This is a genomic window from Dyadobacter sp. CY326, from assembly GCF_021390515.1.
Classification (GTDB): Bacteria; Bacteroidota; Bacteroidia; order Cytophagales; family Spirosomataceae; genus Dyadobacter.
In genome coordinates, this window is the sequence record NZ_JAJUXI010000008.1 from 230,687 (window position 1) to 346,029 (window position 115,343).

The 115,343-nt window shown below is 45.7% G+C and carries 90 protein-coding genes (2 of these 90 running past the window's edge); 47 read left to right on the forward strand and 43 right to left on the reverse strand.

Annotated features, from left to right (window positions below):
- Positions 1 to 952: the 3' portion of a GntR family transcriptional regulator gene (locus LZG73_RS17435; protein WP_233852906.1), read on the forward strand. It extends 26 nt beyond the left edge of the window; the window shows 952 of its 978 coding nt (coding positions 27–978); its start codon lies off the left edge, out of view; its stop codon occupies positions 950 to 952.
- Between the two features lie 49 nt (positions 953 to 1,001).
- On the opposite strand, the gene LZG73_RS17440 is transcribed toward LZG73_RS17435, so the two are convergent.
- Entirely contained in the window at positions 1,002 to 1,676 is a 675-nt protein-coding gene (locus LZG73_RS17440) for a response regulator transcription factor (RefSeq protein ID WP_233852908.1), read from the reverse strand.
- A gap of 3 nt (positions 1,677 to 1,679) precedes the next feature.
- Positions 1,680 to 3,065, reverse strand: coding sequence for a cell wall metabolism sensor histidine kinase WalK (locus tag LZG73_RS17445; protein ID WP_233852909.1), 1,386 nt, complete (start codon positions 3,063 to 3,065; stop codon positions 1,680 to 1,682).
- Between the two features lie 159 nt (positions 3,066 to 3,224).
- Between LZG73_RS17445 and LZG73_RS17450 the strand changes: the two genes are divergently transcribed.
- Both LZG73_RS17450 and LZG73_RS17455 read left to right on the forward strand, forming a co-directional pair.
- Positions 3,225 to 3,998 carry a GLPGLI family protein gene (locus LZG73_RS17450; protein ID WP_233852910.1) on the forward strand — a complete coding sequence of 258 codons (774 nt, stop codon included), beginning with the start codon at positions 3,225 to 3,227 and terminating at the stop codon, positions 3,996 to 3,998.
- Positions 3,999 to 4,014: 16 nt separating this feature from the next.
- Positions 4,015 to 6,792: a TonB-dependent receptor gene (locus tag LZG73_RS17455; protein WP_233852911.1), complete on the forward strand. Its 2,778-nt coding sequence runs from the start codon at positions 4,015 to 4,017 to the stop codon at positions 6,790 to 6,792.
- A gap of 40 nt (positions 6,793 to 6,832) precedes the next feature.
- Here LZG73_RS17455 and LZG73_RS17460 read toward each other — a convergent pair whose 3' ends face one another.
- Positions 6,833 to 7,282, reverse strand: coding sequence for an Hsp20/alpha crystallin family protein (locus LZG73_RS17460; RefSeq protein ID WP_233852913.1), 450 nt, complete (start codon positions 7,280 to 7,282; stop codon positions 6,833 to 6,835).
- A 372-nt stretch (positions 7,283 to 7,654) separates the two neighbouring features.
- Here LZG73_RS17460 and LZG73_RS17465 point away from each other — a divergent pair, with 372 nt between their 5' ends.
- The 5 genes from LZG73_RS17465 (at position 7,655) to LZG73_RS17485 (ending at position 11,329) form a co-directional block, all read left to right on the forward strand.
- Positions 7,655 to 8,464: an SDR family oxidoreductase gene (locus LZG73_RS17465; RefSeq protein WP_233852915.1), complete on the forward strand. Its 810-nt coding sequence runs from the start codon at positions 7,655 to 7,657 to the stop codon at positions 8,462 to 8,464.
- Positions 8,465 to 8,473: 9 nt separating this feature from the next.
- Positions 8,474 to 9,385 (forward strand): AraC family transcriptional regulator, encoded by a 912-nt coding sequence (locus tag LZG73_RS17470; RefSeq protein WP_233852917.1) that lies wholly within the window; start codon positions 8,474 to 8,476, stop codon positions 9,383 to 9,385.
- A 263-nt stretch (positions 9,386 to 9,648) separates the two neighbouring features.
- A complete protein-coding gene (locus tag LZG73_RS17475) occupies positions 9,649 to 10,218 on the forward strand; it encodes a DJ-1/PfpI family protein (protein WP_233852919.1) in 570 nt (189 codons plus the stop codon).
- A 76-nt stretch (positions 10,219 to 10,294) separates the two neighbouring features.
- A complete protein-coding gene (locus LZG73_RS17480) occupies positions 10,295 to 10,888 on the forward strand; it encodes a hypothetical protein (RefSeq protein WP_233852921.1) in 594 nt (197 codons plus the stop codon).
- Between the two features lie 57 nt (positions 10,889 to 10,945).
- Positions 10,946 to 11,329: a hypothetical protein gene (locus LZG73_RS17485; protein ID WP_233852923.1), complete on the forward strand. Its 384-nt coding sequence runs from the start codon at positions 10,946 to 10,948 to the stop codon at positions 11,327 to 11,329.
- Positions 11,330 to 11,352: 23 nt separating this feature from the next.
- Here the strand turns inward: LZG73_RS17485 and LZG73_RS17490 are convergent, their stop codons facing one another.
- The 11 genes from LZG73_RS17490 to LZG73_RS17540 all read right to left on the reverse strand — a co-directional run bounded on the left by LZG73_RS17490 (position 11,353) and on the right by LZG73_RS17540 (position 34,018).
- Positions 11,353 to 12,654, reverse strand: a complete 1,302-nt coding sequence (locus tag LZG73_RS17490; protein ID WP_233852925.1) for an MFS transporter — start codon at positions 12,652 to 12,654, stop codon at positions 11,353 to 11,355.
- 38 nt (positions 12,655 to 12,692) lie between these two features.
- Entirely contained in the window at positions 12,693 to 14,840 is a 2,148-nt protein-coding gene (locus tag LZG73_RS17495) for a PQQ-binding-like beta-propeller repeat protein (protein ID WP_233853230.1), read from the reverse strand.
- Between the two features lie 94 nt (positions 14,841 to 14,934).
- On the reverse strand, positions 14,935 to 16,413 hold the full coding sequence (locus tag LZG73_RS17500; RefSeq protein WP_233852927.1) for a RagB/SusD family nutrient uptake outer membrane protein: 1,479 nt from the start codon (positions 16,411 to 16,413) through the stop codon (positions 14,935 to 14,937).
- A 13-nt stretch (positions 16,414 to 16,426) separates the two neighbouring features.
- The gene (locus LZG73_RS17505) at positions 16,427 to 19,417 is read right to left on the reverse strand and encodes a TonB-dependent receptor (RefSeq protein ID WP_233852929.1); all 2,991 of its coding nucleotides are present in this window, start codon (positions 19,415 to 19,417) and stop codon (positions 16,427 to 16,429) included.
- Positions 19,418 to 19,577: 160 nt separating this feature from the next.
- Entirely contained in the window at positions 19,578 to 20,819 is a 1,242-nt protein-coding gene (locus tag LZG73_RS17510; protein ID WP_233852931.1) for a mandelate racemase/muconate lactonizing enzyme family protein, read from the reverse strand.
- Between the two features lie 89 nt (positions 20,820 to 20,908).
- Entirely contained in the window at positions 20,909 to 21,946 is a 1,038-nt protein-coding gene (locus LZG73_RS17515; protein ID WP_233852933.1) for a LacI family DNA-binding transcriptional regulator, read from the reverse strand.
- Positions 21,947 to 22,157: 211 nt separating this feature from the next.
- Complete coding sequence (locus LZG73_RS17520; RefSeq protein WP_233852942.1) at positions 22,158 to 23,513, reverse strand: enolase C-terminal domain-like protein; 1,356 nt, start codon at positions 23,511 to 23,513, stop codon at positions 22,158 to 22,160.
- A 399-nt stretch (positions 23,514 to 23,912) separates the two neighbouring features.
- Positions 23,913 to 26,045: an alpha-glucuronidase family glycosyl hydrolase gene (locus tag LZG73_RS17525; RefSeq protein ID WP_233852944.1), complete on the reverse strand. Its 2,133-nt coding sequence runs from the start codon at positions 26,043 to 26,045 to the stop codon at positions 23,913 to 23,915.
- A gap of 16 nt (positions 26,046 to 26,061) precedes the next feature.
- A complete protein-coding gene (locus LZG73_RS17530) occupies positions 26,062 to 28,728 on the reverse strand; it encodes a sialate O-acetylesterase (RefSeq protein WP_233852957.1) in 2,667 nt (888 codons plus the stop codon).
- A 228-nt stretch (positions 28,729 to 28,956) separates the two neighbouring features.
- Positions 28,957 to 30,771, reverse strand: a complete 1,815-nt coding sequence (locus tag LZG73_RS17535) for a RagB/SusD family nutrient uptake outer membrane protein (protein ID WP_233852959.1) — start codon at positions 30,769 to 30,771, stop codon at positions 28,957 to 28,959.
- Positions 30,772 to 30,778: 7 nt separating this feature from the next.
- On the reverse strand, positions 30,779 to 34,018 hold the full coding sequence (locus tag LZG73_RS17540) for a TonB-dependent receptor (RefSeq protein ID WP_233852961.1): 3,240 nt from the start codon (positions 34,016 to 34,018) through the stop codon (positions 30,779 to 30,781).
- 389 nt (positions 34,019 to 34,407) lie between these two features.
- On the opposite strand from LZG73_RS17540, the gene LZG73_RS17545 reads away from it, so the two are divergent.
- From LZG73_RS17545 to LZG73_RS17555, 3 genes are all read left to right on the forward strand, one after another.
- Complete coding sequence (locus tag LZG73_RS17545; RefSeq protein WP_233852970.1) at positions 34,408 to 38,481, forward strand: hybrid sensor histidine kinase/response regulator transcription factor; 4,074 nt, start codon at positions 34,408 to 34,410, stop codon at positions 38,479 to 38,481.
- A gap of 286 nt (positions 38,482 to 38,767) precedes the next feature.
- Positions 38,768 to 39,799: a YhcG family protein gene (locus LZG73_RS17550; protein ID WP_233852977.1), complete on the forward strand. Its 1,032-nt coding sequence runs from the start codon at positions 38,768 to 38,770 to the stop codon at positions 39,797 to 39,799.
- Positions 39,800 to 40,055: 256 nt separating this feature from the next.
- Positions 40,056 to 42,179, forward strand: a complete 2,124-nt coding sequence (locus LZG73_RS17555; protein WP_409014343.1) for an alpha-L-fucosidase — start codon at positions 40,056 to 40,058, stop codon at positions 42,177 to 42,179.
- Positions 42,180 to 42,253: 74 nt separating this feature from the next.
- Here LZG73_RS17555 and LZG73_RS17560 read toward each other — a convergent pair whose 3' ends face one another.
- Positions 42,254 to 43,006, reverse strand: coding sequence for a TerC family protein (locus LZG73_RS17560; RefSeq protein ID WP_233852979.1), 753 nt, complete (start codon positions 43,004 to 43,006; stop codon positions 42,254 to 42,256).
- A gap of 161 nt (positions 43,007 to 43,167) precedes the next feature.
- Between LZG73_RS17560 and LZG73_RS17565 the strand changes: the two genes are divergently transcribed.
- From LZG73_RS17565 to LZG73_RS17575, 3 genes are all read left to right on the forward strand, one after another.
- Positions 43,168 to 44,127 (forward strand): hypothetical protein, encoded by a 960-nt coding sequence (locus tag LZG73_RS17565; RefSeq protein ID WP_233852981.1) that lies wholly within the window; start codon positions 43,168 to 43,170, stop codon positions 44,125 to 44,127.
- A gap of 98 nt (positions 44,128 to 44,225) precedes the next feature.
- Entirely contained in the window at positions 44,226 to 44,612 is a 387-nt protein-coding gene (locus LZG73_RS17570; protein ID WP_233852990.1) for a GreA/GreB family elongation factor, read from the forward strand.
- A 184-nt stretch (positions 44,613 to 44,796) separates the two neighbouring features.
- Positions 44,797 to 45,456 (forward strand): VTT domain-containing protein, encoded by a 660-nt coding sequence (locus LZG73_RS17575; protein WP_233852992.1) that lies wholly within the window; start codon positions 44,797 to 44,799, stop codon positions 45,454 to 45,456.
- Here the strand turns inward: LZG73_RS17575 and LZG73_RS17580 are convergent.
- The 3 genes from LZG73_RS17580 to LZG73_RS17590 are packed head-to-tail and all read right to left on the reverse strand — an operon-like array spanning position 45,446 to position 51,180.
- Positions 45,446 to 46,843, reverse strand: a complete 1,398-nt coding sequence (locus LZG73_RS17580) for an efflux transporter outer membrane subunit (RefSeq protein WP_233852994.1) — start codon at positions 46,841 to 46,843, stop codon at positions 45,446 to 45,448. The genes LZG73_RS17575 and LZG73_RS17580 overlap by 11 nt on opposite strands.
- 20 nt (positions 46,844 to 46,863) lie before the next feature.
- The gene (locus LZG73_RS17585; RefSeq protein WP_233852996.1) at positions 46,864 to 50,013 is read right to left on the reverse strand and encodes an efflux RND transporter permease subunit; all 3,150 of its coding nucleotides are present in this window, start codon (positions 50,011 to 50,013) and stop codon (positions 46,864 to 46,866) included.
- Positions 50,014 to 50,016: 3 nt separating this feature from the next.
- Positions 50,017 to 51,180: an efflux RND transporter periplasmic adaptor subunit gene (locus LZG73_RS17590; protein ID WP_233852998.1), complete on the reverse strand. Its 1,164-nt coding sequence runs from the start codon at positions 51,178 to 51,180 to the stop codon at positions 50,017 to 50,019.
- A 111-nt stretch (positions 51,181 to 51,291) separates the two neighbouring features.
- On the opposite strand from LZG73_RS17590, the gene LZG73_RS17595 reads away from it, so the two are divergent.
- The 3 genes from LZG73_RS17595 (at position 51,292) to LZG73_RS17605 (ending at position 53,431) form a co-directional block, all read left to right on the forward strand.
- Positions 51,292 to 51,435, forward strand: coding sequence for a hypothetical protein (locus LZG73_RS17595; protein ID WP_233853000.1), 144 nt, complete (start codon positions 51,292 to 51,294; stop codon positions 51,433 to 51,435).
- 166 nt (positions 51,436 to 51,601) lie between these two features.
- A complete protein-coding gene (locus LZG73_RS17600) occupies positions 51,602 to 52,597 on the forward strand; it encodes an SDR family NAD(P)-dependent oxidoreductase (protein ID WP_233853008.1) in 996 nt (331 codons plus the stop codon).
- A 27-nt stretch (positions 52,598 to 52,624) separates the two neighbouring features.
- Positions 52,625 to 53,431 (forward strand): AraC family transcriptional regulator, encoded by an 807-nt coding sequence (locus LZG73_RS17605; RefSeq protein WP_233853010.1) that lies wholly within the window; start codon positions 52,625 to 52,627, stop codon positions 53,429 to 53,431.
- 180 nt (positions 53,432 to 53,611) lie between these two features.
- Here the strand turns inward: LZG73_RS17605 and LZG73_RS17610 are convergent, their stop codons facing one another.
- Positions 53,612 to 54,469 (reverse strand): metallophosphoesterase, encoded by an 858-nt coding sequence (locus LZG73_RS17610; protein WP_233853012.1) that lies wholly within the window; start codon positions 54,467 to 54,469, stop codon positions 53,612 to 53,614.
- 299 nt (positions 54,470 to 54,768) lie between these two features.
- Between LZG73_RS17610 and LZG73_RS17615 the strand changes: the two genes are divergently transcribed.
- Entirely contained in the window at positions 54,769 to 57,144 is a 2,376-nt protein-coding gene (locus tag LZG73_RS17615; protein WP_233853020.1) for an ABC transporter permease, read from the forward strand.
- An 87-nt stretch (positions 57,145 to 57,231) separates the two neighbouring features.
- Here the strand turns inward: LZG73_RS17615 and LZG73_RS17620 are convergent, their stop codons facing one another.
- Positions 57,232 to 58,212 (reverse strand): GlxA family transcriptional regulator, encoded by a 981-nt coding sequence (locus LZG73_RS17620; RefSeq protein WP_233853022.1) that lies wholly within the window; start codon positions 58,210 to 58,212, stop codon positions 57,232 to 57,234.
- A 152-nt stretch (positions 58,213 to 58,364) separates the two neighbouring features.
- Between LZG73_RS17620 and LZG73_RS17625 the strand changes: the two genes are divergently transcribed.
- Together LZG73_RS17625 and LZG73_RS17630 are read left to right on the forward strand one after the other, a co-directional pair.
- Complete coding sequence (locus LZG73_RS17625) at positions 58,365 to 58,811, forward strand: SRPBCC domain-containing protein (RefSeq protein WP_233853024.1); 447 nt, start codon at positions 58,365 to 58,367, stop codon at positions 58,809 to 58,811.
- 248 nt (positions 58,812 to 59,059) lie between these two features.
- Positions 59,060 to 64,420, forward strand: coding sequence for a S8/S53 family peptidase (locus LZG73_RS17630; RefSeq protein ID WP_233853026.1), 5,361 nt, complete (start codon positions 59,060 to 59,062; stop codon positions 64,418 to 64,420).
- On the opposite strand, the gene LZG73_RS17635 is transcribed toward LZG73_RS17630, so the two are convergent.
- Both LZG73_RS17635 and LZG73_RS17640 read right to left on the reverse strand, forming a co-directional pair.
- Positions 64,407 to 64,886 carry a DUF2214 family protein gene (locus LZG73_RS17635; protein ID WP_233853028.1) on the reverse strand — a complete coding sequence of 160 codons (480 nt, stop codon included), beginning with the start codon at positions 64,884 to 64,886 and terminating at the stop codon, positions 64,407 to 64,409. The genes LZG73_RS17630 and LZG73_RS17635 overlap by 14 nt on opposite strands.
- Positions 64,887 to 65,102: 216 nt before the next feature.
- Positions 65,103 to 65,678, reverse strand: a complete 576-nt coding sequence (locus LZG73_RS17640) for a Crp/Fnr family transcriptional regulator (RefSeq protein ID WP_233853030.1) — start codon at positions 65,676 to 65,678, stop codon at positions 65,103 to 65,105.
- A 233-nt stretch (positions 65,679 to 65,911) separates the two neighbouring features.
- Between LZG73_RS17640 and LZG73_RS17645 the strand changes: the two genes are divergently transcribed.
- The 4 genes from LZG73_RS17645 (at position 65,912) to LZG73_RS17660 (ending at position 69,816) form a co-directional block, all read left to right on the forward strand.
- Positions 65,912 to 68,317, forward strand: coding sequence for an ABC transporter permease (locus tag LZG73_RS17645; protein WP_233853032.1), 2,406 nt, complete (start codon positions 65,912 to 65,914; stop codon positions 68,315 to 68,317).
- A gap of 166 nt (positions 68,318 to 68,483) precedes the next feature.
- Positions 68,484 to 68,786 (forward strand): phage tail protein, encoded by a 303-nt coding sequence (locus LZG73_RS17650; protein WP_233853041.1) that lies wholly within the window; start codon positions 68,484 to 68,486, stop codon positions 68,784 to 68,786.
- A gap of 39 nt (positions 68,787 to 68,825) precedes the next feature.
- The gene (locus tag LZG73_RS17655) at positions 68,826 to 69,212 is read left to right on the forward strand and encodes a phage tail protein (RefSeq protein ID WP_233853049.1); all 387 of its coding nucleotides are present in this window, start codon (positions 68,826 to 68,828) and stop codon (positions 69,210 to 69,212) included.
- Between the two features lie 22 nt (positions 69,213 to 69,234).
- Positions 69,235 to 69,816, forward strand: a complete 582-nt coding sequence (locus LZG73_RS17660; RefSeq protein WP_233853059.1) for a YdeI family protein — start codon at positions 69,235 to 69,237, stop codon at positions 69,814 to 69,816.
- A 42-nt stretch (positions 69,817 to 69,858) separates the two neighbouring features.
- Here LZG73_RS17660 and LZG73_RS17665 read toward each other — a convergent pair whose 3' ends face one another.
- From LZG73_RS17665 to LZG73_RS17695, 7 genes are all read right to left on the reverse strand, one after another.
- Entirely contained in the window at positions 69,859 to 70,383 is a 525-nt protein-coding gene (locus tag LZG73_RS17665; protein ID WP_233853061.1) for a cupin domain-containing protein, read from the reverse strand.
- A 538-nt stretch (positions 70,384 to 70,921) separates the two neighbouring features.
- Positions 70,922 to 72,208, reverse strand: a complete 1,287-nt coding sequence (locus LZG73_RS17670) for an NAD(P)/FAD-dependent oxidoreductase (protein WP_233853062.1) — start codon at positions 72,206 to 72,208, stop codon at positions 70,922 to 70,924.
- A 24-nt stretch (positions 72,209 to 72,232) separates the two neighbouring features.
- The gene (locus tag LZG73_RS17675) at positions 72,233 to 72,868 is read right to left on the reverse strand and encodes an NAD(P)-dependent oxidoreductase (protein ID WP_233853064.1); all 636 of its coding nucleotides are present in this window, start codon (positions 72,866 to 72,868) and stop codon (positions 72,233 to 72,235) included.
- Between the two features lie 44 nt (positions 72,869 to 72,912).
- Positions 72,913 to 73,848 (reverse strand): RNA polymerase sigma factor, encoded by a 936-nt coding sequence (locus tag LZG73_RS17680; protein WP_233853066.1) that lies wholly within the window; start codon positions 73,846 to 73,848, stop codon positions 72,913 to 72,915.
- 393 nt (positions 73,849 to 74,241) lie between these two features.
- Positions 74,242 to 74,631: a hypothetical protein gene (locus LZG73_RS17685; RefSeq protein ID WP_233853068.1), complete on the reverse strand. Its 390-nt coding sequence runs from the start codon at positions 74,629 to 74,631 to the stop codon at positions 74,242 to 74,244.
- Between the two features lie 101 nt (positions 74,632 to 74,732).
- Positions 74,733 to 75,230, reverse strand: a complete 498-nt coding sequence (locus LZG73_RS17690; RefSeq protein ID WP_255697210.1) for a GyrI-like domain-containing protein — start codon at positions 75,228 to 75,230, stop codon at positions 74,733 to 74,735.
- A gap of 159 nt (positions 75,231 to 75,389) precedes the next feature.
- Positions 75,390 to 76,706, reverse strand: coding sequence for an OmpA family protein (locus tag LZG73_RS17695; protein ID WP_233853071.1), 1,317 nt, complete (start codon positions 76,704 to 76,706; stop codon positions 75,390 to 75,392).
- A 432-nt stretch (positions 76,707 to 77,138) separates the two neighbouring features.
- On the opposite strand from LZG73_RS17695, the gene LZG73_RS17700 reads away from it, so the two are divergent.
- Positions 77,139 to 77,777, forward strand: coding sequence for a PorT family protein (locus LZG73_RS17700; protein WP_233853073.1), 639 nt, complete (start codon positions 77,139 to 77,141; stop codon positions 77,775 to 77,777).
- Between the two features lie 65 nt (positions 77,778 to 77,842).
- On the opposite strand, the gene LZG73_RS17705 is transcribed toward LZG73_RS17700, so the two are convergent.
- The gene (locus tag LZG73_RS17705) at positions 77,843 to 78,196 is read right to left on the reverse strand and encodes a VOC family protein (RefSeq protein ID WP_233853074.1); all 354 of its coding nucleotides are present in this window, start codon (positions 78,194 to 78,196) and stop codon (positions 77,843 to 77,845) included.
- A gap of 292 nt (positions 78,197 to 78,488) precedes the next feature.
- Here LZG73_RS17705 and LZG73_RS17710 point away from each other — a divergent pair, with 292 nt between their 5' ends.
- Complete coding sequence (locus tag LZG73_RS17710; protein ID WP_233853083.1) at positions 78,489 to 80,666, forward strand: T9SS type A sorting domain-containing protein; 2,178 nt, start codon at positions 78,489 to 78,491, stop codon at positions 80,664 to 80,666.
- Between the two features lie 31 nt (positions 80,667 to 80,697).
- Here the strand turns inward: LZG73_RS17710 and LZG73_RS17715 are convergent, their stop codons facing one another.
- Together LZG73_RS17715 and LZG73_RS17720 are read right to left on the reverse strand one after the other, a co-directional pair.
- Complete coding sequence (locus LZG73_RS17715; RefSeq protein ID WP_233853085.1) at positions 80,698 to 81,558, reverse strand: hypothetical protein; 861 nt, start codon at positions 81,556 to 81,558, stop codon at positions 80,698 to 80,700.
- Positions 81,559 to 81,562: 4 nt separating this feature from the next.
- Positions 81,563 to 82,597 (reverse strand): hypothetical protein, encoded by a 1,035-nt coding sequence (locus LZG73_RS17720; protein WP_233853087.1) that lies wholly within the window; start codon positions 82,595 to 82,597, stop codon positions 81,563 to 81,565.
- A 279-nt stretch (positions 82,598 to 82,876) separates the two neighbouring features.
- On the opposite strand from LZG73_RS17720, the gene LZG73_RS17725 reads away from it, so the two are divergent.
- From LZG73_RS17725 to LZG73_RS17770, 10 genes are all read left to right on the forward strand, one after another.
- Positions 82,877 to 83,647, forward strand: coding sequence for an NIPSNAP family protein (locus tag LZG73_RS17725; RefSeq protein WP_233853088.1), 771 nt, complete (start codon positions 82,877 to 82,879; stop codon positions 83,645 to 83,647).
- 104 nt (positions 83,648 to 83,751) lie between these two features.
- Positions 83,752 to 84,117, forward strand: coding sequence for a DUF2200 domain-containing protein (locus LZG73_RS17730; RefSeq protein WP_233853090.1), 366 nt, complete (start codon positions 83,752 to 83,754; stop codon positions 84,115 to 84,117).
- Between the two features lie 133 nt (positions 84,118 to 84,250).
- The gene (locus LZG73_RS17735; protein WP_233853092.1) at positions 84,251 to 84,838 is read left to right on the forward strand and encodes an RNA polymerase sigma factor; all 588 of its coding nucleotides are present in this window, start codon (positions 84,251 to 84,253) and stop codon (positions 84,836 to 84,838) included.
- Positions 84,839 to 85,011: 173 nt separating this feature from the next.
- Positions 85,012 to 86,139: a FecR family protein gene (locus tag LZG73_RS17740; RefSeq protein WP_233853094.1), complete on the forward strand. Its 1,128-nt coding sequence runs from the start codon at positions 85,012 to 85,014 to the stop codon at positions 86,137 to 86,139.
- Positions 86,140 to 86,410: 271 nt separating this feature from the next.
- Complete coding sequence (locus LZG73_RS17745; RefSeq protein ID WP_233853096.1) at positions 86,411 to 89,764, forward strand: TonB-dependent receptor; 3,354 nt, start codon at positions 86,411 to 86,413, stop codon at positions 89,762 to 89,764.
- A gap of 27 nt (positions 89,765 to 89,791) precedes the next feature.
- The gene (locus LZG73_RS17750; protein WP_233853098.1) at positions 89,792 to 91,273 is read left to right on the forward strand and encodes a RagB/SusD family nutrient uptake outer membrane protein; all 1,482 of its coding nucleotides are present in this window, start codon (positions 89,792 to 89,794) and stop codon (positions 91,271 to 91,273) included.
- A 222-nt stretch (positions 91,274 to 91,495) separates the two neighbouring features.
- Positions 91,496 to 92,485, forward strand: coding sequence for a hypothetical protein (locus LZG73_RS17755; protein ID WP_233853100.1), 990 nt, complete (start codon positions 91,496 to 91,498; stop codon positions 92,483 to 92,485).
- A gap of 99 nt (positions 92,486 to 92,584) precedes the next feature.
- Positions 92,585 to 92,821, forward strand: a complete 237-nt coding sequence (locus LZG73_RS17760; protein WP_233853102.1) for a hypothetical protein — start codon at positions 92,585 to 92,587, stop codon at positions 92,819 to 92,821.
- Positions 92,822 to 93,061: 240 nt separating this feature from the next.
- Positions 93,062 to 93,397 carry a PadR family transcriptional regulator gene (locus LZG73_RS17765; protein ID WP_233853104.1) on the forward strand — a complete coding sequence of 112 codons (336 nt, stop codon included), beginning with the start codon at positions 93,062 to 93,064 and terminating at the stop codon, positions 93,395 to 93,397.
- Positions 93,394 to 96,012 (forward strand): ABC transporter permease, encoded by a 2,619-nt coding sequence (locus tag LZG73_RS17770; RefSeq protein ID WP_233853106.1) that lies wholly within the window; start codon positions 93,394 to 93,396, stop codon positions 96,010 to 96,012. The genes LZG73_RS17765 and LZG73_RS17770 overlap by 4 nt, the downstream gene beginning before the upstream one ends.
- A gap of 13 nt (positions 96,013 to 96,025) precedes the next feature.
- Here the strand turns inward: LZG73_RS17770 and LZG73_RS17775 are convergent, their stop codons facing one another.
- The 7 genes from LZG73_RS17775 to LZG73_RS25525 all read right to left on the reverse strand — a co-directional run bounded on the left by LZG73_RS17775 (position 96,026) and on the right by LZG73_RS25525 (position 101,198).
- Positions 96,026 to 96,838: a thioredoxin family protein gene (locus LZG73_RS17775; RefSeq protein WP_233853108.1), complete on the reverse strand. Its 813-nt coding sequence runs from the start codon at positions 96,836 to 96,838 to the stop codon at positions 96,026 to 96,028.
- A 123-nt stretch (positions 96,839 to 96,961) separates the two neighbouring features.
- A complete protein-coding gene (locus LZG73_RS17780) occupies positions 96,962 to 97,723 on the reverse strand; it encodes a LytTR family DNA-binding domain-containing protein (RefSeq protein WP_233853110.1) in 762 nt (253 codons plus the stop codon).
- Entirely contained in the window at positions 97,704 to 98,726 is a 1,023-nt protein-coding gene (locus LZG73_RS17785) for a sensor histidine kinase (RefSeq protein WP_233853111.1), read from the reverse strand. The genes LZG73_RS17780 and LZG73_RS17785 overlap by 20 nt, the downstream gene beginning before the upstream one ends.
- Positions 98,727 to 98,763: 37 nt before the next feature.
- Entirely contained in the window at positions 98,764 to 99,225 is a 462-nt protein-coding gene (locus tag LZG73_RS17790; protein ID WP_233853113.1) for a hypothetical protein, read from the reverse strand.
- Between the two features lie 11 nt (positions 99,226 to 99,236).
- Positions 99,237 to 100,169: a heme-binding domain-containing protein gene (locus tag LZG73_RS17795; RefSeq protein WP_233853115.1), complete on the reverse strand. Its 933-nt coding sequence runs from the start codon at positions 100,167 to 100,169 to the stop codon at positions 99,237 to 99,239.
- A 411-nt stretch (positions 100,170 to 100,580) separates the two neighbouring features.
- The gene (locus tag LZG73_RS17800) at positions 100,581 to 101,033 is read right to left on the reverse strand and encodes an organic hydroperoxide resistance protein (protein WP_233853117.1); all 453 of its coding nucleotides are present in this window, start codon (positions 101,031 to 101,033) and stop codon (positions 100,581 to 100,583) included.
- Positions 101,034 to 101,063: 30 nt separating this feature from the next.
- A complete protein-coding gene (locus LZG73_RS25525; RefSeq protein WP_255697211.1) occupies positions 101,064 to 101,198 on the reverse strand; it encodes a hypothetical protein in 135 nt (44 codons plus the stop codon).
- A 277-nt stretch (positions 101,199 to 101,475) separates the two neighbouring features.
- On the opposite strand from LZG73_RS25525, the gene abc-f reads away from it, so the two are divergent.
- The 7 genes from abc-f to LZG73_RS17835 all read left to right on the forward strand — a co-directional run bounded on the left by abc-f (position 101,476) and on the right by LZG73_RS17835 (position 107,085).
- Positions 101,476 to 103,080, forward strand: a complete 1,605-nt coding sequence (gene abc-f / locus LZG73_RS17805; RefSeq protein WP_233853118.1) for a ribosomal protection-like ABC-F family protein — start codon at positions 101,476 to 101,478, stop codon at positions 103,078 to 103,080.
- Between the two features lie 221 nt (positions 103,081 to 103,301).
- On the forward strand, positions 103,302 to 103,658 hold the full coding sequence (locus LZG73_RS17810) for a hypothetical protein (RefSeq protein ID WP_233853119.1): 357 nt from the start codon (positions 103,302 to 103,304) through the stop codon (positions 103,656 to 103,658).
- Positions 103,659 to 103,725: 67 nt separating this feature from the next.
- A complete protein-coding gene (locus tag LZG73_RS17815; RefSeq protein ID WP_233853120.1) occupies positions 103,726 to 104,598 on the forward strand; it encodes an AraC family transcriptional regulator in 873 nt (290 codons plus the stop codon).
- Between the two features lie 70 nt (positions 104,599 to 104,668).
- Positions 104,669 to 105,085, forward strand: a complete 417-nt coding sequence (locus tag LZG73_RS17820) for an ester cyclase (protein WP_233853121.1) — start codon at positions 104,669 to 104,671, stop codon at positions 105,083 to 105,085.
- A 207-nt stretch (positions 105,086 to 105,292) separates the two neighbouring features.
- Positions 105,293 to 105,583: a hypothetical protein gene (locus LZG73_RS17825; protein WP_233853125.1), complete on the forward strand. Its 291-nt coding sequence runs from the start codon at positions 105,293 to 105,295 to the stop codon at positions 105,581 to 105,583.
- Positions 105,584 to 105,788: 205 nt separating this feature from the next.
- A complete protein-coding gene (locus tag LZG73_RS17830) occupies positions 105,789 to 106,334 on the forward strand; it encodes a hypothetical protein (protein WP_233853126.1) in 546 nt (181 codons plus the stop codon).
- A gap of 127 nt (positions 106,335 to 106,461) precedes the next feature.
- Complete coding sequence (locus LZG73_RS17835; RefSeq protein WP_233853128.1) at positions 106,462 to 107,085, forward strand: lipase/acyltransferase domain-containing protein; 624 nt, start codon at positions 106,462 to 106,464, stop codon at positions 107,083 to 107,085.
- Between the two features lie 606 nt (positions 107,086 to 107,691).
- Here LZG73_RS17835 and LZG73_RS17840 read toward each other — a convergent pair.
- Positions 107,692 to 107,919 (reverse strand): hypothetical protein, encoded by a 228-nt coding sequence (locus LZG73_RS17840; protein ID WP_233853130.1) that lies wholly within the window; start codon positions 107,917 to 107,919, stop codon positions 107,692 to 107,694.
- 362 nt (positions 107,920 to 108,281) lie between these two features.
- Between LZG73_RS17840 and LZG73_RS17845 the strand changes: the two genes are divergently transcribed.
- Positions 108,282 to 108,725, forward strand: a complete 444-nt coding sequence (locus LZG73_RS17845) for a hypothetical protein (protein WP_233853132.1) — start codon at positions 108,282 to 108,284, stop codon at positions 108,723 to 108,725.
- Between the two features lie 969 nt (positions 108,726 to 109,694).
- Here LZG73_RS17845 and LZG73_RS17850 read toward each other — a convergent pair.
- Together LZG73_RS17850 and LZG73_RS17855 are read right to left on the reverse strand one after the other, a co-directional pair.
- Complete coding sequence (locus LZG73_RS17850) at positions 109,695 to 110,630, reverse strand: TlpA disulfide reductase family protein (RefSeq protein WP_233853134.1); 936 nt, start codon at positions 110,628 to 110,630, stop codon at positions 109,695 to 109,697.
- 568 nt (positions 110,631 to 111,198) lie between these two features.
- A complete protein-coding gene (locus LZG73_RS17855) occupies positions 111,199 to 112,203 on the reverse strand; it encodes a sialidase family protein (protein WP_233853135.1) in 1,005 nt (334 codons plus the stop codon).
- A gap of 131 nt (positions 112,204 to 112,334) precedes the next feature.
- On the opposite strand from LZG73_RS17855, the gene LZG73_RS17860 reads away from it, so the two are divergent.
- The gene (locus tag LZG73_RS17860) at positions 112,335 to 113,477 is read left to right on the forward strand and encodes a winged helix-turn-helix domain-containing protein (RefSeq protein ID WP_233853137.1); all 1,143 of its coding nucleotides are present in this window, start codon (positions 112,335 to 112,337) and stop codon (positions 113,475 to 113,477) included.
- Positions 113,478 to 113,515: 38 nt separating this feature from the next.
- Here the strand turns inward: LZG73_RS17860 and LZG73_RS17865 are convergent, their stop codons facing one another.
- Complete coding sequence (locus LZG73_RS17865) at positions 113,516 to 113,980, reverse strand: hypothetical protein (RefSeq protein ID WP_233853139.1); 465 nt, start codon at positions 113,978 to 113,980, stop codon at positions 113,516 to 113,518.
- A gap of 483 nt (positions 113,981 to 114,463) precedes the next feature.
- On the opposite strand from LZG73_RS17865, the gene LZG73_RS17870 reads away from it, so the two are divergent.
- Together LZG73_RS17870 and LZG73_RS17875 are read left to right on the forward strand one after the other, a co-directional pair.
- A complete protein-coding gene (locus LZG73_RS17870) occupies positions 114,464 to 114,826 on the forward strand; it encodes a YtxH domain-containing protein (RefSeq protein ID WP_233853141.1) in 363 nt (120 codons plus the stop codon).
- Between the two features lie 305 nt (positions 114,827 to 115,131).
- Positions 115,132 to 115,343: the 5' portion of a nuclear transport factor 2 family protein gene (locus tag LZG73_RS17875; RefSeq protein ID WP_233853142.1), read on the forward strand. 184 nt of this gene lie beyond the right edge of the window; the window shows 212 of its 396 coding nt (coding positions 1–212); it begins with the start codon at positions 115,132 to 115,134; its stop codon lies beyond the right edge, outside the window.

Below are 115,343 nucleotides of genomic sequence, written 5' to 3' on the forward strand. Positions count from 1 at the left end.
GCTGATTGTCAGCCATGTTACCGACCGGATCCAATCGGAAGAATACCGCACCGGCGACAGAATTCCCTCCATCAATGCGTTTCGAAGCACTTATAATCTTTCGCGGGACACAGTTTTTGCAGGATTGCGCGAGCTGGTTTCAAAAGGGATCATTGCCTCCAATCATGGTGTGGGATATTTTGTAAAGAGCACCAAAATCCAGACCGGACATCACATTTTCCTGCTATTCAATGAGCTGAATGGATTTAAGGAAGTGCTTTTTAAATCATTTATGGAAGCTGTGGGAAATACGGCAACGGTGGACCTGTATTTTCATAATTACAATAGAAAAGTTTTCGAAACCCTGGTGCGCGACGCCAACAACAGGTACACTGACTATATTATTATGTCGGGGAAATTTCAGGGGATCGGCGATTTGCTGGAATCACTTTCGGGCCGGGTGCTGCTGCTGGATCATTTTCACCCCGAGCTCAAAGGGAGATATTCAGCTGTTTATCAGGATTTTGAGAAAAATACGTACGAAGCACTCGAATCTGGATTGGAGCTGATCCGGAAATACAAGCGCATTTTGATGGTCCAGAAAGAAGAAAAAGAACCCGAAGAAAGGTATGAAGGACTGAAAGCCTTTTGTGAAAACTACGGCTTTGCGCACGACTACATTTCGGAAACTGCTGGCCGCGAAATTCAAGCTGGTGATTTATTTATCGTCGTAAAAGATGAAGATCTGGCTGATCTGATCAAGCAAACCGGAGTTCAGCATTTAAAACCCGGCGAAGATTTTGGCATCATTTCCTACAATGACACACCCCTCAAAGAAGTCCTCGCCGGCGGGATCACCACACTTTCCACCGATTTCAGATTAATGGGAAAAACAATGGCCAGGCTCCTCGACACCAAAGCGATCCTGACCATTGAAAACCCCTGGCAGCTCAACATCCGCGGTTCACTTTGAACTGGTGCACTGTGCATTGGAATTTTGGTTTATATTCCCAATCCACAATTTAAATAATCAACTTATACCCTATCCCGCGAATGTTGACGATCTGAATTTGCGGGTCTTCGCGAAGATGGCGGCGGAGGCGCGTGATGAAAACGTCCAGACTGCGGCCATTGAAGAATGTATCGTCGCCCCAAAGTTCTAAAAGCACAGAATTTTTTTCCAAAACCTGGTTGCGAAGCTGATAAAGGCGGCGCAACAGTTCAGCTTCCCGGTGCGACAAAGAAGCTTCCTGTCCGTTGAAAGACAACTTTTGTTTGGCAGGATCAAATGTATATTTGCCAATCTCAAACAAGGTCGAAGGAACATTAACCACATTTTTGGGCCGAAGCAGCGCTTCAATGCGGACAACCAGTTCGTCGAGACTGAATGGCTTTTTGAGATAATCATTTCCGCCCAGCTCAAAACCTCTGACAACGTCGGCGGTCTGCGACCGTGCGGTTAAAAACATGATAGGCACATTCGGGTCTTGCTTTCGAATGTGCTCGGCCATTGTAAATCCATCCATATCCGGCATCATTACATCAGCCACGACAATGTCGGGGCGATGCGCTTCAAACTCAGCGAGACCGGCAATTCCGTTTGCGGCATAGCAAACCGTAAAACCGCGATAGGTCAGACTATCTTTCACGATCATACCCAGAGCAGGCTCGTCTTCAATGAGTAAAACTTTTGGCATAAATCAGAATTTCAAAATAAACTCGCTTCCCTTGCCCGGCTCGCTGACCACGTAAACGCTGCCACCATGCCGCTCCACAACTTGCCGGACATACGCAAGTCCCAGCCCGAAGCCTTTCACAGCATGCAAATTACCCGTAGGAACCCGGAAGAAACGCTCAAAAACCGCCTGCTGATGATTTTTTGCGATGCCGATCCCGTTATCCGCAACCGCCAGCTGCCAGCTGTTGCCATCATTTTTGTATTTAAAAATCACCGTCACTGCTTCGTTCGAATATTTAACCGCGTTATCAACCAAGTTGCTCAGCACATTGGCAAAATGTATCGGATCGACTGAAACAACTTCGTTATCAGCAATTTGATGCTCAAAGTGGACTTGTTTCGTCGCTTTGAGCTTGTAACCTTCTGTAATCTCGCCAATCAGCTGGCGGAGGTTTACCGGCTCCCGATGCAATGTCATTTCCTGCTTGTCCTCCACCGCCAGATTAAGCACTTTTTCGACGAGTTCAGAGAGGCGTCCGAGATTATTTTGAGAAATGGACAGGTAACTTTTTGCTTTTTCCGGATGGTCAAGCACGCCGTAGTTCATCATTGCTTCCACAGCCGCGGTTACTGTTGCAATGGGCGTTTTGAGCTCGTGGGTCATGTTATTAATGAAATCATTCTTTATTTCCGAAAGCCTTTTTTGCCTCAAAATCGTGTGCAGCATGTAAACGAAACAGCCGGTCGTCAGGGTTAGCAATAAAAAACTCGCCACCAGCAAGCCGCCCATTTTTTTGAACAAAAAGGAAAACGGCATGTCAAAAGTGGCTTGTACAAAAAGATTTTTCACCGGATTAATCGGCACCGGAAATGTCCGGAACTGGTTTGATACATTAAACCCACTATCTCTTTTATCAACGAAGTAAGTTTTATCACCATTGGACTCAGGGATAATGCGCAATGTATCAATGAGAAACGCAGCCTGGACACCGCGTTTTTGAAGTTCGAGCCGGTAAGCACTGAACAATTTTCTTTTGTCAATTTGTCCGCCTTCTGCCCAGCCCATTACCAGCATTCTCGAAATCCGGTTTGCCAATGTGTCTCCCGGCGCCACTTTTACGGTTTTATCTTCAATATCGGAGCGAACATAGAGGCGCGTCTCCGCATTTGGACCCGATTTGAATTTCCTGACAATCATCCGCGACTGTGACAAAGGTGGAGCGCCCGGAGCGCCAAGCTTCCTGCCATTAAGACCAAAAAGCGCATCCGCCCTCGCAATTTGCTCCCCCTCGACCACCTGAAAAAGCGCTTCCTGAACCGTCTGCCTGAACTGCGAGCGATTTAGCCGATAAGTCGTCAAAAGCCAATAGCCCTGAAACGCATTGATTGCAACAATGCAAATAATCATCAACGAGAAAATGAACCTGATACGGGCGCTGCTCATAGTACAAATCTACATTGCGCCGCACACGTTTGATACGGCTGTAACACTATTTAACACTAAATACCAGTGCTTAACACAGCTTCCGCGCAACTTTGGAGCATCAAACTTAAACAGGTTAATGCTATGAAAATCAAGATTTTGCTGGCCGCTTTATGGCTGGCCGCCGGGCAGGCTTATGCGCAGTTTTCAGGTCAGATCAACTATGAGGTGGTCCGTAAAATCGATCCTTCGCAATTGCGGATGGTGATCAATGGTGAGCCGGTGAAGCCAGGCGACCCGAATTTCCCTACGGACATTCCCGATTCACGAACCGTGGGTCAGAAAGTTCTTTTTGCAAGAAATTACATCAGGGAAATTATGGATGATCAGAACATGATTGTTCAACGGATGACAGCCGATGGCAGCCCGCCAAAAACCACCAATCTCGGCCGGCCGTTTGATGAATACAGATGTGTGGATCTGGCTGGCCAGAAGGTGATTTCTGTTTTGACGCTGAAAGGACCGGAGCCTAAAACCTACAAAAGTGAAACTCCGATACAACGCATTTCCGGCTGGCAGCTTTCAGGTCAGACCAAGAAAATCGCGGGTTATTCATGCAAAAAGGCGACTGTAATGTTCAAAAATGAGCCTTATGCAGTCTGGTTTACGGAAGAGCTGCCCGCAACTTACTCGCCTGTGCACGAGCTTACGCCCGAAAAGGGCGTGGTGCTGCTGATCGAAGGAAGCCGTGAGCAATTTAAAGCCAGCAAAGTGCAGTCCAGGGAGGTGAATGCCAAAGATGTGGAGCCGCAAACAGGCGCGCAGCAAATTTCCAAAGAAGAACTGAATGACCTTCGCGAGAAGGAAATGGCCGATTTTCGCCAGCGCAAAATGATGCCGGGAGACGGCGGAAGATAATCTTATGAGAATCGCAATGCTATTAGCCATCATCCTGACACATTTCACAGCCGCCGGACAGAAGCTCTCTGTCCGCGCGGAAGTGTCGGGCATCGTCCTCGATTCAATCAGCAAAAAACCTTTGCGCACGGCTTCCGTGTCACTCCTCACACAACGCGACTCCGCCTATGTCACGGCCAGCGTGACAGACGGAGACGGGAAGTTTCGACTTAAAAACGTTTCAACCGGCAGTTATCGTTTGCTAGTTACATATGTCGGTTACCGAAACAAATCCGCTCACTTTGAAATAGTTACCAACGATCCGGTTAGCCTGGATACATTGTGGATGAGCGAGCAGGGGACGGAATTACAGGAAGTGGTGATCAAACAGGAAGCGCCGCCCGTAAGCATTAAAGGAGACACCGTGCAGTTCAATGCAGGCGCATTCAAAACCGAGCCAAATGCGCAGCTTGAAGCATTGCTCAAAAAGTTGCCGGGCGTGGAAGTTTCGCGTGACGGGGAAATTAAGAGCAATGGACAAGCCGTCCGCAAGGTGCTGGTGGACGGAAAACCATTTTTTGGGGACGATCCCAAGATGGCCACCCGCAATCTGCCCGCCGACATTGTGGATAAGGTGCAGGTTTACGATCAATCTTCGGATCAGTCGCAGTTCTCTGGCATTGACGATGGTAACCGCGAGCGGACGATCAACATTACGATCAAGAAAGATAAAGGGAAGGGTTATTTTGGTCAAAATGCAATTGGCGCTGGCAGAAATACGGAGACCAGTGCAATGCGTTACGAGGGAAAACTGAGCCTCAACCGCTTCAACAACCGAAATGGAGGGCCTGGCAGGCAAATATCGCTTATCGGAGAAGCGAACAACCTGAACCGTCAGAATTTTTCATTGGGCGACGGCAGCCTGCCCGGCGGCGGAATGGGCGGACCTACGTTCGTTGGCCAGTACGGGTCTTTTGGAAGTGAAAATGGGCAAACGCCCACGAGCATCACCGAAGTGCGGGCAGGCGGGTTCAACTATCGTGCAGAAGGCGAGCAAGTGCGTTACGGAAAACGGGCGGAAGTTTCCGCGAGCTATTTTGCCAATCAGGCGATCACCACAACCAGTCAGGAAAGTCGGCGTGAATATGTTCTCCCTGGTCAATCTTTTTGGTCAGATCAATCCAATAATAACCGGAATAATGCATTCAATCAGCGCTTCAACGGACGGTTTGAGTTTCAGCTGGATTCCCTGACGAGCCTTCGTGTCACGCCCAACATTTCATGGCAAAATGTTCGCTTTAATAGCAATTTGAATAATTTTTCTTACTCTAAAAGCGGCGATTCACTGAATACGGGGCAGACGCATTATCGCTCAGCAGGCAACGGGATCAATGGTTATAACAACCTCATCTTAATGCGAAAGTTCAGAAAACTGGGCCGAACATTGTCTGCTAATCTGAACACGATTTTGTCAAACGGACAGAACACGGGCTATAATCAGTCGCGAAATGTATTTTACGATTCACTTGGCTTAGCAAATGTCATCGATGATATTGACCAGCAAAACCGGCAGAACAGTTTTTCGGCTCAGAACAACCTGAACTTCTCTTTTACAGAGCTACTTTCATTTCGTCAAAAGCTTGAAGTCAGATATGCCTTGTTAAATTATCAGAACCGTCAGTCCCGTTTTGTTTTTGATAAAAATGAGGAGACAAATAACTACGCTATTCCGGATTCAATGCTGACCAACCGCTTTGCCGGCACGTTTGATGCGCATAAAATGGGTGCAACCTTGCAGACGCAACGGCTCAGATTTAATTATACGCTCGGTTTGGATGTGCAAAGTTCCAGGCAAGTTTCGGATAATTTATCGCAGGATTCGCGCATTAAAAAGCAGTATTTGCATTGGCTGCCCAATGCATTATTCAGTTACACTTTCCCTGGCAACAGGCGTGCGCGGCTGCAATATCGCACCCGCATTGCCCCGCCAAGTGTAACCCAGTTGCAACCCGTGATCGACAATACAAATCCACTCGACATTAAAAGTGGCAATCCGACACTTCGCCCGGAATATTACAACACCCTGACACTGACATATAACAGCTCGGAAAGCAATGGAGACCGCAGCCTTTTTGTTTTCGCAAACCTGAACCAGAGCAACAGCCGGATCAACAATGCGGCGACGATCGGTGACAATGGTGCGCGCTTTTCCAAGCCAATCAATACACGCGGTTATTGGGCATTGAATAGTTTTTTGTCATGGAGCAAGCAAATCAATGCAATGAAACTAGATTTGACGTTCAATACGCAGGCCAATATTTCCGCTGGCCAGAGCCTGATCAATAACCTCAAAAACGAGGCGAAAACGACTTTGCTTGGTCAGGGCATTCGCATTCAATCAGCCTGGGAAGGTCAGATTGATTATGGGCTCGGGGCGCGGGTCAGTTATCAGCAGGCCAAATATTCGCTGTTGCCTCAGCAAAACACCCAGTATTGGTCGCAATATCTCACTGCGGATTTGTATTGGCAGCTTCCATTGCATTTGGTGTTCACCTCAGACCTCACCTACACCGGCACCAGTGGCCGCACGGCAGGCTTCAACCAGAAGTTCACCCGCTGGAACGCCGCATTATCGCGCAGTTTTTTGAAGGGAAAACAAGGAGAGATCCGGCTGCAAGTTTTTGATATACTCAATCAAAACCGCAGCCTGACCCGGATCGTAACAGAGACTTACATTGAAGATATTCAGAGTGTTGTATTAAGGAGATATTTCCTTGTGAGCCTGGTTTACAACCTGCGCAAGTTTGGCATTTGAAAAAGAATAAGGGCTTACTTTGCAGCAAGCCCTTATTTATTTATCTGATTTCAATCAATCTGGGTGCTTTTTGTTTTACTTCTTCCTTTTTCGGGATTATTAAATGAAGCACCCCATTTTCGTATCTGGCGGCGATGCCTTCATCATTGACAACATCGCGCGGCAAAATGAAGGTTCTATGGAAAGACTGATAACTAAACTCCCGGCGCGTGTAGTTGCCCTGTTCTGTTTGCTCGTTTTGCTGCTTTTGAGATGAGATGGTGAGCGTGTTATTTTCCAGCTCAATCTTGAAATCTTGTTTTTCCATTCCAGGAGCCGCGACTTCAACCGTAAAGTTGTCAGCAGATTCCAGAATGTTTACAGCGGGAACGGTTGTCTGAGTGCTTGAAAAATGACTGTTGTCCCAGTTGAAAAGTTCGCGGCCAAGAAAATCGTCGACCAGCGCAGGGATCGCAGAAAATGAATTGCGTCTGTTTTTGATCAGTGACATGACTTTAATCTTTTAAGGTTTAACAATGATTTTCACAATGCTATCCGCATTTGAAACCCGTTAAAACAAACCTCGTTCCAGAAAACTTTTTGTCATAAAAAATCAGCGATATTTTCAGCAATAAGCTGCTGCTGTGACACTTAGGCAGAAAAATTCTGACATTTTGTAAGGAACTAGCGGGGTTTTCAGCTGACAAATTTTCATATTGGTTTTGCTTGGACTGGGTTAATACAACGACCAGTGTGGGGTTGAATAAGCTTGGACATTGCTTCATCCATCACCAGCATAATGAATACAACAAACCGACTTTTGAATACAAGTTCTTTGCGATAGCTAGTGTCCTTTGCATTATCAATCAAATGCAGAGAAAAAATGAAATACACATTAGTAACCGGGGCATCCGGCGGAATTGGCGAAGCCCTTGTGAAAAAGCTCGCAGCGAGACAGCATAACCTCGTTTTAGTAGCCCGCAATGCGGAAAAACTTGCAAAAATCACAAAAGAATTACAGGAGCAGCATGGAGTTCAGGCAGCATATATCGCGGCTGATTTGGCAAAGCCGGATGCCGCTTTTCAAATCTTTGCCGAAACACAAAAGCACGGTTGGGAGATTGATATATTGGTAAACAATGCAGGAATCGGCTCAGGTGGCGAATTTGCAACGCTCTCTTTGCAATCGGAGCTTGATTTATTGCAACTGAATAACGCCTCCTTGCTGGCAGTGACCCATCTTTTCCTGCAACCCATGCGTGAACGAAAAAGAGGCACCATAATCAATATCGCCTCAATGGCCGCATTTATGCCGGTTCCATACATGGCAACCTATGCCGCCAGCAAGGCATTTGTGCGCTCATTCACTCAGGCATTGACGCAGGAATGCATTCCTTGCAATATCCATGTTATGTTATTTGCGCCGGGACTGACCAAAACAAATTTCAATGAATCGGCTGGGATCAATAATGAAAAAGGCGTGGGATTGAGTTCAGACTATCAAACGGCTGCCACGCAAACACCAGAAGATGTTGCTGATGAATTGTTGCAAGCTTTGGACGCAAACAAACAGTTCAAAATATCCGGAAGCAGGAACCGCTTAGGGGCGCGTTTGGCAACATTGCTGCCCAATGCGATGATAACCCGCGTTATGGCGAATTCTTACAGGAAAAAGTTAGGGCAAAGTAATTAACTTGGTCGAATGGAAACAACGACAACAGTTCACATTCAGTCGATCACGCAGTTGCATCACCTTTTGCAGTTTCCAAAACCGAAGCACCCGCTCGTCAGCTTGATAAAGTTTGAAGATTTTCCCGAAATTAAAATCGAACAGCGGACGAGGCTGGTCAATGATTTTTACCAGATAGTTTTGAAAACAGATTGCCCATGCAAAATTCAATATGGCCAAAGTGTATTTGATTTTGACGAAGGAGTGATGTCGTGTTTTGCACCCAGGCAGGTGAGTTTTATTGAAAAGGACTTCGTTTTTGCAAAAGCCGGCTGGCAGCTCTCCATTCATCCTGATTTTTTCAGAGGTTTTCCAATAGGCAGCAGGATCAAAACGTATGGCTATTTTGATTATGCAGTCAACGAAGCCCTTATTCTTTCGGAAGATGAGCAGGAGACTATGAATAATATTTTTGTCCAATTACAAAAAGAATCATTACTGCCCATCGACAACTTCAGCCAGGAAGTAATGATTGCCAACATTGAACTTCTGCTAACTTATTGCGATCGCTATTATAACAGGCAGTTTATCACGCGCAAGGCCGTGGGTAACGAGTTGTTAAATAAAGTAGAGAATGTTCTGAATACTTATTTCAAATCTGACCAACTTGATAAGGGTCTGCCCACTGCCCAACACATCGCCGAAGCATTGCATTTATCATCCAAATATTTGAGCGATTGCTTGAAGCAGCTCACAGGAAGCACGACCCAACAGTTGATCCACGAAAAGCTGATTGAGCGCGCGAAGGAAAGATTGTCGACCACGCAGCTTTCAGTGAGTGAAATTGCCTATGAACTAGGTTTTGAATATCCGCAATCATTCAGTAAGCTTTTCAAAAGCAAAACGCAGCAGACGCCGTTGCAGTTTAGGGGGAGTTTTAATTGAAAAAAGACATTCATTGAGAAAGTCCTTTCACATCTAAATAAATCCGGCGGCAAGGCTCTTGCAACATGCTTCGGGGACAACTTTTCTCTGTGTTTACTTGTCCCATTTGATTTTTGAATATGCTCAGCGTCGCTTTCGAAGGATGCTGCAAGGTAACAGCACGAAGTTTTGCAGGTAAAATACAACCGGTTTTTACTTTTGATCTCATTATCCAGGCAAAACCAACACCACGAACACTTTATATTCCAAAAAACACTTACAACATGAATCGCAAAATATTGATTGTCACCGGGGATGGTGGCGAAAGTTATGAGACACTTTATGCCGTTCACCGCTTTCAGGAAGAAGGCGACATTGCCGTGATTGCTGCGCCTAGCAAGCGACGGCTTAATCTGGTGATGCACGATTTCGAACTCGGTTGGGACACATATGTGGAACGGCCTGGCTATTGTCTGGCTTCGGACCTGACGATTGAAGACGTGAAAGTAAACGACTATGATGCCATTCTGCTGCTGGGAGGCCGCGCACCTGAATATTTGCGCAACCACGCTGCGCTCCTGGAAGTAGTTCGTGAGTTTGATCGGCAGGGCAAATGGGTTTTTGCGATTTGCCACGGAATACAGATTCTTGTTACAGCAGGATTGGCCAAAGACAAAACACTGACTGCTTACGAACACGTACGAACAGAAATCGAAATGGGAGGCGGCACATATTCTACCCAACAGGCCATTCGCGACGGCAACATTGTAACCGGACAAACCTGGCAATCACACCCAGACTTTTATCGCGAAGTTTTTGTGTGCCTTAAAGAAGCAGAACTGGTGGAAAAGTAAAAGCTTTGGGTTGGTAATGTTATTGGTGTGTGATCATGTATATTACGGTTACATTAGCCAATATAACTTGCTCTTTATGAAGAAATATCTTCTGCTCATCTTGCTCGCGATGCTCTCGGGTGAAGTTTTTTGCCAAAATGCAAACACGCTTTTTGTAACATATTCCCGCTCTAAACCTCAGCCTGTTTACAACAAAGATGTGGATGGAGGCGCTGGCTATAAGGCGGTTGCATCCAACGCTTTTGGAATCCGCTACTTAATGAAGAGCAGCAAGATCATCACATTCGAAACGGGGATCGATTACAGCTCATTTGATTTCAAACTGGATCACGTTGACATGCCAAATATTGTCATTCCTGACATCACCCAGTCCATTGAAGTCGTGTCAATCCCGGTTTACGCTCATCTGACATTTCTTAAATATTTTTTCGTAAACGGCGGCCTGCTCACTGATATCGAAATTGATAAAAAGAACACTGATATAGACGAGCAAACCGGGATTGGCTTTGGCCTGGGCGCGGGCGTTAGTTACAATTACAAAAAGGTCAGCTTCTTTATAAATCCGTTTTTTGAACGCCACGGCTTAATAGGTCTTGGAAAACAGGAATCCGGTGTCCGTCAAAGCATTATAAACCCCGGCGGAAGAATTGGGATTGGATATGCTTTTTGAGAAGGCGGTTATGAACTTCTTGTAACTAGATTTGAAATATTATAATCGAAATAGCCAATGCGAAGATCTTCAAGCTTATTAGCAGCTGCGTTGGGTTGTCTTGCAATTTGTCTGACATCTTGTGAGGGAACGATGTATGAATCCGCAAAAACGTACGATTTAGAAGTCACCACCCCTGATCGCGACACGGTTTTTTTAATCAGAAACCGAAAACAACCCGTATTTATCCGGTTTTCCTTTGACGGCGAACTTTCCCACCCGTCAGCCATACATTGGTCTACTGATCCGCGGTTTGAGTACAAAACTGAAATTCTGATCCCGGCCGGGAAGCCTGCCATTCCTGAGACGCAGGACGATTATTACAGCCAAATGGTGTATGTAAAATATGTTTCGCGGCACGATTCAACGGCAGGAAAACTGCGAATCAGGGTGAAAATTTAATGTGCTGATCGGAAAAATTAGCGTCACCGTAGTTCATCCAGTTCCACAGTCTTCGCCGTCCTGGTCAGCAAATGAATGATTAGCCAGGCAATCAAATACGTGAAGCCGCAGATGGTGAAAATAATGTTGTAACCACCTTCGAGATTTCCAGCCGCTTTGTAACGATCCAGCAAGCTGCCGATCAATATGGGAAATAAAATCCCTCCTACTGCTCCGGCCATTCCACCTATTCCTACAACGGAGCTCACGGCTTGTTTTGGGAAAAGATCGGACGGCAATGTGAAGACGTTGGTCGCCCAGGCCTGATGCAATGCGACAGCGAAACTAATGAGGGCGACTGCGATCCATACATCGCCTGCAAATTGTATCAGGATTACCGATAATTCCAAGACAGCAAATGCCAACAGAACAGTTTTTCGCGCTTTCAATGTGGGCCACCCCTTTTTGATCAGCCACGAAGACAAATAACCGCCGCCTATGCTGCCGATTGTGGTTGCGGTATAAATCAGCATTAATTCGAGACTTGGTTTTTTGAGATCCAGGTTGAATGTGAATGCGAAATAAGATGGTAACCAAAAGAGGAAAAACCAGTAAATGGGATCAATGAGACCTTTTCCGGTAATGTAAGCCCAGGTTTGCGGGAATGTAAAAAGCTTGATCCATTTCACAGGCTGCTTCTCGGCATCGTGCTCATCCTGATCCTGACCGCTGACAATATAATGCAATTCTTCTGCGCTGAGGCGTTTTTGCTGGGCAGGAATGTCATAATAAATCAGCCAGAAAACAAGCCACACAAACCCCAGTGCACCCGTAATCCAGAACACTTCCTGCCAGCCATAATGACTTAATATCCAGGGCACGAGCAACAACGCAACGACCACACCAACGCTCGTTCCGGCATTGAAAAGGCCCGTTGCCAGTGCACGTTCCTTCTTCGGAAACCATTCAGCAACCGTTTTGACCGCCGCCGGATAATTTCCTGCTTCCCCCAAACCAAGCCCCACGCGCGCCAGTCCAAAACCAAATGCACTCCTGGCCACCGCGTGCAACATGCCCGCAATGCTCCAAAAAACTATGGTGATCGAGTAACCCATTTTCGTCCCTATTTTATCAATCAACCATCCAAAAAGCAGCAAACCCAGCGCATAGGCCGACGTAAAGGCCATCACTATGCGCGCAAAATCGGTTTCCGTCCAGACGAATTCCTTTTCTAGGATCGGTTTGAGCAAACCAATGATTTGCCGGTCCAGATAATTAATGGTCGTAGCAGTGAAGAGGAGGACGACGATGAACCAGCGGTAATTTTTACTATTTGGATTCGGCATTACAAGGCGGGTTGGTTGTGAAATAGTTGCTCATTCGTTCAAGGCAATGCAAACGCGACATACGTTCCGCCTGCTTTCAGGCCATATCGTGCCCCTCCCGCCGCGATTGCAATGTATTGCTTGCCATTGACCATGTAAGTAATGGGCGTGGCGAAACCTCCGGCGGGTAATTTGTATTCCCACACGACTTTTCCGGTTTTGGTGTCAAATGCCCTTAATTTTTCGTCATAAGTGGCTGCGATAAATAGCAAGCCACCTGCTGTGACAATCGGGCCTCCGTGATTTTCTGTGCCTGTTGGTGAGATGCCTTGCTTGGTGAGTTCGGGATATTCTCCCAATGTGACTTTCCAGAGATATTCGCCGGTGTTCAGGTCGATGGCATTCAATGTTCCCCAGGGCGGTTTAATGGCCGGGTAATTGTCCTGATCGCGGAACTGGACGTTGCCGTTGTTCACATAGGGCGGCGCATGCGGGAAATCGGCGACGGTTTTTTCAATGTCTGCAACGACGTGAATGTCGTTGGCAGCCGGTTTTGTTTCCACATTTAAAAGAAAATTCACAAGCTCGTCACGATCTGCCTTGGCAATGTGCTGGAAAGATGGCATCCTGCCGCGGCCTGTTTCGAGCAATGTGCTGATCTGCGCGCGGGTCATTCGCTTTCCAATGTCTTTTAATGATGGATAAGCCTGCGTTGCTGGCGAACTTTTACCATCTGTTGCGTGGCAAGCCGCGCAGTTTGTGTTAAACAGAACATTGCCTTTTGATAATGTTTTTCCATCCGATTTTTCTTTCGCATCGCGCATTTTGAGCCACCAGAGCATGTTATTTGAATTGACATACATGATTCCATTCGGATCAGCCGCCGTTCCGCCCCACTCTGCCCCGCCGCCGATGCCGTAAAGAAGGCTGCCCTCCAATGTTGGCGGTTGGTTTTTGGGGCCTTTGATGCTGTTTGTGAAGCGGTCGAGCACGTAGGCGTGCGCTTCGGCCGTGCGGTTGGTAATGTCGGCTTCCGTTAATGTCTGATTTGCAAACGGAGCTGGTTTTACTGGAACTGGCTGCGTGGGCCAGGGCTGCTCGCCGGGCAATGCGTTGGCTGTGGGTGCAGCAATTTCTTTGACATCAAATAAGGGCTTACCCGTATCCCGATCAAAAAGGAAAATAAGGCCGTCTTTGGTAGCCTGCGCAACGGCGTCGACCGTTTTGCCTTTGCTTTTGACAGTGATCAAATTGGGCGGACAAGGAATGTCGCGGTCCCAAAGATCGTGGTGAACGGTTTGGAAATGCCATCTGCGCTTGCCGGTTTGGGCATCGAGCGCGATGACGCAATTGGCAAAAAGATTGGTTCCTTTTCTCGCGCCTCCATAAAAATCCACCGAAGGTGAGCCGGTCCCCAGAAACACAGTGCCACGTTTTTCATCGATCACCATTCCGGCCCAGCAGTTGGCGCCGCCTAGTTTCTTGTAAGAATCCTTTGACCAGGTTTCGTAACCATACTCACCGGGCAGCGGGATGGTCCTGAAAACCCAGGCGAGCTTTCCGGTGCGCACGTCGAATGCGCGAATGTGGCCGGGCAATGCGTCGCCGCCTTCTGAAACGGATGAACCGGTAATTAGCAAGTTTTTATAAATAACTCCGGGCGTTGTGGAGCGAATGTTGAAATTATTAATGTCATAACCATAGGTTTCTTTGTTGCCCAGTCCTTCATGAAAATCAACTTCTCCATTTTTACCAAAACCTTTGATTAATTGCCCATTATCAGCATTAATCGCATATAAAGTGGAACCGGCCGTATACAAAATTCGCCGGTCATTGCCTTCCTGCCAGTAAACCACGCCGCGCACGGGGTGAAATCTGGGCCGCACATTCGGGTCGGCAAAAGGATCGAATTTCCAAAGCTCTTTGCCGGTTGCTGCCTCGATGGCAAACACTTTAAGACGTGGCGTGGTGCCGTACATAATGCCGTTGATGACAATGGGCTGACACTGCATGTCCATGCCGCGCTGCTGCGGATCTTTGTTCTCGCCCGTGTCATAAGACCAGGCCGGTTGCAGGTTTTTAACATTATCCTTATTAATCTGATTTAAGGCGGAATAACGGTTTCCCGCATTGTTTCCGCCGTATACGGGCCAATCTTCGCCGGGGTCCGAAGACTTTCCAGGTTTTGAAAACCTGGAAAGTCTCATTCCGCAGAAAAGCATAATTACCAATAGAAAAATCAGATATTTTGCAGCGTTTCGGGTCATTTTAGCAGTAATTGAGCGTTGCTATGCGCTGTTTTTAGTTCAAATTCGGATTAATAGACGTGTCCGTATAAGGCAGCGGAAACCAGTAATTAGCTTTTGTGATCGGTTTGATCGGCTGCAAATCGTCCGGACTTTTCTTGGCATTGGCTTCTTCCACTTTTTCCAATCGCACGAGGTCAAACCAGCGGGTTCTTTCACAGGCAAATTCCCAGGCACGTTCCTGCACCACGGCATCAGCGAATTGAGCCGCGCTCAAACTGCCCATTGCCAACGGTTTCGTTCCGGCAGGAAGGCCGCGCAAGCGAACCTGGTTCAATGCATCATAAGCAGCCTGGTCCGGTCCGCCCTTTCCACGCGCTTTTGCCTCTGCATAAGTGGTAAGCACGTGCGGGTAACGCATCATCACGGTCGGAAGCGAAATGCTGGACGTTACAATGTTGCCTTTGATATACCACTTTTGATAATAAGGATGCTTGGTAAGGCTGTTTTGCCATGCAATTTTGGTCGCGCCTAAACCAAACTCTGTGCGAAATGTGGCGTCCTTTCTCGGGCCAGCAGGGAAGTCGCGGAAGAAGTTGAGCTCGGCAAACATATCGTCCCAGCCGCCTTCTTCGCCCGGCATCGTCGTGTTTCCGTAAGTGGCATTGGCCGTTCCGCTGCCTGCTGCAAATCCACTGATCTGGAAAACGGCTTCTCTTGTTCCGGCAGAGGCAGGATCGTTTTCAAAAACTGCGGCAAATGTTGGCAAAAGCTCAAAACCGTAAAGTGCGCGGTTGTCGATCACTTCTTTTGCTTTGGCAGCAGCCAAGTCATATTTGTCTGTTTGTTTCAAAGGCCAGCCTGCCATTGTCAGGTAAACTTCGGCCAAAAACGCTTTGGCTGCGCCTTTGTTCGCCCGTCCCGGATCGCGTTTTGCGTCGGGTAAATTGGTTTCTGCAACCTTCAAATCAGCAATGATCAGGTCGTAAACTTCCTGCGGCGTTGATTTTCCTACGGTCAGCAGTTCGTCCGAATATTCGCCTGCCGTAATGAGCGGAATGTTGCCGTAAAAGCGAACGAGCCAAAAGTAGGAGAACGCACGGATGAAGTGCGCTTCGCCGACAATAATGTCGATCGTAGCCTTTGTTCCGACCGTTTTTTCCCAATTATTAATCACATTATTTGCCCCCTGAATGGCTTTGTAACAACCCGTATACACCGCATTGGAACGCTGGTTTGTTGTCGATGGGTTGAACTGGTCGAATTCCCGCCAGTCGGCTTTATTACTGGCCGGGTGCGTGGTTACATCGTCGCCGCCGAGCATGGCAGCTTGCGCGCCCGGGTGGATGAATCCGTAAGACCATTGTGATCCCAAACCTTTGTATGCGCCGGTTAGTGCCGATTCCAGTCCGTCTTGTGTGGCGAGCACATTTTCGCCGTAAAGTAAGCCCGTGGTGTCCTCTTCCAGGTAATTTTCGCAGCCTACGCCTGTCAAAAGCAATGCTGCCAGTATGAGTAAGTTATATTTTTTCATTTTTGATCAAAGATTAAAAGCCAAGGTTAAGACCGATTGTGTACACTTTTGCATTGGGATAAGAACCGCGGTCGATGCCTATGGCGGTGTCCGTTCCTGAGCCTACATTGCTGGATTCCGGATCGGGTCCGGTGTATTTTGTGAATGTCAAAACATTGGTCGCACTCGCAAAAACGCGCACGGTGGCTTTGTCCTTGAAAATCGAAGTCGGCACATTATAAGAAAGGCTTATATTTTTCAACCTTACAAAACTGCCGTTTTCCACAAATCGGCTCGACTGCGTGAATGGCTGATATGTTTTTGTAAAGGCAGGAATATCCGAATTCTCGTTGCCAGGGCGATAATAATCTCTGATCTCCGTCAGCAAAAACTGTCGTGCTTCGCCCGAGCCGGACATCGCGCCTGCTCTTGTGTAGTTCAGCTTATCCAATCCAAATGCGCCCTGGAAGAACACATTCAATGTTAATCCGCTGTATACAAATGTGTTATTCCAACCACCCGTCAATGTTGGAAATGCGCGGCCTACGATTTGGAAATCGTCCGTCGTAATCGCATTGTCGCCATTTACATCTTCATAACGCGGATCCCCCGGCACGCGGCCTTGTTTTGCGGCCGCATCAGCATCGGCCTGTTTGAATGTTCCCAGATAATTCAGCCCCCAGTAAGAACCCAGCGGCTCACCCGGTTTCAGCATAAATTCATTGGTAATCGACATTCCGCCACCTGCGCCCGTGCCCGTTCCCAGGCGCGGCAAACCACCCAGACTAAGCACCTGATTTTTTAATGTGGAGAAATTCAGATTTGTTTCCCAGCCAAATTTTCCGCTTTCAATAGGCGTTCCGCCGATCGCAAATTCAAAGCCTTTGTTCTCGATCTCACCCACATTTCTGGTTTGCGTTCCGCCGCCTGCATAGTTGGGCAGCGCCACATTAAGCAGTAAATCTGTTGTGTTTTTGTGAAAATAATCGGCTTCCACGTGCAAGCGGCCATTCAGGAATTCCATTTCAATGCCGACGTCCGTTTGCTTCGTTGTTTCCCATTTCAGGTTTTTGTTTCCCTGATTTCCCTGGATCACGCCGGCCGTCACTGCAGTGTTATTGAAAGCCATTTGGGTTGTGCTGTATGCCGACAATGTTGCATAAGGGTTAATCGCCTGACTTCCTGTCATTCCCCAGCTTCCGCGCAGTTTTAGGTTGCTGAACACATTTAGATTTTTGATAAATTCCTCCTCAGAAAGTCTCCACCCGATTGCCAGAGAAGGAAAAACACTGTTTCGGTTATCCTTACTGAACTTGGACGAACCGTCCCGCCGGATCGCAGCAGTGAGCAAATATTTGTCTTTGAATGCATAATTAACCCTTCCTAAAAGTGAGAGCAATGTCGATTTTGAAAATGCAGAGTTAACGGTTGCTGCCGAATTGCCGCCAATGTTGTCGTAACCAAGCTGCGGGAAACGCAGGCCGGTTGCGGTTGCCGTAAAATTTCTGTCTGTAAATTGCTGCGTTTCCAGAACGGCCACGGCATTAATAGAATGGTTACCAATGGTCGTAGTATAATTCAGCGCGTTGGTATTTTGCAGCGTCACTTGCTCGGATGAATAACGCGTTGCGCTTGGGTTGTTGTTGGACAGCCTTTTGCCTGTAAAATTTTTGTTCTGCGCATTCAGATAATTGATCGCGTATTGTAAATCCAGGCTCAGGCCTTTGATCGGCAGCTGCCAGTTTAATCCGCCGATGGCATTGATGTTCATGCGGTCAATGTCATTGGATTTGTCATATAACTGATCCAGCGGACTTCTGGAAACGGAACCGATCGGATCGGCGAATGTGGGCTGGCCGTCTTCTCCATATGCAGGTGTTGTCGGCGCCCATTGCAATGCTTCTATCAAAGCGCCGCCGCCGTCTGTGTTATGATTTGCCGATTTTGCACCCGACAAATTCACGCGCAAAGCAAGCTTTTTGTTAATCTGCGTGTTCAGGTTGGTCCGCAAAACATAGCGCTTGAATCCGCTGTTCTCCACAATCCCTTTTTGTTTTACATAGTTTCCGGAGATCAGGAAAGAGGTTTTTTCATTTCCGCCTGAAACGGTGATCTGCTGCTGTGTTCCGCTGCCTTTCCTGTAAACCAGATCCTGCCAGTCGGTGCCGCCGTTTTGTTTAAAATCTGCAATCTGCGCTTCTGTAAATGGTGTGTTGGAACCTGTTGCAATGGCTCTCGCATTTACGATTTCTGCAAATTCACCTGCGGGCAGAATGTCAAATGTTTTGATCACATTCGAAATGCTTCCCTGGCCTTCGTAATTCACTTTCAGTCCTTTTGTTCCTTTTTTGGTGGTGATGATGACAACACCATTCGCGCCCCGACTCCCGTAAATCGAAGTTGAAGCGGCGTCTTTCAGAATTTGAAGTGATTCAATATCAGCGGGATTGAGCAAGTTATAGTTCGCGCCCACAAAGCCATCAATCACATACAAAGGATCATTATTTCCCAAAACAGAATTAGCACCACGCACACGAACCCGGGCATCGCCACCGGGCGCACCATTGGATTGCGTCACCTGCACACCCGCCGCACGACCTTGCAAAACCTGGTCAAGGCGTGTGATGGGTTGTTGCGAAAATTCTCTTGTGGAAACGACTGACAATGCGCCGGTTACGTCCGTTTTTTTCTGTGTTCCATAACCCACCACAACCAACTCTCCTAAACTTCTCGACTCCTGCGCAAGCTGCAGATCAATGTTGGTCCGGTTGTTAATGGCAACGGTCTGGCTTTGATATCCGATAAAAGAAAACACCAAACTGCCATTTCCAGGCGCATTAATCACATAATTTCCGTCTCCATCCGTCACAGTTCCCGTAGAACTTCCGCTAAGCAAAATACTCACACCCGGCAAGGCAACATTGTCCTGGTCGGTAATCTTTCCCGTCACCCTGCTGTTCTGCGCAAAGACGTAGCTTTGGGTCAGAATGAGATGCAACAAAACCAAACTTACAAGTTTTTTCATAATAAAAGGCAAATAGATGTTATAGAAAAAATTTGAATAATACAATTTTTGTAAGCGTAAGAAAATGCAGAGCCTGGCCTGCGTCACAGACTTGCAGGGGTTACTATTAAAGAATGTGAGGGTTGCTAGTCGACGACGGAGCCTTCGACTGCGTTGTGGGTTACCAGTTGTGGATCGAGCCGTCGGGCGCTTTCAGAATCGGATGCGGGAATTTGGTCTTCTCTTTCACTTCCATAACGAATGTTGCCTTTTTGGGATCAAACTTTACACCCAGGCCAGGACTGTCGTTGAGATATAGCTTGCCGTTTTTGAAATTGATAAAATCCTCGTTGAAATAAGGCGGACGCTCCGGCTCACCGCCGCCAAGTTCCATCATGGCGCGCATAGGACTGCTCGAACCCAGCACGTGCACGAGCGTGGCCGTGGAAAGCGGACCCGTAAAATGCGGGATCATGCCTACATAATGCGTCTCGCACATGGAAGCGATTTTTTTGAATTCGCTGATGCCGCCCGTGTTGGGAAGTGTAAAACGGGTGTAATCGATCAACCTGTTTTCGATAAGCTCATTGGTGTCCCAGCGGTCGCCAAACTGCTCGCCGACAGCGATTGGAACTTTGGTCATGGATCTTACATTTTTGTAAACACCAGGGTTTTCCGACCGCACAATATCCTCGATGAAGTAAGGTTCCAGATCTTCCAGTGCCGTGCAGATTTTCAGGCCATCGGTCATATCAAAGCGCGTGTGCAAATCAATGGCCCACTTGCCGCCGCCGCCCACGGCTGCATCGATTCTTTTACAGAATTCGATCGTTTTTTTAACATTGTCATAAAAATCAAAAGGCTCGTCGCCATTGCCTCCGGTGGGGCCGATGCGGTAAGACCTTAACCCTGCGGCAATGCAATCCTGCGCTCTTTCTTCCTCGGTTTTGGCCTTCGAAGCGCGGAAACCGGTGGCGTAACATTCAATGTAATCGCGGGTTGCGCCGCCCAAAAGTTCGTAGACGGGCACATTCAACGCCTTGCCTTTAATGTCCCAAAGCGCCATTTCCAATGCACCGAGTGCGTGGAGTTTTTCACGTCCGGGCGGATAAAACATGCCGCGATACACATTTTGCCAGATATGCTCAATGCGGAACGGATCTTCGCCAATCATCATTTGCGCACATTGCTCGATCATATCCTTCGACCCGCCTTCACCGATGCCGATTATGCCGCCGTCTGTTTCGATTTCAACAATGCCGCGCGCCTGATTAAAAAGCGGTTTGTTATAGCCAGGAGCCGCATAATAGCGGATTTTGGTAATCTTCATTTTAGAGGCGGCCTCGGCCCGGATCGTCGGCACACCGCTCATGACCACTGCCGAGCCAAGCGCTGCTGTTTTTAGGAAAGTTCTTCTATGCATAGTCAAATTGGTGGTTTATATTGTTTGAAAACAGCTAACGCATTTTGCAACCGGTCGTTCATTAATCGATTAAGCATTTTGTCTAAAAATTATTCAGTTAGCCAGGCGGATTTTGCCATGGTTGAGTCTCTGGCAATCAGTTTAGCTTCCATCAAGATTTGTTTCATTCCTTCGTCGGGATTTTTCAGTTTTTTCAAAAGATATTCAACGGATGTTTTCCCCAACAACTCCAACGGCTGCCGCAAATAAGTGATGGGGCAATAATAAAGATCAAAAACCTCCGCCTGCCCAAAACTGACGATCGCCAGATCGGACGGCACTTTCAGCCGCAGCTCATTAATGTATCTTAAACCATTGATAGCCAGTCCATAAGTTGCGAAAATCAATGCGTCGACCTTGTGATCGGTGGCCAGAATTTCGTCTATGGCGATTTTCACGTCGCGCTCTGTTGTTTCAAATATGACTTCTTTTAGCCAGTTGTCATCAAATTCAATGTGGTTATCGCTCAATGCGTGTTTGTATCCCCTGATGCGTTCCACCATGTGATACATGTCTGATTTATAAGCAATTAAGCCAATGCGTTCATAGCCCGATTTGATCAGATGAATGCCTGCGTCATAGGATGCTTTGTAATTGTTGGTTGCTACAAAATCGGTTTGAATGTCGGGGAAATGTCGGTCGAGCAATACAAAAGGCACGTTTCTTTCTTTCAGATATTGAATCTGGTTTTCAGAACCTTCGCAGGAAACAATGATAAAGCCATCCACTTGCCGATTGATCAGCACATTGAGCAAGTCCCAAGATTTGTCTGCGTTTTCATCACAGCTGCCGATGATGACCGTGTAACCATTTCGTTTGGCCTCATCTTCCACAACCCGAGCGATGTTCGCAAAAAATGGGTTGGAAATGTCGGCTATAATGAGCCCAATTGTGTGTGTTTTGCCACTTCTGAGGCTTTTGGCGAGGTGATTGGGCTGGTAATTAAGCTCTTTCGCGATCTCTCTCACCTTTTTGGCAATCACCTCTCCCACCCTCGTTTCCTTCTCTTTCCCATTGAGGACATAGGAGACCAGGGCGGTTGATACGCCGGCTTTTTGGGCTATGTCTTTGAGGGATGTTTTCTTCATGGTGCTGGGGTTTTGGCTCTCTTTCTTTTTCTCTCTTTCTTTTCTTTCTTTCTCCCTTTTTTCTCCGGGGTTGAAACCCCGGTTAAAATATTTGCGAGCCTGACGGCTCTTTTACATTCTGGACCAAGATTTTAATCCGAATTGTGCACATAAGAGCCCACCGGGCTCTAAGGAATCATTGCCCTGGGTTTCAACCCAGAGATAAAAAAGATTATGGGCGGATCAATGTGCCATCAAATTTTCTGACTTGCCAGTTGGATTTGGTGGTGATGGGATATTTTGCGGCGGCTTTTTCATCAATGTCGACGCCGATGCCGGGGACTTCATTGACAGACATATAGCCGTTTTTCATCGTTGGACAGCCGGAGAAAACTTCCTGGGTTTTCTCATTGAAACTCACCGCTTCCTGAATCCCGAAGTTCCAGACAGCCAGGTCAATGTGCGCATGTGCAGAATGTCCGACAGGCGAAACGTCACCTGGTCCGTGCCATGCCGTTTTAATATTAAACCACTCTCCTAACCTGGCCACTTTCATGGCTGGCGTAACTCCGCCGATCTGCGAAACGTGAATCCGGATGAAGTCAAACCACTGATTCACCATGGGTTCTACAAACTCATTGACGTTGTTAAAAAGCTCACCCATAGCAATCGGGACAGTCGTGTTTTGCCGCAGGATCTTAAACCACTTTTGGTTTTCCGGTGAAAAAGGATCTTCGATGAAGAACGGATTAAACTCTTCCAGCTTTTTGATCATATTAATGGCATTCATCGGCTGCACGCGTTCATGAATGTCATGAAGCAGCTCGATTTCCTCTCCGCAATTTTTCCTGACGGCTTCAAAGAGCTTTGGAATTGCTTTCAGATACGTGTTTTCATTCATGAAACTGTCCGTTGGACCTCCGAAATTTTCTTTCTTGAAATCCGGCTGCTCGGCTGTGCTGCCCACCGCACCATAACCACCCTGCTGAATGCGAATGTATCTGAATCCTTGTTCCTGAATGCTTTTCACGCTTTCAACCGTGGCCTCTGGTGTGTTGCCATTGGCATGCGTGTAACACGGAACCGCAAACCGCACTTTTCCTCCAAGCAGCTGATAGAGAGGCATTCCGGCACGTTTTCCTTTGATATCCCAAAGCGCCTGATCCAAGCCGCTGAGTGCATTGTTAAGCACAGGGCCATTGCGCCAGTAAGAACTCACGTAAGCGCCGTGCCACATATCTTCAATGTTGTCCACATCTTTCCCTGCGCAAAATTCATTGAGATAAGTGTTAATCGCAACCAGCACAACAGCAGCTCTTTGTGTGAAAGTAGCGCATCCCAGACCGTATAATCCCGGCTCGGAAGTCTCCACTTTTACCACAATCAAGTTAGAACCCTGTGGCGCTGTGGCAATGGCCCGTACACTTTTAATGGTGACAGGTTTCATGGCTTTCGCATAATGCGGTGTTTCTTTTTCTTCGTTGGCTTTGGCGTTGCCAATGCCGCCAAACAGACCCAAAATCCCAGCCGATCCGGTCAGGCCCAATGCTTTCATCGTTTCACGACGACTCATTCCGCTATGATCCATATGTCTTAATTAAATGAAAATGTTAAGGGTTTAGGCTTAAATAACTGTATGCTATATACGCATGAGCGTTTCTCCACTTGGTTGAGCGTTATTCAGCCAATATGCGATAAAAACCATATAATCTTGAAGCAATAGGCTAACCGTCAATACAATTTTGGCTTAATCGATTAAGCTTTTGCATATACTTGGTGCGTAATAAAATGTCTCTTTGATAAACATCAGAGCTATGTTGTACGCAGAATTGAGTTTTTGTTAGAAATTAAAGCGACTAATGTTTGTAAGCGGCCCCCGTATTCAGATAATGTTATAAAAAATCATCAATTAAGATTATTTTTATTTTCAAATGTAAGTTTAATCGATTAAACTAAAAAACTTTGCTGAAAAAATTTATGCTAATTCCTACCGCATCAAATACACATTCACCGACTGCTTCACTTCTTCCAAAGTCTGCTTAGGTGGCTCAAAACCTGCCGGAATGGGTTGTCGCGCCAAAGATTGCAGATAAAGCACCCAGGCATCCCGCCACCAAATCGCTTCTCTGCGCTGGACTTTAAGGCGTTGCGCAACATTAGCATAGACTTCCGAATCGAGATCAGGTTTTGCCAGATCCCACTGCTGCTGCATCCACAATACGGAATCGGCGCCGGTGTAAAAGCGTGTACAAAGTTCTTCCCAAAGTGATTTGCCGGTGCTTAGGTTTTTGTCCCAACGCACGTGATGAAACCATAATAGATAAGGCAGAGATGTTTTATCCGGATCAATCCACTTTTGCTGCACTTGCGGCCTGTATTGAGCAAGTGCATTGCTCCCGGAAGATGTTCTGTCAAAACCGATTCCTGCGGAGTCGGCGCGGTGGTAATATACTGCGGTCCAGTCGGGACGTGAGCCTTTGTTTTGCCAGGGTTCGGGCGCAAAGTGGACGCCCATCCACGGACGTGAGAGTCCGAGCGGCGTGTTATAATCGACGTAGATCTCACGTGAGCGCAACATCATTTTTGTAATGTGCCCGCTCGCTTTCTGGCTGCGGGTCAATGTGAGCGCAACCCATTCCTGCGCAATTTGTTCCGAACTCAGCTGATGGTCCCAGCTCAGCCTGCCGAATGCATACCAATTGGCCTGAGCCAGCGGATGTCCCGTCCAGTTCCTGCTGTTTCCTGTGTTGGCCACGCCCGCCATGAGTGTGCGGGCATATCCGTGCATGCTTCCGTCCACGACCTTTGCAACCGTTGAGCCCTCACCATTGACATACGTGTCCGAATCCAGACATTCCTTGAAAATAGGCGCCTCGTAAACGGCATGCGTGGCAAAGCCCAGATATTCCTGTGTAATCTGAAATTCGATTCCCAGCGGCGTTTTGGGCATATTTCCAAACAATGGCGAGAAAGGCTCGCGGGGCTGGAAATCAATTGGCCCGTTTTTGACCTGCACGATTACCTTGGGATCAAACTTGCCGTCCAGCGGCACAAATTCCTCGTAAGCAGCCTTGAAACGGTCGGCATTGGGATCTGCTTTGTATACAAATGCACGCCAGATAACGATGCCATCGTAGGGTTCAAATGCTTCTGCAAGCATATTCGCGCCATCGGCATGCGTGCGACCGTAGTCCTGCGGGCCTGGCTCTCCTTCTGAATTGGCCTTTACCAGAAATCCGCCGAAATCAGGGATTTCTTTATAAATCTGCGCAACCTTTTCTTTCCACCATGCACGCACCTGCGGGTCCAGCGGATCGGAAGTTGGCAATCCACCCAACGTTTTGGGCGCTGCAAAATACACCGACAAGTAAGTTTTGATCCCATACTTCCGCAACACATTCGCGATGGCCGCCACTTTCACAATGTATTCCTGCGACATAAACCGCGCACTGGCATTCACATTGTTAAGCACCGTGCCATTGATCCCCAAAGATGCATTTGCCCGGGCGTAATCGGCATAACGCGGGTCAACGCGCTCGGGGAGCTCATACCATTTCCAGAGCGATGCACCCGCATAGCCACGTTCAATCGTGCCGTCCGGATTATCCCAGTGATTCAGCATTCGGTAACGGATTTTCGGGCTGCTCGCGACATTCAGGTTTTTCAATGTCCGCTGCATTTGCATGTGTCTCAGCAAGGCAAATACTCCATAAAGGATGCCATTTTCTGATCTTGCGAGAATCAAAATGTTGCCGCCCGACAATGTAATCTGGTAACCTTCCTCTTGCTGGATCTGATTTGAACTGGTCACAATTCGAAAAACAATCGCACCTGACCGCGCACCAAATGAACTTGTGACATTAATGTTTTTGCCCAAAAGCTTTTTCAACCCGGTTTGCAACTCCTGTGCCGCACTCTGCCCAATCTCGCCTTTGGCTGAATTCCCTATAAATGTGGTGTATTTCAAATATTCAGCCTTGATTGCAGCATTGGTAACTGCCTCATATTTAAGCCACAACCGATAACCGTCATCTCCCTCATCGGCCGACGGATCAGCCGCATAAGATGCTGTTGCAATGAGTATTAAGCCGAGAAAAAGTAAGAATAAGCGTCTGGTCATGTTGTTGATTTACAAATTATTTCTTTACCTCTTGAATGTGCTCCGCAACATTGCGCATCGTATCGACATAAATGTCCTTTTCATTTTCTTTCAAATAATGTAGCAACTCGCTGTGCGCCTGGTTGGAGACATTCAGTGCATGTTCACCGCCCACACCGTGAAAGAGGAAAACAAGCAATTTGCCGCTTTCCTGTGCCTGCTTTACGAGCTTAATCATGTCCTTCCCCGACTGCTCCGCCATTGCGTAGCAGTCAATGTCCATCAGCTTTTGTTCATTCAGTGAATGCATTTCGTGCCTGACGGCTCTGGCGGCTATAAATTCATCGGTTAGCGTCTGTATAAACGCTCCCTCCGCTACTTTTTTATGTCCGCAGGTGAATGCAAATGTGCGTTTGTCGAGGCCGTCAATTGATTTCAAAAAAGCATTACACATTCTGATCTCGTCCTGAATCCGGCTGAGGCTGTACTTACTGAGGTCGTATTCCGGCTTTACCCAGCTCATGCCCGGCGCGGTTGCATCACAGGGATGGTACAAAGTATGATTGCCCAGTTCGTGGCCGTTGGCAGCTGCTGCACGCCAGTCTTTGATCCGGTTGCGGGCTGCGTCTGAGGATGCGGTCAGGTAAAACGAGCCTTTCAAGCTGAGGGAATCGAGTGCGGGGATCACATTATCAAGATGCACGTTCAATGCATCGTCATAGGTGAGCACTACTGCGCATTTTTTTCCTTTCCAGGGTTTGGTTTGGTCTAGCTGCTCGCCATCCGTGCGGAATGGAGAAGCAGGGAGATTTGCAGAGTTATAAAAATTGATTCCTTCCGGATTATCCTGCCAGGCATAGCGAACATATTTGGGCGATTTGACTGTTTCACTGGTTATTTCAACCTGATCTTTTCCTATAATCCGCGCTTTTGCCCACACAAATTTTTTATCATAATCCGCAATGGAAAACCATCGCAAATCTTCCCCGTCACGCGATTGAATGCCAGCGGCCACATGATCAAATGTGAGAATGATCTTCTCGCCCGCACTGCTTTGGGATTTCAGTTGGGGGCCGCTGCAAACCACGTCCTGCTCATTATATGCAAGATTTCTGGCCGAAAGCGCCAGTCTTTTCCCAATGTCTTTTTTGTTCAAAGGATGAATGTCATTCCATTCGCCCAAGTCCAGCGTCACAGTGACGGCCGTGTTTTTCAATTTAAGCGCTTCGTTCTGTGCTTCCCGAAGCAGCGCCATATTGCTTTCGGCGGGTTTGAAATCAATGTCCTGAAAATTAGGCAATTGCACCACCAGAAAAGGAAGATTTACGTCATTCCAAAGCTTTCGACGGTCATTGATTAACGCGGGTAAAAGTGCATAATAGGGTTTCGGCTCATTTACATTGGATTCACCCTGATACCAGAGAAAACCTTTCAGTTTGAAGGGCAGCACGGGTGCGATCATCGCATTGAATAATGCCGCGGGCTGACTTTGAGCGACAAATGGGCTTTCGGCGTCACCAGTTACATTATTTGACTGAAAAACCTGACCAACTTTGTACTGCCAGGTTCCTTTCAGGTCAATCTGCTGATCATTGGCGGTCAAGAAATAAGGCTTATCCGGCACAAAACCACCTTTTCCCATCGAATTGGAAACCCTGATCACGAATGCATTCTTCCCGGCTTTGAGCAAGCCAGCCGGAATTTCATATCGCCGGGGCGGATATTGGTAAGTCACATTTCCGATGCTTTTTCCATTGACATACATTTGATCTGCATCCACAATACGTCCCATAAAGAGCTTTACCGGCTTCCCGATCCAGCTTTCCGGCACTTCGAATTCCCTGCGAAACCAAACCACGCCGTCCAGATCCTTCAAACCCTGATCTTCCCAGAAACCCGGAATGTTGAGATTCCTCCATCCTTTTGGCTGATAATCTTCACTTTCCCAATGTTCAACCTGGCCTAAATCGGCTGCATCGGGCTGCTTTGTCTCTCTTATCTGTTTTGGCCTGATTGACTGGACAAAGGCGGTGTCCTTATTCCTGGCAATGATCTTTTGAATGTCATCAAAATCCTTGTAACCGCCCTCACTGATCCACGCTTCGATGGGTGTGCCGCCTACTGAGCTGTTGATAATGCCGATCGGAACTTTGTATTGATCATATAAATCTTTCGCAAAAAAGTAGGAAACAGCTCCAAAACCGAGCACATCTTTGGGATTAGCAGCCTTCCACGCTCCACCTGGAAAATCGTCTTTTGGACCGTTCAGGTCGGTTAATGTTTGCACAAAAAAATTGCGGATATCGGGATAATCAGCGGAGGCAATGTCGTCGGGAAACCGCTCCTTCACGCGCTCCATGTTGATCACCATATTGCTCTGCCCGTTGCACAGCCACACGTCACCAAATGCAATGTTCTTGATTCTAATCTGATTTTTTCCTTTTATCAAAAGCTCAAATCCCGTCCCGGCAGGTTGCGCAGGCAGCTCAACTTCCCATTTACCATCCGCATTGGTTACCGCGCTGCGACTTTTACCGCTAAATGTCACGGCAACCTTTTCTTTTGGCGAAGCCCAGCCCCAGATCGTGACGGGTTTGTCGCGCTGTAAAACCATGTTATCGGAAATGAGCTTTGGCAAACGAACCTGAGCAGATAAGCCGCCGGAAAGGAAAATCAGGAAGAATACAAACGTAAAAAAGCGCATTGAACAGCGGAGCAAAGGGACTAAAACGGTTGAAAACTAATTCATTCTATCGATCTGCTGATCAGTTCTGAACCGGCAGTTGACTATCGGTCAAAAGCAAAAAACCAATCGTTCCTATTCAATAGGCCCGATTAGTTTTTTGAAAGTCCTCTCAAAGTCGCGCAACAGCACAAAGTGTGTAGCTTTTTGTGAAAGTCATTGACGCGCTGCCTGGAAAGTTTTGCTTAATCAATACCCCGTATTTTGCGGAAACTTGGGACCGTCCACCACCCGGTCGATCTGCGTTTGTGGAATGGGGCGGAGCATATTGAAATCCTTCACATAAGGCGCTGCTTCCTGGTTCCATTCCTGCACGCGGCGCACGAGCGAGCGGGTGCGTACAAGGTCGTGCCAGCGCTGCCATTCCCCAAAAAACTCGCGGCTGCGTTCATCGAGGATAAAATCCAGAGTTACTTCTTTGGCGGCGATGATCATGGCTGCTGCGGCTGTTGCATTTTGGGCCGTCGTGTTGGTTTTGCGGAATGCTGCACGCTGTCTTACTACATTGATTAGCTCTGCTGCTTTGGCATTGTTTCCTGCTTTGAAATGAGCCTCAGCACCTGTCATGTACACATCTGAGAAGCGATATAGAACGGCCGGACGCGTAGATGGATCATTGAAATTCGCTCCACGGCTCGGGTCCATGTATTTTTTCAATGCAGGGAAAATTCCATTGTTCCAAAGACTTGGCGGCACGACAATGCCTTTGAAAGGCCGGTTACCAACAAACTGCGGTGCGCCAGGCACTTCAAAATCGGGCAGCCAGACGGCAGTGTCCGCACCCGGAACGGTGGTGTAACTGATCTTCCGTAGGTTGTTGGGCGCATCAGCAGGATTCGTAACAGCTGTATTTGAAATATAAACTGTGTAAAAAGAATTGGCATAACGGGAATCCACATTGCGGTTGGTGAATGCCTGATCCAGAAAATAGTTCTTGCCAGCACGCGGCCCGGAAGCCAGTTTGTCAGAATTCGGACGCATCCGCACATACGGACGGCCGTAATAGGAATCGCGGAGCATTCCGGAAGTCCCGTTATTCACAAACACACCGGCCGCATTTTTGATGGAATTGATGCCGCTGTTGTTGGGATAATTCCAGTTGGTAAACCATGGACTCAGGTTTTGTGCTGCGCCTCCCCCGGCCTGCCCGCCTACGGCATAATAACCATATTTGGGATCCAGAACGTGGTCGCTCACGAACATGGTTTCTTTTCCATAATCATTGGCAGGTACAAAAGCATCGCCATAATCCTGCCACAAATCGAGGGCATAATCCGATTTTTTGGCAATAATGTCATCGCAAATTGTTGCGGCCTGCGTGAAATCGGAGGCAGTGTTGTTCAGCCAGCCGCGGGTTAAATATGCTTTGGCCAGCAGAAACTGCGCCACTGGCTTGGTGGCAGCCTTACCCAGAAATGGCGCCGTGGGCTGATTAGGCAAATCGGCCGCTGCCTCTGTCAGATCCTTGATAATGAGCTCATAAACATCCGCTGCTGGCTGGCGAGACGCTGCTTGTGACGGAACCGTAATGAACTCCGTATGAAGCGGCACGTCGCCCCAGGTTTGCACCAGATAGAAATACCAGAATGCTCTCAGAAACTTGGCTTGTGCCAGATATTGCTTCCGCGTGGCTTCCGGCAAGTCAATGGTCGCGCCGTATTGCAGCACACCATTCAATGTGTTAATATCCTGAAATGCAGTGCCCCAGGCTGAGCCGAAGTTGCTGCTATTGATGCCATTGTAAGTGTATGCGGTTCCTCCGCCAGCATTCACACCTTGTATGAACTCATCCGTTCCGGCCTGCATTTCAATGGTAAAACCTTCGGTGCCCCATTGGCCGCGAATGTCGTTGTAGACCCCGGCAATTCCGCCGAGCACTCCCGACGGACTGTTAAAATATGATGGAACGATCTGGGATTGCGGATGTTCTTCGAGCACTTTTTCACAACCTGTGCTCAATGAAGCAATCAAGACTGCGCTGATCAGTGTTTTTATGGATTTCATAGTCGGATTAGAATTTAAGGTTTACGCCCACAGTGAATTGTCTTACCGGCGGAGAGTTCAGGTTTACCGAAATCTGACGTTCCGGTGCGCTGCGATCGCTGGCACCTTGGGGGTTAAGCGTCGACTGGCCAGTTGCGTAGCTGTTTCCTTCGGGATCAACAGCCAGATCATCCTTCACCAATGGTGAGTAAATGATGAATGGGTTGGTTAGGTTGACATAGATCCTGGCAGAAGCAGCGCCTACTTTTTTGATTAAATCGCTTTCGAATGTGTAACCCAGGTTAATGCTGCGGCATTTGATAAATGAACCGTCATAGTAACCCAATGTCGAACCGAAGTTGGCGACCGCACCGCTGGCGTCCGGGGCCGGGAAATTGTTGGTTGGATTGGTGTCCGTCCAGTAATCCACCTTTACCTGGTTTACACGGCTTTGATTGAAGAATGCGAAACCGCCTGAACCAGTAGAGTTTCCCGTCAGATAAGGCACGAGCACTTTCATGCCCATCCGTGCATAGGTGACGATGGATGCATCAAAATTCCCGAAACTGAAACGGCTGGTCAATCCTCCCTCCCATTTAGGCTGGAAATTGCCGAGGATCTGGCGGTCATTTGCGTCGATTTTTCCGTCCCCGTTCAAATCCTCCACTCTGATTTGTCCGGCGAATTGAACGGGTGAAGTTTGTTTGGCCAATGTTCCGTTCTCTGCGTCAGCAGTTTGCCAGATGCCCAGTTTTTTGTAATCATAAATCACCGAAAGCGGTTGTCCTACAAACCATCCTGCGCCCAGATTGGCTTTTTCTTCCGGCGTGGTTAACTGCGTGATTTTCTCGCGATTGAAGAAGTAAGTTGCGTCAATGCTCCAATTGAAGCCTTTTGGTTTTCTGACAATCTCAAATGTCGCAGCAACTTCTACCCCTTTTCCCTCTGTTTTACCTAAATTTTTCAAAGTCGAACCGGCTCCATTGCTGGGAGGCAGCGGCACGGAAAGCAGAATATTCTTGGTTTTTTGGTGATACCAATCCACCGAACCGGTAATGCGGTTGTTCAGGAAACCAAAGTCAATTCCAATGTCCAGCTGCGATGTCGATTGCCAGCTTAGGTTGCTGGATGGAAGGCTCGTGACCGTGTAAGCCAGTTGTTGTCCGGCAGTTCCCGTCCCGAAATTGTAATAACCGGCAGACAATGCACCCAATGTAGAGTAGGCGCCCACATTCCGGTTTCCGGAAATCCCCCAGCCGCCACGCAATTTCAGATTCGAAATAAAAGGAGCTGACTTCATGAAACCTTCTTCAACCACATTCCATCCCAGACCAACTGCCGGATAATTGAAATATTGGTTACCCGGAGACAATGTAGAAGAACCGTCGCGGCGCAATGTCAATGTCAGCAAATATTTGTCGGCGAAGCTGTAATTAATCCTGCCCATGTAGGATAGCAGCCCCGTTTCCGAAAACGAGTTGCCAAAGTCCGAAGGCGCAACAGGTTGTCCCGATGCAAGCGAAAAATTCGACGTTTTGATGTAATCCGCCGGCACGCCCGTCACCGTAAAGCGGCTTCCTAATGAGTGGTTTTTGGTGTATTCATAAAGTGCGGTGAAGCCGAATTTATGTTTATCTGCAAAAGTTTTATCATAATAAAGCAAATGTTGCAAGTTTACATCCCAATATTCCGTGTTGCTGATCTCAGCCGTGGATGAGGATTGCAAAGTAGCTGTATTGAAGTATGTTAGCGGGCCATTGTAGTTGTTCAAATTGGACTGACTGAAATTAAGACCTGCATTAAATCGATATTTTAAACCAGGCAAAATATTTACCTCCGCATAAAGACTGTTGAATGTCCGCACCGAACGCGTGCGTCCCAAAGCCGATTCTTTTTTGGTCATGATCGTGAGCGGACTCACGTTCGCCGCATCGATAGAACCTTCTGAAGGGAATGTATTTACAGAACCATCCGCATTGTAAGGTGAAGCCAAAGGAGTCAAACGCACAAGTCCGCCCGGAACGCCGCCACCGCCGGGCGTGTTCGTGTAAGTCAGCGTGTTAAGCGTGTTAAGGCCAATTTTAATATTTTTTCCAATGCGCTGGTCAATGGTTGCGCGAATGTTGAAACGCTGAAAATCCTGGTGTGGAATGATGCCCGTTTCATTAAAATAACCTAAGCCGAGTGAATATTGCGTGTTTTCAGTTCCGCCCTGCATGCCTAACTGGTGATTGGACATGAAACCTGGCTTATAAATCAAATCTTGCCAGTCCGTGGACACACCATTATCAAGTGCTTCCTGCTCTTTTGGGGTAAGCAAATAACCTGATGTCCCGGGCGCAGTGCGGTTGTATTTAGCCGCATCGGCTTTGAATTGCGCATATTCGGTTCCGTTCATGACATTGAACTTGCCCATTACGCGCGTTTCTCCGTGGTAACCATCGTAGCTGAAAACGGGCTTGCCTATTTTTCCTCTTTTGGTTGTTACAAGAATCACCCCGCCTGATCCGCGCGAACCGTAAATAGCTGTTGCAGAGGCATCTTTCAAAACTTCCAGACTGAGAATATCGTCCGGGTTAATGTCATTCAAACCACCGAAAGGAATTCCGTCGACCACAACCAATGGACCATCCAAGCCATCGCTCGAACCCGAACTGGTCGTTAATGTGCGGTTCCCCCTGATCCTGATTTGTCCCTGCGAACCGGGTGTGCTTCCGTTACTAATGATGGAAACGCCCGCCGCGCGGCCTTTTAACTGGCTCACCAGGTTTGGCGCAGGAACTTCTTTCAATGTACTTTCACTGACCGAAACTACCGAACCCGTCACGTCCCGTTTCCGCTGCACGCCATAACCGACCACCACGACTTCTTCCAATGTCTTGTTATCGACGGCAAGTGTTACATTTATAATCTGCTGGGTGCCGACTACAACTTCCTTTGAAGCATATCCTACGAGCGAAAACACAAGAACCGAATTCGCATCTTGAACAGAGAGTTTGAAATTCCCATCCTGATCGGCGCTGGTTCCTCTGGTTGTGGATTTCACAAGCACGCTCACGCCCGGCAGCGCTTCGCCGTCTGGCCCGGTCACTTTTCCTGAAACTTCGATGTCAGCCACGGGTGCTGACCTGTGTCTGGCGCTATAATCTGCCCAGGCCGCATTGCCTGCAATCGCATCGCTCGGCACGCTTCCCAGCAACAGAATGGGAAGGCCAGAAATTCCGACGATCCTGGCCAGAATGTTACTAGTTAATAAACGTTCATGCATTGTTTGTATAGATTAATGTTTGTGTTTGACTGAACCGCAACCTGCCTCGCTCCCTCCCGGAAGTGTCAATTTGACAATAGTAATTTCTGGCGTAACTTCGGCCTTCGACCTTTGAATTAGTTTCATCATTTTTTCCAGATATTATTTGATTTATTGTCGACAAATGTAACGAGGTGATGCAACCGGCTGTGAGCACATTTGTTTATTTTACGGGTACAATTGTTCAAATGCGCCAAAAAAGTGCCCGATTCGGAGACTAATTTGCATTTTTAGCTTTTATTTCTCGTTTTAGACGTCAATTTCGGTTTTGGCAGCATTACCGGCTCATTCTAGAAAAACCTCTTGAGTAAATGCAATTGAAGATTAATTTTTTTTGTCTTTTCACGTGCATGCTTGTCCTCATTTCCGGGATCAATCACGCTGTTAAGGCGCAGCGCATCGAGCCAAAATTCACCTCGATCACTTCGATGGATGGGTTGTCGTCGAATACGGTAACTGCTATCCTGAAAGATCGCTATGGGCTCATGTGGATCGCAACCGACGACGGCCTGAACAGGTTTGACGGAACGGATGTATTGGTATACCGGCACAATAAAAATGATTCGACGTCGCTGCGATCGAGTGACATTACCAGCTTGCACCAGGACCGCAAAGGCCGGATCTGGGTGGGCACGATCGAAGGCGGGCTGCACCTTTACAACCGGAAAAAAGATTCGTTCATAAGCATTCCGTCCCCGCATAGTGTGATCAGCATTACGAGTGATGCCCGGGGGAAACTTTGGGTGGGAACAACGGCCGGGCTTGTCAATGTGGACCCGGAAACTCGGCAGATCAGCACATTTTCAGCTATTCCCAACATGCCAGATCAGATCTCAAAAGGGCTGATCCTGAGCCTGGCAATTGATAGCAAGCAGCGGATTTGGATCGGATCGAAAAATGGGTTGTATAAAATTGACCCTGCTGATAAAACCGGCGAGTACATTAATTACCTGCAATCCATCCCCGACGAGGCGGGCGCGCGGACGGTAAAGTCCATGGTGGAGGATCGCGAAGGAAATATGTGGGTGGGCACTTATAGCGGCTTGTTCAAGTTTAATTCGGCTGGACAGATCCTGAAACACATTCAGTATGAAGCTGATAACAAGCATTCGCTGAGTACGAACATGGTGTTTGCGCTTGCGCTGGAAAACGACCGCCGCCTTTGGATCTGCACCGATGCGGGACTGAATATTCTGGATATGCGGGATGGCAACATTACGCGATACGGCCCGGATGCGCGGACGCAATTCAGTTTAAGCAACAAGTCTGTGCGGAGCATTTTGTTTGATAATGAGGGCATTTGCTGGCTGGGAACCTATAAAGGCGGGGTCAATAAATATGATAAAAACCTGGCGATTTTCGGATTAAAGCGGTCTGACGTCAATGATCCTTACGGTTTGAGCGGACCATTTGTGACTTCATTCGCCGAGACTGCATCGGGCGAGCTGTTTGTGGGCACGGACGGCGGCGGTCTGAATTTGTACAATCGCCAAACCAATCTTTTCAAAAAATTTCCCATTAACCCTAAAAACAAAAATGCCGCATCCGGACTGGCAATCCTGACATTGGAACTGGTTTCGGGCAACGAACTTTGGATAGGGACTTTTCAGGATGGTTTGTTTCAATTTAATCCCAAATCCGGCGCTTACACGCAGTATTTGCGTGGGAAAGATTCTTCGAGCCTGAGTAATAACGAGATTTTTTGTCTGGAAAGAGACAAGTCCGGCAAGTTGTGGGTGGGCACCAACGGCGGTGGCGTGCATTTGTTTGATCCGGCTACGAAGCGTTTTACGCGATTTTACAATCCCGGCACGCCTATTTCGCAGCGCGTGATTCCGCTCAATGGTTATATCAGGGATATTTTGCTGGACAGGCAGGGTAAAGTTTGGATCGCATCGCACGGCACCGGGATTGCTGTTTTTGATCCGGTTACGCAGAAATCCGTGCTACTCGATCGGCAAAGCAGTAACCTGCTCAGCAACATTGTTTACTCGCTTTTGGAAGACAGCAAAGGGAATATCTGGGCGGGCACATCCGGGGAAGGATTGGCATTGTACGATCCGCGTTCTAAAAAATTCATTTCCTATGGCGCGAAGGAAGGTTTGGCAAGTAATGTGGTCAACAAAGTCCTGGAAGATGCGCAAGGGCGGATTTGGGTGAGTACGAATCAGGGAATCAGCTATTTTGATCTCAAAAACAAAAAATTCACCAATTACACTTCTTATAACGGCATTCAGGACCGGACGTTCGTGCTGGGCTCCGGCATTCGGGCTGCGGATAATACGCTGTTTTTTGGCGGGATTGCAGGTTTTAATTATGTCGATACGCGCAGTTTGCCCAACAGCAAATGCATTCCGCCTATAATTTTGAAAGATCTCCGAATTGGTAACCGGAGCATTACGCCGGCGGATTCCAATTTTATAGATGCCGATATCTCTGTGGCCAAAACCATCAGCCTTGATTACAAACAAAACTTTTCGATCGGCTACGCTGCTTTGGATTATACAAACCCCAAACAAATGCATTACCGGCACCGGCTGGTGGGCATGCAATCGGAATGGAACGAAACTGGGCTGACCAATCTGGCTAGTTATACCAATCTGAGCCCCGGTGAATATGTGTTTGAAGTGCAGGCCAGTAGCGATGGCATTAACTGGAGTCCGCAAACCAAGTCGGTGGCAGTGGTGGTCAAACCGCCATTTTACCTGACCATTTATGCGTATATTTTCTATTTCCTGGCGCCATTTGTGATCGTGTATATTATGCGGCGGCGCGGCATTCAGAAGCTGAAAAGGCAATTCCGTGAGCAGCAACAGCGTGCGGAAGTGGAGCAGGCGCAGGAATTAGACCGGATGAAAATCAAGTTTCTGACCAATTTGAGTCACGAGTTCAGGACGCCCATTTCCCTGATCCTCGCTCCTGTTGATAATTTGCTGGTCAAGACCAAATCGACTGAATTGCAACCGCCGGTGATTGCCATTAAACGGAATGCCAAAAGGTTGCTCAACCTCGTCGACCAGCTGCTCGATTTCAAAAATATGCAGGAGCAGGAAGTCAAGCTGGACCTCAAATGCCGAGACATTATTTTGTATATTAAAGACACGTGCGATCAATTCAGCGATCTTTCGATCCGAAAAGGCATTCAGTTTAAAATCGAGAGTTCACTTGATCAGCTGATGATGGATTTTGATGCAAACAAACTCGAACGGATTTTGTTCAATCTGCTTTCAAACGCATTCAAATTCACCCCAAAAGGCGGAGAAGTGGCTTTGAAAATTGATTATCAGACGGATTTAGAAGGTAAGTATTGGCTCCAAATCATCATTACAGACACCGGAATTGGCATTGCTGAGGCTAATCATGACAAAATATTTAACCGTTTTTTCCAAAGCGAAACGGACCGTTCCGTGCTAAACCAGGGAAGCGGCATTGGCTTGTCCATTGTGCGGGAATTTGTGCAGTTGCATGAGGGAAATATTGCGGTTACCAGTGAGCCGGGCCTTGGCAGCACATTCACCGTTCAGCTGCCCATCGCCGATCCGCAACCGCTTTTGGTGACGGAGCAACCTGCGTCAGCGCCAGCCAACATTGACGGCGAAAACGGCTTTGGAAAGCTGGAAAAGCCAAATCCGGAAGATCCATCCAATGTGCTGATCATTGAAGACAATGACGAATTCAGGCATTATTTGAAAGAAAGTCTGATGCCTTTTTACCACGTCATCGAAGCGAGCAATGGCAAGGAAGGCTGGCAAAAAACGCTCAGCCACCATCCGGAACTCATTGTGAGCGACATTGCCATGCCAGAAATGGACGGCATCGCGCTTAGCCAGAAAATCAAGTCGGACAAGCGAACGAAGCACATTCCGATCATTCTCCTGACCGCCTCCACCGGCGAGCAGCAGCAACTCGAAGGGCTGAATTCGGGTGCAAATGATTATTTGACCAAACCATTTAATTTCGACATTCTGAATGCGAAGATCAACAACCTAATTCTGCTGAATCGTCTCTTAAAAGGCGTTTATTCCCGCCAGATACAGGTTTTGGGACAGGCGCCGCAAATGGAATCGAGCCAGGAAAAACTATTGAAGGACATGCTGACTTACATTGAAGCAAACCTGCACACAGCACAGTTGAGTGTTGAAAATCTGAGCAAACACGTCGGCATGAGCCGGGGAACATTGTATAGCAAAGTGCTGGAAATGAGCGGACAAACGCCCATTGAATTTATTCGTTCTATCAAGCTCGAAAAAGCTGCATTACTCCTGGAAAATAGTGATTTGAGTATCTCGCAGATCTCCTATATGACTGGATTTACAGCGCCGAATTATTTTGCAAAATCGTTTAAAGCAAAATTCAACATGCTCCCGACAGAATACAAGGCTAAAAAACGGAGGCATCATGAAGTGACAACTGCCCACGTTTGATTATCACCCACATTAATGCACATTTTATCAATAATCATAAACGCCAACCCGCCAAACATTGCCGTTTCTTCATCTTAGACCCTTCTATTTCGCTCAAATAAGTGCGAACACGGATTTCAAGGTTGTTGTCGTATGACATATCTTTTCTAGTTTGTGATTTTGACAAAAAAACGAAAAATAAACGAAACCTGCCGATGGTTCAATGCTAATATGGCGATACGTCTTTTAAGCTAAATTGGGATTTTGAGTAATACGGGATTACTGATCATCAACCACGGGAACCAAAATGACTAAAAACAAAACCGCACTATCGCATTTAAATGAAGCTGAGTATGGAGAAATATTAAACCAGGCAATCAGCCAGATACGAACGGCTCGCGTGCAGATTGCCAGACAAGTCAACAGCAGCACACAAACGGTCTATTGGAACCTCGGAAAATTGCTCTTTGAAAAACAGCTAGAAGAAGGTTATGGCAGCGGCGTTGTCAAACAATTATCCATTGATCTGAAAACTGAGTTTCCGGATATGGGTTTATCCCCGCGAAATTTGTGGGATATGAAGCGCTTTTATGAGCGATATTTTGAGGCCAACACAAAACTGCGACAAGCTGTCGCAGTTTTGCCCTGGGGACATAATTTATTGTTAATCAACAAATTGAAAGATGATTCTCAGGTTGAGTTTTATATCAATGAATCCCTGACAAAAGGTTGGTCGAGAGAGTTGCTGCTTAATGCCATCAAAATGGATAGTTATGGTCAGGCGCAAAAGCGAGTCCAAACACACAATTTCGATCAAACCCTTCCTGCAACGAATGCAGATTACGCAAATGAAGTGTTCAAAAGCAGCTATAATCTTGCGTTTCTCGGTGTCACTGAGCCTCTCAAAGAGCTTGCGCTGGAAAACCGGCTCATAACAAAAATCAGAGCATTTATCTTAGAGCTGGGCAAGGGTTTTACTTTTATAGGCAATCAATACAGACTGGAATACAACGGCAAGGAATATTTTGTTGACATGCTTTTCTTCCATAGAGGTCTACGCTCGCTGGTTGCAATTGAATTGAAAATTGGAAGTTTCAAGGCAGAATATGTCGGTAAAATGAATCTCTATTTATCCTTACTTGACCGGCTGGAAAAGGAATCTGGTGAGAATCCATCCATTGGGATGATTCTCTGTGCAGACAAAGATCATGTTGATGTTGAGATAGCCTTGCAGGACATTAACAAGCCCATAGGCGTAGCTGAGTATCAATTTTTGCTGCCGAAAGAAGCTTTGCAAGCTTTGGTATTAAGTGAACTGAACTCAAAAGCGAACGGCTAGTTTTTAAATTAGAGACCTACGCGTCTCAAACAACTAAGTCGATAGATGCAAACTTGTCTTTGCAAACAACGCCCAATATCCTACATTAAACGTCCGTAAATTGTCAGCAAACTTCCCACTGGATTTATATAAATTGCCATTTCAACAAACGCGCTCTCCGCATGACACATCGTATTGATGAGAGCAGGCGATGACAATAAATCTCCGCACATTCACAATGATGCAGCCTTTGTTAGGAAATCACATTCAGTCTATAATGAAAAAAAGTAAGTCCAAAAGCACGCTGTTGAACAGCCGGAAAAATTTGTTGAGCAGTTTTTTAGCTGCGTTTTTTATAGTGGCGTTGTCCCACATCTCCTTTGCCCAGCCTACTCCACCGAAACCATTCGGTCCGGTCCCGACGAAGAACCAGATCAGGTGGCAGCAAATGGAGTATTATGCATTTATCCACCTCTCAACCAACACATTCACAGATCAGGAATGGGGATATGGGGAGGATGATCCGAAGATTTTCAATCCTGAAAAACTCGATGCGCGTCAATGGGCGCGGGTGTGTAAGGAGGCCGGCATGAAAGGCATTATCCTGACGGCGAAGCATCATTCGGGCTTTTGTCTGTGGCCATCGAAATACACCGAATACTCTGTAAAAAACTCCAATTGGAAAGGTGGTAAAGGTGACATTGTCAAAGATCTGGCGGAGGCTTGCAAGGAATACGGACTTAAACTGGGCATATATTTGTCGCCCTGGGACCGTAATTATGCAGGTTATGGCAAGCCGGAATACATCACTTATTTCCGCAACCAGCTTACGGAATTGCTCACCAATTATGGCGATGTTTTTGAGATCTGGTTTGATGGCGCAAATGGCGGTTCTGGCTATTATGGCGGCGCGAAGGAAACCCGTAAAATTGACGCAAGCACGTATTACGATTGGAAAAACACCTATCAACTGATCCGGAAATTGCAGCCGAACATTGTTATCTGGAACGACGGCGGCGAAAGGGCGGACCTGCGTTGGGTAGGAACCGAAGACGGACATGTGGGTGAAAAAAATTGGAGCTTACTGAATGCAACCGGCGATGTGCCCAGGGAAATGCTTCGCCATGGGGTTGAAAACGGCGATTCGTGGGTGCCGGGAGAAGTGAACACTTCCATTCGTCCGGGTTGGTTTTACCATGAATATGAAGATAGCAAAGTGAAAACATTGCCTCGATTGCTGGAAACTTACTATGCTTCTTTTGGCAGGAACGGCACATTACTGCTGAATTTCCCGGTTGATAAACGCGGATTGATCCATGAAAATGATGAAAAGGCAGTGCTTGAACTGGCCAGTGCGGTTAAAAAAGCATTTGCGGTTGACCTTGCTGTAAACAAAAAGGTTACCGCATCCAACACGCGTGGCAATGCCAAAGAATTTGGTCCTGAAAAAGCAGTTGATGGAAATAATGAAACTTACTGGGCGACGGATGACAACCTAAAAACTGCTTCGCTAACCATTGATTTCGGCAAGCCGACCACATTTAATCGCTTTCTGGCTCAGGAAAACATTGCATTAGGTCAGCGGGTAAAAGCATTTAAAGTGGAAGCAAAAGTGGGCAACGATTGGAAATTGCTGGATGAACAAACCACAATCGGCTACAAGCGCATTCTGGTCTTCCCAAGCGTGGAGGCAACGCAGGTTCGTTTCACTATTACAGACGCGAAAGCTTCTCCGGTGATTTCGAACATTGGCATTTACAATGCACCGCAAATTCTGACCGCTCCGATTATTAGCCGAAACAAGGATGGCGCTGTGAACATTGCGGCGGCCGATAAAGAATCAGAAATTTATTACACCACCAATGGCAGCGAGCCAAACAACAAGTCAACGCGTTATAAAGGCCCGATCCAGGCTGATGGAAAATTGAATATCCGCACCATTGCGGTCGATGCAAAATCAGGAGCGAGCAGTCCGGAAGCGGCAGAAAAATTTGACGTTTCACACAAAAACTGGAAACTACTCAACATTGCCGATGACAAGTCGACTGCAGCGATCGACGGAAATCCAAACACAGCCTGGTATCAGCCCAAGGATCAAAAACTGCCTGCCGATCTGGTGATTGATTTGGGTAAAGAAGAAAATCTTACGGGTTTCAAATATCTGCCAGGTCAAGGTCGCACCAACGGCATCATTTCACATTTTCAATTCTTGGTTTCATCGGATAATCAAAACTGGAAACTGGCAACTGAGGGCGAATTTTCAAACATTAAAAACAATCCGCTGACGCAAATCAAGCAATTCAATGTTGTCAAAGCACGATATGTAAAATTGCGCGCGACTCAGAATACGCAGGGAAACGATGAAGCTGGTTATGGGGAAATTGACATAATAACGCAGTAATTCGTAATGTAATGGTGAGGTCTGATTTAACAACTCATCCTACATTACCCGTGCCTTGTTTCGATCTTTTACGGTTATGGGAGAAGACGATCTTCTCCCTGCTGGTAATGTTCATGGGTTTTTACCGGTGCACTTTTCGATTTGTTCATACGCATTTGCAGCACATCCACCAGCAGTGAAAAGGCCATTGAGAAGTAAATGTAACCCTTAGGAATTTCAAGGCCGAAACCTTCGCTGACCAGTGAAAAGCCAATCAGCAACAAAAAGGACAAAGCCAGCATTTTGAATGCGGGATGCCGGTTCACGAAATTACTGATCGTTTCAGCAGCCACCAGCATGAGGATCACCGTCGCAATAACTGCCACATACATTACCCACACTTCCTTTACCATACCAATGGCGGTGATGATCGAGTCGATTGAAAAAACCATATCCATGATCAATATCTGCGTGAGGACCTGCCCGAAAGTAGAAGCTTTTATCTGTTTGCTCTGGTCGCCCTCCTCGCCTTCCATTTTGTGGTAAATCTCGGTCGCGCTTTTGTAAAGCAGAAATAACCCTCCTGCCAACAAAACGAGCTCTTTTCCTGAAAAACCTTCGCCGAAAACCACAAACAAGTCCTTGTCCAGTTTCATTATAAGTGAAATGACGAGCAAAAGTCCAATCCGCATCACACCCGCAAGGATCAGCCCGTATTGTCTGGCTTTCTTCTGCTGATTTGCAGGAAGCTTTGCCGCGATTATCGATATAAAAATGACGTTATCAATGCCTAGAACCGCTTCCAAGGCAACTAGTGACAAGAGTGAAACAATGACTTCGAATTCCATAAGCATTTGTTTATTAAGTTGATGGCAAAAGGATCAGCACAGCGATAACTCCTTGTTACAGATGGTTTAACACATCCTTGCAGATGCATTATTTCAATATAATTTTCTTTTCAAGAATATTTTTAGTAAATTTACAACTGTAAAAATAAAAAAGCAAGAAAATGACTTATCTCAGTGCTCAGCCGCAGTTCACTACATCTTGGGATGATATCTGTTATCCGGTTAATCCCGTATGGCTGGGCGACCTGTTGCCCGACTACGAAATCATGGCGACGGATAAGCAGCAACTGATCGTTGGCCAGCCATTTCGTGGAACGAAGACAATTTTCGGCATTCAGAGCGCTGATTATGCGATTATACCAAACACGCTTATCCGCGAAGTGATTGACAAGCTGTTTGCCGACTACAAGTTGGAAATAAGATATACGTCTACGGGGGAATTCAGCATTAGCATCATTCTTCCTGAGGAGCTTTCAATCGGTGGCGAGCAATTGCAGCGCAGCATGATCTTGACAAATAGTTACAATGGAAAAACGCCATTCAGTGTTCAGGGGAAAACGCTAACAGCCATGCTCGACGGCTCCGGCGTTCCCAGCACAAGCATGTACAGGGCAGTTTGTCAAAACGGGCTCATGGGCTGGGCAGATTCTTTTTCGGAGTTACCAAAATATCGATCGTGGTTGAAAGATCGCGGGCAGGGGAAAGATAAAAAGCATGTGGCCAACATTGTCTCCGGCGCAAAGAAAGATGGCCGGAAAATGCATAACAGCAGACAAACGCCTGAACTTTTTCAGGAGCAGCTTTACAATTTGCTGGTGGGTCAGAATTACAAAAGTGCTACGCTGACGACCACTGTTTACGAACATCTTCAGCAAAAATCCGTTGGCAGAGCGGATGAAAAAATGCTGAAAACACTGCCAATTCCCGTTCAACTGGCCAAGCAAGCCTACGAGCGGCTTAAACTGGAACAGCGGCTTCTTGACCAAGATTCGTCTTACTGGCTGATGTATAATGCTGTCAATCACGCCCTTTTCAACGCACGCAGCAGCCTAACATTAAACGACCGCTATAAGCTTGACGAGAAGGTTTTTCACCAGCTCGCAGCCAGTTCTTTAATGTAATACAAAGTGCAGCGCTGCACGCTTAATCAGTTCAATTGCTGTATGCCGTCATGCCGATTTATCCCGGCAGCGCGTACAGCTTAAAACTATTTATCCTTATGAACAATCAAAGAAACACAGTCATACTTAGCGAAGATGATTTTCGCATGTTGAAGCAATTCGCAGAGCATTTCCCAAGCAGCCCAAACGAAATGACGCTCTCTTACGAGCTAAACCGGGCCATCGTCGTCGAAAACGATCAACTGCCGGAAGACAGCGTCCGCCTGAATTCGCAGGTGCGGGTTAGGGAACTTGCGACCAACAAGGAAATGGAATTTTGCATCGTCATGCCCTCCCTGGCAGACATTAAACAAAAGAAAATATCTGTGCTTACACCCATGGGAGCCGCATTGATCGGACTTTGCAAAGGAGAAACCATCGAGTGGAAAATGCCGGCTGGCATGAAGAAGTTTGAAGTGCTGGAAGTTAATCAGATGGCGATGTAGACGAAAAAATACCTCATCCGCAGGTTTTGTTTTATAAATCAAATTGACAAACTGAATGATCATGGAAAAGCAAACGAGTAGATCGGAGAATGAAATGTTCACTGCCATGTCTTACGCATTGACAATCATGGTGCTTTATATCATTGTATGCATGCTGTTGATAAACATTAAATAACCTACTATAATGGAATTTTTTAACCAGATCCTCGATGTGTTTTTCCACCTGGATACGCATTTGGGGCGCATTGTTGAGCAGTATGGCGCATTGACTTATGTTGTGCTGTTTCTGATTATTTTTATAGAAACCGGGGTTGTGTTTATGCCATTTCTCCCTGGCGATTCATTGCTATTTGCAGCAGGAATGATGGCCGCAAAATATCCCGATTCGCTCAACATTTGGCTCATTGTTGCATTGCTTATCATAGCGGCCATATTGGGCGATAGCTGCAACTATCTGATCGGACGGCGGTTTGGGAATAAAATCCAGCAATTCCGCCTTTTTGGAAAACCAATGATCAAGCCAGAACAGCTTGCTCATACGCATGGCTTTTATGAAAAATATGGTGCTTCCACGATTGTCATAGCAAGGTTTGTGCCCATTGTCAGGACATTGGCACCGTTTGTCGGCGGCGTTGCAGCAATGAATTACGCTGTCTTTTTTAAGTTCAATATCATCGGGGCCATTCTTTGGGTCGCGAGCCTGGCCTTCGCCGGTTACTTTTTGGGCAGCATTCCGCTGGTGCGGGATAATTTCGAAAAAGTGGTGTTAGGAATTGTTGCATTATCAGTGATGCCAATATTATGGCAGTTGGTTAAAGCCAGGTTTTCGTTCGTTAAGGCATAACCCATCCTCCGCCCAGCGACCTGTACAATGTTACAACGGATTGCAGTCTTTGCAACTGATCATTAATGGTGCCCAGTTGGGCTTGTAGCAGGCTTTGTCGGGCAGTAATTACCTCGGTATAATTTGCAAAGCCATTTTGCAGCAGCTCCCCTGAGTAACTCACTGACTTTTGCAATGCGTCCAGTTGATTTCCGCGGATCCTGATTTTGTCGCGTGCGGTGTTGTGGAGTGAGATGGCGTCTGAAACTTCCTGCCCGGCGGTGAGCAGGACATTTTGGAAATTAAGAAGTGCTTCTTGCTGCTGGGCTTGTGCCACTTCCAGGCGGGTTCTGTTGGCGCGTCTGTTGAATATAGGTTGCGTAAGTCCTGCCCCTATACTGGCTGCAAGTGAAATCGGTTTCAGGAAGTTTTCCAATTGTAATGCAGAATATCCGATTGATCCGGAGATCGCTAATGCAGGATAGAAAAAGGTTCGGGCGACATTGGTCATTTCAAAATAATAACGAAAATTAAGCTCTGCCTGCTGCACATCCGGGCGGTTTGCCAGCAGCAATGCCGGAACGCCTGTCTGCAAAATCTGGACCGTATCCTGATTAGTGAGTGAGCCGCGCCGGATGGCAGCTGGCGGCAATGCAAGCAAAATGCTTAGCGCATTTTCTGTTTCTCTTGTATTTTGAATCAAATCGGGGATGGTAACTTCTGCGACATAACGTTGTGCTTCACTTTGCACCACGGCCGCCTCGGTAACAATGGCTGCTATTTTCAATTCCCGCATGGTCGCTACGGTTGTGTCCCAGTTCGAGACGGTTTGCCGGGTGATGGCGAGTTGCTGATCGAGCGCGAGCAATGTATAGTAGTAATTGGCGATGTCAGCGACGAGGCTCGTTTGTACCGCTTTTGCACCCGCCTCGGATTGCAGAAGTAATGCTAAATTAGCACGTTTTGTGCTGCGCAATTTCCCCCAAATATCCGCTTCCCATGCGGAAGATAAGCCTAGCTGATATTGTGTTGCACTGTTTCGAATGCCAAAACCCTGCGCTTCGGAAAGTTTGGAACGGGTTACACCCAGATCACCACTGATTGTAGGATAAAATGCAGCTCTGCTTTGCTCGTAATAGGCTCTGGATTGTTCAATGCGCGTGTAAGCAATTTGCAGGTTAATGTTGTTTTTAATTCCCTGATTTATCAGCGCCTGTAAAGTGGTATCTGTAAAAAGCTGGTTCCAGGGAAGCTGGCCCAATCCGGTGGTGTCCGTGGTAACTACGTCGCGAAACAGATTATCAGGCATTACCTGAGGCTTTTGATAAGGTTTTACAATGTTGCAGGAACAGAGCAGCAAGCCTGAAAAACAGAATAGAACCAGGCGTTTCAGATGTTTTTTGTACATAATCATTTTGTTAAAACGCGTCAGTGATCATGTTGATTTTCATCCGTTAAAACCTTTGGCGGACCGCTGATTTTTTCTTGCAAAGACTGAAACACAATGTAAAGAACCGGGATTACAAAAACCCCGATCAGCGTTCCGACAAGCATTCCTCCAACTGCCCCGGTCCCGATAGAACGGTTACCCAGTGCGCCAGCGCCAGTCGAGAGCATTAGCGGCACCAAACCCAAAATAAAAGCAAAAGACGTCATCAAAATCGGACGTAGCCTTGCTTGCGCACCTTCAATGGCAGCATCCACCAATGACATTCCGTGCCGCCTTCGTTCGACGGCAAACTCCACAATCAGAATCGCATTTTTTGCCAAAAGTCCAATCAGCATCACCAGCGTGATTTGCAGATAAATGTTATTGGTAATGCCAAATAAGCTGGCGAATATGAATGTTCCCGCCAGCCCGACCGGGAGCGATAACAAAACCGCAAATGGCAGAATGTAGCTTCCATACTGTGCGCTCAGCAGCAGATAAACGAAAACAATGACGAGCATAAAAATGAAAGCCGTTTGACCGCCGGCAGATATTTCCTCTCGCGTCAGGCCGGAAAATTCGTATCCATAACCGGCAGGAAGCACTTCGGCTGCCACTTCCTGAACAGCTGTAATGGCATCGCCGGAGCTGAAACCCGGATTTGGAGAGCCAGTCACGCCGATGGAAGTAAAAAGGTTAAATCTGGAAATGGACTGCGGACCGTAAACTCTGGTTAATGTGATGAATCCGGTGATGGGAGCCATTTGTCCGCTGGCATTTCTGACATAAATGTTGCTCAGCCCCTCCGGATTAGCCCTTGAAGCAGCCTCGGCCTGATACATGACCCGGAATTGTTTTCCAAACTGATTGAAGTTCGAAGCATACACCCCGCCATAATATCCCTGCATCGTGCTCATAATATCATTTACCGTAATGCCCGCCACTTTCGCTTTGGCCACATTCACATCGATCTGATATTGGGGAAAATTAACATTAAATGCTGTGGACGCATATTGAATTTCCGGGCGCTTGCTTAATGAGGTCAAAAAGTCGTTGCCTACTTTGGAAAAAAGGGCAATATCGCCTCCGCTTCTATCCTGTAACTGGAATTCAAAACCGCCCGAGGAGCCGAAACCTGAAATAGTAGGCGGAGCGAAAAAGATAATTTTGGCGTCCCTGATTCCGCTCGTTTTTGCAAATAATTTCCCGATCAATGCCTGCACATCCTGCCCTGCTCCTCCTCTCTCGGCCCAGGGTTTCAGCCGCATTACGACCATTCCATAATTGCTTCCCACACCGCTGATCATCCCCCGGCCGGTGATCCGGAGAATGTTTTCAATTTCCGGAATGGTTCGGGCGATCGCTTCGACTTGTTTGGTTAATGCCTCGGTTCTTTCCGTGGATGCGGATGGCGGCAGGGCAATGTCGGCCATGATGGAGCCGGTGTCTTCGTTCGGGACAAATGATGAAGGCGTTGTCTGCAATAAGTAATAAAATATCCCGGCAAACAGCACAATAATCAATCCTGACACCCACCTTTTGGCTATGAGGAAGGAAACGGCTTGCTTGTATCGATGGATTGTTTTATCAAATGTGCGGTTGAACCAGTCGTAAAATCTTTGCAAAATATTCTTCTTGTGCCTGGCGTCTTCTTTGTGAGGTTTTAGAAAAACGGCGCATAATGCAGGACTCAGCGTCAGTGCATTCACTGCGGATAAGATAATGGCGATGGCAAGGGTTAATCCAAATTGTTTGTAAAAAACACCTGATGAACCTTCAATGAAACTAACCGGAAGAAACACGGCTGCCATTACGAGTGTGATCGAAATAATGGCGCCTGAAATTTCACTCATTGCATCCTTTGTTGCTTTGAGTGCGGATGTGTATCCTGCATCCAGTTTGGCATGAACCGCTTCCACGACCACAATGGCATCGTCGACCACAATCCCGATGGCCAAAACCAATGCAAACAATGTCAGCAGATTAATCGTAAACCCGAAAAGCAACAGAAAGAAAAAAGTCCCGATAATGGCCACCGGTACCGCAATGGCCGGAATGAGCGTGGACCGGAAATCTTGCAGAAATATAAAAACCACAAAAAACACCAGAACGAATGCTTCAATGAGTGTGTGAATTACTTTTTCAATAGAGGCGTCCAAAAAGTCATTGGCATTGATCAGGGTTACGTATTTTATGCCGTTTGGGAAAGATTTCGAAGCATTATCCAGCACTTGCAAACTGCCTTCTATGACTTCCTTGGCATTGGACCCAGCCGTTTGACTGATTGAAACACCGACAGACGGCTTGCCATTAGTAGTTGTGCTGCTCGCATAGCTCATTGCCCCCAGCTCGATCCGGGCAATGTCTTTCAGCCTTAAAACCTGGCCATTTGGTGTGGCCTTAATCACAACTTCTTCAAATTCCGCAGTATCTTTCAACCTACCCGAATATTTGATCACATATTGAAATGATTGCGATCCCTGCTCTCCAAACTGCCCCGGCGCAGCTTCAATATTTTGTTCGGCCAGGACCGTGCTGACGTCGGATGGAATAAGTCCGTAAGTGGCCATAACATCCGGTTTCAGCCAGATCCGCATGGAATAATCCATACGCCCGAAAGCATTGGCCTCTCCCACTCCGGACACACGCTTGATCAGCGGGACCAGGTTTATTTCGGCATAGTTTTGAAGGAATGTTTGGTCATAAGCCGGATTGTCGCTGTACAGAGAGAAAATCACAAGATTACTGCTCTGGCTTTTGGCCGTTGTAACACCCGAACGTGTCACTTCCTGCGGCAAAAGTGCCGTTGCTCGCGCGACGCGGTTTTGTACATTTACAGACGCGAGATCTGGATTGGTTCCTAATTTAAAGTTGACCGTGATCCGCGCAGTGCCGTCATTTCCGGCGGCAGAAGTCATGTAGGTCATGTCCTCCACCCCATTGATCTGCTCTTCCAGCGGCACGATGACGCTATTAAGCACAACATCCGCGTTCGCGCCCTGGTAGGATGTAGAAACGACTACGGTTGGTGGCGCAATTTCGGGATATTGTGCAATGGGCAGTGATATCAACCCGAGAATTCCCAGAATGACAATAAGAATAGAAATAACGGTGGAAAGGACCGGCTGATCAATGAAGCGGTTAAACATAAGCTACAAATTTTTAGCATAAACACTATCCGCTTTTACAGACTTCGGTACAATTTTCGCGCCTTCACGCAATGATGCGACGCCTTCTAAAACTATCTTATCACCAGCAGCAAGGCCGGTTTGGGCCACAAAATACTGGCCATCATTATTGTCGGACACACCCACTTCCGCACTTTTCACAGTGCCGTCGGCGGCCACGCGGTAAACGAATTTTTTACCTTGAATCTCGTAGGTTGCTTTTTGAGGGATGACAATGGCGGAATCCATTTGGGAAGGAATGCGGACCAAAGCACTGCTTCCACTTCGGACAATGCTACCCGGATTAGGAAATGTGGCCCGCACCCGAATCGATCCTGTTTCGGTGTTGATAGACCCGCTTGTTGTGGTGATACGCCCTTTTTCGGAAAACTCAACACCATTGGCAAGGACTAACGAAACGGGCGGCATGGTGGCCAGCCTGGCTTTTGTGGTGTTTCCTTTCGTATTTTTAGAAAAAGCCAAAACCTGCTTTTCATTGATCGAAAAGTAGGCATAAATGTTCCCAATGTTCGAAACCGTGGTCAAAGGTTCAGGCGTGTTGCTATTGACCAAACTTCCGATTTTATAGGGAATGAGGCCGATAATGCCATTGGCCGGACTAGCAATAATGGTGTAGCTCAAATTGGTTCTTGCATTGGCTAATGTCGCGTGGGCTTGTGCAAGAGCCGCTTGCTTTGCCTGTAAATTAAACTGCGCTGATTCCAGTTCGTATTTGCTGATAATGTTCTTTTCAACCAGCGGCCGCACTTTACTAACACTCATTTCTGCAGAATTTACATCAGCCTCAGCTATCTTAATGTTGGCTTGTGCAGTCCTGACTTCCTGTTCATATTGTGGCGCATTGATCTTGAAAATGGGCTGTCCGCTTTTTACAGTTGAACCCTCATCTACATATATTTTTTCAATAAAACCATCAATTTTAGGACGGATCTCAATGTCCTGCTGACCTTCAATGGTCGCCGGATATTCGCTGTTCAATGTGATCGACCGCGGTGCGAGTGTCAGAACGGGGTAATCTTTAACTTGTTCCGCTGTCTTGCCGGCGTCTTTCTGCTTATCCTTGCAGGAAATCAGGAAGCAAAATGCGAGTAACAACGCGGTCCGTGAAAGTGGCAACTTTTGATGCATACAGGAAATAAAACAGTGGAAACCAGTCAGAATGGAATCGGAATTGCAGTATGGTGCTGCGAATATATTTTCCAATTTTAAGGCGTGATTTTGATATAAAAATCATTCCACATGGATCATAAACTATTGTCAATCCCGCCATTTGTAGGGTGCAGCTATTTTGATGTGCAAGGCGTCTGGGACCATCTCGTTTCGCTTGATCTTTTATCCAAATACGAGGGCATGCAACTTACACGAATTCGTAATGAACATTGAGGCGAGAATGTTTCCTTCACGATCCGTCAGGCGTTTTCTTACATTTTGGAGCGTTTAAGACAACACATATTGGCTGACGTTTTAAACAAAGTAAATTGACGTTTTGAACAAAATGACCGCGTCGGTCGTGAACTAATTTTGTCCTATCACTTTAAAACATAAAGACATGGGACAAAACAATTATCAGGGAGCCTTGCAAAAGCCGTTGGGCTCTGGCTTCGACGCAGCATCTACAGCAAGTGATGTTATCAAAGGGATTGACCTTTCCGGGAAAGTTGCCATCGTCACCGGCGGCAATGCGGGCATTGGCCTGGAAACAACGAAGGTCCTTGCAGCGGCAGGCGCCACCGTGATCGTTGCTGCCCGGGACTTGGAAAAGGCTCGGAGAAATTTGCAGGGAATTCCGAATGTAGAACTGGGTAAGATCGACTTTATGGATCCTTCATCCATCGACGCATTTGCTCAGGCATTCATTGAAACAGGCCGGCCACTCCATTTGCTGATCAACAATGCAGGAATCATGTGGGTCCCATTGCGCAGGGACAGCCGCGGCATCGAATCGCAGTTGGCCACCAATTATCTGGGTCAATTTCAGCTCACTGCCCGGTTATGGCCTGCGCTTAAATCCGCTGACGGCGCGCGGATTATCAATGTTTCTTCACTTGGCCATCAAATGGCCCCATTTAACTTTGATGATCCCAACTTCCTTCACCGCGAATACGAAACACTGCAGGCTTACGGACAATCAAAAACCGCCAGCAATTTATTTGCCCTCGAACTCGATAATATTGGTAAAGCCTTCAATGTGAGATCATTTGCCTTGCACCCTGGCTCAATATATGGAACCGAGCTGGGCAGAGAGGCATCACTCGAATTGTTTCAACAAATGGGCTTTATGGATGCGGAAGGTAATCTGTTGCCCGAAGTGGCAGCTTCGCTCAAAAGCGTCGAACAGGGTGCAGCAACGACCGTCTGGTGCGCCACGAGCCGAATGCTTGATGACATCGGAGGTGTTTACTGTGAAGATACGGATGTTGCCGAGCTGGCCCCGGATAATGAAGGAGGGCAGCGCGGTGTAAAACTTCATTCATTGGACGAGGCGAATGCAAAGAAGCTTTGGAAATGGAGCGAGCAAATAACGGGCATCAGCTGGAACGTGTAGTTGAAATCGGTATATTGTAGCATTCATATGGACCACATTTCGAAATATCTGACCAGAGAAATCAAGCTTTCCAGCTATGAGGACAAGCTTTTTAAATCCGACCTTGTCTTCGATGACCATATGCTGATCTGGTTTATTTCCGGTGAGACCAAGATCATACAGGCTCATACCACTTCCTATTTTAAGACCGGGGATATATTCCTGATTCCCAGAAACCAGCTTGCAACCATTGTGAATTATCCTAAAAACGGTCAGCCTCACAAAACAGTGGTGATGCATTTATCGACCGAGCGACTGAAAAGGTTTTATGAAAACATTGATATAAACAGGAAAAGCAGCTCAGTGCCAGCGATTTTCAGTTTCTCCAATCATCCATTCCTTGAAAGTTGCCTGGCTTCATTGATCCCATATTTTGATGTGAAAGGTGAATTTCCGGAAAGTATCGCCACTTTGAAAATCACTGAGGCAATTACAATCTTGCGAGAAATCGACAAGACAGTAGATAATGTGCTCGCAAACTTTGACGAGCCGGGAAAGGTTGATCTGATTGATTTTATGCAGCGCAATTATATGTTCAATATGCCAATGGAAAGACTGGGTTACTTAACCGGCAGAAGTTTGTCAACATTTAACAGGGATTTTAAAAAACTATTTAATGTGACGCCGCAGAAATGGCTTACAGAAAAAAGGCTCGAACTGGCCTATTATCAGCTCACAGAAAAGAAGAAAAAACCTACTGAGATTTACCTCGAAGTAGGTTTTGAAGATCTCTCTCATTTTTCTTTTGCATTCAAAAAGAAATACGGCGTTTCTCCAATTGCAATTTCTATATGAGCGGGGTAAGGCAACACGCAACACTTCCGGCCGGCAACAACCACAGCAATCCTGAACCTGCTTCCTGCCAACTTGCCTGAACCACTCGCCACTGCAAACTATGTTTCTTACATTCCTGCCATTACATTGCTGATGATCTATCTGATTGCAGTGGATTTGCTGAGAAAGTGAATGATATAGTTATTCCAAAACAATTTTCTCGGGCACCTGATCAAGCTCGTAATACTGATGACTCACATTCTTTCCGGAAACCTTCACAATCCTGAATCCGGAAGGATCTTTTCCGAGTGGCTTGCCAACGGGACCGGTCGTCACCATTTCCATTTCCCCTGATTTGCCAAATGCATTGCGGTGATAATGGCCTGCAAATATGTGGCTTACACCATATTGATTAAACAATGCAAGGTGCTTTTGCCTTGTCTCGGCCGGAATGTTGAAATATTCATCCTTTTCGTTTGGATCAGTTAAAAACCAGCTGTGATGCTGGAACACGAGTAACGGCGCAGCTGACGAACGTTTTGCCTTTTTCAATTGCTTGTTCAACCATTTTTCCTGGGCAGCTGCCTCCTTTTCAACGCCAGCAGGACTTTTGAAATACAAAGAATTTAACACGATCCCGCGCATGTTGTTATGCTTAATGAGGTAAAAATCCTTTCCCAGTTCTTTGCGATACTGCACAATGTCATTTTCCTTCCGATCATTGGTCACATCGTGATTGCCAGCCACATGATAAATCGGGATCTTGGGATCAAGCAGCGCCACGATTCGCTTGTATTCAGCCAGTTGCGCCTTGTCGGCAGGTTTGTTGATAAGGTCTCCGGTGATGATGACAAAGGCAGGTTTGAGCCGGTTGGCTAATGCAATGGCTTTTTCAAAATTTTCCGTTTCCTTTTCAAAACTCTTATTATCAGTAAAAAACCCAAACTGCGTATCTGTCATTTGTATAAAGAAAAAGGGCTCGCTTTTCTGGGCAAATCCCGCAAGACTTATCAGAAATAGCATGCTTGCGATGGCCAGGATTTTAATTGTTTTGAACATTTTAAATAGGTTATGCGGGTTAGTTATCAGCGTTAGATTTTTGGCCAGAGTTTGCTCATGTAAAAATACTTGCAAATTTCCTGCTTAATTGATTGAACAAATTATCAAATTGTTAAGAGCCGCATTAACTCGTGCCCACCAGGCGACGATTTTTTGCAAGTCAATTTCGAACAATCCTGTCCGGATACGAACAGTTTTTTAAATACAAAAGCCCCTCCTGGCCAAGGAAAGTGTTCTAAAATGACTGGCATTAATTTGTACAGAAGGCTCTGGAATACTCGTCATAAAAGTTAAGCTAAATGCTGCAGAATTATTTCAAGATCGCCTGGCGTAACCTTGTCCGGGCAAAAGGTTATGCTTTTATCAACATTGCAGGACTTGCCGTAGGAATGGCAGCAGCGATGCTGATCTTTTTGTGGATTCAAAATGAACTGACTTTTGACCGTTTCTACCCAAAAACCAAAAGGCTTTTCCAGGTTTACAACCGTGACGTAATCGCAGGTGAACCCTACGTTTGGGGCGCAACCCCAGCGCCGCTGGCACCTGCTTTGTTACAGGACTATCCCGAAATCGAGGACGCAGCCCGATATCGGAGCACCAATCTCCTGCTCGCGGCCAATGATAAATTTCTCAATATTGAAGGAAGTTTCGCGGACCCTAGTTTTCTGAATCTGTTCGACTTTCCGGTGCTTGGCGGCAACAGCAATACAGCTTTAAAGGGAAACAACGACATTGTCATCACAAAATCCCTTGCCGAAAAACTCTTCGGGATAACAGACGTGGTGGGGAAAACGATCCGGATTGAACGAAAGGACAATTTGATGATCGCGGCTGTAATTGACAACATTCCGTCCAACTCAAATTTCAAAGCTGTGGAGTACATTTTACCCTGGAATTACTCCGTGGCGCTCGGGTGGACGAATGATAACTGGAATAACAACAATTACTACACCTACGTCCTCCTTGATCAGAATGCAAATGCGGAAACCGTTAATGACAAGATAAAATACGCAACCGCAGCACATCTGAAAGGGGTGGTAGAGGACCCCTCTCACCGGGAGATTTTTCTTAATTCTGCTGATAAATGGCATTTGTATTCCAAAGAAGCGCACGGGCAACTGGTTGAGGGAAAAATTGTAACAGTTAGGCTGTTTGGCATTATTGCGGCTTTTATTTTGCTGATTGCCTGTGTCAACTTCATTAATCTGAGCACAGCACGCAGCGACAAACGGGCGAAGGAAGTAGGGTTAAGAAAAGTTGCAGGTGCGCCGAAACTGACATTGGTTTTCCAGTTTATCAGCGAATCCGTGATCCTCGCCTTTCTCTCAGGTGTTGTTGCTTTCGCGATTGTCTGGGCTTTCATTCCTACTTTCAATACATTGATCAACACAAAGCTATCCCCGGATTTTACATCATTATCTTTCCTGCTTCCAGCACTCGCATTCATTTTGCTCACCGGACTTCTTGCCGGGAGTTATCCAGCGTTTTTTCTAGCCAGCTTCCAGCCGGTGAAGGTGATGACTGGCACATACAGGTCCGCCGGAGCCGGTTTCTCACCAAGAAAAAGTCTGGTTGTTTTGCAATTCACTTTCGCGATCATCCTGATCATATCTACTTTAATTGTGAAGCAGCAAATCAGCCACGCGCAAAACCGTAGCAATGGATATGATCAGGATAATCTGGTTTTCACATATCTTCAGGGAGATCTTGGCGAGCATTATGCGCCTTTACAACAGGAACTTACATCCAGCGGAGCAGTGATTTCCATCAGTAAGTCCATCGGCCCGATCACGCAGATGAACACACGTCAATGGGGAGTTTCCTGGCCGGGAAGCACACAGAAAGACAAGGACCAGGAATTTGTGCCTTTTGGAACTGACATTGATTTCCTGAAAACGAACGGAGTAAAACTCGTTGCCGGGAGGGAGATTGACATCCGGAAATACCCTTCTGATTCACTGGCATTGATGTTAAACGAATCGGCCGTGAAGGCAATGCGTTTGAATGATCCGGTTGGTGTTAAAGTGAAATTCTCAGGTAAAGAGTGGAATGTAGTTGGTGTAGTAAAGGATTTTATTTTCGACTCGCCGTACGAAAAAATTAACCCAGTTCTGGTGTATGGACCCGCGCGCGACCTTCCCTGGACAAGCATGCGGCTCAATCCAGCAAAAAGCACCGCAAAAAACCTCGAAACTGTCCGCGCAATTTTCAAGAAATACAACCCTGAATATCCTTTCGAATACACATTTGCAGATGAATCGTACCAGGCAAAATTTGCGGAAGAACAGCGTACAGGCAAACTGACGGGGCTTTTCTCCGGGCTCACGATATTTATTTCCTGCCTCGGACTATTTGGTCTGGCTGCATTTTCTGCGCAGCAACGCACCAAAGAAATCGGTGTGCGAAAAGTGCTTGGCGCGTCCGTAACGAGCATCATTCAAATGCTTTCGATTGAATTCGTGAAATTGGTTTTGATTGCATTCCTGGTCGCTTCGCCGATTGCCTGGTACGCTATGGAAAAATGGTTAAAAGGCTATAATTATCGCATTTCCATCGAATGGAACGTCTTTGCAGTCACCTTATTCCTCACCATTTTACTCGTATTACTTACCGTGAGCTTCCAGGCAATCAAAGCAGCCTTGATGAACCCGGTAAAATCTTTGAAAGTCGATTGATTTTAATCCCAATGTTCTTTTGACATTTCGGTAAACTTTTGACACTAGTTTGGCTTAGACAGAGTGATCGACCACGCCATGATGTTCTTAATGAAATGCCTCTTTGTTGTATTTTTGCCTGTATTCCAAAGGGGATATCCCCGTAACTTTTCTAAATACTTCACGGAATGCTTTCATGTCTGAATAGCCTGTTTCGTACATCACCTCCTTCACATTCTTAGAATTCGTTTCAAAAGATTTCTTAGCTGCCTCGATTTTCACGCGCTGGACATATTCTATTGGCGTATTCCCTGTTGCCTTGATAAATCTCCGGTCAAAATTTCGTCTGCCGACGGCGAACCTGGATGCCAGCTCAACCATTGAAATCTTATTTTGTAAGTTATTTTCGATAAAGTGCTGCGCCTGCTTTACAACCTGATCGTCATGGGATTTCTGACCAGCAAATATGATGAAGGGGGATTGGCTTTCCCTGTCAATGTCAATTTGAAAGACCTTGGAACAAAATATGGCGGTTTGTCTATCGAAATACTTTTCTACGAGATATATAATCAAATGAAGAAATGAATAGGCACCACCATTGGTATAAATCCCATTTTCGTCAGTGATCAACTTGTCTGTTTGTACATCTACATCGGGAAACATTGTTTTGAGCGATTCCGCAAATGCCCAGTGCGTGGAGCAAGTTTTGCCACTTATCAAACCGGACGATGCCAGTAAAAAGGCACCCGTGCATATGCTGGCGATTTCCGAGCCGCCCCGATATTGTTCGGATATCCATTGAATCAAAGCATCATTTTTTTCGACCGCTTGCTGATAGGCATGGTTCAGAGAGGGGATGATAATAAGGTTTGTCTTTGATATTGCGGAAATGTGCACGTGCGGCCTTACCGTAAATAAACCTTCGTGAAAATCTACCTCATCTGACGTCCCCGCCAACTGGATATGATACAGTTCTCTTCCCTGTTTTTCCTTCCAAAAGCTGTTGGCTCTTTTGAGAATCTTATACGAGCCGACTATACTGCTTAAATTATTTTGTCCCTCAGGAACAAGGATCGTTATTCTTTTCATCTTCTTTTTACCGCAAGTTAAGAACACAACTTGTCCAAATCAACTCGCGAGATTGTCCATTTTGCACTTCACATGTTTCCTAATAACCACATACTTTTGATCACTCGATAAGCGAGACAAACATTCATTTAAAAGTCAACCCAACAACCATCATGGCAGATATCTTACACAGAGTCGGAATTAAATCACAGTCATTACAAAATGTTTACGATGCCTTAACTACCCAGGCCGGACTTGCCGGATGGTGGACAAGTGACACTAAGGGAGAAGGCGACCAGGTCGGAAATATCATTGCATTTCGGTTTGGTGCAGGCGGATTCGATATGAGCGTTGCCGAGCTTGAAGCGCCAACAAAGGTTGTCTGGAAGGTGGCAGATGGGCCGCAAGACTGGTTGCCTACCACCATTAGCTTTAATTTAAAGCAAGAAGATGGTTACGTCATCCTGATTTTTAAACATGCAGATTGGAGTGAACCGGTAGAATTTATGCATCATTGCAGTACTAAATGGGCCATATTCCTCATGAGCTTAAAATCGCTGATTGAAAACGGAAAGGGCAACCCCGATCCCTGGGATATCAAGATTGACAATTTCAACTAGGTTCAACAGACGCGCGTTTTTGATAAATTGACTTTCGCTTCCCGGTTCTGTCCACAAAACCGATCGTTCTAAAAATCTCTTGCACCCATCAAATGATTTTTGGAACCCGTTAAATTGACTGACAGATCAAACCTTGTTAAGCGCCTCATTGATAGACTTCGGGAAATAAAACAATCGGTTTTAACGGAAAGAAAAGATTAGCTAGATTTGGGAAGTTAGTTAACATAAGGTTACCCCCTCTTTCCGTTATGCGTCCCAGAAAGCTTTGCTGGCTGCATCTGATATTTATCATGATGCTCCTGAATACGATGCTTTATGCCCAAAATCGCTTAAACCATAAGTTGTATTTAAGGAACGGCACCATCGTGGCCCCGGACAATATATCAAACGGCGCTTCTTTTCGGAAAAGTTCTCTAACCGACAGGCTGGTCATTATTCAGTTTAACAGCATTCCCGATGAACAGTCGGTGGGGCGGCTCAAAGATTTCGGCATCGAATTGCTGGATTATGTCCCGGAAAATGCTTACACAGCGATGGTGAGCGGCATATTGGACAGCACTTTGCTAGTCGCGGCGAATGCAAGATCCGTAGTTGAATTAACATCAGCTCAAAAAACTCACCCCGATCTGCTCGGTGCTGCGCTTCCCGAACATGCCGTGACCGTTGAGGGTAAAGTAGACGTTGTGGTCACCTTCCCGAGGACAATTTCCGTCGATAGTATCACGAGTGAGCTGGAATCCAACAAAATAGAAATCATTTCGACTGCCAGAAGCCGCTATCAGATTATCGAGGCAAGAATTGAGACGACCAGGCTGCATGAGCTTGCCAGCTTACCTTGGGTAATTTATATCGAGGCAGTGCCGCCGCCCGCTGAGCCACTGAACGACAAAAGCCTCACAGGCACGCGTGCCAACGTGCTGGCAAAAGGCCTGCTATCCGGAAACCCACTCGATGGTGAAGGCGTGGTGATTGGCATAGGAGATGTGGGTGATCTGAAAAGCCATATCGATGTTGGCACGCGGGCGGTGAGTTACGTTCCTTATGCTAATTTCTGGCACGGCATGCATATTGCCGGAACTGCGGCTGGCGCAGGAATTATCAACGAGAAATACAAAGGATACGCTCCAAAAGCATCAATTTTGCTGCATTCCGAGGTTTTAAGCGAAGCTCGGATGCTCGTCCAGAATTTCGGGATGGTCGCGACGACTTACGCTTATGGCGGAGGAAGCTGCCCCACTTTCGGCACTTACAGCTCAACTTCGGCCATGATAGACATGCAAGCCATTGAGCTGCCCTACATGCAACACGTGTTTGCCGGAGGAAACAGCGGGATCGTCGCACCTTGCAATGGGCTTCCGGCGGGCTTTGGGAATGTTCCCGGGGGGCATATATCATCGAAGAATGCCATCAGTGTGGGTAATATGGCCTTAACGGGACTGGTTTCATCCGTTTCCAGCAAAGGGCCGTTGCAGGACGGACGCATTAAGCCGGACTTGATAGCACCCGGAACATCGATCGTTTCTTCCATGCCTAATAATACTTATCAAGCCGCATCAGGAACAAGTATGGCGGCGCCGGCTGTTTCTGGCGGCATTGCACTTTTAACACAACGGCACCGGCAGCTTCATAACCAGCAAAATCCCAAGAACGGGCTGGTAAAAGCATTGCTGTGCAACGGAGCAACAGACAGAGGCTTGCCCGGACCGGATTACAGTTATGGCTTTGGGGCAATAAATTTACTTCGCTCCGTAACCATGCTCGAAAAAGGACATTATTTCAATGGATCGCTGGCCAATCAGACTTCCGCGGAACATCAAATTCAAATCCCAGCAAATACTGCCGCTTTGAAAGTCATGCTTTATTGGAACGACCGCCCCGCGTCGATGATCACTAACACCAAGGCGCTGGTCAATGATCTTGATTTGTCGGCGGTGGGATCTGGCGGTCAAATGCTCCTTCCCTGGGTGCTTGACCCATCTGCTCCTCAGCTGGCTGCGGTGGCGGGTGTTGATACAATTAACAACGTAGAGCAGATCGTTTTTGAAAACCCAAATGCGGGCACTTACACATTCAAAGTCGCGGGTACGCACATTCCTTCGGGTCCGCAGGAATATCACCTGGTTTACGACATCATCGAAAAATCGGTCGTACTTACTCATCCGATCGGTTCGGAGCATTTTACAAAGGGTGATTTAATTAATATTTCTTGGGACAGTTACGGCAATCCGGCTAGCACTTATGCGATTTCTTATTCCCTGAACAACGGCGATTCCTGGATTAATATCAATGCAGCTGTTCCAGCAAAGTCTGAACAGCTCGCCTGGACAATCCCCGACGCCAGCACAGGTCTAGCAAAAATCCGGATTGTCCAGAATGAGACGGGCGTTGTAAAGGAAAGCGACACATTTTCGATCATGGGAGTGCCTGCTCTTTCATTGTCATCCGTCCAGTGTGAAGGTTATGCAGCCGTCAAATGGACTGCCGTTAAAGGCGCATCCGATTACGAAGTGATGCGTCTCGAAGGTAACGAAATGAAACCGATAGGCGTTACGGACGGGCTGAGTTACATCTTCGCCGGGCTCTCGCCCGATTCCACCTATTACATTTCCGTACGCCCGAGGATCAATGGCATTGCAGGCAGAAGAGCCATTGCGATAAGCTGCAAGCCCGACAACGGCACATGTGCAGGTGATATCTCCAATTTTGACCTTGCCATTGATTCAATTATCTCTCCATTGAAATCGGGCAGGATGCTGACTTCGGGCAGCCTTTCCGCATTGCAGTCCATATCGGTCAAAATCAGGAACTTTGATGATCAACCAATCAGTCAGCCCTTTCAGATCGGATATTCGATAGGTTCTGCCGATGCGCCGGTGCATTGGGAAACGGTCGACTCGGGAATAGGCGGTCTGGGTTATTTGCAATATACATTTCAAAGGACCGAGGATTTGCACAATGCCGGTATTTACGTCATTAACTTGTTTGTCAAAGCAGAAGGTGATCCGATCGCTTCGAATAACCAGAAATCCATCACCATCAAGCATCTTGCAAATCCTGTCCTGGCGCTGCCCTATTTCGAAGACTTCGAATCCCTCCCTGAGCAAACGCTCAAAACGAATACAACTGGCTTGGAGAACGCCGACAGATACGACTTTACTTCTCAAGACAATGTGGGCAGATTGAGGACGCATATGCCGCCAGGCGGAGCTTACTCAGGATCCAAATCCCTCATATTCGATGCGGATGTTTGGGGAGGAAATGAATATCAGACGGTCGTCGACGGGACCTACAATTTGGCGGGGCACGATGTGCAACAGGAAGAGATCAGGCTGACGTTTCGATTTCGTCAATACAACAGTCATTGGCATTACGGCGATGTGGGCGTGTTTATTCGTGGGAAAGACACCGATCCCTGGATTCCGGCGTTTGACTACTCCCCCACCGACTTCTTGCAGGTCGACAAAAACTATTTTCTGGCAAATGTCAATGTTAGCAACTTACTCAAAAAGAATGCGCAACAATTTTCGTCCAGCTTCCAGGTTAGCTGGCGGCAGCTCGCTTTTTACCCTGCCCAAACTGACGGCTATTCCATTGATGATATCCGCCTTTTCACGGCCACCAGTGATGTTGCGGTCGTTCAGGTCGTCCCGCCTGTTTCGGGAGGGTGTAGCAGTAATGGATATGGGGAGATTAGCGTTGTGCTCAGAAACAATGGCTCCTCTGATCATTATAGGGTTCCGCTTAAAATTCAGATTGACGATTTGACGGTCTACGAAGGGGATGTCCCGGTGCTCAGGCAAGGTAAAGACACACTTTTCACTGTAAACTGCTTTTCGAACCTGCATCTTGGCGGCGACCACATTATCAAGGCATTTGTTCACACATATCTGGACATTCTTGCTGAAAATGATAGCGCCAAGATCACAGTGAATACGCCGGCTGCAATAGCCTCATTTCCTTATCTCGAAAATTTCGAACAGGGTGCCGGCGGCTGGCAATCCCCGGAGCCTAATTCTGCATGGCAGTTCGGTCAGCCAAATTCAACCAAAGTGAAAGGCGCAGCGAGCGGCGCGAACGCCTGGAAAACGAATTTGAGCGCCCCCAGTCAGGAAGCAGGCGTTTTTTATCTTTATTCGCCATGCTTTGATATCAGCCATATGACGTCACCGATGCTTAGTTTCAGCACTTCCATCGATTTGAATGCTTGTAATGAAGGTGACTGTAATGCCGCCTATGTCGAATACAATACAGGTTATGGCTGGATGAGGCTGTTCAACGGGAGTTATAGCACAAACTGGTATAATGCAACCAAAGACTTTCAATCGGTCTGGAACTATCAGGATTATGTCCGCTGGCACGTATCGACTATCACCCTGTATTCATGGTGGGGAAGTTATATCAGGTTCCGATTTGTGCTCGATACAAAAGCCTCAAACGGTCGCGAAGGGATTGGGATCGATGACGTTCACATTTACGACGGTGCGTCACAAATTGACGAAATTGGTTTTGGAACGGGCATCGTCACCAGCGAAAATGTGCAGGGGAATGATTGGGTTGACCTGAAACGATACGATCTCATTGTTGCATCGATCAATCCTCATAACCAACAACTTGGTAATGTTGCCGTGCAGCCGTATCTGAATTCCTCCAAAGCTCCGAGCAATAACGGGCAATATTATTTGCCACGCAGCTTCCAGATCGCTACATCCCAGCAATCGTATCCCGAGCCGGTCAGCGTACGGCTTTATTTTACGGACCGCGAAGTGGAGCAACTCATTGCGGTGGCTGACAATACGGAAATCGAAAAACCGCTTTCGGCGTTCGAACTTGCTGTTACAAAATACTCGGGCATTCTTGAAGATGATAAGTTGGCAAATAATGCTAATGAGCTCTGGATGTTTTATCCAAGATCATCTGTCAAGGTCGCTCCTTATCGCCAGGGTTATTATGTTGAATTTAAAACAAAAACTTTTTCCGAATTCTGGTTATCAAAAAGTTACCTGGGCGTAGGAACGCCTTTTCCTGTGACGATCGTCAGCTTTTCTGCCAAAAGGCAAACCAGTGCTGAAAATAAAGAGTCCGTTCTGCTGGAATGGCAAACGGCCACTGAGGTGGATTTCAGCCATTTCGAAGTGGAGGTTGCACACAATAGAGAGGACGTTGTCCGGAAAGCCTTCTCCAAGATCGGCGAAGTGCCTGGCTCGGCCAGCGTTTCTTCTGGTACGAGGCATTATTCGCTGACCGACCTTTCGCCCGCATTGTTTGGAACTAGCTATTACAGGCTGAAAATGGTTGATACAGACGGCACTGTTCGATATTCATCTGTGAAGGCGGTCAATTTTAATGCAGAAAACCAATGGAATGTGTTTCCTAATCCTGTCGCCGAGCGCTTTTCCATCGAGTTCGAGGAAACCAATGGCGAACGGGTGCAGATCAGCGTTTATGATTTAAAAGGAAACCAGGTTTTTGCAAAGGAAGTCGTTGCCCTTGGCCAAATGCAAACGGCGCAAATAGAACTTCCTTCGAAGAGCTATCCTCCTGGAATTTATCTCATTAAAGCCGCGTCCACAACCCGTGAGAAGGTTTTCAAGATTATTAAGCAGCAGTAAATTTGAAGACCGCCAGGATAACAATGACTAAAAATACGAGCAGCTGAACCGTGTAAAACGTGTTTAGCTTAGTCAGAATGGGCGTGATTGTTCCCGGCATGCTCACACCTTCAACAGACAGGCTGTTTCTTAACCTTTTCATTTGCGGAGTTCCGATCAGCATTCCGTTCAAAGGGAGCAACAAGATCAACGCCAGTTTCAATTTAAGCCACATTTGGTGCAAATAAACACCATCGGTTACGGCCATTAGGCCTATTCCCGAACTTGCCAATAATATTCCACCGATTATCAAAAGTTTTCCAAGACCGGACATGAATTTCAATAAACCCGCTGATCCTCTGCTGTTTGTTTCAAGGTTCATAAGCGTGCGGAAGGCCACAAACTCTGCTGCCGTCGTTCCGGTCATTAGCACCAGGCCAGAAAGATGCATAACGAGCAACACTTGTCTTATAGTAAACGGATCCATCAGGCAGTTGCGTTTTTATGACCTTTCAATGATAAAAAACCGGTTATAACCATCAATATAGCGGTTAAACCACGTACAGACATGCGCGGCAGATCTGCCCCGTTATGGAAGTAAGTTAGTAGGCAGTCGGTAAAGAAGTTTTTTGTTTTCATGTTGTGATCTGTTTATAATACAAATCTCACAACTTGAAATCCGGCAGTCGTGCACCCAGGTTAATTAATGCTTGCCCGCCAATCTTTTTCGGATGCGGCTCAGGGATTGCGGCTTTATCCCCACGTAGGAGGCAATGTGATATTGTTGGATGCGTTGTCCGATATCAGGAAACTTGTCTAAAAATGTCTGGTAACGCACTTCTGGCGAATCAATGTAGAACGACCTTATTTGGTTGATCGCACTCACAAACACCTCTCCAATGGCCAAGCGCCCAAATCTTTCGCCATGCTTTACCTGTTCATAAAACAGCTCCATATTGGTTTTGCTGATGGTGTAAATGGTAGAGTCTTCCAGGGCTTGAATGTTAGTCTGGGATGGTTGCTGGGGCAGAAAGCTCGAATAATCACATACAAATTCGCCTTCCTTATTAAAATAGCTCGTTCTTTCCTCACCCTCGAAAGTGGCGTAATAACGTACAAGGCCCTTTTCAATAAAAAAAATGTTCTTGCAAATTTGACCGGCAGCAAGCAGATGCTCGCCCTTTTTCAATTTTTGTTCACGAAACAGAGCTCTAATAATTCCTTCATCATTAGAAGAGACAGGAACATATTGCTGAATGGTTTTGAGAAGAAGATCCATAAACAAATGTAGGAATACAATAACAGCAGGCGCAAGGAAAAACTTGGCGTAAAATGTAAATAATTCCGAAGCACTCGGAAGTTTGAGTAATCGTTTAAAAGCGGACAGCATTGTCCGAAACCGTACAGCTAGGGCTCTCAGAACAGCATTTTAAACGTTTTGAAGGGATTTTTCGCCTTGGTATAATAGTTGATTTTCTCTGGGAAGAATTTCATAGTCAGACCCATCGCCTTATGCTTCAAAATTATTTTACTATCGCCCGGAGGAACATACTCCGATACAAATTAAATAGCACGCTTACTGTACTTGGCCTTGCATTGGGATTGGCGTGCGGTCTATTGATGATTTTGCACGTGCGGGAAGAGCTCAACTATGATAAAGGCTTTTCAAAAGCTGACCGCATTTACCGGCTTACATCCGAGAATATCGGTGAGAAAAACCGGCAGTGGGCCGCAACCTCTCCCATTCTGGGTGTCGAAATGCAAAAGGCGATCCCTGCCATACAGCAGGTTGCTCGCCTTCACCGCCCCTATCCAGATCGGGTTTTCAGTTATATTCCCCAGGGGGGCGCAGCGAGGCAGTTTGAGGAGAAGGGCGGGTTTTATGCCGACTCGACCGTCGTTGATGTATTTGATCTTCCCTTTGTCAAAGGTGACCCGCGAACGGCCCTCGGACAGATTGATGCCATTGTGCTCACCGAGGCGATGGCGGCAAAATATTTTGGCAACGATGATCCAATGGGAAAATTAATTCAGGACGATCTGGACAAACGCACATTGACGGTAACAGGTGTAGTCAGGGATTTTTCCTTCCCAACTCACCTGCAATTTGATTACCTTATTTCAATGTCCACCTTTTACCGGAATACGGATAAAAATACTTTGGAGAATCGGGGTTGGGCGGGATTTTACAATTATGTCCTGCTGAACAACAATGCTTCTCGTTCGGATGTGGAAGCGCGCATACCAGAATTTATGGTGAAATTCTACGAAGCCAAAGGCGAAACCAGAAGCGAAATCCTGGCGACCCGGAGAACGTCCATGCAACCAATAACAGCTATTCACCTGCATTCAAAGTTGGAAAAGGAAATGGGCCCCAACAGCGACATTACCTATGTTTACGTTTTTTCTATTGCGGCTCTGTTTATCCTGCTGATTGCTTCCGTGAACTTCATCAATATGGCGACAGCTCAGGCATTTAACCGAATGAAAGAAGTAGGCCTGCGCAAAGTATTGGGTGCCCGCAAAGAGCAGTTAATAAGGCAGTTTCTTGGTGAGTCGTTTATTCTGACTGTGGTGGCAGCTTCCGGCGCGTTCCTTTTATTCCGTTTGGCCATTCCGTTTTACAACGAGCTGGCGGCTAAAAATCTTCGCTATGAACAGCTGTTCACGGCATCGAATGTGTCGCTGATGGTTTTTTTAACTGTGATAATCAGTCTTATTGCGGGTTTTTATCCCGCCTGGTTCATCTCCAATTTTGATTCAATTACCTCATTAAAAGGCAAGAAAAATCAGGTTTCGTCGGTCACGTTGGTTCGCAAAGGCTTGATCGTTTTTCAATTCAGTGTATCGGTTTTTATGATTTTCAGCACGATTGTGGTGTACCGGCAAATGAAGTTTTTCCAGCAAAAAGACCTGGGCTTCGATCAGGACCAGGTCATAGCGGTCAAGCTGTACGGACGGGAAATGTGGGAAAAAGCGAACACGATTCAACAGGAATTTCAGAAAAATTCAGCCATTACCAATGTGGCTAGAATCTCGACCTTACCCGGTGACCGCGTCGGAACCGATATGCTTACTCCTCTGGGAAGGCCTGATAATGCAAGTCAACTGCGCTTCGTGTGGAGCGACGAGAATATGCTTCCTGCGCTCCAAATCGGCCTTAGGTCCGGCCGGAATTTTGTCAAAACAGCAGCTAATTCCCACTTTTCCTTGATCCTGAACGAAGCAGCGGCGAAAGCCCTCAAACTGGATTCACCCATTGGACAGAAAGCCGTATCCTTAGGGGACACTGGCGAGATCGTAGGCATTGTCAAAGACTTTCATTTCGCATCTTTACATACGACAGTCGAGCCCTTGGTCATTGTTCAAAAGGCTGATCAAACAAACTATTTTTTACTAAAAGTGAAAGGAGGCCAATTGGCCGAAACCTTGAAGTTTGCCGAATCAACATTGACTCGTCTATCGCCGGGCAGTTTATTCATCTACACATTTCTCGACGAAAAAATGGCCCGCCTCTACGACTCAGAGCAGCGAGTAGGCAATGTGCTCAATGTGTTTGCCTGCTTTGCTTTGTTTATTTCGTGTTTGGGTTTATTTGGCTTATCAGCTTACTCGGCTCAGATACGCACGAAGGAAATCGGCATTCGGAAGGTTTTAGGTGCCACAGTGTCAGGTGTCATTGCGCTGCTTGCCCAAGATTTCCTTCGGTTAGTCCTTCTGGCGATTGTTCTGGCATCACCCCTTGCTTGGTGGGTCATGAGTCAGTGGTTACAAAATTTCGCTTTCCCTATAGCGATTGAATGGTGGATGTTGGCGCTAAGTGGTCTTTTGACAATTGGCGTGGCGCTTTTAACGATTAGCTTTCAGAGTGTCAGAGCGGCTCTAATGAATCCGGTTAAATCTTTACGAAGCGAATAAAGTTAGTTACCAGCATCAAAAAAGACATTTTATAATAATTCGAGCGACGTATAGTGAGAATTTGCTATTGTACATCGTATCCATAATTTCTTCTTTTGAAGTGGCACATTGCCAGCATCGTTTGAGGTCCAGCACCTGAAAATGACGACAATTACCACTTTTCATTATGGATTATCCTTACGTAGGCGAGATTAAAATGTTCGCAGGCAAATTCGCTCCCGATGGCTGGTTGTTCTGTGATGGGACGCTTCTCCCCATTGCCGAGAACCATTTTCTTTACAACGTGCTAGGAACAATTTACGGGGGCGACGGACAAGTCACGTTCGGTCTTCCCGACTTCAGAGGGCACCTGCCCATACACCAGGACGAGGGACCCGGCGCCGGGGAAAGGCCCTTTAACAACAGTGAGCCCTATTTATATGTCAATTACATCATTTCACTTTACGGGGTTTACTCACCGCGAAACTGACCTTAACATTGATTTCCTGCTTTAACCGAACTGCTCGTTATGGAAAAACCTTTTTTAGCAGAAATAAAATTTGTGACTGCTCGCGTCCTACCCGAAGGCTGGGCCTGGTGCGACGGCCGGGAAATGCGCATAGCGGAGCACCCAGCATTATTTGAACTGTTGGGCACCACTTTTGGCGGAGACGGGCAATCTACTTTTGCGCTGCCCAATCTTGTGGGCCGTAAGCCAGTGCAGATTGAATCGCATTACGCTAACTTTGCATTGGCTGATCAGCCTTCACACCCTTTCGGTCTGAAAAGACGCGATCAGCCGGATGCAGCATTGCAGCTTTATGGATCGACTTACTTCTGCATTGCATTGAAAGGAGTATATCCAGTAAGCTCGACATATTCAGTCGCGGAACGTATTCGCGACAAAAAAACATAAATACCGACGAACAAAACCCGAAATGAACTTTGATATTGAACCTCTATTTTTTGCTAAACAATCCGATTTTCGGGAATGGCTGGAGAAAAATCATGATAAAGAAACTGAGTTGTTTGTAGGATTCTACAAAGTGGCAAGCGGGAAACCAAGCATGACCTGGTCACAGTCGGTAGATGAGGCACTGTGTTTTGGATGGATCGACGCAGTGCGCAAATCGATCGACGGCGAAAGTTACATGATCAGGTTTACAAGGCGCAAGTCAACCAGCATATGGAGCAATGTCAACATTAAAAAAATCGAAGAACTGACAGCAAAGGGCTTGATGCACCCCGCCGGGATCGAAGCATTCAGACACCGGACGGAAAGTAAATCGGGGATCTATGCTTTTGAGAAAGATGAAGTTAGTCTTCCAAAGGAATTTGAGGACGAATTCAAGGCTAGTCAAAGGGCCTGGGCGTGGTTTGAGAACATGCCAGCCTCCTATCGTAAGCACGCAATTCACTGGATTATGGACGCAAAACAGGAAGTGACCCGCAAAAGTCGTCTGGAAGAATTGATACGCGACAGAGAGACCGGAATAAAATTAAAACGATATAGATACTAATTTCGTTGGCGACTGGTCGGCCAGCCGCCATTAAAACTCGTTTTAACGGAGCTGTTCGGCTGGGAATATTTCCATGTAATCCTGTACGAGGGCCATCAACCGATGCTGTTCTTCGTGCGAAGCCGGCGCTTTGGGTTGTGGCGGATTAAGTGGGTCGCTGATCGGCTGTCCAATTTCACGCAAGAACGGCTCCATCTGCCCTGGGCTGTGAATACCGATATAACGGCCTGTTGCGTCTCCCACATTTTTGATGTTATGCCACGCCATCGTCGGAATGGCTACGAAGTCGCCAGCTTCGGCGCGTGTTGTTTTTTGCTGGTTGTCGGCAGTAACGGTGGTAATGTTGAAGACGCCTTCTAAAAAGTAGAAAACCTTGGTGGCTGGATTTCTGTGAATAGCTGGCGGCCCGCCGCCAACAGGCACCCGCACGTCAACAACCAGCATGGGATCGGCCGTATTCTGGCTTGACAGCTTGATCGTTACGACGTCGCTGCCCGCTAAAAAATGTTCGCCTTCATTCGCTTTCACGTGAGAGATTGTGCTCGTAGGTTTTGATTGCATCGTCATATACTGAATCGGTTTAAATTATCATTTAGTCACTCTGAGTTCTTTAAAGGTTGCTCGAACGCTTCGGTTGCCACCCCAAAGGCATCAATTACCTGCATGCCTGTCTAAGCAATGGCAATTGCGAGCACTTTACATTTGCTCACAGTAAATGTATTCTGGCAGTCCCTAGGTAAGCGAACGATCATCTATAAACGTCAATCCATTTACATCATTGACGAAATTCCAATTCTTCTTACTGCTCGATGAGAATGGGACCATGCATACATTGCCGGCCACTACTGCGCATTAGCCAATTTTACTTTAATCTCCCGGGCCTTACATTCGATTTTAACAAGATAGCGCGCAGAGACTGCTTCCGATTTAAGCGTTAACTCAACGAGCTCTGAAACATGCAGTATTTTGCCGTAATATAATGCAGCTGTATTGTCGCGGTGCAATGAATGTCCGGCCTTATCATGAAAGCTGACGTTGATAAGTAATGTTAGTTTCTACCAAAAATGTCAGGGCTTGACACATGCCACGAATTGTAGGGCCAGGTTCAGCTGTTGGCGCGAGCTTGCTTTTTCAATTGACCGTTGATCTTATCCGTTATAAAAAGTGCGTCGTCTTTCAGTCCAAACAAGATATCCGACTTGCGGGAGCGTTGCCAATGTAAACCCAGGAAATAGACCCCTTCAACTGCGGAAACGCCGTCCTGGTGAATGGGAACACCGTTGATGTCTAATACGGGTATTTTAAGATAACTAAAATCAGACGTAAAGCCGGTTGCCCAAATGATGCTGGAAATCTGATTAGCCTTCAAATCGACCCAAGTTTCATGCTTCGAGATACCCTCCGATTTAACTGGCTCATCATCCACATCAGGGGCCGCATCAGGTGCGTGGATATCATTATCTTGGATGAATGCGTCGATCATTCCTTTCACCCTTTCGGAAAATTCGTCTCCAAATATGAGGTTGGTTTGCACATCGTCAGAGAATGTGACGGCGTTTTCTGAAACGTTGTGCATTCGTCCAAACAATTGAACGCCCTTCCTGGCCAGGGCTTGCAGGCTCAGCGACGCCCGCCCACCGTCGGTGCCTTTTAATAAAGGTGTTCTCAGGTTTCGCATAGCGTGGTCGGGCAATTCATCCGCACGAGTCTCAAAAAAGCCAGATAATATCAGCCAGTCCATGATATCCCTGCCCCGATAATGCCTTGGACAACGTGGGACCTTACTTGTTGAAAGATATACTTTTCTTCCGGCGCTTATCAAGTCTTCACAAATCTGACAACCCGATTGACCGCTGCCAACCACCAGCACCCCACCCTCAGGCAGCGCAGCAGCACTACGGTACTCGCTGCTATGCAGTTGTCTAATGCCCGTTTCAATTCCCGCGGCCAGAGATGGGACTTTCTTTTGGCTTTGTGAGCCGGAAGCGATGATTACCTGTTTGCAATGGAATGTACAGATAGTTCCATTTTCCAGTGCTGTGACTACAAAGCTGTTATTTTGAGGATCTTTCTCTACCCGTGTGACCATTACATTTTGCCGGATAGGCAATTCGTGCATCTTTACAAAGTCCTGCATCGAGCTTACCAGTGACTGGGCGGAGCAAAATGCGTTTTTTTCGTTTTCACCACAATCAAACCCAGGCAATGTATTGAGCTTGCTAGCCGTATTCAGCCGGAAGCTGTCCCATCTTTGCGATACCCACGATTGTCCAACCTGCCCGCGTTCCAGAATAGTGTGACTGATCCCATTCTGCCTTAGATAATAGCTGGCACTCAGCCCAGCGTAACCTCCGCCTATGATGATGACTTCCACCGTGTTTGACTCTTTCATCTTTTGTTTCTTGTAAACTTGCATTTAGTTAGAGGGCATCAGACTTATGGATTTTCTGTTAAATCGCTGATCAGTTAATTGTGACAACATCAGATCAGCAACGTCGGCCCTGGAAAGGGAAGTCATGAAGCTGTCTGATTTCAGGCTTTCACCGCACCTATACTTTCCAGTGAACGGCCCATTGGTTAGGATTGGCGCCCGCACAATCGTCCACAAGGACTCCGATTTCCGGATCATATTTTCCCGCAACTCATGTCCTTTAATTTCGTTGCGAAGCATTGTGGGGGCCAGATTACGGATCATAAACCCTGCACTTGCCCGTGATTCTTCGACGCCCAACGTCGACAGATAGATCAGTCGCCTGACGACACAGGATTCCATCGCATTGAGTATATTGGCCATTCCTTCAATGACGAGTTGATCCAGTTTGAAAATACTGCTTGCACCCAAGGCAGACAGCACCGCATCTTGCCCTGTGATTGCGTTGTGCACAATGTGCTGGTCCTTCACATTTCCCTTGATAATCGTTAAGCGAGGGCGCTCTACTGCCAGCTTGCCACGGTTTCTAACAAAGGCTGTTACTTCATGTTGCTGATCGAGCGCCTTTTGAACAAGATATTGACCGGTTGCACCGGAGGCTCCGAAAATTACTACTTTCATCGATTGTCTTTTTCTCAAAGAGTCCGCCAGGGGGCAAAGTTCGATTAGATTGATTTTTTTTCTGAGGCTGTGTGCAGAAGTATCTTTGAGGCCTTATCTTTTTCTCTATATAACACTGTCACCGAAGAAGCAGGGCAATGGTCAGGATGGTCATCAGAATTGAAATGGATTGATTCAATGATGGAAATTGCACCGCTGCTAAAAACATTGACAGGTTCAAGCCAGCTTCCTACTTCCCGATCATTGGCGACCATATTCTCCATCAAAACAGCCCCCGCAAAACTTTTCCCGTTGGCTAATGTGAGCTGACCCTGGTGGATATGTTTCAAAAATTGGTTCATATGTCCATCGTCCGTATGCATCCCTTCAAAAAGCGCATAATAGAACTCATTCCATTGCTCACTTTCTCGAAGGTAAATATCGGTCACATCTTGCTGGCTGCGCCAATATTCGCCCAGTTTGAGCTTGGCCTGATTAAGCCGGCTACGAACAGTGCCAATTGGCACATTCAGAATAACCGAAATCTGTTCATATGAATGAAAATTGGAAAAGTAGCGGAGAATTACCGTGCTATGCAACACCTCGGGAAGCTGCCACAACACGCCGTACAACTTGCTTTGCGTAGACAGCTGGTCCATTTTTCGACTGATCTCATCCTCCCAAAAATGCTCACTTTCCTGGGGCAAATCATCAATTTGAATAACCTTGCGCTGCCTGGACAATGCACGGTAGCACGTGTTGGTAACAATCTGTTTGAGCCAGCCGCCGAAGTTTGCGGGGTCATTTAGTTGAGAAAGTTTGAGATAGGCAGTCACGAATGCATCCTGCACCGCATCAGCAGCGACATTACGGTCATTGCAGATACGCAGGGCCACAGTATACATTCCGGGATAATACTTTTTGTATAGTACATTCCAGCCCGCCGCCTCGCCTGCAATTGCCGCCTTGACCCATCCAACATTAAAGACAGTTTCAGACATTTTCGTCCCAGTAAAAATCCGCAATCACTTGATGCTTAGTTAATCCAAAAATAGTTACCTCACACCTAAATAACTAACAATCAATAGCTAGCGTAAGCCGGTTAATTACTGTAAGGATACAATAGATAAGCAAAAGTTCGAAAATTGAAGTTTTTTGTTACGACAGCATCTGGTAAAAGAACTAAAAGCTACTTTCTCGTCAGCAGCAGCGGAAACCACTAATGTAAAATTGAGCAGACAAACACATCTACATTGATGTACAGCACCAAAACACCTGCTCTCTTTTACCCTATCTTGTGGAGAATGACTTTGTTGGTGCTGATATGTACGAAAATATTTGCAAGTATCAAGTGGTTATCTACTCAGTCTCACACGGACCCAGAATGAAAGTCGTTAGTTGTTACCTGAGCGAATATTTTCTATTAATCTTCTGGCAATGACGGTGTCATAGATAATTTTCAGCTTTTCAATTTTGTTTTCATCGTTGAAATCAAGAATATCAACAACATCAAACACAACAATTTCCTCGGTTTTCACGGTCCATTCATACTCAAAATATAGTGCAAGCGAGTCAGAACCTGCATTCTCAAAAATTCCTTTCAATGTCAATCTTGAATTGGTTGTATCATCGGTCAATTCCTTGAAGAAGTCTCTGGCCGATTTATCTCCATAAATTGGTGAACTAACCTTCCCATCTTTGCTAAACAAGCTAACTATTTGTTCAACAGCTCCGTTTGAGAGGAATTCGATATATTTTTTTGCAACTTCATTTTTTCTCATCATTGACTATACCATTGCTATTTATAAAAGTTCTGATTAAATTAACTTTTGCTGAAAATCGGCATTGTCCCATAGCCGGAAGCATAAACCGGATTGATTGTTAATCAATCTTCAAGCAAAAATGCAATTTCTGTCTGCCACTTGGTCGGGTCTGGCTCATTATCAGGGTCGACCAGATAAAATTCTGTGCGGCCGCCCCATTGCGTCAGGCCATTTTCACTATGCGCCTTTTCTGTAAGTCCTTGGTCCCGGATCCAATTTTCCAAAGCAATATGGGCTTGCATCAGATCTTTAAAATCACCGGTGTAAACAATGCTGGCGTAAATGCCTGCCGGGAAACTCCCCGCAATCACCCGGTTATCGCCTTCAACTGATTGACTGACGGTAAAACCTGCCTGGCAATCCAGCTCACCGCTTTCATTCATTGATTTATACAAAAAGAAATCCGGCCCCGAGATTTCAACATTGCGTTTCTGTATCCATTCTTTAACCTCCGGTATCAGCGGGGGCAGGATTTGGGGAATGTCAGACATTTGAACGGTTTTTTGAATCGCCAGGTAGGGCCGATCGTCTCGGCGTTCGGTTTTTGGTTCTGATAGCATTGCAGTGTTTCGGCTGGTTGAGAAGCAAAGCTAGCAATTCAGAACGTGCTCATTGCGGGGGATTTGCGACAGTTACAGTGGCCGGTTGCGACAACAATGATCCGTAACGCAATGTTGCTAATGATATTTCAATCTGCGCCAGCAACCAGGGTCATTCAATTATAGCTTGATAAATTCAACCCGGCGATTATTGGCTTTGCCCACGACCGTCTCATTCGAATCAATAGGCTGTGTCTGGCCTTTTCCATCCGTTTCCAGTCGCGAAGCGTCAATGCTAAAATTGGCGATGAGCGCTTCTTTAACAGCTTCTGCGCGATGTTTAGAAAGTGTTTCATTGTCCGTTTCACTGCCATCCGAATCGGTGTGCCCGATAATCCGGACCCGGAGTGAAGCATTCTCCTGTAAAACCTGCGCAATTTCTTTCAAGCTGCCATAAGAAGGCGGAGGGACCTTATCGCTATTGACCCCAAAGTTTATGCCGTGCGTAGTGAACTTGCCTTCACTCAGCAGTTTGTTGCGCGTATCGGCAGCACCCACGGCCAACTGAATATTTCCAATGAAAAACGCGCCGCCTTTTTGATCGAAATCCGGATTATCAGCTGCAAAAACCAATGAATTTAATGGCTCTGCTGCATTCAATGCGCGTGGCAGGTCTAACACTTTTGTACTGTCCAGGTAAACGCGAACACGTTGCTTTTGTCTCCAAATAGAGATTTTCACCTGATTTTTATTTGAATTAAACTCAGGCACCCCATACTTATGCTGACTCCCGATCAAATTTGACGAGTAGTTTAAGCTGCCTTTGTCAGAAGATGTCGGTTGAAATGTGATCTTGAAACTTGGTGCTGAAACTTGGTTTGCCTCGCCTAAGGCAAACTTTTGGTCCGTATCGCTGGCCTGCATTAAGCTAATCATGAATTCCCCGATATTGGCAAGTTGCTTGTTTCCAATCAGATCCATTTGAAGCGTGAAGTTATCCGGCAATGCGCTGTTGAGATATTCAGGGTAGAAAACGCCATCCTGGTTTAGCCGCAACCATTTCCCGGCGGTGCCTGCAATGTTCACGATATCTGCACCCGAACGCGTATTCCAGTTTGCAGGAAAGTCCCCTATCGCATCTTGTGAAAAGTCCTCATGAATAATGATCTTTTCCCCCGGCACAAAATCGAAGCGCGAATAAGCTGTTATATCTGCCGGCGTTTGTTTAGCAGCATTAACCGGCTGATCTGTATGCGCTGTCGTAGCCGCCGCAGGCACGTCCGCTTCCTGATTGGCTGGCTTTCCCTCATCTGTCTCGGTCTTAGCCGACACACCTGTACTATCCTTGTTTTTCTTTTTTTGCATGGCCTTGTCGATAGAATGATCGACTTGGTCTACAACCTTTTGTTCCACCCTGTTTTTGATCCGGTCTAAAAGTTGTGCGGGGCAAGTCAGGCAGGAAAAGCACAACGAGGCAATAAGCAGTATTCGTTTCATTTAAAAACCATGAAGTGTAAGCAAAGCAAAAGTATGCTTAAAGTTACATAAAGTCCACAGCAAGCGCTTACGAAAGCCGCGCAGAATAGATAGGCTTCTGTATCCTAGGACGCTTTCCTCCTTTTTTTGTGTCCAAACTGCTCTTGCCATCCTCATTTGAGCTAAATGGATTTGTGGAAATATATACTTGATCTGAAATAGAATCTGAATTGGTAGTCATTATTTTAATTGGTTGATGAAGTGATTTTATTAACAATTTCTATCTAAACAGATAAAATCGTGCCTGGCAGGCGGGAGAAAATTCATTTTATGCATATCTTGTATTAGTAACTGCTGGTCATTAATCCTCCACACCTAGATATATTAAATCGGTCGAAAGATTAAGTTAGCGCTTGATATCCGCAATCAACAATCCTCAGAAACTGATCCGTAATGAAATCGATATTTTACAATTTCTTAACATTGCTTGGTTTCCTGGTGTACGGTCCGGATGCATTTAGCCAAAGTAAGTTTGCAGTGTCGGCAACGGCAACCCCATATTACGGGCATTCCAAATCCACGGTGGAAGCAATGTTGCCCGATCCGGATGGCAGCGGGGCAATCACATCACAAGTATTGCGATCGGAAGTATCATTAAAAGGATGTTCGGCCGGTTTGAACGGTAGATATTCATTTTCAAAAAGATGGTCAGCATCCACAGGGTTATGGTTTAACTACTTCAGCATTAATAAGTCTGGCACAAAAAGCCGGTCCCATAACTTTTCAATTCCGATCATTGCGAATTTGCAAACATCCGAAAGGAAGTTATCGCCGTATTTTTCAGCAGGAGCATTATGGAATTTTGTTACAACGAGCCGGCTGACAATCCCTGATTTCGGTACAGTTACCTTGAAGTCCGGTCGCAATACTTCAAGGATATCACTTTTAATAGGAGCAGGCGGAATTTACCATTTCGGTGATCGATTGTTACTGATCGCGCAGCCAACATTTACTTATGCCATCCCGCCCTCCAATGTGAACACGCACACTTATCAGCTAGGACTGAATGCGCAACTAATGCTCAAATTGTAACTTTGGCTGATAGACCTGCATGAATTTGGAACAGCCGGGGCCGTTTAGGCTGCCGGCTATTGCCTTTAACGGCTCCAAACTGAAAGCTCGTTTTGATCGGGATCAAGAAAATGAAAGCGCCGTCCGCCGGGAAATTCAAAGATATCTTTAACAATGACGCCACCGGCAGCCAGGACTTTTGCCTTAGTTGCATTGATATCTTCTGAGTAAATGATGACGAGTATACTTCCTTTGGCTGGTGTCCCGGTAGTAAAACCGCCGTCTACATAATCGCCCTCAAAGGCGCAGTAGTCGGGACCGTAATCTGTGAGGATCCACCCAAAACTTTCGGTATAAAACTGTTTTATGCGTGGAATATCCAGGGTGAGAAACTCAATGTATTGAATTTGCTCGTGTTTCTCTCGGTGACTGTTTTCCATTCGTTAAGGCTTTTGCGTACTCGTCAAAGATAACGAGAAACTGTGATGTGAATCAAGGGCGTCGGTCAAGGTCATCCGTGTTAAGCAAATGCGCTCCTGGTGGCCTAACACAGGTATTTCTGCCCATGTTCACCTTTTGTATACCCCCATTTGAAGGTCGTTGACCTTTTGTGTACCCTGTAAAATTGCGGCCGCTCTTCATGTCCACTACGTTTGCATTGCCTTACCGAACAGCAAATTAGTTTGTTTTCGGGGCGAGCAATTCAGCCATCATTTCAAATTACGATCAGTTATGAAAAAAATCATTACCACGAGACCATTTCATTATTTCATTCACACACTGACAATTGTTTTATTAATATTAGAAATCTTCACAGCAGATGCTCAATCAGTTTGGACAGGCTTAACACTGACCCCGGAGCAACAGCTTCATGACGTGGCCTATGGAGCGGGCAAATACGTTGCAGTGGGTGCAAATAACATCATCCGCACTTCTACAAACGGCGCAACCTGGGAAACGCAGCAGTCCGGCCTAAGCAACAATGGCACATTATACGGAATCGTTTTTGCCCACAACCTTTTTGTTGCCGTCGGCAGTCAGGGCATGATCCTTACTTCGCCGGACGGGATTTCGTGGAGTACAAAATCGCTGGGCACCGGGCAGATTCTCAGGAGTGTCACTTTTGGCTACGAATCATTCGTGATCGTAGGCTCAGCAGGCGCATTATTGACATCGCCAGACGGCCAGAACTGGACACCGCGGCCAAGTGGCGTGGATAACCTGAATGATGTTGCTTATGTGAATTACACTTTTATTGCTGTGGGATCGCAAGGGGTGATCAAAACGTCTTCTGCCTTTGCCGTAGACTGGTCAGTGAGCGGATCGGGCACCGTTAACGAGTTGCGGGCTGTAAGGGGTAGCTCTAATGGAAGGGCAGTGATCGTAGGTGACAAGGGAACAATCCTGCATTCAGACAATGGTAAAAACTGGACGCCCGATCCATACCAGGACAAAACATTATCCCTGAGTGGCGTGGAATGCAATCCGTCGAATGGCCGTTTCGTGGCCGTTTGTTCTAATAAAAACGTGGCATTAGTGTCTCCCGATGGCATTAACTGGGGTGATGCGCCCAAGCCAACCGGATCTGCCTGGAATTTTAACCGCGTCCGTTTTCTGCAAAATTCATTTCTGGCTGTCGGTGGGGTGGGAACGTTTCGGTCGTCGTATAATAACGGTTATTCGTGGTCCTCTTTAACCACCAATCTCAGAAATATGCAGATCAATGGCTCGGCGTTTGGAAACGGGAATTTCGTGGCGGTTGGAAGTGCGCCGCTGGACAATGGATCGACGGGACTAGGGAACACAAACCTCGCGATTGTCTCAACTGACGGAATTAACTATACGGTCGGGCAAACGGTAAAGCTGGTTGGCGGTGCAAAATCCATTAATGATGTAGCTTTTGGAAATAACCTATTTGTGGCCGTAGGAGCCGATGCATTGATCCAGACTTCGCCGGATGGTAAAAACTGGACATATTGCCAGGTCGAATTCGGACAAAATCTCATCGGCGTTACATATGGCGATGGAAGGTTCGTGGCAGTGGGGCTCCATGGCCTTATAATGTGGTCTTACGATGGACTGGTTTGGAAGAAATCGACTAATAAGGTCCTTTACTCCATCAAGACCGTGGCTTATGGTAACGGAATGTTCGTGCTCGTGGGACCCTACGGTCTTATTGGTACGTCGCCGGATGGCAGTACCTGGTCGTACCGTTACAGTGGCACTACAAACCACCTCAACGGTGTCGCGTTTGGACACAACCAATGGATTGCGGTTGGACAAAATAACACCATCCTTACCTCGTCCGACGGCAATAAGTGGACACCGCTAACCCCTAATGTTGCGATAGGCAAGAGTGACTATACAGATATTATTTATAATACCCATTTTGTGATTACCGGGACTAACGGTAGGATTGTAAGATTTATACCGAACACATTTTGGTCAAACCCTTCATCATCCACCTATAAACACCTGAATACCATTTCTTACGGCAACGGCCGGTATATTGCAGGAGGAAATTCCGGAGCTTTGCAGATGTCGATTAACCCCTATTATTATCCTGATACCCCCGGTTCGCCAGCCGAGGAAGCTCTCTTCAGGGTAGGTGGTACTAATATGGATGAAAATGCAGTTGAAGAAGAAACCCCGAATGTTGCATTTAATGCTACTACTTATCCTAATCCGGTTGATGATCAGTTTTCTGTTAACATTGAAGGAGCTGAGGGAGAAAAAGTGAGGTTGCAGTTGCTGGACGTCTCCGGTCGCACGATCCTGGATAAAGTGGTAACTGCCGAAACTGGTACGCACCAGGAAACAATCCCGGTGACTCAAAAACAAACCGGAATGTACGTCCTGCGGGTCAGCACCGCTACGCACACGCAAAGTTTGAAAATACTAAAACGATAAAGCACACACTGACAGGAAATCCAAACGCTTTTTACTTACCTATATTTTTCAACTTTTTAGCCAGTCGTTCGGTAAAAAAGGCAATGCGGTTCAGCGGTTTGGCCGCATTGCTTAAAGTTACGGGCGTATGACCATTTGATGCTGCTGGTTTGAAATCTTTTAAGCTATCATACTGCTGCCGATAGGATGATACAAAGTGCACGGCAATCGTATTATGGTTTACCAAAGTGTGGTCGGTAGCCATAATAATTTGATTGGGGTTAAAGTAATTTACTCTATTACCGGCAGATGCGAGTACAGCCCATAACGTTTGTTCGGCCCACACTTTAAAGATAGCCAGGCCATTGCTGAATGCCGGGTCTTTCAGCAAGTTTTCCAAAAAGTCAAGATCAAAAGCCTGACGTGGAAAGTAAATGATTCCCGTGTTTATTTTAGGAAAGAGTGTGTGTTTGAATTTGAAAAAGTTTACCGGGTTGAACGAAATGGCGTTCTGCGTATCGTACATAAAAGTGGGAGTGCCATTAAAATTCGGAAGCTTGTACGGCTGAAAAAAGAAGATATCGCTATCGATAAAAAAAATATCATCATCATTATACAAGGAAACATCAAATAGCTTTTGTGCCAACACATTTTCCTCCCTGAATTTTTTACAAAGCGTGTAAGCTTGCAGTTTTTGTTCTATAATGGGAGTGCGAACGCTTTTACGTACAATGGTCGAACCGGGTAATGCGGTGAGCAGTTTTTGCTCATCGGCACCGGTAATGGAGCCGTCTTCGTATATCTCAAGCATTATAATGTCTTCGGCCTGCTGAACAAAGCTTTGCAGGCAGGCAATAGAAAAATCGAGCCCTCGCTGACCCAGCAAAGTTTTGCATTTTATGGTGTTGGCCATGGTGTTAGAGCGTTTGAATAACACTTGTTGCTATACTTTTTTGATTCCGTTTTTTATACCAGGCCAGCAAGCGTGTGCGTGCTGCTTCTGCATCCTTTACCGGCAACGCCGATGCCGTGTCAAAGTAATCCGCTCCATTGGTTAGCCCATCCAGGATCTCTTCTTTAATCGCATTAAAATTAATGGGCATTACACCATAAGCCGCATACGCCGAAAGTATACCTGATTTACCCAGCAAATGCGGCGGATAATCGAGCGCACCATAGGCACAGCGGTTAAGGTAAGGAGCAATATCTTCGGCGGGTAGTTTGCCGAGGGCATTAAATTGCACCTGAGCGCCGGTGTAGCTCATATGGCCTGCGCCAATATCATAAATGGTTTGAATGCCGGCGTTCTTAATAACGTTGTTGAATAATGGATTGCCGTAGATGCTCGCCCTTGATGATTGCGAACCGAAAATTACCATTGCGGCATCTTCCTTTCGAATGCTTTTGTTATAATAAGCCTCCGGTATGTTAGCGCATAAGCCGGTAACGATTAACGTATTGGGTTTGCCTTTTAACAACTCCGATAATAACACTTTATAAAGCTGGCAGTTGGTAAAAGTTTGGTCGGCTAAGGCATAAAGCTGCTTGACTATAATTTTTTGCAGGTAAGTGGTGTAATAAGCCGTGCGCAACATACTCGTGCTGGTTGCATACAACTCATGAAAATAAACCAGCACTTTGCAATTGGTATGCTGTTTTAGTTTTTTTAATGCCTTAGGCATATAAAATGGAAGTCCCTTTTCCTGGTAAGCGTAGTTTACGAAATGCAGCATAACTACATCGGGCCGGCAATCAGAAAGCTTTGTATAAAAATCAGCAGCGCTAAACTCCGTTACCTGACCGGCCTTATTGCCGGGGGGTAAATCTTTTACCAAAAAAAACGCCTCCGATGGATACAGCTCTTCCAGGGTTTGCGACAGCAGGAATGAGAAATCGCCTAAGCCGTTTATTGCAGGAGGCAAGGTCGGAGTAATGTGAACAATTCTTTTCATAAACTGCTTGTGTCGTGTCGCCTGGATTGGGTATTTGCCGCTGTAACCAAGCGTTGTAGTTGAAAGCAATTAAATTAAGTATTTGTTTTGCAAAACCATTAACCGAGAGCTAAAATGGTCAACGGAATTAAATCAGTTCATTGACAACGGTTGAAACAAAAAATCCAAAAATTGCTAGATCAACAAAAAACCTGGTGTAATTTGTCATAACGGATGAAGCGTTTTGACTAAAAGTCAAGATCACTAAATAAAAACAAAGAACTAAACCACATGTATAAAATGAGATTATCAGGACTTTTTGCAAGCGTATTATTAGTGATCATATCGTTAGGCCAGGCCTCGGGCTTTGCAAAGAAACGGGAACTTTATGAGCTGAAAACTTATCATGTCAAAGACAGCAGCCAGCGTGAGCGACTGGAAACGTTTCTAAAACAGGCTTACCTCCCAGCACTTCACCGTGCCGGCATCGGAAAAGTTGGCGTTTTCAAACCTGCCAGCGATGCCGATTCGCTGATCTATGTGCTGATACCATTTAAGTCGGCAGACCAATTTTTATCCTTGGCGGAGAAGATGGCAAATGATAAAACCTTTCTAGCTGCGGGCGATGACTATCTTAACACAAGCTTTGACAACCCGGTGTTCAAGGGCATTGAATCCGTTCTCATGGAATCGATTTCTGGAATGCCGTTGCTTAAAGTGCCCGACCTAAAATCAGACGCTGCTGACAGGATTTATGAACTTCGGAGATATGAAGCAGCCAGTGAGAAACTGCATGACAATAAAATAAGCCAGTTTAATAATGGTGAGCTTGATATTTTCAAACGCCTTGGTTTCAACACGGTATTTTGCGGAAAAGTCAAAGCTGGCAGCAAATTGCCCAGCCTGATCTATATGACTTCATTCGACAATAAAGTAGAGCGGGATGCACATTGGAAAGCGTTTAGTGCTGATCCTGAGTGGGTAAAGCTAAATGCCCTCCCGGAATATGCACATAACTTTTTAAGAGCAGACATTTATCTGCTTCATCCGGTAACTTATTCTGAGATATAACAGGTGATGTGACTGTAAATTGGGCAAGCACCATATTTATTTTCGCTTCATTCAAGCAATAAATTATTCTTGATTACAATTGAATTCAACTTGCACGAAAAAGTATGCAGATAACACCTGAACACAATGAGCGGATGGCTAAAATGACCTTTTCGTCAGTGTATCCCCACTACATTACAAAAGTTGAAAGCAAAGGCAGGACCATAGAAGAACTGCATCAGGTAATCACATGGCTGACTGGCTTTGACGAAGAAACATTGAAAGGCCTGGTCGACGAAAAAGTAACGTTCGATACATTTTTCAAGAAGGCAGAATTGAACCAGAATGCAGACCTGATCACCGGCGTAATCTGCGGCTATCGCATTGAGGAGATTGACAATCCGCTTACCCGAAAAGTACGATATCTGGACAAACTGGTCGACGAACTGGCGAAAGGCAGAAAGATGGAGAAGATCCTTCGGAAGGCATGATAATTTTGATTTACATGCTTTTCAAGTATTGATATACCAATTTTAAATGTAAAATATTTGTCAATTAAAGGTTACATTTGTTATGTTACATCTAGTTTCGATTTGTGATGCCTAAATATTTACGTCTCCTAAAATGTCATATCCGGCTCTACTCAATGGTGAAAAAGAAATATTGCAGCAAGTCGCCAGCGGCAATGAAAGGGCATTCCGAGCCTTGTTCAATAAGTATCATCATAAACTGGGATCGTATATTTTTCACATTTTAAAATCTGACGAGCTTGCTGAGGAAATTGTGCAGGATGTGTTCCTGAAAGTCTGGACAAACCGAGCCTCACTTGGCGAAATCAATAATTTCCAGGCATATCTGCTTGTCATTTCCAAAAACCATGCGCTGAACTGTCTTAAAAAGATAGCAAATGAAAAGGCGCTCACTTCCCACTTGGATGTCTGGAATTTAGAAACGCAACCGGAAGAATCGAGCGAAGACAACGAGCGATACAGTCTTGTTGATCAAGCCATTGATCAGCTTCCAAAGCAACAAAAATTGGTTTATCTGCTGAGCCGTCATGAACGTTTGCAATATGCTGAAATCGCTAACCGTCTTAGCATTTCACAGAAAACTGTAAAAAAATACCTGCAAATTTCTACTGAGTCCATCACTTGCTACATTCGTAAGAATCTGACAATCAGCACATTGTTGATTATGTTCAAATTTTTTTAAAAATATTCATATTTCAATGCCTCCGTTTTAACAGTCTTTTTGTCTTGTATGCAGACGCAATGCTTGTATGGCCTGCATGACTGTTTTCTATGGATGAATATGCTACGAGATTAATTTATTTGTTCAATCTGTACTATTCCGGAGATGCTACCAGCGAGCAGACGGCAGAGTTAATGTCAATGATACGGGAAGCAAAACACGATGAACAGCTCAGTGCGTTGCTGGAAGAATTTTGGAAAAACCAGCGCATTGATGACGTTTTTTTCACAAAACAGACAAGTGACAAAATCCTGAATTCCATAATTGAACCTGATCTTGTTAATGACGACGATTCAGAGGATGATGGACCACTCCAGGCAAGATTTTTTGGTGTGTGGCGTTTAGCCGCGGCGGCCGTCGTGCTGCTGATTGGATTTGGTGCATTTTATAAATTCAAACTAGCCAAAACAAAGGAGCAGGTCACAATTGTCAAAGCTGCGGTTAAAGACTTGCCGCCGGGAGGCAACCGTGCTTTGTTAACATTGGCAGACGGTTCCACGATCATTCTGGATAGTGCAGCCAACGGATTACTGGCAACACAGGGCGCTACGAAAATCAGTAAAAAAGAGAATGGCCAGCTGGTTTACAGTTCGGCAGACAACGAAAATGATCTGCCTCTGAACCAGATCAACATGCTTTCGACACCGAAAGGTGGCCAATATCAGATTTTCCTTCCGGATGGAAGTAAGGTTTGGCTTAACGCTTTATCGTCTATAAAATATCCCGCTGCTTTCGCAAAAGACGAACGGATGGTTGAGGTTACCGGGGAAGTTTTCTTCGAAGTGCAAAAAGATAAAAGCAGGCCATTCAAAGTCCGTTTCGGGGAAACTGAGGTGGAGGTTTTGGGGACAAGCTTCAATGTAATGGCTTACAAAGACGACAGTATTTCCAGAACAACGTTGGTGGAAGGCTCTGTTTCCCTAACAAATAAACACATTAACCAACGGCTGAAACCTGGCCAGCAGGCCTCCGTTGGTGCATCCGGAAAAATTACAACGCATATGGTGGATGTTGAAGAAGCCATTGCCTGGAAAAAGGGTCTGTTTTATTTCCGGGATGCCGGCATTCCGCAAATTATGAGAAAGGTGGCCAGGTGGTATGATGTGGAGATCCGTTATGAAGGCACCGTTCCCGTGAGGCAGTGTTCGGGAAAAATCCCGATGGATGTGAACATTTCGGAGTTGCTGCAAATGCTAAATTATATGGGTGTTGCATGCAGGATGGAAGACAGTCGGGTTATTGTTTCTACAAAGCAACATTAACGTATATGCTATTACGTTCAAAGATTTAAACTACTAAACGAAAAAGATATGAGAAGATCGAGAAAGCCGCCGACGTGAATATGTGGCCTGAAATAAAAAACAGGGAAAATGCAGCAAACATCTCCCCTGCGCAAACTTAGGCCAGTCCATTAAAATCCTATTTCGAAGCGATTAACGTATAACCTAATTTCACAAATATATGATAATTATATTTTTACTCCGGCGTGGACTATCTAACCGGTTAGCCATACCAGCCAAACTCTTTTTGACTATGAAACTGGTAACGCTATTTCTTATGGCAACCCTGTCGCAGGTGACTGCCACCGGGTACAGCCAGAAAATTTCAATGGAGAGCAAGAATATTTCCATTGAAGCAGCCTTTACGGCCATTGAAAGCCAGACTGACTATCTTTTCCTGTACGACAAGCTGGATTTGCCTTCTGCACAGCTCGTTTCGGTAAACCTGAAAAATGCAACGATCGACCAGGCTCTTGACCAGCTTTTTGCCGACTTGCCGCTTTCGTATAAGGTTTTCAAAAAGAACATTGTTATAAAAAAGAAAGAAAAACCAAGAGAAGAAGCGCGTGCATTATCTGCCCAGAAACCCGCTGTTTTGCAAACATTGAACGGAAAAGTGACAGATGAAAAAGGCGAAGCGCTGCCGGGTGTGAACATTGTGGTAAAAGGAACATCGAAAGGTGCAACCACCAATACATCCGGAGAATATCAGATTGAAATTACAGAAACTGGCAGCATACTCGTGTTTTCCTACGTTGGCTATCTGACCCAGGAAATAGAAGCAGGCAGCAGAACAACATTGGATGTGACACTCAAAACCGATGATAAAGCATTGGAAGAAGTGGTTGTTGTGGGTTACGGAACGCAGCGAAAAAGTGACCTGACCGGTTCTATTTCCTCTATTAAGGCAGAAGACCTGAAAAGATTGCCAACGACTTCATTTGATCAGGCCATACAGGGACGCGCTGCGGGCGTTCAGGTAACGCAGGGCTCCTCGGCTCCGGGTGGGCGGGTTTCGATCAGGATTCGTGGTGGGAATTCGCTGAGCAGCGGTAACGAACCATTGTATGTTATTGACGGATATCCAATTACGGCCGGCGGGACGGCGGGTGGCAATGGTGCGGGGCAGAACCCGCTTGCTTCGATAAACCCGAGCGACATTGCTTCCATGGAAATTTTGAAAGATGCTTCGGCCACAGCCATTTACGGCTCGCGGGGTGCCAATGGCGTTGTGCTTATCACTACAAAACGCGGCAAAGCCGGAAAAACTTCCGTAACCTACGATGGTTATTATGGAGTGCAAAAAGTGATTAAAAAGCTGGATATGATGAATGCCCGGGAATTTGCAACATTGGTCAATGAAGCCAGAGCGAATGATGGCGTAGCGACGCCTGCATATCCAAATGCGACGGATCTTTACAATTTCCCTGATCCATCCTCACTCGGCGAAGGAGTTGATTATCAAGATGAAATTTTCAGATCAGCAGCCATCCAGAATCATACGCTGAGCATTTCAGGCGGTAATGACAATACTAAAATTGCCGTATCAGGAAGTTATTTTGACCAAAAAGGGGTGTTGAAAAATTCTGATTTCAAACGGGCATCTATCAGAGCGAACATTGATACAAAACTCAGCAAAAACGTGATGTTGAGCACCAATCTTACAGCAAGCAAAGTTTGGGGTAACAACGGTCGCTCGGAAGGTGATGGCGGAGGAAATGCGAACACGGTAAATGCTGCGCTCATTATGCCTCCAACCGTGCCCATTTTCCAACAGGATGGCAGTTATACACGCCTAAATCCAACACCAGGCGGATCTACGGTTCACAATCCTGTGCCCATTGTTTTGTTCCAAAAGGATTTTCAGAACGTAGACCGCGTGTTAGGGACAATGGCGTTTACCTGGAACATTATCACGGATTTGTCGCTGAAAGTTTCTTTGGGAACAGACATGTCAAGCGCAAGCCGCGAAACCTATGAGCCACGTCAAACAGTCAATGGTTTCAATTCAAATGGTCGTGCAGGCCAGTCGAACCGCCGTTCCTCGTCTTATTTGAACGAGAACATTTTAAGTTATAACAAAACTTTTGATAAGCATCAATTCAATGCTGTTGCGGGATATACGCTGCAAATGGACAGGGACCAGCAGTTCAGCGCTTATTCAAGCAACTTCCTGACTGATTTGTATGGACCCGATAATTTGGATGCCGGCGCTGCATTTACCAGCCCGGATTCATATAAAAACCAAAGCAAGCTGGTTTCGTATCTGGGAAGGATCAATTATACTTTTAACAACAAATATCTGCTTTCCCTAACCGGCCGTGCAGACGGCAGCTCGAAATTCGGCGTTAACAACAAATGGGCATTTTTCCCATCCGTTGCGGTCGGATATAAACTGTCGGAAGAATCTTTCATTCAATCAATTGAGGCGATCAGCAATTTGAAAGTGCGTGCGAGTTTTGGTAAAACGGGTAACCAGAATATTTCAAATTATCAGTCACTGGCCCGGTTAGGTGTATTCAACTATGACCTAAGCGGTGCGCTCGTTTCAGGCTTGGCACCCGGCAACATTGCGAACCCGGATCTGCGTTGGGAAACGACGGCAACCACGGATTTTGGTATCGACCTCGATCTTTTTGGCAATCGCCTGAATTTCGTAGCTGATTATTATTACAAAAAGACGACAGATCTGCTTTGGAACATTAGCATTCCGCAAACTTCCGGTTTTGCTTCTATTTTCAGAAACGTTGGAAGTCTGCAAAACAAAGGACTTGAACTAAGTATTGGCGGTGAAATCTTCGCGAAGGAATTCAAATGGAACTCCCAGGCAAACTGGTCGATGAACCGCAATAAAGTGCTTGAAATTCCAGGCTACACCCCTACTTCACAGGGCGAACTTTCGGGCCACTTAAAAGTGAACGGAAGCTGGCTTGCACCCGGTCTGCCGGTTGGCGTTTGGAATTTGCTGCAATACGATGGCGTATTCCAGGATCAGGATCAGCTTGACAGAGGACCAAGGTCAACCAGTAACGATAAATTAGGTGATGCAAGATTCGTTGATCGCAATGGAAACGGCTCTATTAACCTGGCCGAAGACCGGATGATCGTTGGTGACCCAAATCCTGATTTTATATTCGGATGGTCCAACAATTTATCTTACAAAGGTTTCGATCTCTCAGTCTACATGCAAGGAACTTATGGAAACGACATTCTGAACATTCAGCGTGCAGAAAGCAATGTTTCCGGACCTTGGGGAAACCAAAGAAGAGAGATTCTTGACCGTTGGACGCCGACCAATACGAACACCAATATTTCACGTGCCCGCGTAACTGTAAATCCGCTCCTGGTACAATCGTCCTGGCTGATTGAAGACGGATCATTCTTGCGTGTGAAGACTGCATCTTTGGGTTACACTTTCAAACCGTCCAAAGGCATTAGTTCCTGCCGTGTGTATGTGTCAGGCCAGAACCTGCTGACTTTTACAAAATACTCCGGATTTGATCCCGAAGTAAATTCACCAGGAAACAACAACCTTCAACTCGGCGTAGACTATAACGCCTACCCTGCCGCCAGAACATTCCTGGTTGGGGTTAATGTGGGCTTTTAATTTATCAATGTTGCTACAAAATCAGATATGAAAACAAATCTTAAAATATGGGTATCTTCTGCAATTTTTGTGACCAGCCTGTTTGGCTGTCATGAGAGTTTTTTAGAAGAAAAGGTTTTCGATGCGCTGACGCCGCAAAACTTCTATCAAACAGAAGCGGATATGCAGGCCGGCGTTATTTCGGTATACAATGCGATGCATGCCTTTGAAGTCTATGGAAGGCAAGCATGGCTTGCAGCCGAATATCCGGGCGAGTCTTCCTGGCCAAATAACTCCGGCGAAGCATGGCGCACGGAGCTCGACCAATATACTTGGACACCAAGTTCTACGGGCTTCAAACAACTTTGGAGTGGGCTTTTTAAAATGGTAAACCGCGCCAATACAGTGATTCAATATGCCGATCAGGTGACCTATGCCAATCCTGCAAACAAAGATCAGATCCTGGCCGAAACAAGATTCCTACGTGGATTAGCCTACCTGACGCTTGTTCGCTTCTTCGATCACGTGCCTTATGTTGTGGTGGAAAACTCGACAGAACTTTATCCGTCTAATGAAAATACCGATGACCAGGTTTGGACATTGATTATTGATGATTTTAAGTATGCCTTATCTGTTTTACCAGCAACACAAACCGGGAAAAACATTGGGAAAGCAACCGCCGGTGCCGCACAGACAATGTTAACAAAGGCCTATCTGACCAGAGCCGGAAAACCCTGGAACAAACCGGAATACTGGGCACTGGCCGCTGACGAAGCCAACAAGATCATTAACAATGCTGCGTATGGCTATGGCTTGCATGCGCGTTATGACGATGTTTTCACCCTCGCCAATGAGCATGGAAAAGAATACATTTTCAGTCTCGAACTCGAAAGCGGGATTGGTCTGGGAAAGGACTTTCCAACATTTACAGCAATACGCAGCGGAAATCAGCTGCGATTGGATGGCTGGTCCTCATTGGTTGCCGAAGAGAAATTCTTCAATTCAATGGATCCAAAAGATAAGAGACGTACCAAAACATTTGTTGTTTCTTATCCTGACATCCGTGGAAATGGGACTGTCTACGAATATCCTAAGACGATCACATTGCCGCATTTTAACAAACTGATTAACCAGGACGACAACAAAGCAACGGGCACAGGCGATTATGCTACAAACCTGCCGCTTACCCGCTATGCCGATGTGCTTTTAATGCATTCAGAAGCTGAAAATGAAGCAAAAGGGCCTAGCGTTGCGGCTGTTAAAGGCATTAATGCTGTCCGGGAACGAGCAGGACTTGCACTTTTAACACCCGGTTCGATGACCAAAGAATCTTTAAGAAACGCCATCATTCAGGAGCGCGCCTGGGAACTTTGCGAAGAAGGCCATGCCTTTTTTGACTTAAAGCGTCAGAATGCTATTATCAAAAGAATTACCAATTTTAAACCGGAAGAAAAGCACTACGCATTCCCGGTTCCACAAGATGAACTGGACGTAAATCCAAACCTCCGGCAGCATCCAGCTTACAAGTAAATAAACAACAAAGAGGGCGTCAGGGGCGCCCTCTTTGTTGTTTACCCTAGCCTAATCCTTCCAGGTAACTTCCCTGAACACAATGTGCTTGTGTCCGTCAGACTCAAACAAAAGAGCCACAAGTTTTCCCCTGTTTTTAACAGGTCGGAATAGGCTGTGTATTAAATTATTTTGTTAGCTTTGGTTACATAATGCGTTCAGCCTCTATTATTTATAAGTTGTATGAAGAAGTTTCTGCGAACATCCATTTTTGTGAGTGCCGTTTGTTTTGCTTGTACCTTATCATGCCGCAAGTCTGCGGAAATAATAGAAGTTGAAAAGGAGATTACGGATAGCATTACACCAAGTATTCCAAACACTGGGCAGATGCCAGATCCGGCGTTTCTGAAACGATACATTGATGTTGGCTTTATCGACGGCGAAGTTTCGAAAGCTCCAATGGAGAGCCCGTTACTTCCGTGGCTCAAAAAGGAATTGCGTCCCTTTAATAACGGTAATCTCAATTTGACAGGAACAAATACGCCTTTGCTGGCTTTTGGAGATGGAATGTCATCAGGTTGGACGGATGGAGGGTTGTACAGGGCAGGGCAACAAACTGCCTTTCCCAATCTGGTGGCGCGTCAGATGGCTTTAAAGGATTTCAAATCGCCATTGTTTGACCTCGAACATGGGAATGGAACCGGATATCTGGTGGTTAACAAAACGAGTAGCCAGCCATCCTGGTCTGAGGTGAGTAATAACCTGGCGATAATATCACGGAGCCACGTCCCTGAACTGGTCCCATATCTTGGCGGGGATGTTGAAAACATGTCTGAGCCCAAGGTCGATCACGCAGGAATTAGCGGCACGCTTTCACCCAAAGAAAATGGATGGATCTATGGCAACGACGGCCGTGGCTGGACAGAGGATATGATCTTTTTTTGGCGCATGCAACCCAATGCTGACAAATACAGGGATAGTTATTGGGACCTGTTAAACAAGAGTCTGAACTCCAAAAAGCCAGCAATTGTGCTGTCCAGCTTTGGATTTGATTTGTGGACTGAACTGAACTTGAAAAACAAAGCTGAGGGCATGGACTGGCAGAATGCATCATCTGAAACGTCTGCGCTTGCTATCAATGTGGCTGAACTGGCGCAAAGATCGGGTGCTCAGGGAATCGTCTATACATTGCCGGCTTTCAAGCATTTAGCCTATTACGATTGGCAAAAGTAATACGCAACGCCATTCAATCCTGAGCGCCAGGAATGGGGAACACCTACCGCTACCAACAAACGTATCCGCCAAGAAGCAAATGAGAAAAAATTGCTGGTCGTGGATCTTGAAGCTTTGTACGCGAAGATTTCAGAAGGCAGTTACGTGACAGAGGATGGTATGAAAATCAGTGGAAAGCCAGGCGGGAATTTCTTTTCAAGCGATGGAATTTACCCATCTGCAATTGGAAACGCTGTCATTGCCAATGAAACGATCAAGGTTATCAATGCAAAGTTCCACTCACAAATTCCGCTAATCAATTTAAGTGAGTTTGCTTCCTATCTGAGAACAAACTGAGATCGTTATTATGGATTTTCACCGGCATCGCGATCTTTATTGGACGCTTGGCTTATTTGGCCTTTCAGAATGCATTAAATCAGCATTGATAAACCCCGTAAGAAGCTTACGGAGCGAGTAAGATTATCCCTTTTCAAATACATAAAGCTGCTTTATAAAAATTATTTTACATACAAAACATGAATTAATAAATGATAATACATACATTTCGTGACAATATACTTAATAAACCCATTATCCATGAAAGGAGCCAATCTGGGCGAATTTGAAGAACTGGTATTACTCACAATCGCTTCCCTGGCCAGCGAAGCATATAGTGTTGCCATTTGCGATGAGCTCGAAAAATTCTCCGGTCGCAGTGCCAAACTCGGCGTGGTACACTCCGTACTCAACCGGCTGGAAGAAAAAGGACTGGCAAAAAGCCGGCTTGGTGATGCTACCAGCACGCGCGGCGGCAAACGGAAACGCTACTATGAAGTGAGCCACACCGGCAAGGTCGCGTTATTGAAAGCGAAAGAAATACGCGAAAACATCTGGCGCAACATCCCCGGCTTTAACCTGGAAGGTTCGATATGAAACAGAAAGAAAAAGCCACACCCCCGCGCTGGGCGACCCGTTTTCTGCATTGGTACTGCCGCCCGCGCTTGCTGGAAGATCTTGAAGGCGACCTTAACGAATATTTTGAAAGGAATGTGCAGCAAAAAGGCGCCAGAAAAGCCCGGCTGATCTACGCGATCGATGTGATCAAGTTTTTGAGACCTTATACCATCCGAAAAATAGAGTTCTTCAACATTTTCATTCATTGGATCATGATCGGCAGCTATCTCAAAACATCCCGGCGAAGCCTCGTCCGTAATAAATTGTTTTCATTGATTAATATTATCGGACTCGCAGTCAGCATGTCAGTTGGGTTGCTGGTCATCTCCATTGTCACTGATTTTTATTCGTATGACGATTTTCAGGGAAAGAAAAACCGAACTTACCGGGTGATTACTAAAACGTTGGAAAAAGGGCAAACCTCTGACTTGAAGCTGGCTTCAACTTCGGTAGAAGTTGGCGAAAAGATTAGAGAGGCAATTCCTGCTGTTGAAGATGTTACCATAATCCGGCGGGAGTTTTCGGGCGATGTGAAAGTCGGCGATGCCACGTTTCCATTGCAGGCAACTTACGCTGACAATTCTTTTCTCAAAATTTTTACGTTTCCCCTCCTTAAAGGTGACGTCACAACTGCTCTCAAAAATCCCAATTCGCTGGTCCTCACCGAAAAAACCGCTAAAAAAATGTTCGGTAATGCCGAGCCACTGGGCAAAGCAGTGCAAGTTGACACCGTCAGTTTCGTGGTGACCGGCGTCGCAAAAGACATTCCTGCATTGTCCCACATCGATTTCGACGCGCTGGTTTCATTTTCGACGCTGGATGGCAATCACACGGATTCCGATCTTCACAGCTGGGCAAATATCTGGTCGAATTATGTATACGTTACATTCCCAGGCAAAGTCGATCCGGCGACCATACAGCCCGCGCTAGACAGACTTAGTGTCCAGGAAAACAAAACATTGCCAAACCGCAAAGTATGGGTCTCTCTGCAGCCGGTTGGAGAGATTATCATGGCCGGCTCACTCTCTAACAATGTGGGGCCCGCCGTTGACCCGATCACGGTATGGATACTTGGTGGACTGGCACTAGTGATCATCCTTTCGGCATGTTTCAATTATACCAATCTCTCCATTGCACGCTCGATGCGCAGGTCGCGGGAGGTCGGCATTCGAAAGATCATCGGTGCGCAAAAAAGTCATGTATTAGGCCAGTTTATTGCGGAGTCGGTCATCATTGCATTGCTCGCGCTGGTATTTTCATTTGCCCTGTTTTTGGTCTTGAGAAAACAATTCCTCGGGCTCGACAAGAATATTCCCGAACTGCTCACGCTTGATATTTCTTTTAAAACCATTATACTTTTTATCCTGCTGGCGGCCGTTACCGGCATCATCGCCGGTTTTTTACCCGCGGTATTTTTTTCAAAGATCAATGCGCTGGTGGTGATGAAAGACGCGTCCAGCTTAAAAATTTTCCGCCGGATCGGCATCCGCAAAGCATTGATCGTGACCCAGTTTACATTATCGCTCATATTCATAGCCGCAACGGTGGTTGGCTACACACAATACAAAGGATTTCTGTCATTTGATCTGGGTTTTACGACAGATAACATTGTCAATATCAAGCTCAAAGGCAACAATGGCGCACTTGTTGCCAAAGAGTTGTCACAGATCCCGGCTGTTAAAGGAATTTCCAAATCCATGATGGTCACCAGCCTCGGCAGCATCCATGGCACAGGTTTGAAATATCATGGCGACTCGGCGGTTGTCTGGCTGAACACAGTCGATGAACATTATCTGCCGCTTCACGATCACAAATTTGTTGCGGGAAAAAATTTTCAGCTGCGACCTGGAAAAGGAAAAGAAAGCGAGATCATCGTAAACCAGCAAGTATTGAAGCGTTTTAACATAGCAAATCGTAATGCGGAAAAAGCATTGGGTGAGATCGTCGACGTTGGAGGAATCAAACTTGTCATTGTCGGTGTGCTCAAAGACTTTCATTATGGCACTCTTGAAAACAAGATCGAGCCCGTGATATTCCGCTATTCCGCCGAGCCTGAAAGTTTTCTCAATGTCAAGATTGCCTCCAAAGACCTGCCGGCCACGCTCGCAAATATCAAAACCGTTTGGCAAAAACTGGATAAAGTCCATGAGCTGGATGCGCGGTTTTATGACGAACAGATTGAGGCAGCTTATGGCCAGTTTTCAATGATGATCAAAGTCATCGGCTTCATTGCATTTCTTGCTATTTGTATTGCTTCACTGGGCTTGTTCGGTATGGTCGTATTTACGACGGAAACCAAATTGAAGGAAATTAGCATCCGCAAAGTACTTGGCGCCAGCGAAACCGGTCTTGTGTTTTTGTTATGCAAAGGTTTTCTGGCTTTGCTGCTTATTTCAGCATTGATCGCATTGCCCGCTACTTACTTTTTCTTCGACAAAGTTCTCCTAACCCGTTTTGTCTATCATCAGCCGATCAGTCTGACCGAAATGCTTGGCGGCGCATTCATCGTCATGCTCCTGGCTTTCCTTCTTATTGGTTCACAAACGATGAAAGCAGCCAGGAATAACCCGGCAAAAGTTTTGAAAAGCGACTAAGGAAAGTCGTTGATCATTCGCATAACTTCATCGATGGTTCGGGCACCACGGAGATTGCTCTATTATTCATATCTACCTTATCAGCCGCGAAAATTTCGCCTGTCGCCTTATCTTGAAGAAAACCAATGACTTCCCATTCAGCTTCCATAAATTCTTTCGGCAGGGTGATACTAACCTGGCCATTTGCTGGCTTTTCCAATTTAAATGACTGCAACCGTCTCACAATCTGCACATGACGCAATGTACGGCCACCATTTTCACCACGTTTAATCTGGCGCTCAGCATTTTTTTGAACCACTGCTATCATAAGCTCGACATTCTTGCTTGCCGACGATTGGTAAGCGATGGCCATTTTTCCTGCTTCTGGTTTTCCAGTTAATTTTAATGTGTTGGCCGGGCTGCCTTGGAGACCATTTCTCAGGGCATTGGTCAAAGCCGCCTCATTCGACCCGACAAATTCGGTTTTGCCGTTGACGATCACTTGCGGCGTGTAAACCTGCGCATTCAGCTTATTTGCATACCAATATTGGCGTTTGGTATTTTCAGGGCTGCTGAAAATATCCCTCCAACCCTGATGATCCCAATAATCAATGTGGTAAGCCAGGATGTAAATCGGTTTTTCACCAGCTTGCTTTTGTAAATTCCCTAGCAGCTCATCGGCGCGCGGGCAGCTTGAACAGCCTTCGGAGGTGAATAATTCCAGGACAACAAATCCGTCGCCTTTTGCTGTTTTGTCGTCGGCTGGTTTTTGTTTTACTGCTCCGTTGCTGAGGTTTGCCATGAACAATAAGCCTGACACTAAGGCCAAAATGTTTTTCGTTTTCATAGATTTTGATTTTTAAATATGAACCAAACTTATGACCACACACGGCAGAAAACGAGAAGATTTGGGTTGAACAGGACCATTGAAACTGCCAATCAGACATAACGGCCGTGAAAATTTTACGTGCTAACGATTTTCCATCCATGCAAGAAACGAGGGCGCTTTTTCCTTGTTAATCAGCAATTGATCAGGTGTGTCTATGACCAGCTTCACATACAGTTTCCGCATAAAATAATGCTCAATTTCCTTGATCGCTGAGAAATTAACGAGATACTGGCGGTTCACCCGGAAAAATTGCTTTTGGCTAACTAATCCTGCGATTTGATCGAGCGCCTGATTTAGCGAAAACTCCTGTCCATCGAAACACATGATCATTGAAGTTTCATTTCTAATGTAGAAAAAGGCGATTTGCGCAGTCTGGACAGTGGTGTATTTTTGATGTTTAAATACCAAAAAACTGGTTTTCTCGGCTTGGGGAGCCATCCTGCTCAGTAACTCGCTCAGGTCTGGGATTGCTTTTTGTTGGAAGAAGTTTTTGAGGTCGTCGACTTTGCCGAGCGCGCCTGCAATGTCTTCTTTCGAGAATGGTTTCAGCACATAATCCACGCCATTGCGCTTGAATGCTTCCAGCGAGTATTCGTCATATGCCGTACAAAAAACGACCGGACAAACAATCTCCACAGATTTAAAGATCTCAAAACTTAATCCGTCGGCCAGCTGAATGTCCATAAAAATAAGGTCTGGCTGCGGGCCGGCGGAAAGCGCCTCAACCGCTTCTTCAATGCTCTGATAAGGACCCGTGATTTTGGCTAGCGGGCGAAGTTGCTGTAAAATATTTTCAAGGGACCGGGCTGTTTTTAGCTCGTCCTCAATGATTACGATGTTCATGAATGATAGGGAGTCTAACCTGAAATAGATTTTGGTCGCTGATTACCTCCACCTTTCTGTTTAATAAATGACTGTATTTGAGCTCAATGTTTTTCAACCCCACACCCAGGGAATCTTCCTGATTTTTTCTGAGCTGAACCTGGTTTTCGACAACAATGCTGTCCCCATCAATGAGAATGCGGATGTGTAACGGTCGGCTGAGTGATACAATGTTGTGTTTGAGACAGTTTTCGATCAACAATTGTAATGTAAATGGAGGGATTAATGTGTCCAAAACGGCGTCCTCGATCTTGTTTTGAAAAATAAAGCCGTCTTCAAACCTGGCTTTTTGCAAAAAAAGATAGGCATTCAGAATCTCCATTTCTTCTTTCAAAGGAATCAGATCCAGCTTGCGGCTTTCCAGCGTATAACGGTAAAAGTTGGCAAGCCGTAATATAAAATCCACAGATTGCTGATCGCCGGTTTCGACCATTGCTTTGAGCGTATTCAGGCTATTAAACAGAAAGTGCGGATTCACCTGCTGTTTCAAAAGGTCATATTGCGCACTCAGATTATCATTTCGAAACCGCTCCAATTCCATGCTCACATGCTGATTTTCATAATTCTGTTGCAGCATATTCAGGAACATATAAAACACAAGGTTGATTAAAATCCCACGCACTTCCACCATCAACATGGCAGGGCCAAAATCAATGTGCGACAATATAAGTTGCTGAATATAAGCCAGTCCGAGCATAAGAACAAGACCAAACGCCAGTGAATTCAGCAATTTGGCATACGATATGTGCTGTCCCTGCGATCGGTTATTTTTTTGCGAAAGCATGTAAATATTGAAATACCACATAATCACCGCAAATGCAGCTGTAATGCCCGCATTCACAGCCGCTTCGAGAGGCACAAACTGGTGTGAAGCCAGCTGCGGCACCGAGGAAAGTAAACCGATCACGATGGAGCTGGTCCAGATGATTTTGTTTGAGACTTTGAAAGCTTCTTTTGTTACCATATCAAATCGGGCGGTCGATGTGCGATTCCAGTTGTTATTAGGGAAAAACGGCAGCCTGTTGGGAAGTTATAAATTCAATCCGCTGCTGCTTTTCCGGTCGGTCGTCGCTGGGCTGATAAGCTTTGCCGGTCTGGAAATCATAGTCAAAAGCAAATCGCGTCTCATTTCTTTGCACAATTTTCAAATGCTCTATGGAATAAATTTCGCCATTCATATTGGTTCCATACCATTGCGGCATTGGCTTTTGCTTCCAGGTTACCAATGTATAATGCGCGCCAATGTTTGGTTTGGACAAAGAATCGTGAGCAGTTTCCAGCGCAAGATCATTTCCATATAGCATTGCAATGGTGCCCTTTTTGTTGTTAATGATGGATTTGATCACCTTCTGATCTCCGGCATTGTACAAATATTCCGGCGCAAGAGTAGCAGTATTACGTTCGTCGCAGGACAGCATTAACAGTGCTAGCACAATGATATAAAGTGAAATGGTGGATTTCATCTTGGTAAAATTTATTTGGTTGGAATGTTGAATACAAAATCATTTTCAGGCGCTAGCAGCCGATGGCAGTTGGCGCAAGTCTGCTCGAAGAGGATGGTTTTCCCAGCAGGTTTAAGGTCTAGACCATCGAATTTGGCAAATCCCCAGCCTTCGGTGGCGCTGTATTTTTTGCTGTCTTTGATCATGAACTGTGCATTTTGGAAGTTGCCCGGCAGCACATTTCCATCGTTATCCTCCGCCTGTTTGCCCCAAACTACCTTTACAATTCGTGCCCCGTCGGGAAAAGGAAGTTCGCGTTTTTCAATGGCCTTTACCATAATATCATTTCCGTAGACGATCCGCATGCTGCCCCCATCGAGTTTGTCGGTGACGCTGATGATCTTCCAGTTTTTGTAGTCCGAAGAATAGGGAATGCCATTTAAGGAAACCGGCGTTTTTTGACTCGAAGCTTTATGATTCACCGAAGTTTGCGCAACAATCCGGGATGTATCCACCTTATGCCGTCCGGGAAGCGTGTTCACATATTTTTTCAAAACTGCAAGCTCAGATTCAGATACTTTGCCGCCCGGATGCGCCAGCTGGTAACGTTTCAAAGGCATTTTCCCCTGCTCGATCGCATTCACCATTTCCCAAAGCAATAATTCCTGCACACCAGCCGGATTCCTATCCCATTCCGAAAAATTAAACCGCGAGCGCGCCTCATTGACATCATGCGCCACCACAAAAGACGCCGGGGCGATCTTATCAAACCATTCGACCTTGGCTTCATTGGAATGGCAATCATAACACGCCCGCTCCAATATCTTCTTCACATTCGCAGGGACCGCAATTTCGCTCGTCACAGGCTGGTTTTCAATGTCAGGTGAGCTGATCTGTAGTCCCACAAAGATCAATATTAGCACAACCGCTGCGCTTTTGTAAAATGTTAACCCCGGCTTTTTCATTTCAATGTAAATTTTATTACCAAAGCTCAAAAATACATGCAGACATCATTTGTTTACGGAGCAAATGCCTTGGTTTAGACAAACTCCACCTCGAACTAGACAATACCGAAGTTGAATATTCAATTATAAAGCATGGGCACCGCTGGCACACCCAGCAACTCGGCTATCCTGCCCATTCTAGGTGTGGCCAAACTTTCCGGTGTTGCCGTGCTGCTGACTCCAATCAATTGTTACGACTAAAAGAATGGGTTTTCTCTGGCATATTCTTCGACATTATCTTCGCATTCTTCTTCATTCATTTTCCTGCTTCTTTTCGGCCCCACTCATTTCACTAAGTGCAAAAAAGCGCAGGTGTTTCACGCCTGCGCTTACTATTTAACTTTCTATCACTTTGTTTTTGAATACTCAACATCAAACCACCACTGTGATCTCGACATTGATATTGTCTTTGGTCGCCTTCGAATACGGGCAAGTCTGGTGCGCGGCCTGCACAACCTTAGCGGCGTCATCCTGCGACAAGCCTGGAAGGTTAACCTGCAACCTGGCCTGTAATGCGTAACCTTCATCGCCGGAGGCCAGGTCTATTTCTGCGTCCACGGATGTCTCCAAAGGAAGCTTGACCTTCAAAGTAGACGCATTGATTTGCATGGCTCCGAGAAAACAGGCAGACCAGCCAGCCGCAAAAAGTTGTTCCGGATTAGTGCCTTGGCCGGAAGTTCCAGGCGAAGAAAGATTAATATCCAAGCGCCCGTCCGAGCTTTTTGCTGCGCCTTCGCGACCGCCGGTAATGTGCACTTTTCCTGTATACAAAACCTTACTAACTGATGCAGCGGCTTTGGCTGCAAAAACGATTTGATTTTCCATTGTAATTGATATTTAAGAGTTATTTTGAAATTATTGATTGATCCAACCAGCCACTTCCAGTATCGCATCGGCAAATGCTTCGGAATTAGATTTGGCTACGCCCAGTCCCAGGATAACAAATAGAAAAAAGCTTTGAAGGTAATATGGTGTTGTTTTAGTTTTCATAACTCTGCTGTTATTATTCATTTAATGGTTCAAACCTACGTTCAGATAGTAATGTATAACAGCAGTATGGCCTTTAAGTAGACAAAAAAGGAGCTGATTTAGACAGGTTGCCGGTCGAGGATTTTTTGAAAACTGACACGATGTAATCCTGTTTTTTTATCTTTGCACGCTCCAATCAATCACAAACTTCATGTAAGAGCATCTTTCTTTTTGGAAAAATAAAACAGCGCCACCACAGCGGCAGCTGAGATTGTCCACGCTAATAAAGAAAGAAATCATGCTTTATATTCATGATGTCGCTTACGCGCATCCTAACAGGGACATTTTGTTCTCTGACATAAATCTTACCATTAACAAACAAGAAAAAATTGCGCTCATTGGCCACAATGGTGCTGGCAAAACGACGCTTTTGAAAATCCTCTCAGGGAAATTGATGCCATTGGAAGGAACGGTGAAGGCCGATTCTGTGCCATATTACGTACCACAGCTTTTTGGGCAATTCAATGAATACACCATTGCGCAGGCAATGCGTGCCGCCGACAAAATCAATGCGCTAAAAGAAATCCTTGAAGGAAAAGTCACCGAAGCGAATCTCACGCTCCTTGCAGACGATTGGGCCATAGAAGAACGTTGCCAGCAGGCCCTGGCACATTGGAAGCTAGAAGGGCTGGACCTGAACCAGCGGATGGAGACATTAAGCGGCGGGCAAAAAACAAAGGTTTTTCTGTCGGGCATTATGGTTCACAACCCTGAGATCGTCCTGCTTGACGAGCCTAGCAATCATCTGGACGGCCAAGGCAGAAGCATTTTGTATGAGTATATCAATTCCACCACCAATGCATTACTTGTTGTAAGCCACGACCGCACATTATTAAATCTTTTGAATACTGTTTTTGAGCTTGACAAAGACGGCATTACGGTGTTTGGTGGTAATTATGATTTTTATGTTGACCAAAAAGCAACCGAGAATGCTGCGCTGACCCACGACCTAAAAACTAAGGAAAAGGCGCTGCGGAAGGCAAAGGAGACGGAACGTGAAACGATAGAGCAACAACAAAAACTTGATGCTCGCGGCAAGAAAAAACAGGAAAAAGCTGGCCTGCCAAAGATTTTAATGAACACCCTTAAAAACAGTGCGGAGAAAAGCACTTCCAAAATCAAAGGTGTGCATGCCGAAAAAATAGGAACCATATCCAGGGATATCAGCGAATTGCGCAGCCAACTTCCTGATCCCGGAAAAATGAAACTGGACCTGGACAATTCAGCATTACATCACGGAAAAATTCTGGTAACCGCAGAAAATCTGAATGCGGGTTTTGAAGAATCACTTTGGAAAGCACCACTTGATTTCCAGATTATGGGCGGTGACCGTATTGCAATCAAGGGACTTAATGGCTCAGGCAAGACAACCTTGATCAGGATCATTTTAGGAGATCTTCAACCGAGCTCCGGACATCTCCAACGCGCAGAATTCAAGGCAATTTATATCGATCAGGATTATTCTTTGATCGATAATGAACTGACCGTTTACCAGCAAGCGCAAGGCTATAATACGGGTGCATTGCAGGAACATGAAGTCAAAACGCGCTTAAACAGATTTTTATTTACAAAAGAATATTGGGAGAAGCCTTGCGCCACGCTCAGCGGCGGCGAAAAAATGCGCCTTATGCTTTGTGTAATGACAATCAGTAACCAGGCACCGGATATGCTTATACTGGACGAACCAACCAACAATCTGGACATTCAAAATATTGAAATCCTGATCAGCGCTATCAATCATTATCAGGGCACTTTGCTGATTGTTTCTCATGACAACTATTTTTTAGAACAGGTGCAGGTAAGCAAGGTTATCAACCTTGACGAATTAGCACAACGTGATTAATGTAAAAAGCAGGCCATTTGTTTAGCATTTGCATGATGCTTGTTCTTTTTCCAGTAAGCTTTCACACCGTATTCAAATACGTTTTGGTTGCCGTCAAGTTGTGGTAAAAAGGCAGACAACTGAATTAAATAGATTATTAATTAATCGTTGCCTTTCTTTCATTGAATAGGAATCATATTCAATTAAATGAATATTTATTCCAATATTAAAAATGTGTCGGAATGAGTAGTATATCGAACTATGGCTTCGAAGTCCAAATAAATGAAGAACATTTGTGCAAGGCAGGGATCGATACTGATCGTCACGTCGTTACATGCATACTTACTTCATTGCGTCGGCTAAACGAACCTGACGGATTGGATCTGACAGTTTCTGGACTAAATTCAGAAACAAATGAACATCCCGAGTGGGTAAACAAAGAGTTGAAAGACGGGGACATCATCACGATTAAAGTGATTACAACAGATTTTGAACCGGCTCGCCGAATTCGGCCTAAACGGTCAAAGGAGATGATGCTGAATGATAAGTTGCGGTATTACCACCAATTGAGAGAGGAATTAAAGGAACATTTGGAATGAAAGCCACAGTCTAAATTTGTCGCGACTGTATTCCGGAGGCGTGCACGAAGAGAATTATTAATTATAAATGAAAACTTACTATTTACCGGATGATCTGTTAGAAGATCCGCCAGCAAGGCCGGATGAAGTCGTGATCCGTTACTATACATCCAATCACGACACGGTCAGGAACAGGATTGTCCTGAATCAAAATATGATCAACCTCCTTATCAGTGGTAAAAAGACAATTGTCTATCCTCATGCAACGGCGGTTGTCAACTCAGGCGAGCTTGTTGTATTATCGACCGGGAATGTGCTCACTTCCGAGCTGCTTGCCGAAGCGGAAGATTTCAGCAGCATACTTTTTTATTTTAGTAATGAGGTATTTAACCGTTTTCTGATCAAATATGATCACTTAATCAGGGGCGCTTTTCAGGAAGCCAGCAAACAGCCGTTCCTGATTTTCAAGCAGGATTCTTTCATACAGCAGTTCATAACATCTTTACAACCCTCCCTGCGCAACACCAATCTTTTACCTGCCGAGATCCGTCTACTAAGAATCGAAGAACTGTTACTCTATATGCTGCAAGCAAGCCCTGAAAAGTTTCGTTCGATCCAGATCCTAACCCTCGATAAGCAAGAATTACAGATCAAAAAAGTAGTCGAAAGCCATATAGGCCAACCAACCACGGTTGACGAACTGGCATTTCTTTGTCACATGAGTACTTCGACATTTAAGAGGAAGTTCAGCGAGGTTTATCAAACCACACCTCAAAAATGGTTAATCACTAAAAAACTCGAATTAGCCGCAAGCCTGCTTAGAACCTTTGAGGAAAGTCCCTCGGGCGTTTACATGAAGGTTGGCTATCAGAATCACTCTAGTTTCTCAGAAGCATTCAGACAACACTTTGGAACTACACCCACCGACTACCAGCAAATGAATTTGAACGTCGTGCCATAGTTGTTGACCGCCTATCCCTAACCTGATGGCTCGCAGCACCGGTATCTTTGGCTCATTAAACATATTAACTATGAAAACGATGACCGAAGACAACAAAACCGTAGTAATGCGCTTCAACCAAGAAGTGATAGCAGAAGGCAAGCTTGACAGCTTCAAAGAGCTGACCGATGAGCAATTCATAAACCGCTCTGCACCCGCTGGCATGAACAATGGTGCAGATGGAATGATCTACTTTTTCAACGAAATACTCCGTCCCGCCATACCGGATATGAATGTTACGATCCATGAGCAGGTTGCGGAAGGCGATTTGGTTACTACTCGCAAAACGATAAGCGGAACCCAGACGGGTGCATTGCTGGGCGTTCCGGCAACAGGGCGAAAAATCAGCATTGATGTGATCGATATTGTCAGGATAAAAAATGGAAAATACTTCGAGCACTGGGGCATCACCTCGCTGCCGGAAATTCTATCGCAACTGCAAAATTAGAGCACCCTTTTAATGGCTATCTCCGTGCAATTTATTTATCCCCAGCTGGCAGCTTTTTCTGCTGGCTGAGGATAGTTATAAATACCCAGGCAAGGGTTTTTATAAAAAAAATAATCAGGCTAGATTCTGCATATTCTTGCGAAATGGCGAAATGCAAAATGCAGCCGCTTTTATCGCAATGAGTTAGTTTGCGACCCTTATCTACCAATGCGGAGAAGTATGAGTATTGAGAAATTATTGACCTGGATCACGCCACTTATGCTGGGAGCATTAGTGGGTCTGTACGAAATTATGCACGGACTTTTTTATGTGCTTTATGGAACACCGGACCAGAAGCGAGACTATCCGCTCGAAATTGTTCTTGGACTGCTCATTATGGCTGCATGCTTGGGAGGCCACTGGCTGATTAGACGGATCTCACATTCCAACACCCGCACCATTTGGATTACTGAATCAATACTGGTGGGCTTAGTTATATACGGTTTTTATCGTTCGTAAAGAAAATTGGAAACCTCAAATATCCGAGCATGGCTAGTGCCATTTGATCCGAAAACAGGAAAGGCATTAATAAGGTTAGACGAATATTCATTAACATTGAGGCCCTTACCAGCTTAGGTGATTTTGAATTTAAATGAGGAGCAGGCAATTAATATCATTGCCAAAACACAGGAAAGCAGTTTGGTAACATGAAATTTCGAAGAAAATGAAAGCCAACACTTTGGAAATAATTGTTGAAAAAGAACAGTTTGCGATCGCAGAAAGTATAATTTTCCGTACGGCATTTCTGCTATCGAATGGGGTTTCGATTTTAGACGACTTGAAATATTTAGAGATGGCCTTGCAAACTTTTATATCAGAAAATTATATCCAACACTCGGGCCCAAAATTATATTCAATGGATAATGATGGGTTCGAATATCAATATCCTCAATATCGTATTCAAATCACCAATACTGATTTCCCAAAATTAGAACAGTTTTTAGTCAAGTATCCACAGATTTCGTTAACCACGCAAGAAGTATTTCTTTCCGAAGAGCAGAAACAAGACTTACTGGAAGGCTTGATCGCCCAGGCGAAAGCAGAAGCAAGACAAATTTCCAACACAGGGGGTCTTAACTTAGTAGGAACTTTCAAAATGTCCAGGATTGTGTCACCGACTTCAAGTTGGAATGTAGTTTCCCCAATTGCTGTTTCCATGCATCAAAAACATGCAATTACTTACGAGTTTATCTTCAATGTTGAGCATTAAATATTCACAACCGCCGTGTGACGTATCACATTCCAAAAACGGTTTTTAGTAAGTTAGCATTTGGAAATGGCAACAGTATTTGGTTTCTTTTTTCACAAATTCGGCAAAAGCAAATTGTAAACGGACTATGCTCAAAAACGAAAATCCGATGGCCAATACGTTGATACTTGTGCATGGCTTCATGGATACAGGCAGAAGAATGACTTGGATGTCTAGGCAATTGAGCACATTGGGGTGGAAAGTTTTAACGCCCTCGCTGTTGCCCAGCAATGGTACCCAGACGATCGAGAAGCTTGCTGAACGATTAAGTCAGTTTATCCAGGAAAATACCATGGAATCTGATCGAATTGACCTCATTGCTTTCAGTATGGGAGGTTTAATATCCCGATACTATCTTCAACGCCTGGGCGGGTTGGCTAAAACAGACCGATTTATTACGATTGCAACGCCACATCATGGTACGCTTGCCGCCTATTTTCTTCCTTTGCCGGGTATCAAGCAGATGCGGCCCAACAGTCCCTTCCTTAGCGACATCAATGCTAGCCACGATCAATTGAAGCAATTAGTTTTTGTCTCATATTACAGCCCTTTTGATCTAATCATTATTCCCGCCAAGTCTTCGGTCCTGCCGACTGGAAGAGCTTCGAAAGTCCTCGCATTGATCCATCCGCTTATGATTTTCGACAGCAAACTACTCAAAAGGATAGTGTATGTGCTAGAAAATCCTGTCAATGTACAAATGAGTGAATGACTTCAAGGATTATCATATAACCATTGACGAGTTCCTGATAGACGTTCGATTTTTTGCTCAGCTAATTGAATGGTTTTTTGTTGAGACAAGAACTTATATTTGAAAATATATTTGACCGCTTTGCCTACCTGTCAGTATACAGTCGGAATCAAATGCGATGCAATTGCTAATCTTCCAGATCTGATAAGCAGAAATACGCTCCGTTTGAGTGTACTCAGACACTCAAAATAACGCCGTTATAAACAAATTAAAACGTATATCCGATACTCATTTTTGACGAAAAGTATGACCAGTTTCTACCAACATTAAATGAAGGAGCTGGTGAAATTGGTTTCACATAGTACAGGGACACGTCTATGTATAATTTGTTGAACAACCGTTGCTGATAACCCAGCGCAGCAGTCGAATAGTAATTATCGCCAACGTCATCCAAATTTAGATCTGGGGAAGAAATACTCGACAATTTAAAATTACTTCTGTTATAACCTGCTAATAGACCGGCATATGGACCGGAAAAATTACCTCCGCCTTTTCCATGTCTCGCCTGATAATTTCGCAAGAAGATCCCGTTGGTAAAGCCCCACCGCAAAATCGACAAATCCGTGATTAAAAAAGCGACTTTGAAACCCATATAACAAGCCTGCCCTTCCCCCATATTTTTTTGAACATTTGTCCGGTCGGAACCTTTGTCATAAACAAGTTCTCATATCGGTCGATAAAGCGCTGTTTTACAAGCGTATCGACTTCTTGTGAAAAAGAAACATTAGTGCTGTCCTGTGCATAAGCCAGCTGGAAAACGTTAAGCATTATCAGCGCCAAGAGAAATTTTTTCATAAATCAAATGTTAAACATCATCAAAGTATTTGTCATGCGATAAGCAAGCCTATACATTGCCTTTTTGAACCGGACATGAAATTTCCTTGCCGCCATCTGGCCATTTAAAAAATAGCCCGATATCAGCTCTGCCTGTAATGCCGTGGACGATTTTTAGACTCTTGCTGTTAAAGAGGCTTTAAAGAGCAGTAAAGGTTGTATATGGCTAAAATAAAATCGAATGCACCAGCTAAACAAAAATTCCTTGGTGAATAAAGCAGTTCACGCAAGAATTGATCTAGGACATGAATTTGAAGAGTTGAATTAAAAACGGTTCATACATTCGCAGTATCTTTATTTTATTGTCTTTAAAGCATACTAAGATGAAAGCACTCCGAACATCAGCGATAATCCTCTCATGCGTTTGTTGCCTAGCATTGTTTGCTATAAGTGTGCTCTGGTGGAAGACTTGCCATCTAAAAACCATTTCTATCGAAGACAAGGGTAAAGGTCATATCACCGCTTTCAGCACACTTAGCGATTTGGTCGAACACAGAAAATTTTGGTATCCACACCGTCGATATTATGAAGTAGCAGCCATCAAGGATGGCCCCTATATGTTTGTAGGTTATCATGAGAAGGAAAACATATTGGTGTTCGGGCACGAAACTACCAGCGGGTACACGGCGTATGGTATCGTGACGCACAAAGAGCTGAGAGACATTACATCCAGACTCTCGGAAAGAACCCGCTGGGAAGATATTAACATGATTATTTCCAAATATCCACAGCCTAAACGAGTTCCAGTAAGTAATGAGATTTTCTGAGTTAAAATTTAGTAAGTCCCAATATCAGTCATTGAAATACTAATCTTGCCAAGCCCTCTTTAGTGTTGCACAACCCCATCTCAGTGCCGCAGTCCTTAATGATCGATTCGCTTGCCAAGAATCCAAATGTCTATTACCTCCTTGCTACTGAGAATAAAATGTTGGCTATGAAAGCGAGTTGAGCTAGTGCGAATACAACAAATAGCGTAAATGAATTAACAATCCGGATTGACGGCACTGCGACGGTAACGAGAATCAGTATTGTCGTTGTAAAATGAAGAAGGGAGAATATGTAATTAGGTTTTTTGCCTGCCTTTTCAATTAACCAATATGTCATTCCAAAAGACCAAAAAAGTATTGCTAATGCAACAGCATATTGGCCCACAGTGATTACATAATAGGTATCATATAGCTGAAAGTCCAATGTATCCTGCCCAAATAACAATGCTGGCAGTATAATAAAGGGTATGCTAAGCCAGCATAAGACATAAGGCGAGGTGCGGAGAAATGTCTGCTTGTTTGAGATCATGTAGCGCTATATTTTGCTTGACAATATGAGACACGATTCAGTGATAATATTATACCCTGCCATGGAGCAAACAAACGGCTAGCCAGAGAAAAAGTATTAACCAGATGACGCGAGTTTTGCTACGATTCGACCAGTTCCTAATTGTCAAATAGATAATTGCTTCCACTGCAAGAGATGCCACCCCGGCTAGCAGGTAGTATCGAAAAGGTAGCCTTTCAGTCGGGACATTACCTTTGACTAAAACGCAAAATATAGAGAACAAGAAACTTCCAATGATCATAAACCGCCATATGTCTTTTTGCATTGCATTACGAGTAGGTTGCTTGTGTTAGACTGGTTTCCGTACAGGCTTAATCTGCGGCAATGATTTTTTTTACCGTAGCAAAATACACTGCTTTGATTTCGCCGGTTTTGTCTACGAGTAGTATGTAAGGAACTGACTAAATACTAAATTGCCGCGCAATCGGACCCTTCCAGCCCTTTAGGTCGGATAGCTGCGGCCAAGTAAGCCCGTCCTTCTTAATTGCCGCAAGCCATGCTGCTCTATCATCATCAACGGAAATGCTAACGACCTCAACCTTATTATGATCAATGGTCTTATAAAGTTCAACCAGATCCTTATTCTCATGCCGACAGGGAGCACACCAAGATGCCCAAAAATTGATCAGGCTGTATTGTTTAGTCTGACTTGGAATAACTGTTGCTTTCCCGGCTGCGTTAGGAATGTTTACTTTGGTGATCTTCTTTCCAATCGCATTTGATTCATTTCTTTCAAGAGCAGCTTTTAAACTTACGCCTTCTATCGATCCTCTCAGCTGGGTTGAAAGCACGTTAAACAGATTTTTGCTATTACCTACTCCTAACTCTTCAGTATTCATTTGGATAAGAAACAGCGATAGATAACTCTTTGGGTGTGCTGACACGTACTCACGTACGAACTCTGCCTTTTTCTGGTTAGCCATAAATTCAGATAGCCCAAGCTTGCTATAACCATTCATGGAATTTATTGCCATCAAATAATCTTTGGACTCCTGGCTGCCGGATACAGCAGTTGGCTGGATAATACCTTTATTGGAATACGGCCGTCGTTCAAATTCAACGCGAATTGGATCATTCGTTATCCACATTCCCAATCCGGCATAAGATTGTGAAGTACCAACAGTAGCCAACGCAGGGTGGGCCACACTCCCTGAAAGCTTAAAAGCACCGTCTTTCAAAGGAACATTCAAAACCTGAGTTTGCCCATCAAAAATCGTTACTTTTACTGTCTGAGATGTATCAGGGTTGGAGATGCGCCCGACTATTGTAAACCGATCAGACTGTGCAAGAAGACTTTGCATTGAGATGAAGTAAAAGAGGAAATGCCAGATCTTCATTTGTATCTTTTTTTATACAAGATACCTTAAGGGTTACTTCTTTCCAAGCCTAGTGGAAGTCTCAGAAAACCTCTCCTTAAATGATACAACTTTACCTGGTGCGGCCGCTCCTCCGTAACATTTGAGAAGTCCTACCTCCTTGTACAACATCAAGAACTTTGCCTAAACTACACCGGCACATCTCTCACCCTGTGGTTCAACATATTCCACCATTCCCACTCTTGAACAAGGGTTGTTTCAAAATTTACGGCGTTTTCCGATGGACAATTACTGTTCTATCAACCTGATTACCTAGCGTAGCAATTGGGTCGAATCAAGCATTGCTTGGACATCGAAAACTGTCCAGAACAAAAAAATAAATCGTGTTAATCTCGCATAGCCCTGACATTGCTTTCCCTTGGTGCCTATCTGATTCAACATCTTGAAAGGCGCCCAGCAGAAAAATTGTCGAATCATCCTTTACCCCTAACCTATTTATATGCGCCATCCAAGACGCGCCATACCAAAGGCACTTGACGCAATTCTATGGCTGAACAATCATCACAGAATGAGAAATTAACCTGAATCTTCAACATCCTCCGCTTCTTGGTATGGCATAGATTACGTTGCCGGAAACAGATAGGTTGTAGACTTTATCTTGAATAGCGGGAAGTGAAAGTTGCCATGTTTTTCCTTTGTCTGAGGATCTGTAAATACCTGCCGGGTGGCCACAGAACAGGTATTCACCAACCTCCGTAATGGAGGCGATATCGAGGCTTGCCGGAAGGTCAGCATCGATAGGCTGCCAGGTTTTGCCGCCGTCATAGGATGTCCGTACTCTTCTTGTTTCCGTTTCTGTATTGCAAGTGATCGCGGCAAACCCACCTTTAATGCGTTCGATAGCAATGCCCACTCCGCCCTCGTTAATCACATCAACCCAATTTTCACCATCATCTACCGACCGAATGATGCCTCTCCGGCTGGTACCCAAGAGCACTCCATTTGATTCTACCAACTTCATTACCCAGCCTCCGTCATAAACTCGCTTCCAGTTTTTTCCACTGTCATCAGATTTGAAAAGGCCCTTATCGCACCCGATAAAAACGGAATGTCCGGTCTCAAAAACGGTGCGAACGTCCTTCCCTGGAAAATCAGTATATATCGGCAACCATAAACCTGTTCCGTTTATTTTTTGCAAAAACTGGCCGCCGTAGTTGAATGCAAGCACGCCAGTTTTGCCAGGGACGATGCTGCTAAGGTTGTCTGGAGAAATGTCTTTTTTCCAAAAAGGAGCAGCGGAATTTGGTTTGCTGTAATACATTCCATTTTCGGTGTGCAGATAGATTCCATTATCATTTGCCAGGAAACCATCTCTCTGGATGCCATCTCCCGGCAAATTTTCGGGCAGCCCTTCGCTAATGTCCTGCCACGTTTGTCCGCCATCGGCAGATTTAAAAATGATGTTTGCAGCTACTGCCTTATCTCGTTTTGGATAGCTATCCGGGAGTGGGGCTGATTGTGGAAATTCTAAGGCGTGATCAAAGGCAAATGGGAATTGAAAAAGGAGCAAAAAAGCCAGGCTGTGGATTTTCATGACTAAAATGGTTTGGTGAAATGATGGCGTAAAATTATTTTAACTTCACATGTCCAAATGTAGGCACCTGCATAGCCGTTCTTGTAAATCAACTGTAAAATCTCGTTCGTCAATTGTAAAAAGAAATGTAAATGCGTGTAAATCCTGCTTTTACTGGCTTTTTCACCAACCGGCTGCTGGTGAGGGCTTGCATTGCAATGATGCTGCTTGCTATTTTCGTTAGCCCCTCTTCCTTCGCAGAACATTCGGAGCGTAACCTGCGTGTTAAGCAAGTGAACCTGTCGATCCGTCAAACCGGTCACCGGCTGCTGTTGCAGGCAGGTGACTCAACTTCACGTGTATTGCCGGTTACTGAGATTAGCGAAGGCACCTTTCTACTCAGGTTCGAAAATGAATTCATTTTTAACCACGACTCGCTCATAGCCCTCTCGCAGAGCTTACTTCCCAAAAAGCAGTTCCCGTCAGGCTACACCGTTACAGTACATGAATGCGTGAAAGGTAGCATCGTCTATGGTTTCCAGGTAAACAATTCATCACCCGACATCCTGGCTTGCACGGGTAGAAGTCAGCCCTCGGGTTGTTACACAATCGAATTTGCCTTTCCGGATTTTTATGAAAATGTAAAACGGAAGAAAGAGGATACCGACCAGCTGACTGAATCATTGAAAGCGGATACTCAGGAAAAGAATCCCAAAGTCGGAGAATTGAAAACGCCAACCTCAGACTATCACACTGGCCAGCGGACGAAAGACCCCAAATCAGTTAAAGCAAATACGCAGGAAGTCAATCCAACGCTTGGAGAATCCGAAACGACAACCGTTCACTATCCATTGATCAAGGTCGTTTACGCCGGCATTCTGGCGTTGCTGGTTGTTACCTTGCTGATCGGGCGGTTTGGGAATTTTTTTAAACCATTGGCCGGACAGAATCAAAACGACGCTATAATGCAAGAATCCGTTCCGGAATTGGCTGCGCTCGGGAAATTTTTGTTTAATGTAAAGGGTCAGCGCTTGCTTTTGGAAAGCGAGGTGGTTAGTCTTACAGACAAAGAATGCAAGGTTCTGAATTTGCTTCACCAAAATTTCGGAGAACTGATCCCCCGTGAAACGCTGATGCAGGAAGTCTGGATCAACGAAGGTGTCATCACCGGTCGCAGCCTGGATATGTTTGTGTCGAAACTTCGAAAGAAATTAAGCCGTGACCCTGAGCTGAGAATAACGAATGTTCATGGGAAGGGGTATAAGCTGGAAATACCTGAAAGACAGATTATATAAAATCTGCAGCAGCATGCAAAGTTCCTTATCCACAGATGTCATTGCTGGACAACGCCGTATTTGGTCGTTATTACTTGCCCATAAACCACCGTTCCATTGTTTAATACCGCGTATGCCCTTTGAAAAATATAGTCAAGAGTTAATTTAGAGTCAGGGACATCGGTTTTCGACTCCTGATGATTTCCTGGACTAAAAACGCCCTTGAATGATATTACCTTGCCGTTCACAATCGTTGGTTCTGAAATAACATCCGGGCTCACTATATCTAGATCATCATAAGTTGTGAAAACGACTCCATATTCCTTTACCGGAATACTCCCTACATTATCCACCACTAATTGGAACGTAAACAACGAGAACGCTCTTGTATTGCTCCTGTTGATTGGTTGTGTTGTCAAGGACGGAAGAGTCTGAGGAATCGGGTGATCCTGACAGGAAAAGTTAAAACAAAGCAGCGCAATGAACACCACACATAGGCGTGTTGCTGAATGGGAGAATTTCATTAACATATGAATTTGAATAATAATGAGAAATATAAAAATAGTTTCTATATAAGAACCGAACAAGTTACTCCTACCCAACCTGGATAACGGTCGTTTTGCACCTCATAACCCGCAGCAAGCCGCCAAGGAAATGGGGCGCGCTATCAATTCGCTGAAATTGAACGGTTTCCTTGTCAATTCACATACAGGCAATGGTTACCTGGATGAACAACGATTTTGGCCGATCCCGGAAGCTGCCGAAGCTTTTGGGCGCTCCGCTTTACATTCATCCCCGGGGTCCATCTGACGGTAGGGCCGAAAGTGGCGCATGGCAATGCAGAGCGGATCTTTCGGATTAAATATGACCTCAGTCGATTGGTAGATAGCAGAACCGATTTGCCATTTCCGGTTCCAGTCCATAGAACTCGGTGAGCTATCCATTCATAAAAATATAGTACTGGCACGTTTTTCGCTTACAACGATGTCTAACAAAACAATATCGCTATGAGCTCTAAATATGATTACAATCGCAATGGCAATTCAAACAGCGGATTTGCGCTAGGTGTGCTGGTGGGTGCTACCGTTGGGGCACTTGCTGCAATGTTATTTGCTCCAAAATCCGGGAATGAAACGCGTCAGCAGATTAAAGATCTGGCCGGTAAGCAAAAGGACAAGTTGAGAAACCAATGGGAAGACACCAAGATTAACGCCGCAATTGCGGTTGAGGAAGGCAAAGAAAAGCTTAATAGATTTGCTGATCAGACAAAAGATGTTGCCGATCAGTACGCCGAAAAAGCCAAAGGTGCTGTTGAGCATTTTAAAGATGAGACAACGGCAACTGCTGACGAATTCCAAAAACGGGATTGATTCCCAGGGTATAGATGTTTTAGAAACTGCCTTACTTGGAGTATTTTAAAAATAATGACAAAAAAAATGGGCACCCTAATGGTGCCCGTTTTTTTTCATCGCCCTGATTGTCTCTTTAACCTCATCAAAACTACTTGGCTTTACAAAAATTCCCTGAGCAGATGTACTGTAAGCATTGATAACGGCTTGTTGGTTTATCGCAGTGGTAAATGATTTCCTGAACGTTATTACTTTTATGATTTCTTCTTGATCAGATGACTATCTTTGAATATAGGAGTTGTAATTACCTGACTGCGAATTAACTGATGACTAAAAAAGACGTTGCAACAAAATATATTGAATTTCTTTCAAATGGAGCCGTTGAGAAGATAGTAAGTTTATTTACTGAGGATGGTATGGTTAGTTCACCAATTTATGGCGATAAGTTGGCCAGAGCGTTCTTTAAAGAATTGACCGATGATACAGCGAATTCAAAATTGACACTAAAAAGAATTTTTGATGATGTGGGTTCAAATGC

Excerpts from the sequence above, each read along its gene's own strand:
- LZG73_RS17825 (WP_233853125.1), top strand. The coding sequence starts at position 105,293 with ATGCGGAGAAGTATGAGTATTGAGAAATTATTGACCTGGATCACGCCA.
- LZG73_RS17590 (WP_233852998.1), bottom strand. The coding sequence starts at position 51,180 with ATGCATCAAAAGTTGCCACTTTCACGGACCGCGTTGTTACTCGCATTT.
- LZG73_RS17565 (WP_233852981.1), top strand. The coding sequence starts at position 43,168 with ATGACTTATCTCAGTGCTCAGCCGCAGTTCACTACATCTTGGGATGAT.
- LZG73_RS17755 (WP_233853100.1), top strand. The coding sequence starts at position 91,496 with ATGAAGAAGTTTCTGCGAACATCCATTTTTGTGAGTGCCGTTTGTTTT.
- LZG73_RS17855 (WP_233853135.1), bottom strand. The coding sequence starts at position 112,203 with ATGAAAATCCACAGCCTGGCTTTTTTGCTCCTTTTTCAATTCCCATTT.
- LZG73_RS17490 (WP_233852925.1), bottom strand. The coding sequence starts at position 12,654 with ATGCCGAATCCAAATAGTAAAAATTACCGCTGGTTCATCGTCGTCCTC.
- LZG73_RS17675 (WP_233853064.1), bottom strand. The coding sequence starts at position 72,868 with ATGAAAGTAGTAATTTTCGGAGCCTCCGGTGCAACCGGTCAATATCTT.
- LZG73_RS17460 (WP_233852913.1), bottom strand. The coding sequence starts at position 7,282 with ATGTCACTGATCAAAAACAGACGCAATTCATTTTCTGCGATCCCTGCG.
- LZG73_RS17715 (WP_233853085.1), bottom strand. The coding sequence starts at position 81,558 with ATGGCCAACACCATAAAATGCAAAACTTTGCTGGGTCAGCGAGGGCTC.
- LZG73_RS17555 (WP_409014343.1), top strand. The coding sequence starts at position 40,056 with ATGAAAAAAAGTAAGTCCAAAAGCACGCTGTTGAACAGCCGGAAAAAT.
- LZG73_RS17580 (WP_233852994.1), bottom strand. The coding sequence starts at position 46,843 with ATGTACAAAAAACATCTGAAACGCCTGGTTCTATTCTGTTTTTCAGGC.
- LZG73_RS17530 (WP_233852957.1), bottom strand. The coding sequence starts at position 28,728 with ATGCGCTTTTTTACGTTTGTATTCTTCCTGATTTTCCTTTCCGGCGGC.
- LZG73_RS17725 (WP_233853088.1), top strand. The coding sequence starts at position 82,877 with ATGAGATTATCAGGACTTTTTGCAAGCGTATTATTAGTGATCATATCG.
- LZG73_RS17515 (WP_233852933.1), bottom strand. The coding sequence starts at position 21,946 with ATGAAGAAAACATCCCTCAAAGACATAGCCCAAAAAGCCGGCGTATCA.
- LZG73_RS17850 (WP_233853134.1), bottom strand. The coding sequence starts at position 110,630 with ATGAAGATCTGGCATTTCCTCTTTTACTTCATCTCAATGCAAAGTCTT.
- LZG73_RS17500 (WP_233852927.1), bottom strand. The coding sequence starts at position 16,413 with ATGAAAAAATATAACTTACTCATACTGGCAGCATTGCTTTTGACAGGC.
- LZG73_RS17695 (WP_233853071.1), bottom strand. The coding sequence starts at position 76,706 with ATGAAACGAATACTGCTTATTGCCTCGTTGTGCTTTTCCTGCCTGACT.
- LZG73_RS17505 (WP_233852929.1), bottom strand. The coding sequence starts at position 19,417 with ATGAAAAAACTTGTAAGTTTGGTTTTGTTGCATCTCATTCTGACCCAA.
- LZG73_RS17635 (WP_233853028.1), bottom strand. The coding sequence starts at position 64,886 with ATGGATCCGTTTACTATAAGACAAGTGTTGCTCGTTATGCATCTTTCT.
- LZG73_RS17640 (WP_233853030.1), bottom strand. The coding sequence starts at position 65,678 with ATGGATCTTCTTCTCAAAACCATTCAGCAATATGTTCCTGTCTCTTCT.
- LZG73_RS17705 (WP_233853074.1), bottom strand. The coding sequence starts at position 78,196 with ATGGAAAACAGTCACCGAGAGAAACACGAGCAAATTCAATACATTGAG.
- LZG73_RS17670 (WP_233853062.1), bottom strand. The coding sequence starts at position 72,208 with ATGAAAGAGTCAAACACGGTGGAAGTCATCATCATAGGCGGAGGTTAC.
- LZG73_RS17830 (WP_233853126.1), top strand. The coding sequence starts at position 105,789 with ATGAAAGCCAACACTTTGGAAATAATTGTTGAAAAAGAACAGTTTGCG.
- LZG73_RS17835 (WP_233853128.1), top strand. The coding sequence starts at position 106,462 with ATGCTCAAAAACGAAAATCCGATGGCCAATACGTTGATACTTGTGCAT.
- LZG73_RS17860 (WP_233853137.1), top strand. The coding sequence starts at position 112,335 with ATGCGTGTAAATCCTGCTTTTACTGGCTTTTTCACCAACCGGCTGCTG.
- LZG73_RS17525 (WP_233852944.1), bottom strand. The coding sequence starts at position 26,045 with ATGACCAGACGCTTATTCTTACTTTTTCTCGGCTTAATACTCATTGCA.
- LZG73_RS17465 (WP_233852915.1), top strand. The coding sequence starts at position 7,655 with ATGAAATACACATTAGTAACCGGGGCATCCGGCGGAATTGGCGAAGCC.
- LZG73_RS17545 (WP_233852970.1), top strand. The coding sequence starts at position 34,408 with ATGCTTGTCCTCATTTCCGGGATCAATCACGCTGTTAAGGCGCAGCGC.
- LZG73_RS17645 (WP_233853032.1), top strand. The coding sequence starts at position 65,912 with ATGCTTCAAAATTATTTTACTATCGCCCGGAGGAACATACTCCGATAC.
- LZG73_RS17535 (WP_233852959.1), bottom strand. The coding sequence starts at position 30,771 with ATGAAATCCATAAAAACACTGATCAGCGCAGTCTTGATTGCTTCATTG.
- LZG73_RS17745 (WP_233853096.1), top strand. The coding sequence starts at position 86,411 with ATGAAACTGGTAACGCTATTTCTTATGGCAACCCTGTCGCAGGTGACT.
- LZG73_RS17620 (WP_233853022.1), bottom strand. The coding sequence starts at position 58,212 with ATGAAAAGAATAACGATCCTTGTTCCTGAGGGACAAAATAATTTAAGC.
- LZG73_RS17720 (WP_233853087.1), bottom strand. The coding sequence starts at position 82,597 with ATGAAAAGAATTGTTCACATTACTCCGACCTTGCCTCCTGCAATAAAC.
- LZG73_RS17480 (WP_233852921.1), top strand. The coding sequence starts at position 10,295 with ATGAAGAAATATCTTCTGCTCATCTTGCTCGCGATGCTCTCGGGTGAA.
- LZG73_RS17655 (WP_233853049.1), top strand. The coding sequence starts at position 68,826 with ATGGAAAAACCTTTTTTAGCAGAAATAAAATTTGTGACTGCTCGCGTC.
- LZG73_RS17630 (WP_233853026.1), top strand. The coding sequence starts at position 59,060 with ATGCGTCCCAGAAAGCTTTGCTGGCTGCATCTGATATTTATCATGATG.
- LZG73_RS17440 (WP_233852908.1), bottom strand. The coding sequence starts at position 1,676 with ATGCCAAAAGTTTTACTCATTGAAGACGAGCCTGCTCTGGGTATGATC.
- LZG73_RS25525 (WP_255697211.1), bottom strand. The coding sequence starts at position 101,198 with ATGAAAACTAAAACAACACCATATTACCTTCAAAGCTTTTTTCTATTT.
- LZG73_RS17790 (WP_233853113.1), bottom strand. The coding sequence starts at position 99,225 with ATGAAATCCACCATTTCACTTTATATCATTGTGCTAGCACTGTTAATG.
- LZG73_RS17520 (WP_233852942.1), bottom strand. The coding sequence starts at position 23,513 with ATGGATCATAGCGGAATGAGTCGTCGTGAAACGATGAAAGCATTGGGC.
- LZG73_RS17610 (WP_233853012.1), bottom strand. The coding sequence starts at position 54,469 with ATGTTCAAAACAATTAAAATCCTGGCCATCGCAAGCATGCTATTTCTG.
- LZG73_RS17750 (WP_233853098.1), top strand. The coding sequence starts at position 89,792 with ATGAAAACAAATCTTAAAATATGGGTATCTTCTGCAATTTTTGTGACC.
- LZG73_RS17700 (WP_233853073.1), top strand. The coding sequence starts at position 77,139 with ATGAAATCGATATTTTACAATTTCTTAACATTGCTTGGTTTCCTGGTG.
- LZG73_RS17470 (WP_233852917.1), top strand. The coding sequence starts at position 8,474 with ATGGAAACAACGACAACAGTTCACATTCAGTCGATCACGCAGTTGCAT.
- LZG73_RS17865 (WP_233853139.1), bottom strand. The coding sequence starts at position 113,980 with ATGAAATTCTCCCATTCAGCAACACGCCTATGTGTGGTGTTCATTGCG.
- LZG73_RS17685 (WP_233853068.1), bottom strand. The coding sequence starts at position 74,631 with ATGATGAGAAAAAATGAAGTTGCAAAAAAATATATCGAATTCCTCTCA.
- LZG73_RS17450 (WP_233852910.1), top strand. The coding sequence starts at position 3,225 with ATGAAAATCAAGATTTTGCTGGCCGCTTTATGGCTGGCCGCCGGGCAG.
- LZG73_RS17585 (WP_233852996.1), bottom strand. The coding sequence starts at position 50,013 with ATGTTTAACCGCTTCATTGATCAGCCGGTCCTTTCCACCGTTATTTCT.
- LZG73_RS17710 (WP_233853083.1), top strand. The coding sequence starts at position 78,489 with ATGAAAAAAATCATTACCACGAGACCATTTCATTATTTCATTCACACA.
- LZG73_RS17740 (WP_233853094.1), top strand. The coding sequence starts at position 85,012 with ATGTCAATGATACGGGAAGCAAAACACGATGAACAGCTCAGTGCGTTG.
- LZG73_RS17665 (WP_233853061.1), bottom strand. The coding sequence starts at position 70,383 with ATGACGATGCAATCAAAACCTACGAGCACAATCTCTCACGTGAAAGCG.
- LZG73_RS17455 (WP_233852911.1), top strand. The coding sequence starts at position 4,015 with ATGCTATTAGCCATCATCCTGACACATTTCACAGCCGCCGGACAGAAG.
- LZG73_RS17615 (WP_233853020.1), top strand. The coding sequence starts at position 54,769 with ATGCTGCAGAATTATTTCAAGATCGCCTGGCGTAACCTTGTCCGGGCA.
- LZG73_RS17845 (WP_233853132.1), top strand. The coding sequence starts at position 108,282 with ATGAAAGCACTCCGAACATCAGCGATAATCCTCTCATGCGTTTGTTGC.
- LZG73_RS17495 (WP_233853230.1), bottom strand. The coding sequence starts at position 14,840 with ATGAGACTTTCCAGGTTTTCAAAACCTGGAAAGTCTTCGGACCCCGGC.
- LZG73_RS17765 (WP_233853104.1), top strand. The coding sequence starts at position 93,062 with ATGAAAGGAGCCAATCTGGGCGAATTTGAAGAACTGGTATTACTCACA.
- LZG73_RS17800 (WP_233853117.1), bottom strand. The coding sequence starts at position 101,033 with ATGGAAAATCAAATCGTTTTTGCAGCCAAAGCCGCTGCATCAGTTAGT.
- LZG73_RS17870 (WP_233853141.1), top strand. The coding sequence starts at position 114,464 with ATGAGCTCTAAATATGATTACAATCGCAATGGCAATTCAAACAGCGGA.
- LZG73_RS17445 (WP_233852909.1), bottom strand. The coding sequence starts at position 3,065 with ATGATTATTTGCATTGTTGCAATCAATGCGTTTCAGGGCTATTGGCTT.
- LZG73_RS17605 (WP_233853010.1), top strand. The coding sequence starts at position 52,625 with ATGGACCACATTTCGAAATATCTGACCAGAGAAATCAAGCTTTCCAGC.
- LZG73_RS17570 (WP_233852990.1), top strand. The coding sequence starts at position 44,226 with ATGAACAATCAAAGAAACACAGTCATACTTAGCGAAGATGATTTTCGC.
- LZG73_RS17540 (WP_233852961.1), bottom strand. The coding sequence starts at position 34,018 with ATGCATGAACGTTTATTAACTAGTAACATTCTGGCCAGGATCGTCGGA.
- LZG73_RS17770 (WP_233853106.1), top strand. The coding sequence starts at position 93,394 with ATGAAACAGAAAGAAAAAGCCACACCCCCGCGCTGGGCGACCCGTTTT.
- LZG73_RS17485 (WP_233852923.1), top strand. The coding sequence starts at position 10,946 with ATGCGAAGATCTTCAAGCTTATTAGCAGCTGCGTTGGGTTGTCTTGCA.
- LZG73_RS17690 (WP_255697210.1), bottom strand. The coding sequence starts at position 75,230 with ATGCTATCAGAACCAAAAACCGAACGCCGAGACGATCGGCCCTACCTG.
- LZG73_RS17815 (WP_233853120.1), top strand. The coding sequence starts at position 103,726 with ATGAAAACTTACTATTTACCGGATGATCTGTTAGAAGATCCGCCAGCA.
- LZG73_RS17475 (WP_233852919.1), top strand. The coding sequence starts at position 9,649 with ATGAATCGCAAAATATTGATTGTCACCGGGGATGGTGGCGAAAGTTAT.
- LZG73_RS17775 (WP_233853108.1), bottom strand. The coding sequence starts at position 96,838 with ATGAAAACGAAAAACATTTTGGCCTTAGTGTCAGGCTTATTGTTCATG.
- LZG73_RS17625 (WP_233853024.1), top strand. The coding sequence starts at position 58,365 with ATGGCAGATATCTTACACAGAGTCGGAATTAAATCACAGTCATTACAA.
- LZG73_RS17735 (WP_233853092.1), top strand. The coding sequence starts at position 84,251 with ATGTCATATCCGGCTCTACTCAATGGTGAAAAAGAAATATTGCAGCAA.
- LZG73_RS17595 (WP_233853000.1), top strand. The coding sequence starts at position 51,292 with ATGGATCATAAACTATTGTCAATCCCGCCATTTGTAGGGTGCAGCTAT.
- LZG73_RS17550 (WP_233852977.1), top strand. The coding sequence starts at position 38,768 with ATGACTAAAAACAAAACCGCACTATCGCATTTAAATGAAGCTGAGTAT.
- LZG73_RS17600 (WP_233853008.1), top strand. The coding sequence starts at position 51,602 with ATGGGACAAAACAATTATCAGGGAGCCTTGCAAAAGCCGTTGGGCTCT.
- LZG73_RS17575 (WP_233852992.1), top strand. The coding sequence starts at position 44,797 with ATGGAATTTTTTAACCAGATCCTCGATGTGTTTTTCCACCTGGATACG.
- LZG73_RS17660 (WP_233853059.1), top strand. The coding sequence starts at position 69,235 with ATGAACTTTGATATTGAACCTCTATTTTTTGCTAAACAATCCGATTTT.
- LZG73_RS17810 (WP_233853119.1), top strand. The coding sequence starts at position 103,302 with ATGAGTAGTATATCGAACTATGGCTTCGAAGTCCAAATAAATGAAGAA.
- LZG73_RS17680 (WP_233853066.1), bottom strand. The coding sequence starts at position 73,848 with ATGTCTGAAACTGTCTTTAATGTTGGATGGGTCAAGGCGGCAATTGCA.
- LZG73_RS17820 (WP_233853121.1), top strand. The coding sequence starts at position 104,669 with ATGAAAACGATGACCGAAGACAACAAAACCGTAGTAATGCGCTTCAAC.
- LZG73_RS17510 (WP_233852931.1), bottom strand. The coding sequence starts at position 20,819 with ATGCATAGAAGAACTTTCCTAAAAACAGCAGCGCTTGGCTCGGCAGTG.
- abc-f (WP_233853118.1), top strand. The coding sequence starts at position 101,476 with ATGCTTTATATTCATGATGTCGCTTACGCGCATCCTAACAGGGACATT.
- LZG73_RS17780 (WP_233853110.1), bottom strand. The coding sequence starts at position 97,723 with ATGAACATCGTAATCATTGAGGACGAGCTAAAAACAGCCCGGTCCCTT.
- LZG73_RS17840 (WP_233853130.1), bottom strand. The coding sequence starts at position 107,919 with ATGAAAAAATTTCTCTTGGCGCTGATAATGCTTAACGTTTTCCAGCTG.
- LZG73_RS17730 (WP_233853090.1), top strand. The coding sequence starts at position 83,752 with ATGCAGATAACACCTGAACACAATGAGCGGATGGCTAAAATGACCTTT.
- LZG73_RS17795 (WP_233853115.1), bottom strand. The coding sequence starts at position 100,169 with ATGAAAAAGCCGGGGTTAACATTTTACAAAAGCGCAGCGGTTGTGCTA.
- LZG73_RS17650 (WP_233853041.1), top strand. The coding sequence starts at position 68,484 with ATGGATTATCCTTACGTAGGCGAGATTAAAATGTTCGCAGGCAAATTC.
- LZG73_RS17785 (WP_233853111.1), bottom strand. The coding sequence starts at position 98,726 with ATGGTAACAAAAGAAGCTTTCAAAGTCTCAAACAAAATCATCTGGACC.
- LZG73_RS17560 (WP_233852979.1), bottom strand. The coding sequence starts at position 43,006 with ATGGAATTCGAAGTCATTGTTTCACTCTTGTCACTAGTTGCCTTGGAA.